Genomic DNA, 115,343 nt, shown 5'->3' on the forward strand with positions numbered 1-115,343 from the left:
GTGGTCTTCACCGACGGCTCGCAGATCGGTGCCGTGCTGGACCGCAACGGCCTGCGCCCCTCGCGCTACTGGGTCACCGACGACGGCCTCGTCGTCCTGGCCTCCGAGGTCGGCGTGCTCGACATCGACCCGGCCAAGGTCGTCCGCAAGGGCCGGCTCCAGCCGGGCCGGATGTTCCTCGTCGACACCGACGAGCACCGGATCATCGAGGACGAGGAGATCAAGGCCGAGCTGGCCGCCGAGCACCCCTACGAGGAGTGGCTCCACGCCGGGCTGGTCAAGCTCGAGGACATCCCCGAGCGCGAGCACGTCGTTCACACCCACGCCTCGGTCACCCGACGCCAGCAGGTCTTCGGCTACTCCCAGGAGGAGCTGCGGGTCATCCTCGCGCCGATGGCCAACGCCGGTGCCGAGCCGATCGGCTCGATGGGCACCGACACCCCGATCGCGGCGCTCAGCGACAAGCCGCGGCTGCTGTTCGACTACTTCAACCAGCTCTTCGCGCAGGTGACCAACCCGCCGCTGGACGCCATCCGCGAGGAGCTCGTCACCTCGCTCAACGGCACCATCGGCCCGGAGTCGAACCTGCTCGAGCCGCAGCCGGCCTCGTGCCGGCAGGTGGTGCTGCCGTTCCCGGTCATCTCCAACGACGACCTGGCCAAGATCCGGCACATCAACCGCGACGGCGACATGCCGGGCTTCGTCACGCACGTCTCCCGCGGCCTCTACGAGGTCGAGGGCGGCGGCGAGGCGCTCGCGCGCCGGATCGACGAGATCTGCGCCGAGGTCAGCCGGGCCATCGCCGACGGCGCCCGGATCATCGTGCTCTCCGACCGCCACTCGACCGCCGAGCTCGCGCCGATCCCGTCGCTGCTGCTCATGGGCGCGGTCCACCACCACCTGGTGCGCGAGAAGACCCGCACCCAGGTCGGCCTGCTCGTCGAGGCCGGCGACGTCCGCGAGGTGCACCACGTCGCCCTGCTCGTCGGGTACGGCGCGGCCGCGGTGAACCCCTACCTGGCGATGGAGTCCGTCGAGGACCTCGCCCGGGACGGCTACTACGTCAAGACCGAGCCCGAGGTCGCGGTCAAGAACCTCGTCAAGGCGCTCGGCAAGGGCGTCTTGAAGGTCATGTCGAAGATGGGCGTCTCGACCGTGGCGTCCTACACCGGCGCCCAGATCTTCGAGGCCGTCGGGCTCTCGCAGTCCGTCGTCGACCGGTACTTCACCGGCACGACCTCCAAGCTGGGCGGCGTCGAGCTCGAGACCCTCGCCGAGGAGGTCGCCCGGCGCCACGCCACGGCGTACCCCCGAGGCGGGATCTCCCCGACGCACCGCGAGCTCGAGACAGGTGGCGAGTACCAGTGGCGCCGCGACGGCGAGCCGCACCTGTTCGACCCCGAGACCGTCTTCCGCCTCCAGCACGCCACGCGCGCGGGCCGGTACGACGTGTTCAAGCAGTACACCCAGCGCGTCGACGAGCAGTCGGCACGGCTGATGACGCTGCGCGGGCTCTTCCGGTTCAAGGGCGCGGAGGTCACCGGCCGCGACCCGGTCCCGATCGAGGAGGTCGAGTCGGTCGAGTCGATCGTCAAGCGGTTCTCGACCGGCGCCATGTCGTACGGCTCGATCAGCCAGGAGGCGCACGAGACCCTCGCGATCGCCATGAACCGGCTCGGCGGCAAGTCGAACACCGGTGAGGGCGGCGAGGACCCCGAGCGCCTCTACGACCCCGAGCGCCGCAGCGCGATCAAGCAGGTCGCGTCGGGCCGCTTCGGCGTGACCGCGGAGTACCTCACGAACTCCGACGACATCCAGATCAAGATGGCGCAGGGCGCCAAGCCCGGCGAGGGCGGCCAGCTGCCCGGCCACAAGGTCTACCCGTGGGTCGCCAAGACCCGGCACTCCACGCCGGGCGTCGGCCTGATCAGCCCGCCGCCGCACCACGACATCTACTCGATCGAGGACCTCGCACAGCTGATCCACGACCTCAAGAACGCCAACCCGCAGGCTCGCGTCCACGTGAAGCTGGTCTCCGAGGTCGGCGTCGGCACGGTCGCGACGGGTGTGTCCAAGGCGCACGCCGACGTCGTGCTCATCTCGGGCAACGACGGCGGCACCGGCGCCTCGCCGCTGACCTCGCTCAAGCACGCCGGTGGTCCCTGGGAGCTCGGCCTGGCCGAGACCCAGCAGACGCTGCTGCTCAACAACCTGCGCGACCGGATCGTCGTGCAGGCCGACGGGCAGCTCAAGACCGGTCGCGACGTGGTCGTCGCGGCGCTGCTCGGCGCCGAGGAGTTCGGCTTCGCGACCGCCCCGCTGGTGGTCTCGGGCTGCATCATGATGCGGGTCTGCCACCTCGACACCTGCCCCGTGGGCGTCGCGACGCAGAACCCGGTGCTGCGCGAGCGCTACTCCGGCAAGGCGGAGTACGTCGTGAACTTCTTCGAGTACATCGCCCAGGAGGTACGCGAGTACCTCGCCGAGCTCGGCTTCCGCAGCATCGACGAGGCCGTCGGGCGCGTCGACACCCTCGACACGACCCCCGCGGTCAACCACTGGAAGGCCTCGGGCCTGGACCTCACCCCGGTCCTGCACATGCCCGAGCTGCCCGAGGGCGCGTCGCTGCGCCACACCACCGGCCAGGACCACGGGCTGGAGAAGGCGCTCGACGTCACCACGCTCGTGCCGCTGGCCGAGGCCGCGCTCGAGCGCGGCGAGCCGGTGCGCGGGCAGGTCGAGATCCGCAACGTCAACCGCACCGTGGGCACGATCCTCGGCCACGAGGTCACCAAGCGGTACGGCGGCCAGGGCCTGCCCGACGGGACGATCGACCTGACCTTCACCGGGTCGGCCGGCCAGTCCTTCGGCGCCTTCGTGCCGCGGGGGATGACGCTGCGCCTCGAGGGCGACGCGAACGACTACGTCGGCAAGGGCCTCTCCGGCGGCCGGGTGGTCGTGCGGCCCGACCGCTCGGCGTCGTTCCGCTCCGAGGAGCAGATCATCGCCGGCAACACGATCGGGTACGGCGCGACGTCGGGCCAGATCTTCCTGCGCGGCGGGGTCGGCGAGCGCTTCTGCGTCCGCAACTCCGGCGCCTGGGCGGTCACCGAGGGCGTGGGCGACCACGCCTGCGAGTACATGACCGGCGGCCGGGTCGTCGTCCTGGGCGGGACCGGGCGCAACTTCGCCGCCGGCATGTCCGGTGGCGTGGCGTGGGTGCTGGACCTCAAGCCGGAGCGGGTCAACACCGAGCTCGTCGAGCTCGGCCCCGTGACCGGCGAGGCCGCGGCGGAGCTGGAGCAGATGGTGCGCGAGCACCACGAGGAGACCGGCTCGGAGGTCGCGGCGGCGCTGCTGGCCGACTGGCCGGCCGCCCTCCCGCGCTTCACCGAGGTCATGCCGAGCGACTACCGCAAGGTGCTCGAGGCCAAGGCGAAGGCCGAGGCCGACGGGCTGGACGAGAACGAGACCGCGAACGCGATGATGGGAGCCCTCCATGGCTGACCCGAAGGGATTCCTGAAGGAGGGTCGCGAGGTCGCGGCCCGCCGCCCGGTCGAGGAGCGGGTCAAGGACTGGGACGAGGTCTACCCGGGTGGGGCGGGTCGGGCGCTGCTGCCGATCATCACCCCGCAGGCGGGGCGCTGCATGGACTGCGGCATCCCGTTCTGCCACCAGGGCTGCCCGCTGGGCAACCTGATCCCCGAGTGGAACGACCTCGTCTGGCGCGAGGACTGGGACGACGCGATCGACCGGCTCCACGCGACCAACAACTTCCCGGAGTTCACCGGTCGGCTCTGCCCCGCCCCGTGCGAGGCCGCCTGCGTCCTGGGCATCAACCAGGACCCGGTGACGATCAAGAACGTCGAGGTCACGATCGCCGACCGCGCGTTCGACTCCGGCTACGTCCGCCCGCAGCCGCCCGAGTGGCTGTCGGGCCGCACCGTCGCGGTGATCGGCTCGGGCCCGGCGGGGCTCGCGGCCGCCCAGCAGCTGACCCGCGCCGGTCACACCGTCGCCGTCTACGAGCGGGCCGACAAGATCGGCGGGCTGATGCGCTACGGCATCCCCGAGTTCAAGATGGAGAAGAAGTACCTCGACCGCCGCCTCGACCAGATGCGGCGCGAGGGCACGGTCTTCCGGGCCGGCGTCGAGGTGGGCGGCGGCGCGCTGACCGCCGACGCGCTGCGCGAGCGGTACGACGCGGTCGTGCTCGCCATCGGCTCGACCGTCCCGCGCGACCTGCAGGCGCCGGGCCGTGAGCTCGGCGGCATCCACCAGGCGATGGAGTTCCTCCCGCAGGCCAACCGGGTCGCGCTGGGGGAGACCGTCGAGGGCCAGGTCACCGCGACCGGCAAGCACGTCGTCATCATCGGTGGCGGCGACACCGGCGCGGACTGCCTCGGCACCTCCACGCGCCAGGGCGCGGCGTCGATCACGCAGCTGGAGATCATGCCCGAGCCGCCGGAGAGCCGCCCCGCGGGACAGCCGTGGCCGACGTACCCGATGACGTTCCGGGTGTCCTCGGCCCACGAGGAGGGCGGCGAGCGCGTCTACGCGGTGTCGACCAAGGAGTTCCTCGGCGACGAGGACGGCAACGTCCGCGCGCTGAAGCTGGTCGACGTGAGGTTCGAGGGCGGCAAGCTCGTCGAGCTCGAGGGCACCGAGCGGGAGATCCCGGCCGAGCTGGTGCTCTTCGCGATGGGCTTCACCGGCCCCGAGCGGCCCGGCCTGGTCGAGCAGCTCGGCGTGGACCTCGACGAGCGCGGCAACGTGGCTCGTGACCTGGGCTACCAGTCCTCGGTCCCGGGCGTCTTCGTGGCCGGCGACGCCGGCCGCGGCCAGTCGCTGATCGTGTGGGCGATCGCCGAGGGCCGCGCCGCGGCGTCGGCCGTCGACACCTACCTGACCGGCTCCACCGCGCTGCCGGCCCCGGTCAAGCCGACGGACCGTCCGCTGATGGTCTGAGCACCACCCGCACCGACCAGGGTCGGCCCGTCCGGGGAACCGGGCGGGCCGACCCTGCCGCCTTGTCCGGGGTTCGGTGTTGGATCGTTCAAAGCCTCGGTAGGCTGGGACCGTGCGTAGAGCCAAGATCGTCTGCACCCTCGGCCCCGCGACCTCGTCGCCTCGACGGATCCGGGAGCTCGTCTACGCCGGGATGGACGTCGCCCGGCTCAACATGAGCCACGGCTCGCACGAGGACCACGCCGAGGCCTACCGGCTGGTGCGCGAGGCCGCCGACGCCAGCGGGCACGGGGTCGGCATCTTCGCCGACCTGCAGGGGCCGAAGATCCGCCTGGAGAAGTTCGCCGGCGGGCCGGTCCAGCTGCGCCGCGGCCAGGAGTGGACCATCACCACGCGCGACGTCCCCGGGGACGCCGAGATCGCGGGCACGACGTACAAGGGCCTGCCCGGCGACGTCGGCGTCGGCGACCCGATCCTCATCGACGACGGCAAGGTGCGCCTGCGGGTGCTCTCCGTCGAAGGCCCCGACGTGCGCACCGAGGTGCTCGTCGGCGGCAAGGTCAGCAACAACAAGGGCATCAACCTGCCCGGCGTCGCGGTGTCCGTGCCCGCGCTGTCGGACAAGGACGAGGCCGACCTGCGCTTCGCCCTCGGCCTCTGCGTGGACTTCGTCGCACTCAGCTTCGTCCGCAGCGCCGACGACGCCGAGGACGTGCGGCGGATCATGCGCGAGGTCGGCGTCTCGGTGCCGGTCATCGCCAAGATCGAGAAGCCGCAGGCGATCGAGAACCTCGACGAGGTCGTCGCGGCGTTCGACGGCTTCATGGTGGCGCGCGGCGACCTGGGCGTGGAGTGCCCGCTGGAGGACGTGCCGTTCCTCCAGAAGCGGATCGTCGAGAAGGCCCGGCTCAACGCCAAGCCCGTCATCGTCGCCACCCAGATGCTGGAGTCGATGATCGGCAACCCGGCCCCGACCCGCGCGGAGGCCTCCGACGTCGCCAACGCCGTGCTCGACGGCGCCGACGCGGTGATGCTCTCGGGGGAGACGAGCGTGGGGGAGTACCCCGTCCACACCGTCGAGACCATGGCCCGCATCATCGAGGCCACCGAGCGGCACGCCCTGTCCGCCGAGGCCGTCGACCGCGTCTCCGCGATCGACTGGGACCCCCACACCAAGGGCGGCGTGATCGCCAAGGCCGCCCTCGAGGTCGCCGAGCGGGTCGAGGCCAAGTACGTCGTGGCGTTCACCCAGTCCGGCGACTCCGCCCGCCGGATGTCGCGCCTGCGCGGCGCGGTGCCGATCCTCGCCTTCACCCCCGAGGCCGCGGTCCGCTCGCAGCTGTCGATGTCGTGGGGCGTGGAGACCTTCAAGACCGCCTCGGTCGAGCACACCGACGAGATGGTCCGCCAGGTCGACGAGCAGCTCCTGCGCATCGGCCGGGTCGAGGAGGGCGACCTCGTCGTGATCATCGCGGGTGCCCCTCCGGGCATCCCCGGCTCCACCAACGCCCTGCGCATCCACCGGATGGGCGACGCCATCAAGGGCGTCGCGCCCGCCTACCGGCGGTCCGCGACCTGATCGTCGCGCTGGTCCCGTGCGGCCCGCGCTCGTCGCGTCGCCGGGGTGTGCGCCTGTCGGTCCATCAAGGGATGCAGGGAAGTAGTCGCTTCCCAGGTGGAGCTCGCCTGGAGGAGCGGCGGTTCGTCAGCATCCCTTGATGAACCGCCGCCCGCGCGGCCGGGTGGTGCCCCGGGTGGGATTCGAACCCACACTGGATGGTGTTTGAGACCATTGCCTCTGCCGTTGGGCTACCGGGGCCGGCGGGACGGAACCATAGCGCCACGCGACCCCCTTCCCCTAAGTCGACCAGTTCGCTACGGTTTGGTGCGTGACCTGGACGAGACCGTGGCGGTGGGCGGCGGCGAGCAACGCGCGCGCGGTGGCCAACGCCCGCGCCGCGGCGGTCGAGTGCAGCCGCCGGCGGCTCGAGCGGGCCGAGGTGGCGGCGTACGTCGAGGTGTCGGTCGAGGGGCGCCTCCGCCGGCGCGCCTGACCGCCCCCGGACGGCGCCCGCTGCGTGAGCGGTCCCACGGCGCGCGGAGGGCTGCCGCCGATACCCTGTCGCCCGTGACCGAGCCCCAGCCCGCCCCGAGCACCAGCACCACGCGCAGCGTCGTGATCGCCGAGGACGAGGTGCTGATCCGGATGGACCTCGCGGAGATGCTGGGCGAGGAGGGGTACGACGTCGTCGGCCAGGCCGGCGACGGGGCCAGGGCGATCGAGCTGGCCCAGGAGCTCCGCCCCGACCTGGTCATCCTCGACGTCAAGATGCCGGTGCTCGACGGGATCGCCGCGGCCGAGGCGATCGCCCGCGACCGGATCGCGCCCGTGGTGATCCTGACGGCGTTCTCGCAGCGGGAGCTCGTCGAGCGGGCGCGCGACGCCGGGGCGATGGCGTACCTCGTCAAGCCGTTCTCCAAGTCCGACCTGGTGCCGGCGATCGAGATGGCGGTCAGCAGGTTCTCCGAGCTCTCGCTGCTCGAGGCGGAGGTCGCCGACCTCACCGAGCGGCTGGAGACGCGCAAGTCGATCGACCGCGCCAAGGGCGTGCTGCAGCAGCAGCTGGGCCTCTCCGAGCCCGAGGCCTTCCGGTGGATCCAGAAGACCGCGATGGACCTGCGGCTCTCGATGCGCCAGGTCGCCGACGGCGTCGTCGAGCACGGCCCGGGCATCGCGGGCTGACCGCTCGCGTCGCCGAGCCGGGCTCGTGCCGGGCCCCCGACCGGGGCCCCGCCCCGCGTCGCCGCAGGTCACCGCAAGATCACGGTCCGGTAAAGCCGAGGCGTGCCTGCCCCGATGTGCCCCAGACCACGTTCGGTCCCCCTAGACTCTCCGGGCGGTACCCGCCGGGTGCCTTGATGAGGAGGACCGGTTTGAAGTCTCGTCACCACGTCCGCACGACCGGTGCGAGGGCGGTGGGGAAGGGTCTGGTCGCCGCCGTGCTGCTGGGCCTGCTGGTCCCGCTGCTCCTGCTGGTCGGCGGCTCGAGCGCGAGCGCAGCGACCCTGTGCTTGCCCAAGCCGGACGAGACGGGCTGCATCAGCGGCACCGTCGGGTCCCGGGCCGAACCCGTCGCCGGCGTCGACGTCGTCCTGCGTGACGCGCAGGGCACCGACCTCGAGACGGTCACCACCGCGGAGGACGGCAAGTTCAGCTTCTCGGTGACCGAGTCGGGTGACTACTTCGTCGTCCTCGACGAGGACACCCTCCCCGACGGCCTCGAGCAGCTCCCGCCGCGCGCCGCCATCGCCGGGCCGGACGGCTCGGTGAAGGTCGCGGCGAAGGTCGGCATGTCGGTCTCCCCGATCGTCGAGGTCCGCGACGAGGACTACGACGCGGGCGGTGAGTCCTTCACCGACCAGATCGCCCAGTCGGTCGTCAACGGCCTTCGCCTCGGCCTCCTGCTGGCGCTGGCGTCCCTCGGCCTCTCGCTCATCTACGGCACCACCGGCCTGTCCAACTTCGCCCACGCCGAGCAGGTGACGCTGGGCGGCATGGTCGCCTACGGCCTGGTCAACCTCGCCGGCATGAACCTGTGGCTGGGGATCGTGGTCACGACGCTCGTCTGCGCGGGCTCGGGATACCTCCAGGACCGCCTCCTCTGGCAGCCGCTGCGCCGCCGCGGGCTGGGCCTGACCCAGCTGATGATCGTCACGATCGGTCTCGCGCTGGCCGCGCAGTACGCCTACCAGTACTTCGTCGGCGCCTCGCTGCAGAAGGTCGTGGTCGAGGACTTCGGCACCACCACCTTCGGCCCGGTGACGCTGACCAACCTCTCCTTCCTCGCCATGGGCGTCGCGATCGTCGCGATCGCGGCCGTCGGGTTCGTCCTCGTGCGCACCCGCGTCGGCCAGGCGACCCGCGCGGTGTCCGACAACCCCGCGCTCGCGGCGGCGTCCGGCATCGACGTGGACAAGATCATCCGCCTCGTCTGGACGGCCGCGGCCGGTCTCGCCGGCCTCGCCGGCGTGCTCTACGCCCTGGTCATCAGCAACGGCATCCGTTGGGACACCGGCATGCAGATCCTGCTGCTGCTGTTCGCCGCGGTCACCCTGGGCGGCCTCGGCACGGCCTTCGGCGCCTTCGTCGGCTCGATCATCATCGGGCTCGTCGTGGAGCTGGCCGGACCGCTGGGCGCGCCCGGTGACCTCAAGTACGCCGTTGCCCTCGGCATCCTGATCGTGCTGCTGCTGGTGAGGCCCCAGGGCATCCTCGGCCGCGCCGAGCGGGTCGGCTGAGAGGGAGAGGGACTCAATCCATGGACACCATCCTCGAAATCCTCGGCGCCGTCATCCGCGAGATGATCAGCCCGGGCACCGCCGCCGTCGCCATCGCGGTCATCGGCCTGAACCTGCACTTCGGCTACACCGGCCTGCTGAACTTCGGCCAGTCCGGCTTCATGCTGCTCGGTGCCTACGGCTTCGCCATCTCGCTGGTCCACGACATACCGCTGCCGATCGCCGTGCTCATCGGCCTCGGTCTGGCCTTCGTCTTCGCGCTCGTGCTGGGCATCCCGACCCTGCAGCTGCGCGGTGACTACCTCGCGATCGTGACGATCTCCGCAGCGGAGATCATCCGGTTCGTCGGACGCCTGGCGAACCTCAAGGACCTCACCGGTGGCGCGCAGGGCATCCAGGGCCGCACCTACCAGCCGGCCTTCGTCAACCTGTCGTTCTTCGGCGACGGCAGCTTCACGCTGGCGCCGTTCAACTACACCGACGTCGCCGACGGCGCCGGCTGGGTCCGGGCCCTCGGCGGCCTGGTCTTCCTCGCCTGCGTGGTCGCGATCGTCGTCCTCGTCCGGCGCACCAAGCGTGCCGACGACCCGACCTCCGAGGTGCCGCGCAAGGGGCTCAACGGCCTGCCCGGCAAGCTGCTGGTCGCGCTGCTCGTGGTCGTCGCGCTGTACGCCGTGTTCTTCGCGATGCCGGTCACCTACGGCCGCTCGGGCGTCAACGGCTGGTGGGTCCGCGCCGTGGCGTGGTCCCTCGTGGCGCTCAGCACGCTGATCGTCTTCCTGCTGGTGCGCAGCCCCTGGGGCCGCCTCCTGCGGGGCGTTCGTGAGGACGAGGACGCCATGCGCAGCCTCGGCCGCAACGTGTTCGCGGTGAAGATGCAGTCGCTCGTCATCGGTGGCCTCTTCGGCGCCCTCGGCGGCATGGTCTACGTCCTCGCCTCGACCGTGCAGCCCGACGCCCTCGGCCGCCAGATCACGTTCTTCGCCTACACCGCCCTGCTCCTGGGCGGCGCGGCGACGATCCTCGGCCCGGTGCTCGGCACCGTGCTGTTCTTCTCCGCGCGCATCCTCATCCGTGAGTCGGCGCGCGCCTACGTGCCCGACAGCATCATGAGCAGCCAGCAGACCGAGCAGTTCTCGTTCATCGTGGTCGGTGTGGCGCTGGTCCTGCTCGTGATCTTCCGACCGCAGGGAATCCTGGGCGACAAGAGGGAGCTCCGGTTCAATGTCTGAGACCACCGTAAGCGGTACGTCGCACCTGGCCGACCCGGCCGCCCGCCGCGAGCTGATGTCGGGCGTCGCGCCCGAGCCCGGCTCGGCCAAGGTCGACCCGATCCTCAAGGTCGACAAGATCGAGCGCCGGTTCGGCGGCATCACCGCCGTCGACGTCGAGCACCTCGAGGTCCAGCGCGGTGTCATCACCGCGCTGATCGGCCCCAACGGTGCCGGCAAGACGACGTTCTTCAACCTGATCACCGGCTTCGACAAGCCGAGCTCGGCCGGCAACGGCGCGCACTGGGAGTTCGACGGCCGCGCCCTGGACAAGACGTCCGCGTCGAGCGTCGCGAAGGCCGGCATGGTCCGCACCTTCCAGCTCACCAAGTCCCTCAACCGGATGACGGTGATGGACAACATGATGCTGGGCGCCCAAGGCCAGGCCGGGGAGAACCTCCTCAAGTCCGTCTTCAAGCCGCTGTGGCGCGGCCAGGAGCGGGCGGTCGAGGAGAAGGCCAAGGAGCTGCTCGCCCGCTTCAAGCTGCTCGAGAAGAAGGACGACTACGCGGGCAGCCTCTCCGGCGGCCAGCGCAAGCTGCTCGAGATGGCGCGGGCGCTGATGAGCGACCCGAAGATGATCATGCTCGACGAGCCGATGGCCGGTGTGAACCCGGCGCTGACCCAGTCGCTGCTCGGCCACATCCAGGCGCTGCGCGACGAGGGGATGACCGTGCTGTTCGTCGAGCACGACATGCACGTCGTCCGCCACATCTCCGACTGGGTGGTCGTCATGGCCGAGGGTCGGGTCGTCGCGGAGGGCCCGGCCGACACGGTGATGTCGAACCAGGCCGTCATCGACGCCTACCTCGGCGCACACCACGACACCGACCTCGGAGACGACGACCTGCTGACCGAGGACGCCCTGCAGGAGATCGAGGCCGAGGTGCGCGCCGACGAGGCCGCGCACGAGAAGCAGGACCACGAGGGAGACAAGTCGTGACCCAGACGCAGACCACCTCGCCGGCCGCGGGATCCGCCCAGCCGGTCATCGAGGCCACGGACCTCGTCGCCGGCTACCTCCCCGGCGTCAACATCCTCAACGGGTGCAGCCTGGTGGCCCACCCCGGCGAGATGATCGGGATCATCGGTCCCAACGGCGCCGGCAAGTCCACGCTGCTCAAGGCGATGTTCGGGCTGGTGAAGATCCACTCCGGCAGCGTCACGCTGCACGGCGAGGACATCACCAACTCGCGCGCCAACCGCCTGGTGCAGATGGGCGTCGGGTTCGTCCCGCAGACCAACAACGTGTTCCCCTCGCTCACCATCGAGGAGAACCTGCGGATGGGTCTCTTCCTGCGGCCCAAGAAGCTGCAGGAGCGCCTCGGCGCGATGTGGGACCTCTTCCCGACGCTGCACGAGCGGCGGGACCGCAGCGCCGGCGCGCTCTCCGGCGGTGAGCGCCAGTCGCTCGCCATGGCGCGCGCGCTGATGATGGAGCCCAAGGTGCTGCTGCTCGACGAGCCCTCCGCGGGTCTCTCCCCGGTGCGCCAGGACGAGACCTTCATCCGCACCCGCCAGATCAACAAGACCGGCGTCTGCGTCGTGATGGTCGAGCAGAACGCCCGCCGCTGCCTGCAGATCTGCGACCGCGGCTACGTGCTCGACCAGGGCCGGGACGCCTACACCGGCACCGGCCGCGAGCTCGCCAACGACCCCAAGGTCATCGAGCTCTACCTCGGCACCCTCGCCAAGGACGTCGACGAGGAGCGCCAGACCGGCGCCTGAGCCCTCACCACGGCGTACGACGAAGCCGCCCACCCGCGACGCGGGTGGGCGGCTTCGTCGTTCCCGTCGTTCCTGTTCCTGCTGCCGGTGCTGCCGCCCCCCGCCGCGGGCCGGGGCCCCGACGCTGCGCCTGCCGGGCGCGATCGGCGCTGGCCGCGGGCGAGCACGAGGCGCGCTACCCGCCCTGCCGGAGCCACCAGGTGGCAAGCGTCGGCGGGGGAACGGCGGTGGAGCGATCGGACGGTGCCGCCTGGACGGCCCGTCGTGGGACGCCCGGACCCGGGACGCAGCGAGGCCCCGGACCGATCCGGTCCGGGGCCTCGCCGTGGTGCTGGGTGGTGCGGGTGGCCAGCCGATCAGGTCAGCCGACCTCGTCACCGTGCGACCAGGTGGTCACTCGGTCACTTGGTGCCCTCGACGGTGGAGGCGAACACGTTCTTGTTGTCGCCGTCGTAGGTGTAGATGCCGACGAACGCCGAGGACGGGTCGTTCTCGTCGTCGATCGGGCCGATGCCCGACGGGCCGGTGTAGCGGATCTCCGAGCCGTCCTCGAGGAGGGCGACGCAGTCGGCGAAGGAGGAGCACTCCTCGCCGTCGGTCCCGCCGGAGACGGCCGCGTAGTTCTCCTGGATGGTGGTCGGGTCGGTGGCGCCGCCCTTGACCGCCGCGAGGGCGCCCAGGATGGTGGCGTCGTAGGACTCGGCCGCGTAGGCGTAGTCCGTGAGCTCCTTGCCGTTGACCTGCTGGTTCCAGCCCTGCAGGAGCTGCTTGAAGTCGTCCGAGGCGTCGGCGCCGGGGATGGTGCCCTGGGCACCCTCCATGGTCCCCTTCGGGAAGTCCTTGGAGTAGTCCGCGGTGTTGCCGTCGGTCAGGTACGTCTTCGACATGTCCCAGCCCTGCGAGACGAGCTCGGGCACGATCGCCTTGGTCTCGTCGAACGCGAGGATGACGATCGCGTCGGGGTTGGTGGCGAGCACCGCGCTGACGTCGGAGGAGAACGTCGTCTGGCCGGCGGGGAACTCGTTGCCGTCACCCTTGCAGCCGTAGGTGCACTCGCCGCCGGAGGCCTCGACGGTCGACTGGACCGCGTTGCGCAGGCCGGTGCCGTAGGTGTCGCTGAAGACCAGGAAGCCGACGCGCGAGTAGCCGTCGCTGGAGATCAGGGTGCCGAGCGCCGAGCCCTGGATGCCGTCCGGCGGGGCGGTGCGGAAGTAGTACGGCGAGTAGCCGGACAGGTCGACCGCGGTGTTCGCGGGGGAGACCTGGACGATCTTGGCGTCGGTGAAGGTGTCGACCACGTTCAGCGAGACGCTGGAGGAGGCGGCGCCGACGACCAGCGACGGCTTGGCGTTCACCAGGCGGTCGGCGGAGGCGGTGCTGACCGCGAGGTCGGTGGTGTCACCGGAGTCGAGCACCTGGTGGCAGGCGTCCGCGCCGTTCACGCCGCCGGCGGCGTTGATCTCGGAGACGGCCAGGCCGACACCCGCGATCTCCGGCGGGCCGAGGTAGGCCAGGTTGCCGGTCAGCGGCAGGATGCCGCCCACCTTGTACGTGTCGGCGCTGGTGGTGCCGTTGCCGCACTTGTCGTTGGTGAACTCGCCGGTCGGCGCGGCGGTGTCCGAGGACTCCGAGGTGGAGGCGGACGGGCTGTCGCCGGCCTCCGGGGAACCCTCGTCCTCGGAGCCGCACGCAGCCAGGGCGAGGGACAGCACGGCGGTACCGGCCATCAGCTTCACCCAGGAGGCGGTGGTGGTGGAGCGATTCACGTGGTGAACCTTTCTGTCAGGTTGGTGCACTAACCGCAGGTTCCCGACCCCCGGGAAGGCCGGTCATGGCTCCGTCACCGTAGGACTGGTGGAGAGGCGGTGTGGCGAACGGCACCCTCTCGTCACCAAACCGTTACGTCAACGACGCCGGGCGGCGCGGCGGCCGGGATCCGGCGGACGAGCCGTCCCGCGCGTCACCGGGCGAGGGCGACGAGCTGGACCAGGAGCGGTGCCACGACCAGGGCCGGGAGCAGGTCGGCGACCGGGACCTCGCGGACCCGCAGCAGCCGGAGCGCGACGCCGACGAGCAGCAGCCCGCCGGTCGCCGTGACCGCCGCCAGGTGGGCGTCGGGGAGCACGCCGCCGAGGCCGACGCCGAGCAGGGTCAGTGACCCCTGCACGACGACGACCGTGAGGGACGCGGCGAGCACTCCCCACCCGAACGACGCGGCGAACGCGATGGCCGCGAACCCGTCGAGCGCGGACTTGAGGAACAGCTGGTCCGCGCCGTTCCCGAGGCCGTCGTTGAGCGACCCCAGGATCGTGAGGGGACCGGTGCAGAAGATGAGGGAGGAGATCACGAAGCCCTCGACGAAGCGCTGCTTCTCCGCCGACCCGCGGTCGCCGGCCAGCACGCGCTGCAGCCACCCGCCGAGCCGCTCGACCCGCTGCTCGAGACCGAGCAGCGAGCCGGTGATCCCGCCGACCAGAAGGGCGCCGAGGACGATCAGCATCGGGGCGCTGTCCCCGACCACGTCGGAGAGCTCGACGTCGAGGACGGCCATCGCCGAGGTGCCGGCGATGAGCAGGGTGACCAGCCCGAGGGCGTCGGTGACCACCTCGCGCGTGCGGACGGGGAGCCGGTTGCCCAGGAGCAGCCCCAGGAGGCCACCGGCGAGCACGGCGAGCACGTTGACCAGCGTTCCGACTCCGGGGACCACGGTTCTCCTCACACGGGTCTGACAAGACGGCGGTGGGAGCGTAGTCTCGCCCGAGCAGGTCGGGTCCTCGGGGACCGGACGCCGACCGGTTGGTTCCGTCAGTGGCCCGTGAGGGCCGGGGGAAGGCAGGGGCACCATGCACCGCTCAGTGGTGACGTTGAGGTGCGCCGAGCTCACGGACGCGCCGCTCCTGGCCGACGTGTGGGCGGACGCGATGCGCAGGGCCGACCGGAGCGAGCACGTCGCCGACCTCGAGCTGATCATCAAGGCCGCGGCCGAGTCGCCCGAGCAGCGCATCGTGGTGGCGGAGTTCGACGGCCACCCCGCCGGGGCCGTCCTCCTGCGCGTGACCACGCTGAGCCCGATCAACCTCGACCTCACCGTGCAGGCGCTCTCGCCGCACGTGCTGCCGCAGTACCGCCGCCACGGCGTCGGCCGGGCGCTGATGGAGGCGGCCGTCACCTTCGCCGAGGAGCAGGGCGTCGGCCACGTCGCGACGGCGGCGACCTCCGGGTCGCGGGACGCCAACCGCTTCATGGCCCGGCTCGGGCTCGGTCCGCAGGCGGTCCTGCGGGTGGCCACCACGCACGCCCTGCGCGCCCGGCTGACCGCGCTGCGGCCCGCGCACGAGCGCGGCGGCCGCCAGCTCACCCAGGTGCTGGCCGCCCGGCGCTCGCAGCGCCGCGCCCAGGCCGCGGGCTGACCCCCCGGGCCCGGCCGGCCCTCAGAACCCGACCCGCTCCTTGGGCACCAGCGCGCAGGTGATCCGGGACGTGCACACCCGCTTCCCGCGCTCGTCGGTGACCACGACCTCGTAGGACGCCGACGTGCGGCCGAGGTGGATCGGCGTCGCGGTCCCGGTGACGGTCCCCGATGTCGCCGAGCGGTGGTGGGTGGCGTTGATGTCGACGCCGACCGAGACGCGGTCGGGGTGCGCGTGCAGCGCCGAGCCGATCGAGCCGAGGGTCTCGGCGAGCACGACCGAGGCGCCGCCGTGGAGGAGGCCGTAGGGCTGCTGGTTGCCCTCGACCGGCATGGTCGCGACCACCCGGTCCGGGGATGCCTCGAGCAGCTCGATGCCCATCTTCTCGTTCAGCGTGCCCATGCCCTGCGGCATGGCGGCGATGTACTCCTCGACGTCCATGCCGGGCATTCTTGCCGACCCCGGGACTGTCGGCGACGGCGGATAGAGTCGACGGGTGCCCGACGCCGCGACCGATGCCGTGACCCCGCGACTGCTCCTGCTCGACGGCCACTCCCTGGCCTACCGGGCGTTCTTCGCGCTGCCGGTGGAGAACTTCTCCACGACCACGGGGCAGCACACCAATGCGGTGTACGGCTTCACCTCGATGCTCATCAACGTGCTGCGCGACGAGCAGCCGACCCACCTCGGCGTCGCCTTCGACGTCTCCCGCCAGACCTTCCGCATGGAGGAGTACTCCGAGTACAAGGCCAAGCGGGCCAAGACGCCCTCGGAGTTCGGCAGCCAGCTGCCGCTGATCGAGGAAGTCCTCGGCGCCCTGCGGGTCCCGTTCCTGAAGAAGGACGGGTACGAGGCCGACGACATCATCGCGACGCTGACCACCCAGGCGCTCGACGCGGGGATGGAGGTGCTGATCCTCACCGGCGACCGCGACGCGCTGCAGCTGGTCACCGACCGCTCCACCGTGCTCTACCCGATGCGGGGCGTCTCGGACCTGGCCCGGATGACCCCCGACGCGGTCGAGGCGAAGTACGGCGTGCCGCCGTACCGCTACCCCGAGATCGCCGCGATCGTGGGGGAGACCTCCGACAACCTCCCGGGCGTGCCCGGTGTGGGCGTCGGCTTCGCGGCCAAGTGGATCAACACCTACGACGGCCTCGACAACGTCATCACCCACGCCGACAAGATCACCGGCAAGAAGGGGGAGTCGCTGCGCGCGCACCTCGGCGATGTGATCCGCAACCGCCGCCTCAACGCGCTCGTGCGCGACCTCGACCTCGAGCTCGGCCCGCAGGACCTCCTCATCCGGCCGTGGGACCGGCAGGAGGTCCACACCCTCTTCGACGGGCTGGAGTTCCGCGTCCTGCGCGACCGGCTCTTCGAGACGCTGAGCTCGGAGGAGGAGATCGACGACTCCGGCTTCGACGTGGCGATGAGCCGGCTGGGCGCCGGCGAGCTCGCCGCCTGGCTGGCCGAGCACGCCTCCGGCGAGGACCGCGTCGGCGTGCACGTCGCCGGCCGCTGGGGCGCCGGGACGGGGGACGTCGACGCGCTGGCGCTGGCCACGGTCGAGGGGGCGGCGGCGTACGTCACCGCCGAGACGATGGACCCCGCCGACGAGGAGGCGCTGCGCTCCTGGCTGGCCGACCCTGCCCGGCGCAAGGTCCTCCACGACGCGAAGGGTCCGATCCTCGCGCTCGACGCGTGGGGCATGCCGCTGGCCGGCCTCACCCGCGACACCGCGCTCTCGGCGTACCTCGCCCGGCCCGACCAGCGCTCCTACGACCTCGCCGACCTCACCGTCCGCTACCTCAAGCGCGAGCTGCGCACCGGCGGCGCCGACGACGGCCAGCTGAGCCTCGACGGCATCACCGACGAGACGGCCGGGGAGGTCGAGATGCTGCACGCCCGTGCCGTGCTCGACCTCGCCGCCGCGCTCGACGAGGAGCTGGCCGACCGCGGCGGCACCCGGCTGCTCGAGGACATCGAGCTGCCGCTCGTCGACCTGCTGGCGACCATGGAGCGCACCGGCATCGCGGTGGACATCGAGCACCTGGAGGAGCTCGAGCGGCACTTCGCCGGCGAGGTGAAGCTCGCGGCCGAGGACGCCTTCGCGGTCATCGGCAAGGAGATCAACCTCGGGTCGCCCAAGCAGCTGCAGGTCGTGCTCTTCGACGAGCTCGACATGCCCAAGACCAAGCGGACCAAGACCGGCTACACCACCGACGCGGACGCCCTGCAGGCGCTGTACGTCAAGACCGAGCACCCGTTCCTGCTGCACCTGCTGCGGCACCGCGACGTCGCCCGGCTCCGCCAGACGATCGAGGGGCTGCTCAAGACGGTGGCCCCGGACGGCCGCATCCACACGACGTTCAACCAGACCATCGCCGCGACCGGCCGGCTCTCGAGCACCGACCCGAACCTGCAGAACATCCCGATCCGCACCGAGGAGGGCCGCCGGATCCGCGAGGCGTTCGTCGTCGGCCCGGGCCACGAGTCGCTGATGACGGCCGACTACAGCCAGGTCGAGATGCGGATCATGGCGCACCTCTCCGAGGACGCCCTGCTCATCGACGCCTTCCGCTCCGGCCACGACTTCCACTCCGTGACCGCCGCCCGGGTCTTCGACGTGCCCGCCGAGGAGGTGGGGCCCGAGCAGCGCGCGAAGATCAAGGCGATGAACTACGGCCTGGCCTACGGGCTCTCGGCCTACGGCCTGAGCCAGCAGCTGACCATCGAGCCCGCCGAGGCCCGGGTGCTGATGGACGAGTACTTCGAGACCTTCGGCGGGATCCGCGACTACCTCGGCGGGGTGGTCGACGAGGCCCGGCGCACCGGTTACACCGAGACGATCTACGGCCGTCGGCGCTACCTGCCCGACCTGACCAGTGACAACCGCCAGCGGCGGGAGATGGCCGAGCGGATGGCGCTGAACGCCCCCATCCAGGGCTCTGCTGCGGACCTGATCAAGATCGCGATGCTGAACGTCGACCGCGCCGTCCGCGAGGCCGGGCTGCGCTCGCGGATGCTGTTGCAGGTCCACGACGAGCTCGTCCTCGAGGTCGCCGAGGGGGAGCGCGAGGCGCTGGAGGAGCTGGTGCGTCGCGAGATGGCCGGCGCCGCCGAGCTCGCGGTGCCGCTCGACGTGTCGGTGGGCACCGGCCGCAGCTGGCACGAGGCCGCGCACTGACCCGGGCCCCCGGTCCGGCCCGGGACCGGCCACCCATCCGCCTGCGCGCCGGCACCGAAGCACCAGAGGTGTCCACGCACCGGGAGATCCGCGGGGGAGATCCCGACGGGGACGCCGGAGCGCGGCCCGCCTCGTCCACCCCGTGCCCGAGGCGGGCCGCCCCGGCCCGGCGGGACCGCCGGCCGCACCGACCCCGATGACCACCCCAGGAGGCGATCGACGATGAGCAGCGCCGAGGCGGCGTCCGACCTGCACGCGGTGATCGGGGACGCGCCGGCGGCCGTGCTGGTCGTCGACCTGGCCCGGGGTGCCGTCGTGCACGCCAACGACGTGGCCCAGCAGCTCGCCCCGGCGCTGCGGCTGCCGGTCGCCCTCGACCGGTGGTCCGACGCGGCGCGGCTCCGCGACCCGGCGGGGACCGAGCTGTCGGACTCCGAGCACCCGCTCACCCGGCTGCTGCGCTCCGAGCCGGTGCCCGGGCAGCGCGTGTCCGCCGAGCGGCGCAGCGAGCTGGGTGCGTCCCGCGAGCCGCTGTGGGTGGTGGGCCTGCCCATGACCGGCGCGCCGATGCTGGACGACCACGCGCTCGTGGTGTTCCTCCCGGTGCGCGAGCGGCACGCGACCGCTGCGGTCGAGGCGTTCGCCGACCAGGACGCCCGCGTGCGCGACCGGGCGGTGCTGGCCACGGGGCTGTCCTTCACGGTGGCCGACGCCTCCGACCCCGACCTGCCACTGATCTGGGTCAACCCCGCCTTCACCGCGACGTCTGGCTACGAGTTCGGGGAGGCGGTCGGCCGCAACTGCCGCTTCCTCCAGGGGCCCGACACCGACCGCGCGGAGGTCCGCCGGGTCCGGACCGCCTTGGAGGCGGGGGAGGCGGTCACCGCGACCCTCCTCAACTACCGCAAGGACGGGCTGGCCTTCTGGAACCAGGTGACGATGTCGCCGATCCTCGACGACTCCGGCACCGTCACCCACTTCGTCGGCGTGCAGAGCGACGTCAGCGGTCGGATCGAGTCCGACCGGCAGCGGGACGCGGCCCTGGCGGCCGAGCAGCGCGCGCGGACGCGGGCCGAGGAGAGCCAGGCCCGCCTCCGGCTGCTGGCCGGGGCCAGCGAGTCGCTCAGCGGCGAGCTCGACATCGACGAGGCGCGGACGCGGCTGCTGCAGCTGCTCGTGCCGGCGCTCGCCGACATGGCGGTGTTCGTCCACGTCGACGAGAACGGCGCGGTGACCGACCACCGAGCGGTCCACCGCGACCCCGACCGGTCGGAGGCGCTGGGCCGGGTCGCCGCCCGCGTGCCCGACGTCGTACCGCCCCAGGGCCTCGTGGTCGCGCTCCTCGACGGCCGGCCCTACCGACAGCTGGACGCCTTCCCGCCGGAGGTCGCCGGCGACCTCGACGTCGGGTCCGCCCTCGCCGTCGCCCTCCCGGGCCGGCTCGGCGTGCGGGACCTCGTGCTGCTGGGCCGCACCGCCGACCGCTCGCCGTTCACCGCGGACGACGCGGACGTCGCGGTCGACCTCGGCCGCCGAGCGGGCCTGATTCTGGACAACCTGCGGCTCTACGCCGCGCAGCGGCTGATCGCCCAGACGCTGCAGCGCAGCCTGCTCCCGCAGCTGCCCGAGCTGACCGGTGTGGGCATCGAGGCGCGGTACCTGCCCGGCGCCGACGGGGCGGAGGTCGGTGGCGACTTCTACGAGGTCGTGGAGCTGCCGGCCGGCGACCCGACCGGCGACGCGGCGCCGGACGGCCGCACCCCCTTCGGGCTCGCGGTCGGCGACGTGGCCGGGCACGACGTGTACGCCGCCGCCGCGATGGGCCAGCTCAAGGGGGTCCTGCGGGCGACCGCGACCTCGCAGCGCCTGATGCCGGCGGCGGTCCTGGAGCACGTCGACGAGCTGCTGCCCGCCCTCAACGTGACCTCTCCGCTGGCGACGATGCTCTTCGCGCACTTCGAGCCGCTCGCGGGCGGCTCGTGGCAGCTGACCGTCTCCAGCGCCGGGCACCCGCCCCTGGTCGTGCGCCACCCCGACGGCCGCGCCGAGCTCCTGGACCCCGACCGGGCGCGCGGACCCATCCTCGGCTTCGACATCGTCACCCGCGGCGAGGTCAGCGTGGTGCTGGAGCCAGGGACGACGGTGGTGGCCTACACCGACGGCCTGGTCGAGCGGCGCGGGGAGCCGCTGGACGTCGGCTTCGAGCGGCTGCGCGTGGCGGTCGCCGCCGGACCAGGCGTGCGGACCGACCAGGTCATCGAGGCGCTCGCCGACCCCCGTGAGGACGTCGGGGGCAGCGACGACGTCGTGCTGGTGGCGGTCCACCTGCTCGGCTGAGCCGCTGACCGCGGGACACGGGAGGGCCCGGCGGCGTCAGATGGGGTGAGGACCCATCGAGGAGGACCATGCCCGACGCCAGCAGGGCCGCCCGCGAGGCGGAGTTCACCGCCTTCGCCCGCTCCTGCATGCCCCAGCTGCACCGGACGGCGTGGCTGCTCTGCGGTGACCGGCACCGGGCCGAGGACCTGGTGCAGGAGACGCTCACCAAGGTCTACGCCCGGTGGGGCGGCGCCATCGCCAGCCCGGCGGCGTACGCCCAGACGACGCTGACCCGCACCTGGATCAGCCAGCAGCGGCGGCGCAGCACGCACGAGCGCCCGGTGGCGGCGGTCCCCGAGGCGCAGGCCGCCCGCGCCGCCCGCCCTGCCGGCACCGACGGGGACCTGCGGCTGACGCTGCTCGCCGCGCTCGACCGGCTCGAGCCGCTCGACCGCGCGGTGGTCGTCCTGCGCTACCTCGACGACGCCTCCACCGAGGAGGTCGCGCGGCTGCTGGGCCTCACCGGCGGCGCCGTCCGCAAGCGGCTGATGCGGGCGCTGCGCCGGCTGCGCGAGCACCTCGACCTGCCGTTCACCGACCTGATCGCCGAAGGGACCCCCTGATGCCCGAGACCGAGCTGACCGACCTGCTGCGCCGCGAGGCCGACGAGCACCCGCTCGACCGCGGCTCGAGCGAGCGGATCCTGCGCGACGCCCTCGCCGCGGGCGCCCGGCGACGACGTGGTCGCCGGCTGGCCGTCGGCGCCTGCGCCGCCGCGGCGGCCACCGTGGTGGTCGGGTCCGGGCTGGCCCTGGGTGACCGCGACGGCGGTACGACGGCGCGCGACCCGGCCGCGAGCACCGGCACCGGACCGGTGGAGACCGTCGGCCCGGGGCCGGCCGACCCCGAGCCGACGTACGCCGAGGGGTCGGCGACCGAGGTGCCCGGTGGGCCGGTGGTCGCCACGGACCGCCGGATCGCCGACGAGCGCGTGCTGGCGGCGGTCGCCCGGGACCTGCTGCCGCCGGACGGGGTCGTCGCCGACCTGCGGGTCGAGCAGACGGCGACGTCGATCGTCTCCCACCGCGCCGACCGCACCCGGGAGGGGCGCCTCGTCTCCTTCACCCTCGACGGTGCCGGGGCGTCGGTGACGCTGCAGCGCTGGGACGGCTACGCGGCCGTGGGCGTCGCCTCCCTGCCGGGGCCGGGGGAGGAGGAGCCCGAGAGGAAGGCGGCCACCACCGCGCGCGAGGCCTGTGCCGGTGCCTACCGCTCGTTCCCGCCGATCGAGTGCACGCCGACCGACGGCGGGTGGTACTCCCAGATGCGCCCGAGCCAGGGCGCGGCGATGCCGGACACCTACCAGGAGCTGCTCGTCGCGCTCTACACCGACGACGGCTACGTCGTGGTCGTCGACTCCTACAACACCTCCGCGGAGAAGAGTGGCGAGCTGGTGGCCGACCAGCCCGTGCTCGACCCCCAGCAGTCGCTGGCGATCGCCGGCAGCCCGCGGTGGTTCGTGACCGGGCAGGGCCGGCGCTAGGCCGGCGCTAGGCCGTGGCGTCGGCCGGCTCGCGGTCGGCGGCCGCGGGCCGGCCGACCAGGGCGACGGTGACCAGGACGACGAACAGCGCGGCGTCGAGCGCCAGGACGAGCGCGACCAGGCCGTCGACGGAGTGCACGAAGGGCGCGCTGCACAGCAGGGCGACCAGCGTCGCCCAGATGGCGAGGATCGCCCGCCACTGCTGGCGCGCCAGCGCGGAGTAGAGCAGCAGCTGGATCATCGAGAGCAGGGTGCCGACCAGCGCGAAGAGCCAGAGCAGGTCCTTGACCTCCTCGAAGTCCGAGCCTCCGACGAAGACCAGCGCGAGGTCCGGCAGCAGCAGGGTGCCGCCCATCCCGCACAGGCCCAGCGCGAGCGCCACGAGCAGCGCCTTGACCAGCGTGCTGCTGTCGGCGCCGCGGGTGGCCATCGAGGGAAAGGCGATGACGGAGACGAACTGCGGCAGGAACAGGATCGCCTTGACCAGGATCAGCCCGCCGGCGTAGAGCCCGGCGGTGTGGTCGTCGAGCACCGCGCGGGCGAGCAGGATGTCGGCGTTGGAGAGGGCGAAGAACGCGAGCAGCGCCTGGCTGCTGCCGGCGACCTCGCGGATCAGCTCGACCGCCGACACGTCGGAGGACCCCGCGTCGGTGCGCGGCCGCCGCAGCGCGACGTACCCGATGAGCACGGGCAGCCAGGCGCCGATCGCCACGCCGAGGACGGCGGCGAACTCGGTGCGCCACACCAGCAGGAAGCCGACGCCGGCCGCGACGCGACCCACGCCCTGGGCGAGGTAGACGAGCGCGAGCGGCGCCCACCGGCGCTCGCCCTGGAGCACGCCGGCCTGGCCGCCCATGATCGTGAGCGGAGCCGCGGTGATCGCGACCAGCGCGGCGGTCGGCAGGCTGCCCAGCCGAAGCACGGCGTCGAGCACGGGCGCCAGCGCCAGCAGCGCCAGGGACAGCACGAGCGCGCTGCGGTAGCTGACCTTGAGCACCACGCGCTCGACCGCGACCACCGACTCCGGCTGAGCCGAGATCCGGCGCGCCCCGGTGGCCTGCAGGCCCAGGGACAGCACGTTCACGACGAGCAGGACGCCCATGATCGCGGAGAAGGCGCCGAAGTCGCTGGGGCCGACCAGGTGGGCGACGAGCACGGTGTAGCCGTACGTCGCGACGTTCATGACGGCCATCGCGACCGCGATCGCCGCGCCGCTCCTCAGCAGCGCGCGGAAGCCCCCGGCGGTCTCGGACACGCGGGGAAGCCTAAGGGGAGCGGTGCCGCGCCCGACGGCGGATGGTTGGATCACCGCGTGTCCGACTGGCGAGGGTGGGTGCCGCGCGCTTGGTCGCTCGCGCTGGCGCTGCTCCTCCTCGGGCCCGCGCTCGCGCCGGGCTACGTCCTGTCCTACGACATGGTGTGGGTGCCGGACCTCGCGGTGCGCCCCGACGTGTGGGGCGTCGGCTCGGGCCTCCCTCGGGCGGTGCCCTCGGACGCCGTGGTCGCGCTGCTCGACGAGGTCGTCCCCGGCGCGCGGCTGCAGGAGCTCGTCCTGCTCGGCGCGCTGGTCGCCGGCGGGCTGGGCGTGCGCCGGCTGCTGCCGGGGGTGCCGCTGCCCGCCCAGCTGGTGGCGATGACTGTCTACCAGTGGAACCCCTACGTCGCCGAGCGGCTGCTCATCGGGCACTGGCCGGTGCTGGTGGGGTACGGCGTGCTGCCGTGGGTCCTGGTCGCGGGCCGCCGGTGGCGCGAGACCGGCGTGGTGCCCGCGTCGCTGCTGGTGCTCGCGCCGCTGGGCTGCCTCAGCGCCAGTGCCGGCCTGGCCACGGCGGTCGCGCTGGTCGCGGTCGCGGTCGGCGGGCGACGTACGGCGCCGGTGGTGCTGCTCGCGCTCGTCGCGAACCTCCCGTGGCTGGTGACCGGCGCGCTGCACGCCGCCGACGCCCGCACCGACGGCACGGGGGCCGACGTCTTCGCCCTCGGGCCGGACGGCGTGCTGCCGCCCCCGCTGGCCGCCCTGGCCCTCGGGGGTACCTGGAACGCCGAGGTGGTGCTGCCGTCCCGGGACGGCGCCCTGGCCTGGCTCGGCCTGCTCCTGCTCGTCGCGCTCGCGGCTGCCGGGGCGCGGGGGTGGCTGGCCCGCACCGAGCGCCGCGACGCCGTCGCGCTGCTGGTGTGCTGGACGGTCGGGCTGGTGCTCGCGCTGGCGACGTGGGTGGTCCCCGGGGTCGTCGCCTGGCTCGCCGAGCACGTGCCCGGGGCCGGCCTGGTGCGCGACGGGTCCCGGCTCCTCGTGCTGTGCGCCCCGCTCGTGGCCGTGCTGGCCGGCTCCGGCGCGGCGGCCCTGCTGCGCCGGGTCCCGGACCCCACCCCGCGGCTGGTGCTGGCCGGCGCGCTCGCGGTGCTGCCGGTCACCCTCCTGCCCGACGCCGCGCTGGGCCTGTCCGGGCGGCTGGAGCCGACCACCTACCCCGCGTCGTACGCCGCGGCGCGCGACGCCGTGGACGCCGCCGGGCCCGGGGACGTGCTCGCGCTGCCGCTGTCGAGCTACCGGCAGCCGTCGTGGAACCACGACCGGAAGGTGCTCGACCCGCTCGGGCGGCACCTGACCAGGGACGTGGTCGCCAGCGACGAGCTGGTCGTCTCGGACCGCACGGTCGCGGGGGAGGACCCGCGCGTGCGCCGGGCCGCCGCCGCGCTGGCGGCCGCGTCGCCGGGCGAGCGGGCGGAGCGGCTCGCCGCGATGGGGGTGGGCTTCGTGGTGGTCGACCGGCTCGCGCCGGGCGAGGCGCCGGACGTCGCCGGCCGGGTGCTGCTGGACAGCGAGGAGCTGCTCGTCGTCGCCCTCGCCGACGTGGTCGAGCGGTCGGTGCCGACCTCGTGGGTGGTCGCCGCCGGGGCCGCGTGGGGCCTCTGGGGGGCCTGCGCCGTGCTCGCGGGGTGCCTCGCCCTGCACCGCCGGGCACCGCGCACCCGGCGTGACCGGACCGCGACGTGACCGATGTCTCGGAAATGCGGCGCTCGCGAGCCGGCGCTGTTACGGTTCGGGCCGGACCTAGGGAGGGGTTTTCATCGTGGGAAGCATCCTGAGCACCATCGGCAGCCTGGCCATCGGCGGCATCGTCGCCTCGGCCACCATCGTCGGTGTCGTGTCGTCGCAGACCAGCCCCAGCGGCGAGTCGCCGGCGAACGTCAACCAGCCGGTCATCCAGTACGGCTCCGAGGGCTGAGCCCCCGGCGGCGCGTCACCCGCGCCGCCACCCCCGGCGTCTCGCCGGGAGGACCTCCTCCGGGACCTCCGGGTCCTGCGTGTCGACCAGCGTCCCGCTGAGCGCCGCCTGCACGACCAGCGCGAACGACTGCTGGGCGTGCTGCCAGGTGTAGGCCTGGCTCATCTCCCGCGCGCCCTTCCCCAGCCGCTCGCGCTCCGCGGCGTCCCGCAGCAGCAGGCCGATGGCGGCCGTCAGCTCCTCGGGGGTCTCGACCAGCAGGCCCGACCGGTGGTCCGCGATCGACTCCTGCGTGCCGCCGGCCGAGCGGTAGGCCACCGCGGGCGTGCGGTGCATGCCGGCCTCGCCGATCACCAGGCCCCAGCCCTCCTTGAGCGAGGGCAGCGCGAGGACCCACGCCCGCTCGTAGACCTCGTGCTTGCGCTCCTCGTCGACGTGGCCCTCGAACACCACCGCCTCGCCGGCGCCGCGGCTCGCGGCGTACTCGCGGAGCTCGGCCTCCCACCAGCCGTCGCCGACGACGTGGAGCCGCAGGTCCGGGTGCTCGGCGCGCAGTGCCAGGACCGCGTCGATCGCGTGCTCGACCTGCTTGTGGGGCACGAGGCGTCCGACCACCGCCACCACGGGGGTCGGTGCCTTGCCGGGGTCGACCGGCACGACGGGATCGGTGCCGTTGTGCACGACGGCCACCCGCGGACCCCGCACCCCGAGCCGGCGCAGCTCGGCGCGGGTGGCCCGGGAGACCGCGACGTACTGGCAGCGGCGGTAGAGCCACGGCGCGAGGCTGCGCTCGATCCACCACCCGACGCGTGCGGTCAGCCCGCTGTAGACGACCGGCCACTGCTCGCGGTGCACGTGGTGGACGAGCACGACGACCGGCTTGCGGGTGACCAGGCGGCTGAAGAACGGCAGCCCGTTCTGGACGTCGACGACGAGGTCGACCTCGCCGGAGCCGCCCCGGGCGAGCTCGCCGCCGGCCAGCGCGCGCATGCCGGCGGGGTAGACCGAGAGCTTCGAGCCACGCCGGACGAAGCGGATGCCGTCGACGACCTCCTCCGGCGGCGCGGCGGCGTGCGCCGCGCAGAAGATGGTCACCCGGGCGCCGCGGGCGACCAGTCCGGCGGCCATCTTCTCCAGGTACCGCTCGGCGCCACCACCCTCGGGGTTGCGGGTGTCGCGCCAGCTGAGGAAGGCGACGTGCTTGCCCCGCAGCGGTTCCAGGGCGCCGTCGGCACCGGTTGTTCGGTCTCCCACCCGCGGGAAGGTACCAGTGGGTAAGGTTCCGGCGTGCCGAGCCAGACCCCGTCCGCGACCCGCCCCCGGCGGCCGTGGCGGGCGACGCTGCGGCGCTCGGTGCGGCTGTTCCGCGAGTTCCGGTACGAGCAGCCCGACCCCGCACGGTTCTACACCGCGCTGGCCGAGGACTCGGTCGACCAGCTCTCGACGTACGTGCCGCTGGAGGGCTCGGTCCTCCTCGACGTCGGCGGCGGGCCCGGCTACTTCCGCGACGCCTTCCGCGCCGCGGGCGCGACGTACTGGGCCCTCGACGCCGACGTCGGCGAGCTCGCCGGCCTGGGCGGCATCGCCTCCGGCACGGTCGTCGGCAGCGGGATGGAGCTGCCCTTCCGCAGCGACGGCCTGGACGCCTGCTACTCCTCCAACGTCCTCGAGCACGTGCCGGACCCGTGGCGGATGGCCGACGAGATGGTCCGCGTGACCCGGCCCGGCGGCACCGTGTTCATCTCCTACACCCTCTGGTGGGGGCCGTGGGGCGGTCACGAGACCGCGCCGTGGCACTACCTGGGCGGCCGGCGAGCGCGTCGGCGCTACGCCGCGCGGCACGGCCACGAGCCGAAGAACCGGTACGGCGAGTCGCTGTTCGCCGTGACCGCGGGCGCCGGGATGCGCTGGGCGCGCGCGCAGCAGGAGCTCGGCGTCGCCGAGGTCGTCGACCTCACCCCGCGGTACAACCCCCGGTGGTCCCGCTTCCTGCTGCACGTGCCGGTGGTGCGCGAGGTGGTGACGTGGAACCTCGTGATCGTCCTGCGCAAGCGGTGACCGCCACCGAGCCGCTCGCGAGCACGCCGGGGACCTTCCGCTTCCGCCTGCTCGCCTCCTGCGTCCTGCTGGTCGGCCTGGCCTTCGTCCAGGACCCCGGCCTGCTGGCCGCCGACACCAAGCTCGACCTCGCGCTCGCCCCGGCCGACTGGCTCTCGCGCGCGCTCCACCTGTGGGACGCCGAGGGCGCCTTCGGCCAGCTGCAGAACCAAGCCTACGGCTACCTCTGGCCGATGGGGCCGTTCTTCCTGCTCGGCTGGCTCGTCGACCTGCCCGGCTGGGTGGTGCAGCGGCTGTGGCAGGGGCTGGTCATGTCCGTGGCGCTCGTCGGCACCGCCAAGGTCGCCCGCGCGCTCGGCGTCCGCTCGGACCTCGCGTGCCTCGTGGCGGGGTTCGCCTTCGCGCTGTCCCCGCGGCTGCTGACGACGCTCGGCCCGATCTCGATCGAGGCGTGGCCGAGCGCGGTCGCCCCGTGGGTGCTGCTGCCGTTGGTCCGCGGCGCCACGCACGGCTCGCCCCGCCGCGCGGCCGCCCTCTCCGCGCTGGCGGTCGCGATGGTCGGCGGCGTCAACGCCGCGGCGACCTTCGCGGTGCTGCCGCTGGGCATCGTGTGGCTGCTGACCCGCACGCCGGGCCCCCGCCGTCGCTCCCTGATGGTGTGGTGGCCGCTGTTCACCGCACTGGGGACGCTGTGGTGGCTGGTGCCGCTGTTCGTGATGGGCGCCTACAGCCCGCCGTTCCTCGACTTCATCGAGACCACGTCGGTGACGACGTTCCCGACGACCCTCTTCGACGCGCTGCGCGGGACCTCCAACTGGGTGCCGTACGCCGACGCCGGCTCGCGTGCGGGCAACGACCTGGTCCGCACCTCCTGGGTCCTGGTGCTCAGCGGCGTCCTGCTCCTGCTCGGCGCGGCCGGCCTGCTGGACCGCCGCACGCCCCACCGCGCCTTCCTCGGCCTCTCCCTGCTGGTCGGCGCGCTCATGGTGACCGCCGGGCACCGCGGCGCCGTCGAGGGCTGGTTCGCCGAGCCGGTGGCCGACCTGCTCGACGGCGTCCTGGCGCCGCTGCGCAACGTGCACAAGTTCGACCCCGTCCTCCGGCTGCCGCTCGTGCTGGGCCTGGCCTTCGTCGTCGACCGCACGCTCGCCGCACTGCGCGAGCACCGCGACGCCCCCCGCGCCGACCGGGTCAACCGGCGGGTCCTGGTCCTGGCGGCGGTGGTGGCCGTGGTCGGCACCGCCGCCCCGGCGCTCCAGGGCCGCGTCGAGCCGGCCGGCGCCACGCTCGGCGTCCCGGACTACTGGCACGAGGTCGCGGACTACGTCGCCGAGGAGTCCGCCGGCGGGACCGCGCTGCTGGTCCCCGGCTCGCCGTTCGGCGAGTACCTGTGGGGCGACACCGCCGACGAGCCGATGCAGTGGCTCGCCGACTCCCGGTGGGCGGTGCGCAACGTCATCCCGCTCACGCCGCCGGCGACCATCCGCATGCTCGACGGCATCGAGCAGCGGCTCGCGGAGGGTGACGGGTCGGCCGGCCTGACCGCTGCGCTGCGGCGCGCGGGCGTCGAGCACCTCGTGGTCCGCAACGACCTGCAGCGCTCCGACGACGTCCCCGACCCGGTGCTGGTGCACCAGGCGATCGACGCCTCGCCCGGCATCGAGCGGGTGGCGGAGTTCGGTCCGGCCATCGGCGGCGACGCCCACCTGCGCGACGACGGCCAGCGGATCCTGGTCAACGGCGGCTGGCAGGCCGAGCGCCCCGCCGTCGAGGTGTACGCCGTGTCCCCGGCCGCCTCGCCCGCCGTCTCCGGTGGTGACCCGACCGTCCTGGCCGCCGGACCGGAGGACCTCCCGGACCTGCTCGACCTCGACGTCCTCGGTGGCGGTCCGACCGTGCTCGCCCCGGACGCGGAGGACCTGTCCACCGGCGACGGCCGCCCGGGGCGGGTCGTGCTCACCGACGGCCTGCGCGAGCGCGAGCGTTCCTTCGCCCGGATCCACGACGGCACGTCCGCGGTGACCACCCCCGGCGACGTCCCGCGCAGCGACCGGCCGGTGCGCGACTACCCCCTCGACGACATGGACCGCTGGACGACCACCGCGCGGCTCGAGGGGGCCCGCGCCGTCTCCGCCTCGTCCTCGCTCTCCGACGCCGACACCTCCGGCGGCAGCGACCGCGGAGCGCTGCCCTACGCCGCGCTCGACGGCGCCCCCGACACTGCCTGGGACTCCGGGTTCCGCGACGGCACCCCGTGGTGGCGGGTGGACCTCGAGGAGCCGCTCGACGTCGAGCAGCTCACCGTCACCGCCGCGGCCGGCCACGGCCGCCAGCGGCTGCGCGTGGTCACCGAGCACGGCGCCTCCGAGCCGGTCGAGCTCAGCGCCGGCGGCACGCGCCGGATGCTGCTCCCGGCCGGCGAGGACGGCAGCACCGAGGTCGACTGGCTGCGCGTCGAGGGTGCCGGGGGACCGTCCCAGGGCCAGCTGGCGATCGCCGAGGTCGACGTGCCGGGCCTGACCGTGCGCCGCGTGCTCGACCTGCCGTCGGTGCCCGCCGAGTGGGGCGCGCCGGACGCCGTCGTGCTCCGTGCCGGCCTCGACGGCCGCACCGGCTGCGTCCAGGTCGCCCTCCGCGACCGGTGCGCCGCCGGGCGCGACCGCACCTCGGAGGACGGGCCGGTCGTGCGGCGTTCCTTCGAGCTCCCCGCCGCGCGCGCGTACGACGCGTCGCTGACCGCCCGGCCCCGCGCGGGCGCCGCCCTCGACCGGCTCGTGCTGCGCGACCAGCCCGCCTCGGCCGCCGCGTCCTCCACGGCCCTGGCCGACCCGCGGGCCGGCGCGGTCGCGGCGATCGACGGCGACCCCGCCAGCACCTGGCTGGCCGCCCCGGACGACGAGCAGGTCGAGCTGACCCTCTCCTGGCTGGGCCGCCGCCCGGTGCGGGGCATCGACCTCGATGTCGACGCGGACGTGGCCGCCCGGCTGCCCGACAGCGTGCTCCTCTCGTTCACCCGGCAGGGCCGCGTGGTCGCGCTCCGCGAGCTCGAGCTCGGGCGCGCCGGGCGTGCCCGCTTCCCCGCCGTGCGCGCCGACGGGGTGACGATCCAGGTCCTCTCCGCGGAGCGGGCCTCGGACCTGTCCTTCGACGGATCGGGCTCCGACGTCCCGGTGGGCATCGGGGAGGTGGGCCTCGAGGGCGTGCCGTACCTGCCCCTCGGTCTCTCCGACACCGAGGTCCGCCAGCCGTGCGGCACCGGCCCGGAGCTGCGCATCGGCACGCGGCGGACGCGCACCGCCCTGCGCGCCTCGCCCCTGCAGCTGCTGCGCGGGGTGGAGGTCCCGGCCGTGCCCTGCGGCCCGGTCCGCGGACCGCTCCTGCTCTCGGCGGGCGCGGTCGACGTCGCGGCGGCCCGCGGCGACGCGTCCCAGGCGGCCTCGGTGGTGCTCACCGCCGTCGACGACCCCGGCCCCGCTCCGGCGCCCACGTCGGCGGTCGAGGACCTCTCCGGGCCGGTCGAGCGGGTGCTCGAGCCCGCACCCGGCGACACGCTCGTCGCGCTCCGGGAGAACGCCAACGCCGGCTGGACGGCCACCCAGGACGGCGCAGCCCTGGACCCGGTCGTCGTCGACGGCTGGCAGCAGGGCTTCCGGCTGGCCGGGGACGGCCCGGTCACCGTGCGGTTCGCTCCGGACACCACCTACCGCGCCGGCCTCCTCGGCGGCGCCCTGGCACTCCTCGGCCTGGTGGCGGTCGTCGGGCTGACCCGGCGCCGCTGGGCCGGCCCGGTGCCGGAGCCGCTGGCCGACCGCCGCGTGGCTCGTCCGGTCGCGGTCGTGCTGGGCCTGCTCGGCGCCGGGCTGGTCGCCGGGACCGGCGGCCTGGTCGTCGGTGCGCTGACGGTCGCGGCGGTGCTGGTGCTCGAGCGCCGGGCACCCGAGGTGTCCCCGTGGGCCCTCGCCACACCGCTGCTCGTCGCGGCCGCGGCGTACGCCCTGACGCCCTGGGGCAGCAGCTCGGGGTGGGCCGGCGAGGACGCCTGGGTGGGCTACCTGTCGGTGGTGACGCTGGTCGCCGCGGTGTCGACCGTCGGCTCGGGCCGCGTGCGCGGGACCAGGCGCTTCAGGCGCATCGCCGGGACCTCCAGCAGCCGGTAGCCGAGCTCGGCCGCGACCAGGCTGCCGGCCAGGACGAGCAGCCACAGGGGCAGTCCGGGCGCGGTGAAGATCCGCCAGCCCGTCACCCACATCACCAGGTGCAGCACCGGCAGGTGCAGGGCGAAGAGGCTGTACGACGTGAGCCCGAGCCGGCGCGCGACCGGGTGGCCGAAGGTGCGGCCGAAGCCGCTGCGCTCGTCGGCCACGACGCCGGGCAGCACGAGCAGGACCCCGATGGCGGTGTAGAGCAGGTTCTTGGTCAGGGACTCCGCCGTCGTGGGCGCCACCAGCAGCGTCGGCCCGGCCAGCGGGGTGGCGGAGACCAGGAGCAGCCCGCCGGCGAGCGCCCAGCAGGCGCCCGCCTGCCGTCCCGGCGCCAGCAGCCGGCATGCGGTCGCGCCGCCGCGCGTGGCCAGGACGTGCACGAGCGCGAGGCCGATCCCGGCGGCGAACCAGGTGAGGTAGCCCGGCAGCCACTGCCCGGTCGCGCCGTCGACCCGGTCGCCCACCCGGTCGCCCCCGTCCAGGTGCCACCAGACCGTCACGGCCGCCATGAGCACCAGCAGCGCCACGACCCGGGCGGGGGAGAGCCGGCCGGAGGCTCCGCGGCCGGTGGCGACCAGCATCAGCAGGGGGAGCAGCAGGTAGAAGCACACCTCGACCGCCAGGCTCCACATGTGCGTGAGGCCGGCCGGCGGGAGCGGGTCGACGAAGGTGTTGGCGAGGAACAGCGTGCTGACCCAGTCACCGACCCCCAGGCCGTCGTTCTCGCGCAGGAGCGCCAGCGCGAGCACGGCGGTCACGACGTAGACCGGGGCGATCCGCAGCAGCCGTCGCCAGAGGTAGGAGCGGGTCGAGGGGCGGGGGAGGCCGGTGGCCGCGCGCGCGAGGTAGGGCCGGGAGAGCAGGAAGCCGGAAAGCACGAAGAAGACCGCCACCCCCGCGTCGAGCCGGGAGAGGAGGGTGCCCCAGAAGCCGTGCTGGCCGTAGTCGCCGGACCAGAACGCGACGTGCGTGGTGAGCACCGCGAGGGCGCCGACCGCCCGGAGGGCGTCCAGCGCGGGGAAGCGCGGCGCGACGTGGGTGTCCAGCTCGACGGGTGCCGCCGCGACGGTGGTCATTCGTCCTCCTCCGGCTCGAGGTCGCCGACCGCGAGCTCGTCCACGCACAGCGTGACACCCGGGTCGAGGCCGTCCAGCGTGATCTCCTCGAACTGGTCGTCGGCCTCGACGCGGACGTAGACCGTGCCCAGCCCGCGCACGAGGTCGGCGGTGGTGGAGCCGCCGCCGGCCCCGACCCGCAGACCGGTGTCGGCCGAGGCGAGGTAGTCGATCCGCACCCACCACGGGACACCGATCGCCGGTCCCTCGAGCACGACGTCGGTACCCGCCCCGCGGACCCGCCAGCCGCAGCCGGCGACCGGTCCGGGCTCCGCCTCGACGACCTCGTCCAGGTCGGCCGGGACGACCTCCCCGTCGGTCTGCACGAGGTGCAGCCGCTCGCTGGCGTCGGGGAAGCGGGCCGCCGGGGTCAGCATGGGCAGGAGCACGTCGAGCTGGTTGTACGGCGGGCCGAAGGCGCCGCTCACGTCGGACGCGAGCGAGTCGTTGGCCAGGTCGATGGAGCCGACGTCCGCCAGCTCCCGCACCGCCCCGCCGAGCATGGCCTTGCCGGGGTGCTGGTCGTGCCAGACCCGGGCGTAGGCCACCGAGCTCGCCACGCCGGAGCCGGCGACCAGCACGGTGGCGGCCGCCACCAGGCGCGGCCCGGGGACCCGTGCCAGCAGCGGCTCCGCCCGGGTCCGGCTCGGCTGCTCGGCGCCGACCAGCCCCATCGTCGCCAGCCCCAGGCACAGCACCGTCGCGCAGGCGGCGTCGGTCAGGTAGCGGTACTCGGTGCCGCTGACCGACCCGACGATCTGGGCGCGGGTGGTCAGCAGCAGGACGTAGTCGGTGCCGAGGTACAGCGCGAGCAGCGCCCAGGCGCGCAGCGTGCGCTCCCGGCGCAGCGCGATGCCGACCACGAGCAGCGCGATCGCGGTCCACGCCAGGTGGACCGCCCAGTCCGGCGGCGTCGCGCGGGCCACGGGGGCGATGTCGGTGCTCCAGTGCCAGGGCCCGCCGAGGACGCCGGTGGTGAAGGAGTCGCCGAGCATCCGGTCCGCGAGGCCGCCGGGGTCCTGGGGCCGCTCGCCCGAGGAGATCTGCGGCACCTCGACGACGTAGTAGACGAGGAAGGCGACACCGCCCGCGAGGCCGACGAGGACCGCCGGCCAGTAGGCGCGCACGACGGCGACCAGCCGACGCACGGGGCCGCCGGAGGCGAACCAGGCGAGGGCGATGAAGGCCAGCACCGGGAAGACCAGCAGCGTCTTGACGTAGCAGCACAGGCCGAGACCGAGGACCACGAGGGTCAGCGCCAGCCAGCGCAGGCGACGCGAGCGCAGGTAGTGCACCCAGGTGGCGACGGCGGCGAAGAACACCGCCTGCATCGGCACCTGGTTGAGCGCCGCCGCCCACCACATCATCGCCGGCATCGTCATCGAGGTGGTGAGGTAGAGCGCGAGCGGCACGAGGATCCCGGCGCGTCGGCCGAAGAGGGTGAGCAGCATCCACAGGCAGCAGGCGCTGGCGACCGCCTGCATCGCGATGCTGGTGGTCGCCAGCACCGGCCAGCTCAGCTGGTCGGTGGTCGAGGCGAGCCAGGCGAGGAAGCGGCCCCAGGGCATGAACTGCGCGGCGTACGGCTCGACGAGCTGGCCGGCGGAGAGGCCGCCCTCGGCGTGCGCCTCGTCGACCAGCTGGTAGTCGTCGCCGTAGAAGAACCCGCCGGAGAGCGCCCAGGTCCGGAACCCGACGTGCGCGAGGACCATCGCCACCGCGGCGCCGAGGACGGCCCGGCCGGTGTCGACGGGCGGTCGCCGGGTGGTCGTCGCTGGCCTGGTCAGCCGCCTCATCGCTCCACGCACGCGGCGCAGTCTGCCCGGCCGCACCCGGTTCGGAGGAAGTACGGACGGCATTTGGCCGAATTGGTGCACGAACGCTGTGACGCAGGTTACGTTCAGCGCCAGAAGACTTCCTGGGGAGGGAATGCGGTGCGAAAGATCATCGGACGGGTGCTCATCGCCGTCGGCGGCTTCCTGGTCGTGGCCGGAGTGCTGACGACCTTGTGGGCGCCGGGCGTGGTGAAGAAGACGCCGGTCGACGTCGACCAGACGACGCGGCTGGACGGGACGGCGACCAAGCTGGGCGAGACGTTCCCGGTGAACGTCACCAGCATCACCAAGGCCGACAGCGAGGCCTCCACCGACCGGACGACGGTCTGGGTCAACACCTCCTGCGTGGTGAGCAACGCCGACGGCGACGCTCCCGACTGCGTCGACGGCGAGGACCCGCGGCTGGTCTCGGCCACGGTCGGCACCTTCGCGACCGACCGCGTGACCGCGCTCGCCCGCGACCACGAGAACCTGCCGGAGGGCTCCACGCCGTACGAGGGGATCGTCAACAAGTTCCCCTTCGACACCGAGAAGAAGGACTACCCCTACTGGGATGGCACGCTCGGGCGCACCGTGGACATGGAGTACGTCGAGGCGACCGAGATGGACGGCCTGCCCGTCTACCACTTCTCCTCCGCCGTCGCCGACGAGGAGATCGAGATCGCCGATGGCACGCCGGGTACCTACAGCCAGGCCGTCGACATCTACGTCGAGCCCAAGACCGGAGCGGTGGTCAACCAGGAGCAGTCCCAGCAGCGCTACCTGGCCGACGGCACCCAGGTCCTCGACCTGAACGTCGCCTTCACCGACGACCAGCTCGCCACCAGCGTCAGCGAGGCCAAGGACAACGCCGCGAACCTCGACCTGATCACCAGCACCATCCCGCGCATCGGCTTCATCGGCGGCGCCGTCGCCCTGCTGCTCGGCGCGCTGCTGCTGCTCGTCGGTCGCCCGCGCCGGGCGACCAAGGCGCACGTCGCGCCGCAGCCCGCCTGAGGCCAGCGCCTCGAGGCGGTCGCACCGCCCGCAGCACCAGCCCCTCGCTCACCCCCGGGTCGCGCCGAACACGGCGGTCCCGGGGGTGAGTCGTCCCCGGACCTGCGACCAGCCGCCCCAGACCCGGTCGTGGCCCTCGGGCCACTCCGGCTCGAGCAGGTCGGTGATGACGAACCCCGCGCCGGACAGCACCGCGACCCAGTCGCCGAGCGTGCGGTGGTGCTCGACGTAGGAGACCTCCCCGGAGGCGTCGTCGACCTCGACGTACGGCGTGCGGTCCCAGTAGGACTGGCTCGCCACCAGGCCGGCCTCGCTCGGGTCGTCGGCGAACATCCACCGCGTCGGGTGGGTGATGGAGAAGGCGTACCTGCCTCCGGGCCGCAGCACCCGGGCCGTCTCGGCCACCGCCACCTCGAGGTCGCTGACGAACTGCAGCGCACCGAAGGAGGAGAAGACGACGTCGAACGACGCGTCGCGGAACGGCAGCGCCGTGGCGGTGGCGCGGACGGAGGGCACGACGACGCCGGTCTCCTCATCGATCCGGCGCGAGTGCTGCAGCTGCCGCAGGGAGAGGTCCAGGCCGACAGCCCGACCACCCCGGGCCCGGACCCAGCGCGAGCACTGACCGGCGCCGGAGCCCACCTCGAGCACGTCGCGGTCCGCGACGTCGCCGAGGACGCCGGCCTCGGCCTCGGTGAAGCCCTCCGGTCCCCACACGAACCCGACGTCGCCGAGGAACTCCCCGTGGGTGGCCTGGTACTCGTCGGCGTAGCGGTCCCAGTCGGGGCCGTTGGCACGCCTGGACTCGGTCTCGTCGACCGCGCGGCGCTCCACGCGCACGGGCGGCATCGGCGGGTGGTGGCGGGAGTCGGGAGCGTCCGGCGACCCGCTCACGACGGCCCTGCGCCGAGCGCGCGGCGCCGGTTCAGCGGGAACCGGCCGGCCAGCTCGCCGAGGGGGCCGACGGCCCGCCCGAGGGAGTCGGCGGAGTCGGCCAGGGAGGGGATCAGCGAGGCCAGCTCCTGCAGCCGCGGCTGGATCGACTCCAGGGTCTCCCCGAGCGCCACGAGCTGGTCGAGCGTGCCGCCGTCGGCGACGAGCTTCTCCACGAACCCGTCCTCGGTGAGCACCCGGTCGGCCAGCCCGCCGGGGGCGAGGACCCGGTCGAGGACCCCGCCCTCGGAGGTGAGGCGGTCCAGGGCGCCGCCGGCGGCGACCAGCCGGTCGAGCACGCCGTCCTGCGCCGCGAGCTGGTCGAGCACGCCGCCGTCGGCGAGCAGCCGCTCCAGGGCGCCGCCGTCGGCGAGCAGGCGGACCGCCGGCCCGTCCTCGGCGAGCAGCCGGTCCAGGACGCCGTCGGCCTGCAGCACCCGGCCCAGCGGGCGGTCCGGCGCCAGCAGGTCGGCCAGCGCGCCGGCCAGGCGCAGCGGCCCGTCCTCGTCGGCGACCAGGCGGGTGAGCTGCTCGGCGTACCCGTGCTCGCCGATGACCCGCATCAGCAGGTCGGCGTACCCGCCCGGGCGACGGACCGGGCCGTCGGCCGAGGCGAGACGACCGAGCTGGAGGGTGGTCTGCGTGGCTGCGGCGGCCAGCCGGACCGGGAGGGTCGCGGCGCCGACGAGGGTGGGCAGGAGGGGCATGCACCGACCGTAGCGCCGCGCGGCGGGCACCCGGAACGGCGAAGCGGGCGCGGACCCCGTGGTCCGCGCCCGCCCCCGCCCCGCCATGGTGCGGTCGGTGCCCGTCAGCCGCTCGTGCGACCGGTCTGCCGGGGGTTGCTCGGCCAGGAGCCCTGGTCGAGCGGGTCGCTGCCCGCGCGGACCTCCTTGCCGTCGTTCTGGCCGCCGTCGTCGGTGTCGCGGTCGCACGGGTTCGTCCGGTACCGCTTCACCTCCGCGCCGTCCTTGAGGCCGTCGCGGTCGCTGTCGGCCCGCTTCGGGTTGGTCGGGCACCGGTCGTAGCGACGGTTGGCCGACCCGGTGACCTCCTGCTTGTCGGTCAGCCCGTCCCGGTCGGTGTCCTTCCGGCGCGGGTCGGTCCGGTGCTTCTTGACCTCCGCGCCGTCCTTGAGGCCGTCACGGTCGGTGTCCTTCCGGCGCGGGTCGGTCCGGGTCTGCTTGACCTCGCGGCCGTCGTTCAGCCCGTCGTCGTCGGTGTCCTTGTCCCGCGGGTCGGTCCGGGTCTGCTCGACCTCCCGGCCGTCGGTCAGGCCGTCACCGTCGGTGTCGGGGTCCGTGGGGTCGGTCCCCGCCGCGGCCTCCTCGACGGCGGTCAGGCCGTCGCCGTCCACGTCGGTGCCGCCGGCGCCGTCGGTGGGGGACCCGGCGAGGTCGTCGCGCGGGTCGCGCGGGTCGGTGCCGTTGCGCACCTCGACCCCGTCGATGACGCCGCCGTCGTCGGTGTCGGCGTCGTTCGGGTCGGTCGCGCGGCCGCCCGAGGCGTTCGCGGACCCGGTGACCTCCTGGCCGTCGCCGAGGCCGTCGTTGTCGGTGTCGGCGTCGGCGGGGTCGGTGGCCTTCCCGCCGAACCCGCCGTTGGCCGACCCGCTGGTCTCCTGGGTGTCGGAGAGGCCGTCGCCGTCCCGGTCGGTCTGCCCCGCGGGCGGAGCGGTCCGGAAGTCGTCGGCCGGAACGTCGCGCGGGTCGGTGCCGTTGGCGACCTCGCGGCCGTCGCTGGCACCGCCGTTGTCGGTGTCGACGTCCCGCGGGTCGGTGCGGTGGGTGGTGACCTCGGCGCCGTCGGTGAGGCCGTCGTCGTCGGTGTCGGCGTCGTTCGGGTTCGTGCCGAGCTGGACCTCGCGCCCGTCCCCGAGGCCGTCGCCGTCGCTGTCGGCCACGGCCGGGTTGGTGGGGCGACCGCCGTAGAGGCCGTTGGCCGAGCCGGAGGTCTCCTGGACGTCGGTCAGCCCGTCGCCGTCGGCGTCGGCGGCCGGGCGGTCGTCGGCCCGGTTGTTCGGGTCGGTGCCGCGTCCCACCTCGGTGCCGTCGTCGACGCCGCCGTCGTCGCTGTCCGCGTCGGTCGGGCTCGTCCGCGTGTCCTTGACCTCTCGTCCGTCGCCCAGGCCGTCCCGGTCGGTGTCCCCGACCAGCGGGTCGCTGCGGTGGGTGACCACCTCGGCGCCGTCGGAGAGCCCGTCGCCGTCGGTGTCCGCCCGGTTCGGGTCGGTGCCGACCTGCACCTCCCGACCGTCGCCGAGGCCGTCGCCGTCGGTGTCGGCCTTCCGCGGGTCGGTCGCACCGGTCGGGTTGCCGGGGGAGGAGAAGGGGTTCTCGCTGCCGCTGGTCTCCTGGGCGTCGGTGAGCCCGTCGGAGTCGGAGTCGGCCGATCCGGTCTCGGTGCCGCAGGCCAGGCCCCCGGCGGGCGCCGTGGCCTCGACGTGCATCGGGAAGAGGTCGACGGCGGCCACGACGACGCCGTCGCCGAGCACCGGCAGCAGCTCCAGCTCGACGTGCAGCAGGCTGGCGTCGCCGACCGCGCGGGTGCCGTCGGCGGCGATCGTCTCCGTCTGGCCGCCGAGGGAGAGCTCGAGGCGCAGCAGCGGGTTGCCCGGGACGGCGAAGTCCTGGGGGACGCCCGGCGCGAGCGGCTCGGCCGCCCGGCCCGCAGCGGCGACGGTGACGACGGGGCGCTCGTAGTCGACCGTCGACGCGCCGGCGTCGCCGGTGACGGTGGCGGTCAGGCGCGGGGCGGAGGCGACCCGGACGACCAGGTTTCCGCCGAGGAGGCGCAGGTCGGCGGCCGAGCCGACGGCCTCCGCGACGACGTCGCGCCCGCCGTTCGCCTCGCCGTTGGCCACGAAACGGGTGGACTGCGAGGCGCTGACGGTGCCGGGGACCTCGACGAGTGCTCCGACGCCGGGCACGTCGAGGACCGTGGCGTCGGCGGTGCTGACCGAGGACCTCGAGACGTCGGGGACGCTCGGGAGGCACTGGCCGCCGGTGCCGATCCGCGCCCGGGCGGAGGCCTGGGAGACCCCGAGGGAGAGGACGCCGGGCAACGAGCTGGTCGGCACGATCGACGCGGTGTCCGCCGCCCCGGCGTCCGGCGGGGCGGACTGCTCGGCCTCGGCGAGGATGCCGGGCAGTGCCTGGCCCAGCAGGGCGGTGTCGAGGTTGGCGGCCCGGGCGGTGACCCGGGGGCTGCCGGCACCGACCGTGCCGCGGACCGGCCCCAGGCCGACCTCGGCGGCGGTGACCACCCCGCCGAGGTCCAGGGCGTCGACGTGCAGGACCTCGCCGGTCACCGAGGAGGTGACGGTCGTGGGCACGGGCTCGGGGGCGGCTGCCGCGCCCGGTGCCGGGAGGGCGGTCAGGGAGAGGGCGGTGAGGGAGAGGGCGGTCAGGGAGAGGGCGGCCGGGGACGGCCGGCCGGTGCGGACCGGTCGTGGCAGGGGTCGCTCGGGGGGCATGGGAGGCATGGGGGTCTCCTGTGGCGGGGGTCGGGGGGACGGCGCCCGCACGCCGGGGGACCGCGCCGGAGCGGCACGGCACGACGGGGGCGCCGAGCGAGGGGGCGGACCGGCGCCTGGGGGAGAGGACCACGTCAGGGGCGGGGTGGCACGTCGCTGCTGGTGTCGTACCCGGCGCGGACCCCGCTATGCGCCGGTCCTGCGAGGACCCCGACCGGTGCCGGCGGCGGTGGGTACCTGCGAGGGTCGCCGTAGGAGTTGGCTCCGCCTCGCGCCGCGGCGTAGGCTGGCCACGCGCCAGAGGTCTGCCTGCGTCCCGGACGGAGCGGACCCTCGCTCGCTATCAGCCCACCCGCTGCTCCGCAGCGTGCCGGGCACGACACCACCGGTAGTGAAAACGACCTCCCGCGCGCGCCCGCACGACATCTGCCCACCCAAGGATCTGTCTCTACATGACGAGCACCATCTCCACTCTTCCGGACTACGACGCGCCTCAGGTCGCGGTCAACGACATCGGGTCCGAAGAGGACTTCCTCGCCGCGATCGACGCGACCATCAAGTACTTCAACGACGGTGACATCGTCGACGGCACCATCGTCAAGGTGGACCGCGACGAGGTCCTGCTCGACATCGGCTACAAGACCGAGGGCGTCATCCCCTCGCGCGAGCTGTCGATCAAGCACGACGTCGACCCCTCCGAGGTCGTCGAGGTCGGCGACAAGGTCGAGGCCCTCGTCCTCCAGAAGGAGGACAAGGAAGGCCGCCTGATCCTGTCCAAGAAGCGCGCCCAGTACGAGCGCGCCTGGGGCACCATCGAGCAGGTCAAGGAGGAGGACGGCGTCGTCGAGGGCACCGTCATCGAGGTCGTCAAGGGCGGCCTGATCCTGGACATCGGCCTGCGCGGCTTCCTGCCCGCCTCGCTGGTGGAGATGCGTCGCGTCCGCGACCTGCAGCCCTACGTGGGCCAGACCCTCGAGGCCAAGATCATCGAGCTCGACAAGAACCGCAACAACGTGGTCCTGTCGCGCCGTGCCTGGCTCGAGCAGACCCAGTCCGAGGTCCGCCACGGCTTCCTGACCCAGCTGCAGAAGGGCCAGATCCGCAAGGGCGTCGTCTCCTCGATCGTCAACTTCGGTGCGTTCGTGGACCTCGGCGGCGTCGACGGCCTCGTCCACGTCTCCGAGCTGTCCTGGAAGCACATCGACCACCCGTCCGAGGTCGTCGCCGTGGGCGACGAGGTCACCGTCGAGGTCCTCGACGTGGACATGGACCGCGAGCGTGTCTCCCTGTCGCTGAAGGCGACGCAGGAGGACCCGTGGCAGCACTTCGCCCGCACCCACCAGATCGGCCAGATCGTGCCGGGCAAGGTCACCAAGCTGGTGCCCTTCGGCTCGTTCGTCCGCGTCGAGGAGGGCATCGAGGGCCTGGTGCACATCTCCGAGCTGGCCGAGCGCCACGTGGAGATCCCCGAGCAGGTCGTCCAGGTCAACGACGACGTCATGGTCAAGATCATCGACATCGACCTCGAGCGTCGCCGGATCTCGCTGTCGCTCAAGCAGGCCAACGAGACCGCCACGGCCGCCGACGTCGAGGAGTTCGACCCGACGCTGTACGGCATGACCGCGACGTACGACGAGCAGGGCAACTACGTCTACCCCGAGGGCTTCGACCCCGAGACCGGCGAGTGGCTCGAGGGCTTCGACGAGCAGCGCGCGACCTGGGAGGAGCAGTACGCCAAGGCGCACGCCCGCTGGGAGGCCCACGTCAAGCAGCAGCAGGAGGCCGCCAAGGCCGAGGTCGAGGCCGGCGAGGCCACGTCGTACTCCAGCGGTGGCACCGACGACACCGCCTCCACCGAGGGCGGCTCGCTCGCCTCGGACGAGGCGCTGCAGGCGCTCCGCGAGAAGCTGACCGGCGGTCAGTGACCCGCTGACCAGCAGGTAGCAGCACCAGACGCACGAAGGCCCGGCCACCTCACGGTGGCCGGGCCTTCGGCATGTCCGGACGGCTGGGTGGCGGGCCGGTCACCAGACGCCGGGGGCGCGGAACCGCGGGTCCTCGACGTGGGAGGCGGGCGGCCGGGACGGCCCGCGGCCGTCGTGTCGGGTGCGGAGGACGGTCGCGACGGCCAGGGCGGTGGCGACCAGCAGGAGCAGCATCAGGAAGGTCATGGCAGGAATCCTGCTCCTGCCGAGATCCCGCCACGAGTGGCAGAGACGCCAGGGTGCATTGATTTCCTGCCATGTCCGGGTGCATGCTGTGCCGGTGGAGAGCACGCACGCGGGCAACGCCATGAGGAACGTCGTGGTCCTGGTCCAGGACGGCGCCGAGCCGTTCGGCCTCGGGTCGATGTGCGAGGTGTGGGCCGAGCCGTACCACCCCGAGGACGACAACCCGGTCTTCGACTTCAAGGTCGCCACGACCCGGCCCGGGCGGGTGCGCGGCGCCTCCGGCTTCGACCTGCACGTCGAGCACGGGCTCGACGTGGTCGCGGGGGCCGACCTCGTCTGCGTCTGCCCCAAGCGGGACTACCTGGAGCCCTCGCCGGAGGTCGCGGCGGCCGTGCGCGCGGCGCACGACCGGGGAGCGACGGTCTTCGCGCACTGCACCGGCGCCTTCGTGCTCGGCGAGGCGGGGCTCCTCGACGGCCGGCGCTGCACGACCCACTGGCGCCACGCGGACCGGCTCGCCGAGCGGTTCCCGCGGGCGCAGGTCGACGGCGACGTGCTCTACGTCCACGACGGCTCGGTGATCACTGGGGCCGGGTCGGCCGCCGGGCTGGACGCGGCCCTGCACCTGCTGCGCGAGACGTTCGGCGCCGCGACGGCCGCCAGCGCGGCCCGCCGGATGGTCGTCCCGCCGCACCGCGACGGGGGACAGGCCCAGTTCATCGCGCGGGCGGTGCCCGACTGCGACGCCGAGACGCTGGGTCCCCTGCTCACCTGGATCGTCGCCAACCTCGGGTCCGACCTCGACGTCGAGACGCTCGCGCGGCGCGCCCTGATGTCGCCACGGACCTTCGCCCGGAGGTTCCGGGCCGAGACGGGGGCCACCCCGCACGCCTGGGTGACCCGTCAGCGGGTGCTGCGCGCCGAGCAGCTGCTCGAGGAGACCGACCGCCCCGTCGAGTGGATCGCGGGCGAGGTGGGCTTCGGCAACGCCGCCACGCTGCGGCACCACTTCACCCGGGTGCGCGGGGTCAGCCCCCAGCGGTACCGGCGGCAGTTCGCGGTCCCGGCCCCGGCATGATGGCCGCGTGACGGACGACCCGGGGACCTTCCTGCTCGGTGTCGGGGCGCAGAAGGGCGGCACCAGCTGGCTGCACGACTACCTCCAGGCGTCACCACAGTTCGATCCCGGGTTCCGCAAGGAGTACCACGTCTTCGACGGGCTCGACCTGCCCCACTCCTCCTACGTCCGGGAGCGGGTGCTGCGGCAGGCTGAGCGGGCCCGGCTCGCCCGGGAGGCCGGCGAGCCGTACGACGAGGGACGCCTGCTGCGGGCGTCGTTCTACACCGACCCCGGCGCCTACCCCGACTACTTCGCCGGCCTGCTCCGGGCGCCGGGGACCCGGCTGACGGCCGACGTCACCCCGTCGTACGCGCTGCTGGGGGAGGAGCGGCTGGCCTCGGTGCGCCGGTCCTTCGAGGAGCGCGGGGTGCGCTGCGTCGCGGTGTTCCTGATGCGGGACCCGGTCGACCGGGTGTGGTCCTCGGTGCGGATGTCCTACGACCGCGGCCGGGGCACGGAGGGGCGCACGGCGGAGGAGCGCACGCTCGAGGTGCACCGCCAGGACTACCACCGGCTCCGCTCGCGCTACGACCTGACCCTGGACCGGCTCGATGCCGCTTTCGCGCCGGGCCTGGTGCACCTCGAGCTCTACGAGCGCCTGTTCCGGCCCGAGGCCGTCGAGGAGCTGTGCGGCTTCCTCTGCATCGACGCCCACCCCGCGCAGGTCGGGAAGCGGGTCAACGCCACCCCGACCGACGCGGTGCTGCCGGAGGCGACGGTGCGGGAGGTGGCGGCGACGTACGCCCCGGTGTACGACGCCGTGGCCCGGCGGTTCCCCGACGTCGACCTCGAGCGGCTCTGGCCGAGCGCACGCTTCCGCTGAGGCGACCGCCCGGACGGGACCACCCGCGCTGCTCGAGCGGTAGTTATGACCCCTGTCACACCGGGTACTGCCCCGACGAGCGACGACTCGGGACGGGGACGCTGGAGTCCCAGGGCAGGCCAACCTGGACGGTCGTCGCTGGGAGGGTTGCGGTGAGCGATCGTCGACAGATGGACATGGACGGCCTGCGCGAGCACTGGGCGTGGCGGCCCGAGTGGGTCCGGGAGCGCCCCTGCCTCTACTGGTACCTCGCGGTGGGACCGGCCGGCCTGGCCGAGGCCTGCGAGCCCGTGCTGGCCGAGCTGCGCCGCACGCCGTGGCTCGACGTCGTCCCACCGGCCTGGTGGCACGTCACCGTGTGCGACGTCGGCTTCGAGGACGAGCTGGACCCCTCCATGGTCGACCGGGTGGGCGCGTCGGTCGCCGAGGCCGTGGCCGCGGCCGCGGGTGGGACCCCTCCGGGCGCCCTGCACCTCGACTGCGGGCCCTACGAGCGGTTCGCCAGCGCGGTCGCGCTGCGCGTGGGGCCGTCCGCGGCCGTCGGCGCGCTCCAGCAGACCGTGCGGGACGCCACCGAGCTGGTCCTCGGACCGGGCCGGCCACTCGTGCACCGCCACCGCTTCCGGCCGCACCTCAGCCTGGGCTACGCCAACCGGGCGGTCACCGGTGCCGAGCTCGACTCGCTCGCCCGTCGGCTGCCGGAGGTCGCCGGGCAGGCGCAGGTTGACCGGCTCAGCCTGGTCGCCGTCACCAGGCGCGACCGGCACTACCAGTGGTCCGTGCGCCGCGAGGTCCCGCTGCACCGGGTGCCGGTCCCCTCGGGGGCGGTGGGTTGAGTGCGCCCCGACGTGCAGGCGTGGTTCGCCCACCGCACGAGCACGAGCGCCGACCACGACCGGCACCGGCTGGCCGACCGCAAGGGCGCGACCACCGTGAGCATCGTCCTCCCGGCGCGGAACGAGGCGGCGACCGTCGGTGCGATCGTCGAGCGGCTCCTCGAGGAGCTCGTGGAGCGGGTCCACCTCGTCGACGAGGTGCTCGTCGTCGACTCGGGGTCCGACGACGCCACGAGCGAGGTCGCGCGCGCCGCCGGGGCGACCGTGGTGCGCCAGGACCAGGTCCTCCCCGAGCTCGGCGACCGGCCGGGCAAGGGCGAGGCGCTGTGGAAGTCGCTCCACGTCACGACCGGCGACGTGGTGGCCTTCGTCGACGCCGACCTGTGCGAGTTCGACGCCCAGTTCGCGGTCGGGCTGCTCGGGCCGCTGCTCGACGACCCGCGCGTGGAGTTCGTCAAGGGCTTCTACGACCGGCCGCTGCACACCGGCGGCGAGGTGCTGCCCGCCGGCGGCGGCCGGGTCACCGAGATCCTCGCCCGGCCGCTGCTGGACATGCACCTCCCCGAGCTGGCCGGCATCGTGCAGCCGCTGGCGGGGGAGTACGCCGGCCGCCGGACCCTGCTCGAGCGGCTGCCGTTCGTCTCCGGCTACGGGGTCGAGATCGCGATGCTCGTCGACGTCCTGCACGAGGTCGGGATCGACGCGATCGCCCAGGTCGACCTCGGCCTCCGGCGGCACCGCAACTCCGGCGACGCCGCGCTGGGCCGGATGGCCTGCCAGGTCTACCTCGCGCTGCTGTCCCGCCTCGAGCGGTACGGGCACGTCGTCGTCCACGACCCGCCGACCCCGCTGATCACCCAGTTCGCGCGGGTGGAGGACGAGTTCGTCCCCACGACCTCGTGCGTGGCGGTGAGCGAGCGCCCGCCGATGGCCCGGCTCGCCGTGTCGTCCGACCCCGGCCGCGCGACGGGCCGGCCGTGACCACCGTCCTCGTCAACGCGGGCCCGTGGCTGCCGGTGCCCCCGGGAGGCTACGGCGGCATCGAGAACGTCGTCGCCACCCTGGTGCCCGAGCTCCGCCGGCTCGGGGTGCGCGTGGTGCTGGCGACCGTGGGGACCAGCGAGCTGGAGGTCGACGAGCTCCTGTGCCCGCTGGCGGGCCCCCGGTTCGAGTCGGTCGCCGCGCCGTACAACCAGGTCTCGGGGATCGCGCACGCCCACATGCACGAGGTGGCCGCGGAGCTCCGCCGGCGCACGGACGTCGACGTCGTCCACGACCACCTCGAGGTCGTGGGTCCGGCGGTGCTGGCAGCGATGGGGCGCAGCGCGCCACCGGCCCTGCAGACCCTCCACTGGGACCTGCGCAAGCACGCGGACTTCTACGAGCGCTTTGACGGCGGCGGCCGCGTGCGGTTCGCCGCGGTCTCCCGCTCGCAGCTCGAGCGCGCGCCGGAGAACCTCCGGGCGCAGGCGATGGGCGTGGTCCCGCTGGCGGTCCCGACGCCGGCGGGAGCGGCGGGCGGCAACGGGGGAGCGCTCGGGGAGCACGCGCTGGTGCTCGCCCGGATCACTGCCGACAAGGGGCAGGACGTGGCGGTGCGGGTGGCCCGCGCCGCGGGCGTGCCGCTCGTGCTGGCCGGGCCGGTCGCCGGGATCGGGGACCCCGGCGAGCTGCGCGAGCGCCTCGCCGCGGGCGAGGAGCGGCTCCTCGCCCACCCCGACGTCCGCTACTGGTGCGAGGAGGTCGCTCCCCACGTCGACGGCGAGCAGGTGCGCTGGGTGGGCTGCGTCGGCGGGGAGGAGAAGGAGCGGCTGCTCCGCTCCGCCCGCGCGCTGCTCACCCCGATCCGCTGGGCCGAGCCGGGGGCCACGGCCGTCGTCGAGGCCCTCGGCCGGGGCGTCCCGGTCGTGGGGACGCCGCTGGGCGTGCTGCCGACGCTCGTCGAGCACGGCGTCACCGGCTTCCTCGCCGACACCGAGGCCGGCCTCGCCGCCTGCCTGCGCGACGTGGGCCGGATCCGCGCCGAGGACTGCCGCGCCGCGGCGGCCCGCTGGACGCCGGAGGCCATGGCCCGGAGCTACCTGGACCTGTACGACGCGCTCCTGGAGGCCGCCGGATGAGGATCGTCGTGGTCGGGGCGGGGTCGGTGGCACGCCGGCACGTCGAGGTGCTCACCGGGCTGGGCGCCCGTGTCGTCGGGGTGGTCGACCCCGACGAGGCCGCCGCCGGGCGGCTGGCCGCGGCCTGCGGGGCCACCGCGACGACCGACGTGGGGCAGGCGCTCGACGACGGACGTCCCGACGCGGCGTACGTCTGCGTGCCGCCGTTCGCCCACGGCCCCGCGGAGCGAGCGGTGCTGGCCCGCGGCCTCCCGCTGTTCGTCGAGAAGCCGGTGGGCCTGGACCCGGCGGTCGCCGAGGAGGTGGCGGGGCTGGTCGAGCGCGCGGGGGTGGTGTCCGGCACCGGGTACCACTGGCGCTGCCTGGACACCCTCGACCCGCTCCGCGAGCGCGCCGCCGCCGCGCCGCCGCTGCTCGCGGTCGGCTCCTGGCTCGACAAGCGGCCGCCGGTCGCCTGGTGGGGATCGGCCCGGTTGTCGGGCGGGCAGGTGGTCGAGCAGCTCACCCACGTGCTCGACCTCGCCCGCTCGCTGCTCGGCGAGGCGGCCGAGGTGCACGCCGTGGGCGTGCGTCGGGCGCCGACGGCTCCGGACCGGCAGCCGGACCCGGTCGACGACCCGGTCGACGACGCGACCGCCGCCCTGGTGCGGTTCGCCTCGGGCGCCGTGGCGTCCTTCACGGCGACGTCGCTGCTCGCCGCCAAGCGGCAGGCCTCCCTGCAGCTGTGCGGCCCCGGCTGGTGGGCGGAGGTCGACGACACGCGCGTGTGCTGGGACGAGGGGAACGGGCGGCGGCCCGAGGCGTGGTCGGAGGACCCCCGGGTGGCGGTCGACCGGGAGTTCCTCGAGGCGGTCCGCGGCGAGCGGGCGGCCACGCGCGCGCCGTACGCCGAGGCGGTGCGCAGCCACCGGCTCGCCTGGGCCGTCAGCGAGTCGGCGCGCACCGGCGGGCCCGTCCGCCTGGACGCCCCGTCCGCCGGAGCGGGGGGAACGGCGTCGTGAGACGGCACAACCTCGTCGTCGAGGCACCGGGGCGCGTCGTGCTCGTCGAGGAGGACCTGCCCGAGGTGCCGGAGGGCGGGCTGCTCCTGGAGACGGTGGCGACCGGGTTGTCGGCCGGCACCGAGCTCACCTTCGTCAAGGGCGACCACCCGGGGCTGCACCGCGACCACGACGTGGAGCTCGGGCTGTTCCGCGAGCGTCCTGGCGGCGCCCCGGCGTACCCCGTGCGCCGCCTGGGCTACATGGAGGTCGGCCGGGTGGCCCGCTCGCGGACCGCCGCGTTCGGCGAGGGCGACCTCGTCGCGGCGGCGTACGGCCACGCCACCGCGCACGTCGCCGACCCGCTCCGCGAGCACGTCGTGCCCCTCCCGGACGACCTCGACCCGCTGCTCGGGGTGTACGTCGCGCACGTCGGGCCGATCTGCGCGAACGGTCTGCTGCACGCCGCGGCGGACGCCGTCGGACCCTCCACGGCCCGGCTGGGCGACGGCGTGGCCGGCCGCCGGGTGCTCGTCGTCGGCGCCGGCCTGATCGGCCTGCTCACCGCGGTGATGGCCGCCGACCTGGGCGCGGAGGAGGTGGCGGTCGCCGACGCCGACCCGCGCCGGCTCGACGTCGCCGCGGCGCTGGGCCTCACCCCGGTCCCGCTGGACGGCGACCCGGCGGTCTGGGCCAAGACCCGGTGGCGCCACGGGCCGGCCGACCACGGCGCGGACCTCGTGCTGCAGTGCCGCGGACGGACCGCCGCGCTCGCCACCGCCCTGCGCGCCGCCCGGCCGCAGGGGACGGTCGTCGACCTGGCGTTCTACACCGAGCCGACCGCGGACGTCCGGCTCGGCGAGGAGTTCCACCACAACGGGCTGCGGCTGGTGTGCGCGCAGATCGGGCGGGTGCCCCGGGGCACCGGCGGCGCCTGGGACCGCCTCCGGCTCTCGGCCTGCACCGTCGGGTTCCTTCGCCGGTGCGGCGGCCCGCTGCGCGAGCACCTCCTCACCGACGTCCTCCCGCTGTCCGACGCGCCGGAGCTCCTGGCCGACCTGGCCGCGCGTCGCCGGCACGCCCTCTCGGCCGTCTTCACCACCGGCCGCGGCTGAGCGGCGGCCTCCGGGAGGCGCCCGGGCGAGTTCGGGCGGGGCCGTCCCGGTGACGTACGTTGGCGCCCATGCGCGTGGGACTCACCGGCGGCATCGCCTCGGGCAAGAGCACGGTGTCGGCGATCCTCGCCGAGCTGGGTGCGATCGTGATCGACGGCGACCTGCTCGCCCGCAAGGTGGTCGAGCCCGGGACACCGGGGCTGGAGCGGGTGGTCGAGGCGTTCGGCCCGGAGGTGCTGACCGCCGAGGGCGCGCTGGACCGGCCGGCGCTGGGCGCGGTCGTCTTCGCCGACGAGGCCCGCCGCAAGGAGCTCGAGGCGATCGTGCACCCGCTGGTCTTCGAGCGGATCGTCGAGCTCGAGCGGGCCGCCGGTCCCGAGGACCTGGTGGTCCACGACATCCCGCTGCTGGCGGAGTCGGGCCGCGCCCCGACGTTCGACGCCGTCGTGGTCGTCGACGTCCCGGTCGAGACCCAGGTCGAGCGGATGCTCGGCCAGCGCGGCATGACCCGCGAGGACGCCGAGGCCCGGGTGCGCGCCCAGGCGACCCGGGAGGAGCGCCTCGCGATCGCCACCCACGTCATCGAGAACACCGGCAGCCTCGAGGACCTGCGCCGCCGGGTGCTCGAGGTCCACGCGGCGCTGACCGGGGAGGCCTCGTGAGGCGCGCCCTGCCCGCCCTCGCGGTCTCCGCCGTGCTGGCCCTCGGCGCGTGCTCCGGTGCCGACGGCGGGTCGGGCAGCGGATCGGGAGGCGACCAGGCCGGGCCGGCAGCCACGCCGGGCACCGCCGGCACGACCTCGACCGCGGCCGACCCCGACGAGCCGACCGGCTGGGGGCCGACCGCCGGAGAGCTCGAGGAGGCCCGCGGGATCGTCTCCGGCTGGGAAGCCGCACAGCTGGCGGGCCAGGTGATCGTCGGGCGGTTCAACGGCTCCGACCCCACCGAGGCGGCAGCCCTGGTGCGCGACCTGCACCTCTCCGGCCTCTGCGTCACGGCCGGCAACGTCGTGGACGCCGAGCAGGTCCGCGCGCTCAACGCCGCCGTCAGCGAGGCCGTCGCCGCCGACGGCCGCGGGATCCCCGCGGTGCTCGGTGTCGACCAGGAGGGCGGCGTGGTCAGCCACCTGCGGGGCATCGCGACCGAGTTCCCCTCCTTCGCCCACGCCGGTGCGGCGGTCGAGCAGGGCCGCCCCGGTCGCGAGGTGGTACGCCGCGCGGCCGAGGCGACGGGGCTGGAGCTGCGCGACCTCGGCTTCACCTGGGTCTTCGCCCCCGTGGCCGACGTGACCGTCGGCGCGGCCGACCCGACCATCGGCACGCGCTCGCCCTCCACCGACCCCGACCTGGCCGCAGCGGCCGTCCGTGCCGCGGTCACCGGCTACAACGAGGCCGGTGTCGTCTCGACGACGAAGCACTTCCCGGGCCACGGCTCGGTGACCTCCGACAGCCACGAGTCGCTGCCCGTGCTCGGGCGGACCGCGGAGGAGCTGGCGGCGACCGACCTGCCGCCGTTCGAGGCGGCGGTCCGGGCCCAGGCGCCGGCCGTCATGGTGGGCCACCTCGACGTCGAGGCGCTCGACCCCGGCGTGCCGTCGAGCCTGTCGGAGGAGGTCTACGACTTCCTGCGCGAGGACGTCGGCTTCGAGGGCGTCACCATCACCGACTCGCTGGGCATGGGGGCCGTCGTCGGCCGCGAGAAGCCGGCGGTGACCGCGCTCAACGCCGGGGCCGACCTGCTGCTGATGCCTCCCGACACGCGGCACACCCACGCGGTGGTCACCGAGGCCATCGAGTCCGGCGAGGTCACCCGCGAGCGTGCCGAGGAGGCGGCGGCGACCGTGGTCGCCCTCCAGCTGTGGCAGCAGCGGCTCGCCGGCGAGGTCGACGTGCCCCCGGACGTCGTCGAGCTCGCGGGAGAGGCCTCCCGCGAGCTCGACGAGTCGTACTGAACCGGCGCTGAACCGGCGCTGGACCGGGCCGGCGGCCGGCAGCCGTCAGGCGGCCAGGTCCGGGTCGGCGATCCGGCGCAGCTTCTGCAGCGCCTCGCGCTCCAGCTGCCGGACCCGCTCGGCGGAGATGCCGTGCTTGGCGCCGATGTCGGCCAGCTTGTGCTGGCGGCCGTCGGTCAGGCCGTAGCGCGAGCGGATGATGTCCGCGGCACGGTCGTCGAGGTGGCCGACCAGGCTGTTGAGCCGGTCCCGGGACTCGGTGTCGAGCACGGTCAGGTCGGGACCCGGCGCGGTCTCCTGGGCCATCAGGTCACCGAGCGAGGTGTCGCCGTCCTCGTCCACGGGGGAGTCGAGGCTGACGTGCTCGCGGCCCCACGACATCAGGTCGAGGACCCGGTCGACGTCCATGCCGAGCTCCGTCGCGATCTCGTGCGGCTCCGGGTCACGACCCAGCTGGCGCTCGAGGGTGCGGCGGGCGCCACCGACCTGGTTGAGCTCCTCGACGACGTGCACGGGGAGCCGGACGACGCGGGCCTGCTGGGCGATGCCCCGGGTGATCGCCTGGCGCACCCACCAGGTCGCGTACGTGGAGAACTTGTAGCCCTTGGTGTAGTCGAACTTCTCGACCGCACGGATCAGGCCGGTGTTGCCCTCCTGGATCAGGTCGAGCATCGGCATCTGGGCTCGGCCGTACTTGCGGGCGATGGAGACGACGAGGCGGAGGTTGGCGGTGATGAACTGGTCGACGGCCTTGCGGCCCTCCTCGGCGAGCCACTCGAGCTCCTCGCGGGAGGCCGACATCGGTGCGCCGCCCTTGCGACGCCCGACCCGGCCCTCGGCGAGCAGCTGCTCGGCGAAGAGTCCGGCCTCGATGGCCTTGGAGAGCTCGACCTCGGCGGCGGCGTCGAGAAGGGCGTTGCGGGCGATCTCGTCCAGGTAGAGACCGACGCTGTCACGTCCTTCGATCTCCCGAGCCCCGGACTGTGCGGTGCGTGTTGCCATGCGATGCCCCTCCTCACTGTGAGGGCCTGCCCAGGTCCTCACGCCGTCTACAACGCACCCGGTGTCCCGGCGATTCCCGGACCAAACCTGAGTGCCTACACCTTGGACGACGAGCGGGGAACGCCCCGAGTTGCACGTCAGAGGTACTCTCAGCGACTTCTCAGGAGGGCCTCTCGTCACCGGGTGTTCGGTGCCGACCGGGCGTGCGGATGGGTGGACGACGGACGCGACCGCCGGGCGGGTCAGCGGTCGGCGAGCCCCATCCGGTCGAGGATCCAGGCGAGGGCGAAGGCCCGGTCGTGCCAGGCCTTGTACCGACCGGACACGCCGCCGTGCCCGGCGGACATCTCGGTGCGCAGCAGGACGTCGGCCGAGGGGTTGGACGCCCGGATGCGGGCCACCCACTTGGCCGGCTCGACGTAGAGCACGCGGGTGTCGTTGAGCGAGGTCTCGGCGAGGATCGGCGGGTAGGACCGCTCCGCGACGTTGTCGTACGGCGCGTACGACGCCATGTACTCGTAGACCTCCGCGTCGGCCTCGGGGTTGCCCCACTCGTCGTACTCGGTGACGGTCAGGGGGAGCGTCGCGTCCAGCATGGTCGTGAGCGCGTCGACGAACGGCACGCCGGCCACGATCCCGCCGAACATCTCCGGCGCCTGGTTGGCGACCGCCCCCATGAGCAGCCCGCCGGCGCTGGCGCCCTCGGCGACCAGGGTCTCCGGGGTGGTCCAGCCCCGCTCGACGAGGTGGCGGGCGCAGGCGACGAAGTCGGAGAAAGTGTTCTGCTTGCGCATCAGCTTGCCGTCGTCGTACCAGCGCCGGCCCATCTCGCCGCCGCCGCGCACGTGGGCGATCGCGAACGCCGCGCCGCGGTCGAGGAGCGAGAGCCGGGCGACGGAGAAGTAGGGGTCGATCGAGGCCTCGTACGCGCCGTACCCGTAGAGCAGCGTGGGGACCGGCGCGGTGCCCATGGTCTCGTCCTCGCGGGCGCCGCGCTTGCACACGATCGAGATCGGGATCCGCTCGCCGTCGTCGGCGGTCGCCCAGAGCCGGTGCTCCTCGTAGTCGGCGGGGTCGTAGCCGCCGAGCACCGGCGCCTGCTTGAGCAGCGTCAGCTCCCGGGTGCGCACGTCGTAGTCGTAGACCGAGGACGGCACGGCCATCGTGGTCCAGCCGATGCGCACGGTGGGCTGGGCGAACCCGGGGTTGCCGCCCGAGCCGACGGTGTAGAGCGGCTTGTCGAACTCCACGAGGTAGTCCTCGCCGGGTCCGTCCGGACCGAGCTCGATGATGCGCAGCTGGGTGAGCCCGTTGCTGCGCTGGTGCACCACGAGGTGGCCGGCGAAGGCGTCGACGTCCTCGAGGCGGACGGCCGGGTCGTGGGCGACGAGCGGGGCGAGCTCGGCGATCGGGGTCGGCTCGACCGGGGCCGTCCCGATCTCGAAGTCGGGCCCGGTCGCATTGTGCAGCACCAGGAACCGGTCCTCGCCGGCGATGACGGCGTGGTCGAGGGAGTACTCCACGCCCTCGACGCGCTCGGCGAAGACCTGCAGCCCCAGCTCGGGGTGGTTGGCGTCGAGGTAGCGGTACTCCGAGGTGACCTTCGAGCCGGCGGCGACCACGATGAACCGGTCGGTGCGGGTCCGGCCGACGCCGACCCAGAACCGGCCGTCGGTCTCGTGGTGGACCAGCTCGTCGTCGGCCTGCGCGGTGCCGAGCCGGTGGCGCCAGATCTTGTCGGCGCGCCAGGAGTCGTCGACGGTCGTGTAGTAGAGCTCGGTGCCCTCGCGGTCCCAGGTGGCACCGCCGATGACGCCGGTGATCTCGTCGTCGAGCAGCGCTCCGGTGCCGAGGTCCTTGACCCGCACGGTGTACCGCTCGTCGCCGACGGTGTCGGTGGAGTAGGCCAGCAGGGTGCCGTCGGGGCTGATCGCGGACCCGCCGAGGGAGAAGAACTCGTGGCCCTCCGCGAGCGCGTCGAGGTCGAGCAGCACCTCCTCGCCCGGCAGTGCCGGCTCGTCGGGGGCGCAGTCCTCGGCCGGGGTGGGCGGGGTCCAGTCGTCGGGGTCGGTGACCGGCACCCGGCAGGTGGCGCCGTACTCCTTGCCGGCGAAGGTGCGCCCGTAGTACCAGTGGCCGCGGTTGCGGGTCGGCACCGACAGGTCGGTCTCCCGGGTGCGGCCCTTGATCTCCTCGAAGATCGCGCCGCGCAGGTCGGCGAGGTGGGCGGTGCGGTCCTGGGTCCAGGCGTTCTCGGCCTCGAGGTGGGCGAGCACCTCGGGGGAGTCCTTGTCCCGCAGCCACTCGTAGTCGTCGACACGGGTGTGCCCGTGGATCTCCCGGCTGGTCGGACGGCGCTCGGCGGTGGGAGCCTGGACGGTGGGGGCCTGGATGGTGGAGGCCTGGACGGACGGTGCCTGGTCGGCGGGGGACGGCATGGCCGCGACGATAGCGTCGGCCCCGTGGGCAGCCGCGCGACCGTCGACCTCAACGCCGACCTGGGCGAGGAGGTGACCGACGACGCCGCGCTCCTCGCGGTGGTCACGAGCGCCAACGTCGCCTGCGGCTACCACGCCGGGACGCCGGCGATCATGCGTGCGGTGTGCGCCGAGGCGGCGGCACGCGGGGTGTCGGTGGGGGCGCAGGTCTCCTACGACGACCGTGAGAACTTCGGCCGGGTCGCTCGCGACGTACCTCGCGAGGTGCTGCGCGAGCAGGTGGCCGACCAGGTCGGGACGCTGGCGGAGCTCGCACGGGCCGCCGGCACGTCGGTGCGGTACGTCAAGCCGCACGGAGCGCTCTACCACCGCGTGATCGACGACGAGGAGCAGGCCGCGGCCGTCCTCGCCGGATCGGGGGACCTGCCGGTGCTCGGCATGCCCGGACGCCTCCTGGAGCTGGCGACCGCGGCGGGGCGCCCGGTGTGGCACGAGGGCTTCCCCGACCGGGCGTACGGCGCGGACGGGCGGCTCGTGCCCCGTGGCGCGCCCGGAGCGGTGCTCGAGGACGCCACGGCGATCTCCACCGCGGCGGTGGGGATGGCCGGCCGCGTCGACTCGCTGTGCCTGCACGGGGACACCCCGGGTGCCGTGGCCCACGCGCACGCCGTGCGCGCCGCGCTGTCGGCGGCCGGCTGGTCGCTGCGGGGGCTGTGAGGTGAGCGGCCCGGTGCGGATGCGCAGCGTCGGCCCGTCCGCGGTGCTCGTGGAGGTGGAGGGCGCGGCCGCTGCGCTGGCCCTCGCGACCTGGGCACGACGGCGGGGCGTGCCGGCGGTCGAGGTGGTCCCCGCCGCCGAGACGGTGCTCTTCGACGGCACCGAGCCCGCCGCGCTCGAGCGCGTGCTGGCGGAGTGGTCGCCGACGGCGGAGCCCCCGGCCGGGGACCTCGTGGAGGTTCCCGTCACCTACGACGGCGACGACCTGGAGCTCGTCGCCGAGCACTGGGGCACGTCGGTCGCCGGCGTCGTCGAGCGGCACGCGGCGCTGACCTTCGTCTCGTCGTTCTGCGGGTTCGCCCCGGGCTTCGCCTACCTCGCCGGCCTGCCCGAGGAGCTCGCGGTGCCCCGGTTGGACTCCCCGCGCCCCCGCGTGCCGGCGGGGTCGGTCGCGCTGGCCGGCACCTGGTGCGGGGTCTACCCGACCACCTCGCCGGGAGGCTGGCGGGTGCTCGGCCGCACCGGCACGGCGCTGTGGGACGCCGGCCGGGAGCCGCCCGCCCTCCTCGCGCCCGGCACGCGCGTGCGGTTCGTCCCCGCATGAGCCTCCAGGTGCTCGCGGCCGGCCACCTCACGACCGTCCAGGACCGCGGCCGGCCCGGCTGGGCCCACCTCGGCGTCGCCCGCGCCGGGGCGCTCGACGGACCCGCCGCCGCGCTGGCCAACCGGCTGGTGGGGAACGCGGTCGACGCCGCGGTCCTGGAGGTGACGCTCGGCGGCCTCGTGGTCCGCGCGGACCGGGACTGCTGGGTGGCGGTGACCGGGGCCGAGGGGCCGGTCACCGTCGACGGGGCCGCCCGCGCCCACGCGCAGGCCGAGCGGCTGCGGGCGGGCGCCGTCCTCGAGGTGGGTACGCCGTGGCGCGGCGTGCGCTCCTACCTCGCCGTGGGCGGCGGGATCGCGGTCGAGCCGGTGCTCGGCTCCCGGTCGACCGACACGCTCGCCTGGGTGGGCCCGCCGCGGGTCGAGGACGGCACGGTGCTGCCGGTCGGGAGCGGGCCGGGCGAGCCGGCCCCCCACGACACGCCCCGGCCACCGGCTCCCGGCCCGCTGCGGCTGCACCCCGGCCCCCGGGCCGACTGGTTCGCCGGCGACCCGCTCGCCGCGCTGTGCGGCGCGGCGTACCGCGTCGAGGGCGCCTCCGACCGGGTCGGGCTGCGGCTGGCGGGCCGGTCGCTGGAACGGGTGCGGACCGGCGAGCTGGCCAGCGAGGGCATGGTGCACGGCGCGGTCCAGGTGCCGCCGAGCGGGCAGCCCATCGTCTTCCTCGCCGACCACCCCACCACCGGCGGCTACCCGGTCGTGGCCGTCGTCGAGCCCGCCGACCTCTGGCGCTGCGCGCAGCTGCGACCGGGCGACGAGGTCCGGTTCACCCCTGCTCGTCGGGGAGGGGCGGCGGCACCCACGCGCTGAGCGCCGGGTCGTCGTCGGGGTAGGACCGGACCGGCCCGGCCGGCGTCTCCGCGGTCTCGAAGCGCACCGTCACCACGCCGCGTCCCGCGCCCCAGACCCACCCACGGCCCATCTCGGCGTGGACGACGTCCATGCCCGGCGCCCAGGTCCGCCGCGAGTGGTGCGGCACCTCGATCTCGGGCAGCTCCTCCTCGGGCTCGGTCTCGCCGAACAGGTCCTCCTGCACCCAGTCGGCCAGGCCCGAGACGCCGACGCCCAGCAGCCGCACGCCGCCGGAGGTGTCGAGGTCGGCCAGCAGGGCGCGCGCCAGCCGCGCCACGGTCGCGGCGCTGTCGGTGGGGGAGGGCAGCGTGCTGGAGCGGCTCAGCGTCGTGAAGTCGTGCAGCCGGACCTTGATCGTCACCGTCCGCCCCGACAGGCCGTGCTTGCGCAGCCGCCCGGCGACCTCGCCGGCCTGCCGGGTGAGCAGGCCCTCCATCAGCCGCCGGTCGGTCAGGTCGGTGTCGTAGGTGCCCTCGACGCTGACCGACTTGGCCTCGCGCTCCGCTACGACCGGGCGGTCGTCCAGGGCGCGGGCGAGCTGAAACAGGCCGGTGCCGTGGGCCTTGCCCACCAGGCGCACCAGCTCCTCCAGCTCGACCGACTCCAGCTCGGCGACGGTCTGGATCCCGGCGCGGCGCAGCCGCTCGGCCGTGGCCGGACCCACCCCGGGGATGATCGTGACCTTCATCGGCCGCAGCAGCTCCTGCTCCGTCCCGGGAGCCACCACGACCAGGCCGTCGGGCTTGTCGAGGTCGCTGGCGACCTTGGCGATGAACTTGCTGGTGCCGATGCCGACCGAGGCGGTGAGCCCGCGCGTCGCCTCCGACACCCGGCCGCGCAGCTCCTCGGCGAAGGCGGTGACGGTCGGCACCTCGAGGTCCGGCAGGCCGGCCCGGGCGAGGTCGACGAACGCCTCGTCGAGCGACAACGGCTCGACCAGGGGCGAGACCGACCGCAGCAGCGACATGACCGCGTGGGAGGCCTCGCGGTAGGCGTGGAAGCGGCCGCTCAGGAACGCCGCGTGCGGGCACCGCGACCGCGCCTCGCGGGTCGACATGGCCGAGCGCACGCCGTACACGCGGGCCTCGTAGGAGGCGGTGGAGACCACGCCTCGCCCGCCGACCCCGCCGACCACGACGGGCTTGCCGCGCAGGGAGGGCTTGTCGCGCTGCTCGACGGCCGCGAAGAACGCGTCGAGGTCGAGGTGCATGACCGAGGACTGCGTGCGCACCTCAGCGCCCCGTCCGGCCGGTCATGGGCGGGAACCTACCTCCGGGCACCCCCGTCGCCCGCCTCGCCGACCCCGGCCGGCCCCCGGCTGGTCGCGGACTGCCCGCTCGTGCCCGTTCGTCGTCCACACGCCGGTGCCCGGAGCCGTCCTCCACAGCCCGCGCCGGCGGCCGCCGACGCGGTGGGCGGTCGCGGGGAGCGTCGTGCCATGACCACCTCGCACCCGGCTCCGGCCGTCCCGACCTACACCGCCCGCACGCCAGAGGACCTCCTCGCGGTCGTGCCCGTCGTCCTCGGCTTCCACCCGCAGGACTCCGTCGTGCTGCTGACCTTCGGCGCCGACCGGCCCTTCCACGCGCGGGTCGCGCTGCCGACCACCCCGGCCGGGACCGACGAGCTCGTCGAGCAGCTCGTCGGCCCGTGCCGGCGCCACGGCGTGCGCAGGGCCGTCGTCCTGGTCTACTCCGGCGACGAGCGGTCCTCGGCGCGGGCCGCCCGTGCGCTCGTCCGCGGCCTGACGACCAGCGGGGTCGACGTCCTCGACGCGATCCGGGCGCACGAGGGCCGGTGGTACGTCGCCTCCGGGCCGCGCGGTGCCGTGCCGGAGCACGGGGTGCCCTACGACGTCTCGGTCCACCCGTTCGCCGCCCAGGCCGTCCTCGAGGGGCGCGTCACCCACGGCTCGCGCGAGGCGCTGGCGGAGACGGTCGCACCCGACCCCCCGGCCGTGCGCGCCGTGACCGAGGCGTTGGCCCAGCTGCCCGGCGGTGCACCACCGGTGGCGGCCGAGCGTGCGTGGGCGGTCGACCTGGTCGCCCGGCACGTCCGGGCCGGCAGCCGCCCGAGCGACGCCGACGTCGCGAGGCTGGTCGTCGGCATGCTCGACGTGGCGGTCCGCGACGGCGCCTGGGAGCTGATGCGGCGCGACGGTGCCGACCGCCACGAGCGGTTCTGGGTCGACGTCGTCCGCCGCACGCCACCGGGCCTCCTCGCCGCCCCGGCCGCACTGCTGGCCTTCGCCGCCTGGCTCGCCGGCCACGGCGCGCTGGCGTGGTGCGCCCTGGACCGGTGCGAGGAGGCGGCGCCCGGCTACCGGCTGGCGGGGTACCTCGCCCACGCGCTCACCCACGCCGTCCCGCCGACGGTGTGGGACGACGCCGACGCGGGATGACCCGGGACCGGACGTGCACGACGTCACGCCGCTCGTCGATCGCCGCGCCGTCCGCGCGTCGCCGACTGGGTACCGCTCCGCCGTGACGACGAGCCCCCGCGACCAGGTCCGCACCGTGGGCATCGAGGAGGAGCTGCTGCTGCTCGACCCGGCGACCCGCCAGGTGGCGCCCCGGTCCCGCGCGGCCCTCAAGGCGCACCGCGACCGCGCCCCGGGTGACGACACCCTGGACCAGGAGCTGTTCCGCCACCAGGTGGAGACCCGAACCGAGCCGGTGACGGTCCTCGACGACGCGCTCGGCCAGCTCTGCGCGGCGCGACGGTCGGCCGGGGAGGCCGCCCGCGCGGCGGGGGCCGCAGCGGTCGCGAGCGGCATCGTGCCGTTCGGCCCGCTCGAGCCGCAGGTCAGCCCGGACGACCGGTACCGCGCGATGCTCGAGCAGTTCGGGGACGTAGCCCGCTCCGGCGGCACCTGCGGCATGCACGTCCACGTGGGGATCGATTCCCCCGAGGAGGGCGTCGCGGTGATCGACCGCGTCGCACCGTGGCTGCCGGCGCTCCTCGCGGTCAGCACGAACTCGCCGTACGCCGCCGGGCGCGACACCGGCTATGCCTCGTGGCGGGCGCAGGTGTGGTCGCGGTGGCCGAGCGCGGGCACCACCGAGGCGTTCGGCTCGCTGGCGGGCTACGAGCGCGCCTGCCGCGACCTGCTCGCGACGGGGGCGGCGCGCGACGAGGGGATGCTCTACTTCGACGCCCGCCTCTCGCGGGAGCACCCGACCGTGGAGCTGCGGGTCTTCGACGTGTGCGCCGACCCCGAGGACGCGCTGCTGGCGGCGGCGCTGGCGCGGGCCCTGGTGTCCTGGGCGGCCGACGAGCACGCCGCGGGCGCGCCGGTGGCACGCCCGCGGGCCGAGCTGCTGCGGGCTGCGCACTGGCGCGCGTCGCGCTACGGCACCACGGGCCGGCTGGTCGACCCCCGCGGCACCGAGCCGCTGCCCGCCGCCGAGGTCCTGGACTCCCTGGTGGCCACGGTGCGGCCGTGGCTGGAGCGCGCCGGTGACCTCGAACGGGTGCAGGAGGGCGTGGCGCGGGTGCTGCGCGCGAGCGGTGCGACGCAGCAGCGCGCGGCGTACGAGCGCGCCGCGCGCCGGGCGGCCCCGGGGGAGGACCGGACGCTCGTCGGTGTCCGCGGGGTGGTCGACGACCTGGTCGAGCGCAGCGAGCAGGTGTGGGAACACCCAGGATCCGGGAACGGGTGAGTCATGGGTGAAGAGGTCGACGCACAGGAGTTCTCACGCGCGGACCGCACGCGGCACCGCGAGAAGGTGCGGCGCTGCCTGGACGTGTTCGCGCGGATGCTGCGCGACTCGAGGTTCGACACCGACGACCCGATGACCGGGCTGGAGGTCGAGCTCAACCTCGTCGACGAGCTCGGCGACCCGGCGCTGCGCAACGCCGAGGCGCTCGAGGCGATCGCCGACCCGGACTTCCAGACCGAGCTGGGCCAGTTCAACATCGAGATCAACGTGCCGCCGGCGCGGCTGCGCGAGGGTGGCCTGACGACGTTCGAGGACACCCTGCGCCGCAGCCTCAACGACGCCGAGGCGAAGTCGGCGGCGGTCGGTGCCCACCTGGTGATGATCGGGATCCTCCCGACCCTGACCAGCGACCACATGGACCCGGCGAGCCTCAGCCCCAACCCGCGGTACAAGCTGCTGAGCGAGCAGATCCTCCACGCGCGCGGGGAGGACATCACGATCGGCATCAGCGGGCCCGAGCGGTTGGTGACCACCACCGACTCGATCGTGCCGGAGGCGGCGTGCACCAGCACCCAGTTCCACGTGCAGACCTCACCGGCCCAGTTCGCGTCGTACTGGAACGCCTCCCAGGCGATCTCGGCCGTGCAGCTCGCCGTCGGCGCCAACTCGCCGTACCTCCTGGGCAAGGAGCTGTGGCGGGAGACGCGGATCCCGCTGTTCGAGCAGGCGACCGACACCCGCAGCGAGGAGCTCAAGGCCCAGGGCGTGCGGCCGCGGGTCTGGTTCGGGGAGCGCTGGGTGACCTCGGTGTTCGACCTGTTCGAGGAGAACGTCCGCTACTTCCCGGCGCTGCTGCCCATCACCGACGAGGAGGACCCGCTCGCGGTGCTCGAGGGCGGCGGCACCCCGAACCTGTCAGAGCTGCGGCTGCACAACGGCACGATCTACCGCTGGAACCGGCCGGTCTACGACATCGCGGGCGGCGTCCCCCACCTGCGCGTGGAGAACCGGGTGCTGGCCGCCGGCCCCACGGTCGCCGACACCATGGCCAACGCCGCGTTCTACTTCGGCCTGGTCCGCCACCTCGCGGAGAGCGAGCGCCCGCTGTGGTCCCAGATGTCGTTCAGCGCGGCGGAGGAGAACTTCCACGCGGCGGCGCAGCAGGGCATCGACACGCAGGTCTACTGGCCCGGCGTCGGCCAGGTGCGCGCCACCGAGCTGGTGCTGCGCCGCCTGCTGCCGATGGCGCGGGCGGGCCTGGAGGCGTGGGGCGTGCCGGGGGAGGAGTCCGACCGGCTGCTCGGGATCATCGAGCAGCGCTGCCTGAGCGGCGTCAACGGCGCCGAGTGGTTCGCGCGGCGGATGCACGGGCGCGGCGACCAGGAGCGGTACGACGCCCTGCGCGCGACGCTGCTGGAGTACCGCGAGCGGATGCACAGCAACGAGCCCGTGCACACCTGGGACTGACTGCCGGGGCGGCCCCGTCGTGGTGCGGGCGACTCACCGCTCGCGGAGCCGCTGCCAGGTGCGCCGGGCCCCGGAGCGGGGGTCCCACCAGCCCTTGCGGCCGGCGACCACCATGACCAGCGGCGCGCCGGCCTCGGCGTACGCCGCCCGGGCGGCCGCCAGCCACTGCGCGTCGACGTCCTGCAGCTCCAGCGGACCGGTCCGGGTGAGCCACACCAGCGGCTCGAGCGGACCGCCGGCGCGGGAGACGACTGCCCGCATGGCGGCGACGGCGTCGGCCCGCAACGCGTGGTCGAGCCGGTCCTCGGGGCGCACCGCGAGCACGCGCTCGGCACCGCCCGGGACGCCGACGTGCAGGAGCGGCAGGTGCACCCGTCGTCGTTCGGACCGCGCGTGGTCGAGCACGGCGCGACGCAGGAGGCGCCCGAGGTCGCGGGGGACCGGGTCGGGCACCCCGGGACCCTGGTCGGGTGGAGGCGGCTGCACGGCACCAGCCTCTCCCGGGGACGATCGGTCCCGCCGGGCCTCTCCACAGGCCCGGTGATGGGCTACGGTGCCGAGCATGGGAACCGTGGTGGTGGGTTACGTGCCGAAGCCCGAGGGAGAGGCCGCGCTGGCCTCAGCGATCGCCGAGGCGAGGCTCCGCGGCGCGAAGCTGGTCGTCGTGAACTCGCACCGGGGCGGGCCCGACCTCGACCGCGCGGCCGCGCAGGCCGCGGAGTCCGAGCTCGCCGCCGTCGAGTCGCGCCTCGAGGGCAGCGGCGTCGAGCACGAGGTGCGCCACCTGGTGCGCGGCTTCGAGCCCGCCGAGGACCTGATCAGCATCGCGGACGCGAACGACGCCGAGCTGATCGTGATCGGCCTGCGCCGCCGCTCGCCGGTCGGCAAGCTCATCCTGGGCAGCAACGCCCAGCGCATCCTGCTCGACGCCAAGTGCCCGGTGCTGGCGGTCAAGGGCGGCGACTGACGCAGCCCCGGTCGCCGGTCCGGAGATCGCCGGGACCGCGACGACGGACGACCAGAAGTGGCCGGTGCGCCACGCCGACCTGGTCGGACGCCACCGACCCCGCACTTCGGGTAGTCGGTCGGCGGGATCAGCTGCCGCCGGCCGGGAGGGCCTCGAGCAGGACGTCGGGGTTGTCCCGGGCGGTGACCTTGGCGCGCCACTGGTCGACGAAGAGGGCCAGGTGCGTGCCGTCGCTGCGCTGGAGGACCTCGACCCCGCGGATCCCCGCCAGCGCGGCGGCACCGGCCGCGTCGGTGCGCCGCGCGAGCTGGTAGTCCAGCCGGCTGAAGCGGATCGGGGCGTTGAACTCGTTGGTCATCCGGTCCTCGACGACCTCGAACTGCATCGGTCCGACGGCAGCGAGGACGGGGTTCTGGTCGCCGCGCAGGTCCGACCGGAGCACCTGCACCACGCCCTCCTGGTCGAGCTGCTCGATGCCGCGGCGGAACTGCTTGTAGCGGCCGATGTCGCCGGCGCTGGCCGTCACGAAGTGCTCGGGCGCGAAGGTCGGGACCGGCGGGTACTCGATCGGGTCGCCGACGTAGATGGTGTCGCCCACGCGCAGGGCGGTGGCGTTGACCAGGCCGATGATGTCGCCGGGCTCGGCGTTCTCCACCGACGTCGTCTCCCGGCCGAAGACCGCCTGGGCGAACTTCGTCGCGAACGGGCGTCCCGTGGCGGCGTGGGTGACGACCATGCCGCGCTCGAACGTGCCGGAGACGACCCGGGCGTAGGCGAGCCGGTCGCGGTGGGCGGCGTTCATGCCCGACTGCACCTTGAAGACGAACGCGCTGAACTCGTCGTCGACCGCACGGACCGTGCCGTCGGCACCCGGGGTGTCACCAGGCTCCGGCGCGAGGTCGAGCAGCAGGTCCAGCAGCTGCGCGACACCGAAGTTCTGCAGCGCCGAGGCGAACATCACCGGCGTGGTCGCCCCGGCGAGGAAGCGCTCCTGGTCGTGGTCGGCGCCGTCGAGGCCCAGCAGCTCGTGCTCCTCGACCGCATCCGCCCAGACCGGCGCGTCGTTCTCCTCGACCTCGTCGGCACGCATCCGCTTCTCGGGCGCGCGGGTGGCACCACCGGCGGTGCGGGTGTACTTCACGAACTCGCCGGTACGCCGGTCCAGGACGCCGCGGAAGTCCCCGGCCTCGCCGACCGGCCAGGTCAGGGGAGTGGGCCGCAGCCCGATCTTCTCCTGGATGAGGTCCATCAGCTCCAGCGCCGACAGGCCGGGGCGGTCCCACTTGTTGATGACCGTGATGACGGGGATGCCGCGCAGCGCGCACACCCGGAAGAGCTTGAGGGTCTGCGGCTCCAGCCCCTTGCCGGCGTCGACCAGCATCACCGCGGAGTCGACCGCGGACAGCACGCGGTAGGTGTCCTCGGAGAAGTCGCTGTGGCCGGGGGTGTCGACCAGGTTGACGACGTGGTCGCGGTAGACGAACTGCAGCGCGGCCGACGTGATCGAGATGCCGCGCGCCTTCTCCATCGCCATCCAGTCCGACACGGTGGCCCGGCGGTCGCCCTTGCCGTGCACGGCCCCCGCCTCGTTGATGGCCCGCGCGTGCAAGGCGAGCGCCTCGGTCAGCGTGGACTTGCCCGCGTCGGGGTGGCTGATGACGGCGAAGGTACGGCGGGGGCGGCTGTCGTGCACCGACCGAACCTAACGCCCGACCCGGCGCACTCCCGCTTCAGCGCGACTCGTCCGCCTCTGTGCACAGGCGCCTCGAGGGCGCACGATGGCGGCACCACCCGCCCCCAGGAGGACGACCGATGCAGACGACATCCCTGACCAGCGCCGTCGAGGAGCACCTCGCGGCGGCCCGTGCGGCCGGTGCCGGCCGGAGCTCGCACACCCTCTACGGCGGGCAGGAGCACCGGCTGCGTCAGACCCTCATCGCGCTGGCGGAGGGCCGGTCCCTCGGTGAGCACGAGAGCCCCGGCGAGGCGACCCTGCAGGTCCTGCGCGGCCGGGTGCGGCTGCACGCAGGGGACGAGACGTGGGAGGGCGTCGCGGGCGACCACGCGGTCGTGCCGGTGGCGCGCCACGACCTCGAGGCGGTGGAGGACTCCGCGGTCCTGCTCACCGTCGCGGTCGGCACTCGGCCGCCCGGCTGACGCGGGTGGCCCGGCGGGCGCGCCCCGCGCTTCCGGCATCCTGGGTCCATGAGCATCCACATCACCGGTGACGACTCCGCCGACCGCGTCCTAACCGAGGACCCCTTCGCGCTGCTCGTCGGGATGATGCTCGACCAGCAGTACCCCATGGAGCACGCCTTCCGTGGTCCCGCCAAGGTCCTGGACCGCTTCGGCACGCTCGACCCTGCCCGGATCGCCGCCGCCGACCCCGAGGAGTTCGCGGCGCTGTGCTCGACCCCGCCGGCGATCCACCGCTTCCCGGGCTCCATGGCTGCCCGCCTCCAGGCGCTGGCCGCGCTGGTCGAGGAGCGGTACGACGGCCGCACCGAGCGGCTGTGGACCGAGGCGACGACCGGCAGGGAGCTGCTCAAGCGGGTCATGGAGCTGCCCGGCTTCGGCAAGCAGAAGGCGCAGATCTTCGTCGCCCTGCTCGCCAAGCAGCTGGGGGTGCGCCCCGACGGCTGGGAGCAGGCGGTCGGCGACTACGCGCTGGAGGGCCACCGCTCCGTCGCGGACGTCGTCGACGGCGAGACGCTGCAGAAGGTGCGCGACTTCAAGAAGCAGAAGAAGGCAGCCGCCAAGCAGCAGGCCTGAGCGTGCGCCCCCGACGTCCGTCGCCGTCCGTCCGCGGCCGGACCAGGATTGGCCGGCGGTCATCGGGGGCAGGACCACTTCATGGGGCGGTCCGGCACGAGCTCGTGGCCGCTCGTTCACCCGGCCGACGCCGTGCGTTCTGGACCAGTGCGCCCCGCCGTGCTGCGGAATAGGACGCTGATGCCGTGCCGTCACCCACCCCGTGGCAGAATGAAACCGCGGCTCTTGACGTGTGCGGGCTCTGCTGCGCCCGAGAGTCGCCCCGCCGTTGCTCCACAGTCAGTTGACGAGAGGTGTTCGTGTCCTCGACCGCGCGCAAGATCCCTGCCGAGGTGCTCTCGCACCCAGCCGTCGTGGCCCTCATCGAGCGGGGTAAGCCGTCGGGCAGCCTGAGCCCGGAGGATGTCCGCCAGGCCAGTGAGGACGCGGCCGTCGAGCCGCGCCACCTCAAGTCGCTGCTGGCGCACCTGAGCTCCCTGGGCATCTCGGTCGACGTGAGCGCCAGCGCCCAGCGCGCCGTCGCCGCGACGACCGCCCGCAAGACCACCACGGCCAAGACCGCCAAGAAGGCGCCGGCCAAGAAGGCCGCCGCCACCACCGGCGCGTCCGCTCCGACGAAGAAGGCTGCGGCCGCCGCGGCGGCTCCGGCCGCACCGGTCGCCGAGGCGCCGACCGTCATCGGCCCCGACGGCAAGAAGATCCTCCCCGACGTCCCGGACGAGCAGTTCGAGAAGGACGTCGCCCAGGACCCGACGATCAAGGCCGACGAGGAGGAGGCCACGGCCACCTCCAGCTTCGTCGTCTCGTCCGCGGACGAGACCGACGAGCCGGCCCAGCAGGTCATGGTCGCCGGCGCGACGGCCGACCCGGTGAAGGACTACCTGAAGCAGATCGGCAAGGTCCCGCTGCTCAACGCCGAGATGGAGGTCGAGCTCGCCAAGCGGATCGAGGCCGGCCTGTTCTCGGAGGAGAAGCTGGCCAAGGGCGGCAAGATCACCCCGAAGCTCCTCGAGGAGCTCGAGTGGATCGCCGAGGACGGCCGCCGCGCCAAGAACCACCTGCTCGAGGCCAACCTGCGCCTCGTCGTCTCCCTGGCCAAGCGGTACACCGGTCGCGGCATGCTCTTCCTGGACCTGATCCAGGAGGGCAACCTCGGCCTGATCCGTGCGGTCGAGAAGTTCGACTACACCAAGGGCTACAAGTTCTCCACGTACGCCACGTGGTGGATCCGCCAGGCGATCACCCGCGCCATGGCCGACCAGGCCCGCACCATCCGCATCCCGGTGCACATGGTCGAGGTCATCAACAAGCTGGCCCGCGTCCAGCGCCAGATGCTCCAGGACCTGGGCCGCGAGCCCACCCCGGAGGAGCTGGCCAAGGAGCTCGACATGACCCCCGAGAAGGTCATCGAGGTCCAGAAGTACGGCCGCGAGCCCATCTCGCTGCACACCCCGCTCGGCGAGGACGGCGACAGCGAGTTCGGTGACCTCATCGAGGACTCCGAGGCCATCGTCCCGGCCGACGCGGTGTCGTTCACGCTGCTCCAGGAGCAGCTGCACGCCGTCCTCGACACGCTGTCCGAGCGCGAGGCGGGCGTGGTGAGCATGCGCTTCGGCCTGACCGACGGCCAGCCCAAGACCCTCGACGAGATCGGCAAGGTCTACGGCGTGACCCGCGAGCGGATCCGCCAGATCGAGTCCAAGACCATGTCGAAGCTGCGCCACCCGTCGCGCTCGCAGGTCCTGCGCGACTACCTGGACTGACCGGACGGCGCGAGCCGGCCACCTGCAGCGAGCCCCGTACCTCCTCGGAGGTGCGGGGCTCGCCGCTCTCCCACGCGAGCTCGGTCAGCCGCTGGCGACGAGGGCCACCGCGGCCGCGCAGAGGGCGAGCCCCACCGCCTGGCTGCGGTGGATCGTCTCGCGCAGGACGGCCGCGGCGAGGACGACGGTCACCGCCGGGTAGAGCGAGGTGAGGACGGCCGCGACCGCGAGGTAGCCCTCCCGGGTGGCCAGCATGAAGGCGCCGGTGGCGGTCGCGCCCAGCACCCCGCTGACCACCCCCAGGGCCGCCCCGCGCTGGCGCGGCACCCAGGGGGCACGGACGACGACCGCCACCGCGACGATGGCCAGCCCGGCGACCACCTGGTTGAGCGCCAGCGGCAGCAGGCCGGCCTCCTCGGGCACCTCCGCGAGCGCGGCGAAGAGCGTGCCGAAGCCCAGCCCGGCGAGCACGCCGTCGAGCACGCCGGCGCGTCCGGTCGGCGCTCCGGCGGTGGTGGTCAGTGGTCGCCGGGCGACCAGCCAGATCGCCGGCAGGGCGGCGAGGACGCCGAGCCAGACCAGGGCACCGGGTCGCTCGCCTCCGAGGACGCCGACGGCGACCGGCAGCAGCGTGGCCGCGACGCCGGAGACGGGCGCGACGACGCCCATCCGGCCCGAGGAGAGCCCGCGGTAGAGGAAGGCGGTGCCCAGGCCGTTGCCGACGCCGCCGAGAACCGCCCACGCGAGGTCGGTGCCGGTGGGGGAGCCGTCGACGGTCGTGGAGACCAGGAGGACGGCGACCGCGCCGCCGGCCTGGGCGGTGAGCGCGACCGACCACGCGGTCACCCGCTGGGAGGCGAAGCCGCCCACGAAGTCGCCGAGGCCGTAGGCGAGCGCCGCGCCGAGGGCGAGCAGCGCTCCCATCAGCCCCGCCTCACGTGAGGACCACGCCCGCGACCCACGCCGCAGCGGCGGCGAGCGCTGCCGCCAGCTCGATCAGGATGCTCAGGCCGGCGGCGCGCAGCGCGTGCCTGGTCGACGGCCAGGCGGCGGTCCCGCCCACCCGGCGGTGCTCGGCGAGGTACACGCCAAGGACGAACCCGAGGAGCAGCCCGACGACCGGGACGACGAAGAACCCGACGACACCCAGGGCACCACCCGCCCACAGCGTCGAGGTGGGGATGCCGGCGTCCTTGAGCCGGCGCCCGGGCACGGCGTACTTGACGACCGTGCCGAGCGCGAGCAGGACCGTGACCACGGCGAAGACCGTCCAGGCGGTCGTGCCGCCGACCTCGAGCGTCCAGACCAGCACCGCCGCCAGGACGAGCAGCGTCCCGGGCAGGACGGGGACGACCACGCCGGCCACGCCGACCGCGATCGCGATCGCGACGAGGACCTCCACCAGGCTCACCGGCCCACCCTCGCACGCGGGGTCCGCAGGCGTGGCAGGAGGGCAAATGACGGACGGCCCCGGACATGGGTCCGGGGCCGTCGAAGTCTGGGAGCTGGTCTGGTCAGCCCTCGTCGGTGGTGGTGGCTGGAGTGCCGGAGAGCTTGTGGGTCTCGTCGACGACGTTCGCCGCGATCTCCTTGAGCTTGTCGCCGTGCTCGCGTGCGTGGTGGGCGCAGAACAGCAGCTCTCCGCCGGTCTGGAGCTCCACACGGAGGTAGGCCTGGGCTCCGCAGCGGTCGCAGCGGTCCGCAGCCGTCAGCGGGGCGCTGGGTGCAACGGTGGTGGTCACATCGGCCTCATTTCTTGTGTCTCGGTGTCTTGCTCAACGTAGAGGCGGGGCCAAGGATTCCCGCGGCCACGTGGTGCCCGACACGTCGATCTCATCACGGACAGTGTTGCCCGATCCCGGGGTTTCCATGCTCCGGACGGCGGTGTCCGGCCCACGTTCACCCGTTCAGGGGATAACGACTGGTCCTACGAAGTGTGACGCGGTGCTGGTCGCCCCGGTGCCGGAACCACCCGACGTGGCGTGGATCGTGTCCGCATCGTGACGTCCTGCGGTGGTGCTGCTGTGCTGCGGCTCACCGTAGTGGCGCGGGGACCGGGCGTGGCTCCTCGGGCGTGCGGCGTGTCGTGGGTAGATTCGGAGACCAGACCACCGACGGATTTCCCTGGACGCCGCAACCGGTCCGGGCCGGCCGTCGGACCCGCCGTACCGCAGGAGCCCCACGATCGCCGACAACACCTACAACGCAGCGCACCTCCTGGTCCTCGAGGGCCTCGAGGCGGTGCGCAAGCGCCCGGGGATGTACATCGGCTCGACCGACACCCGCGGGCTCATGCACTGCCTGTGGGAGATCATCGACAACGGCGTCGACGAGGCCCTCGGCGGCCACGCGGCCCGGGTCGAGGTCACGCTGCACGCCGACGGCTCCGCCGAGGTCCACGACGACGGCCGGGGCATCCCCACGGACAAGGAGCCCAAGACCGGGCTGCCCGGTGTCGAGGTCGTCGCGACCAAGCTGCACGCGGGCGGCAAGTTCGGCGGCGGGTCGTACGTCGCCACCGGAGGCCTGCACGGAGTCGGCCTGTCGGTGGTCAACGCGCTGTCGACCCGGATGGACATCGACGTCGAGCGGTCGCCGGCGGCCCAGGGGATCTCTTTCCGCCGCGGCGTGCCCGGCGTGTTCGCCGCCGACGACGACCCGGCGGCCGACTTCGAGCCGCGGTCCGGGCTGACCCGCAAGGGCGGCCGGGTCGCGAAGGGCCGCAGCGGCACCCGGATCCGGTTCTGGCCGGACCGGCAGATCTTCACCAAGGACGCCGGCTTCGTCTACGACGAGCTCGTCACCCGCGCCCGGCAGACCTCGTTCATTGTGCCGGGGCTCGAGCTGGTCATCCGCGACCTGCGGGGACCCGAGCTGGTCGAGGAGAAGTTCCGCCACGACGGCGGCATCACCGAGTTCACCGACTTCCTGGCCGCCGACGAGCCGGTCACCGACATCCTGCGGCTGCAGGGGTCGGGCACGTTCACCGAGACGGTGCCGCTGCTCGACGACAAGGGCCACATGACCCCGCAGGAGGTCGAGCGCGAGCTCGGCGTCGACGTGGCGGTGCGGTGGGGGACCGGTTACGACTCCGAGCTGCGGTCCTTCGTCAACGTCATCGCCACCCCCAAGGGCGGCACCCACGTCAGCGGCTTCGAGCAGGCCGTCACCCGCACCTTCAACGACGCGATGAAGGCCGCGAAGGTGCTCAAGGTCAACGACGACGACGTCACCAAGGACGATGTGCTCGAGGGCATGACCGCGGTGGTCACCGTGCGCCTGGCCGAGCCGCAGTTCGAGGGGCAGACCAAGGAGATCCTGGGCACGCCGGCCGCGCGCACCGTCGTACGACGCGTGGTGGCCGCCGAGCTGAAGGACTTCCTCACCTCCACCAAGCGCCAGGAGAAGGCGCAGGCCAAGCTGGTCATGGAGAAGGTGGCCGGCGCCGCCAAGACCCGGATCGCCGCGCGCCAGCACAAGGAGACCCAGCGGCGCAAGAACGCCCTGGAGTCCTCGGCGCTGCCCTCCAAGCTGGCCGACTGCCGGGCCACCGACAACGACCGCACCGAGCTGTTCATCGTCGAGGGGGACTCCGCGCTCGGCACGGCCAAGCTGGCGCGGAACTCTGAGTTCCAGGCGCTGCTGCCGATCCGCGGCAAGATCCTCAACGTCCAAAAGGCCTCGGTCGGCGACATGCTCAAGAACGCCGAGTGCGCCTCGATCATCCAGGTCGTCGGTGCCGGCTCGGGCCGCACGTTCGACCTCGACGCCCGCCGCTACGGCCGGATCATCTTCATGGCCGACGCGGACTCCGACGGCGCACACATCCGCTGCCTGCTGGCGACGCTGTTCTTCAAGTACATGCCGGACCTGATCCGCGAGGGCCGGGTCTACTCGGCCGTCCCGCCGCTGCACCGCATCGAGATCTCCAACCCGCGCAAGGGCCAGGACAAGTACGTCTACACCTACTCCGACGACCAGCTGCAGCGAACGCTGGCGGAGCTGAAGAAGAAGAACGTGAAGTGGAAGGACCCGGTCCAGCGCTACAAGGGCCTCGGTGAGATGGACGCCGACCAGCTGGCCGAGACCACCATGGACCCGCGCCGCCGCACGCTGCGCCGGATCACCGTCGACGACGCCGACGTGGCGGCGAACGTCTTCGAGCTGCTGATGGGCTCTGACGTCGCGCCCCGCAAGGAGTTCATCGTCCAGGGCGCCTACGACGTGGACGTGGAGGCGCTGGACGCGTGAGCCGGGCGTCGGCTGGGTAGGTCGTCGGCATGAACCACCGACTCGCGCGCGCCCTCGGCGCCTCGCTGCTGCTCTCCGGGATCCTCACCCTCGTCGTCGCACTGGTCTGCCACGTCGCCGGCGGTCCGGAGGGGACGCACGCGAGCGCGGTGTGGGTGCTGGCGGTGCTCGGCCTGCTCCTGGTGGGCAACTCGCTGGTCGTGCTGGTCGTGGAGTCCCAGGTCCGCGCCGAGCACGAGCCCAGCGCGGGCTGACCGCGGGCGGCGGGGTCGGCGATCCGGGGACGGACGGTCCCGGCTGGCAGCATGGGCGGGTGCTCCGCCACCGACGTCCTGCCCGTGCCCTGGTCGCCGCGCTGGCGACGCTCGCGCTGACGGCGGGCTGCACGGGTGACGACGGTACGTCGCAGGGCGGCCCCGCGGGCGACGCCACGTCCGCCGAGCAGGCTCCGGCGCCCAGCCCGTCCGAGCGGCTCGGCCTGGCCCCCGGCTGGGGTCCTACCCGCGCCGAGCTGGACCGCGCCGCGCGGCAGGTGGGCAGGCTGCCGCTCCCGGCGCTCGCCGGCCAGGTGATCGTGGCGCGGTACGCCGGCACGGCCGCGCCGACCCGGTTGGTGCGCCGGCTGCACCTGGGCGGCGTGGTGGTCTTCGACGAGAACGTCGCCGGGCCCGACCAGCTGCGCCAGGCGCTGCGGGCCCTCGAGCGTGGTGCCGGGCGCCGGTGGCCCCTGATCACGGCCGTCGACCAGGAGGGCGGGCTGGTGCAGCGCGTGCGCGGTGCGGTGACGGCGTACCCCGCCTTCATGTCGGCGGGGGCGGCCGACGACGAGCGGCTCACCCGTCGTGCCTACCTGGCGGCGGCGCGCGAGCTGCGCGGGCTCGGGATCGACGTCGACCTGGCGCCCGACGCCGACGTCACCGGCGGCGTGAGCGACCCCGTGATCGGCTCGCGGTCCGCCGGCGCGGACCCGGCCGTGGCCGCGGAGCACTCGGTCGCCGCGGCCCGGGGCATGTGGGCCGCCGGCGTCGTGCCGGTGGTCAAGCACTTCCCCGGGCACGGCTCGCTGACGACCGACAGCCACGTGGGGCTCCCGGTCCAGGACCGCTCGCTGCGCGAGCTCCTGCGCACCGACCTCGTGCCGTTCCGGGCGGCCGTGGCGGCGGGCCTGCCGGCGGTGATGGTCGGCCACATCGCGGTGCGGGCGCTCGACCGCGGCGTGCCGGCCACGGTGTCGCGACCGGTCGTCCACGGCCTCCTGCGCGAGCGGCTCGGCTTCGACGGCCTCGTCGTGAGCGACGCGCTGGAGATGGCCGCGGTCCGGTCGGTGCGGCAGCCGGCGGTCCGCTTCCTCGCCGCGGGCGGGGACGTGGTGCTGATGCCGAGCGATCCCGCGGCCGCCCGCGCGGCCATCGTGGCGGCGGTGCGTGAGGGCCGGCTCCCTCGCCGGCGCCTCGAGCAGGCGGCGACCCGCATGGTCGCGCTGCTCGAGCACACCGCCGACCGGGGCCGCCCCGCCGCGCCGGGCTCGGCGGCGGCCGCCTCCCGCGAGCTGTCCGCGGAGGCCGTCACGGTCGCCGCGGGACCCTGCTCCGGGGCTCTGGTCGACGGACCGGTCGTGCCGCTCGGCGACGACGGCGCGGTGGCGGCGTTCCGCACGGCCGCCTCGGCGGCCGGCATGGAGCTGGGCCACGTGACGTACGTGAAGCCGCCGCGGCCGCAGCGCACGGGCGACCGCAAGCGCGACCGCCGGCGCCTGGCGGCCTGGCGGCGGATCGAGCCGCGCATGGTCGTGCACGGCACTCCGGTCCACCTCGTCGGTCCGGGCGGCACCGCGCCGGACGACGGGATCGTCGTCGCGACCGACCGTCCCTGGGTGCTCGGCACCTCCGCCGCGGGCGTCCGCATCGCGACGTACGGCGAGACGCCGGGCGCCATGGGCGCCCTCGTCGACGTGCTCCGCGGTGAGGCCTCCGCTCCCGGGCGGCTCCCGGTGCCGGTGGTCGGGGTCGAGCGGCGGGGGTGCCGGCTGTAACGACAGGTCCGCTGCTGTGTCGGCACGCTGCAGCGTGCCGACACAGCGGCGAACGTCGCGTTGCAGCCGCTTCGAGCGCCGCGGCCTCAGACGACGCGCTCGAGCAGCCCGCTGTCGACGTCGTAGATGAAGCCGCCGATCTTGACCGACTCGGGCACCAGCGGGTGGCTGCGCACCTTGTGCACGTCGTCGGCGAGCGCGGCCTGCTGGTCGGTGACCACGTTGAACGGCTGCCAGGCGGCGTCCTGGCCGGCCGAGGCGGCGACGCGCTCGCGCAGCTCCTCCTCGGTGTTCGAGGCGACCGCGCAGCGGGTGTGGGGGACCACGAGGATCCGGTCGACGTTGAGCAGGTGCACGCCCAGGACGAGCGCCTCCAGCGCCTGGGGGGTCACCCGACCGCCCGGGTTGCGGAAGATCTTCGCGTCGCCCGGCTTGAGGCCGAGCATGCCGAGCGGGTCGATGCGCGAGTCCATGCAGGTCACGATCGCGACCCCCGCATGGGCGACGCCGTCGAAGCCGGCGAGGTCGAAGGTCTCCGCGAAGCGCTGGTTCGCGGCGAGCAGGTCGTCGAAGTCCGAGTCAGCCACGGACCGGAACCTACCGAACCGCTCAGACGCCCGTGCGGAGGGCCTCGACCGGCGAGACGGCCCGCGTGGCGGCGCCGCGGAAGACCACCAGCGCGAGCAGCCCGGCGAGCACCGCGGCCACCGCGGCGCCGGCGAAGACCGCGTGCTCCTGGGGGATCCCGGCGGCCGCGATCAGGTCGGAGTACTCCTGGCAGCGCGTGCGGTCCCCGCACACCTCGCGCGCCGAGGGGAGCGGGTTGTCCTCGAGGTGGTCGTAGTAGCGGCGCAGGCCCAGCGCGGTGAGCGCGGAGATGCCGACGAGCATGCCGACCATCCGCGCGACGACCACCATCGCGCTGGCCACGCCGTGCACGTCGTCGTCGGTGCTGGCCAGGACCGCGGCGTTGACCGGCGCGAGCGCGAGCCCGAACCCGAAGCCGCACACGACGAGGGTGAGGTCGGAGGTGAGGTGCTCGAGGCTGTCGACGCCCCACTGCGTCATCAGCGCGAACCCGAGCGCGGCCAGGGCCATGCCGACCGCGGTGATCACGCCGGCCCCCACGCGGCGAGTGAGCCAGCCGCCGACGACCGCACCGACGGGCAGCGCGACCAGGAAGCGCAGCAGCACCAGGGCCGCCATCAGCTGGGAGTCGCGGTGGATCGTGGTGCGGGCGAACAGCGGGATGTCGATGAGGGCGGCGATGAGCGCGGCGCCGACGAAGAAGCTGACCAGCACCGCGCCCCAGGCCGGGGTACGCCGCAGCGCACCGGCCGGCACGATCGGCGCGTCGGACCGACGGACGTGGACCACGAAGGCGGCGGCGCCGACGGCCGCGCCGACGAGGTACCAGAGGCCCTGGTCGGAGAAGACCTGGACCTTCGGGTCGGCGGTGGCGAAGGCGAGGATCACCCCGCCCAGCGCGACGGCCAGCAGCAGGGCACCGGTCAGGTCGGCGTCGCGGGCGCTGCGCCACCAGCCGCGGAGGTCGACCAGCGGGCGGCGGGCGGTCGCGCACCGCACGAGGAGCAGCAGCGCCGCCACGATCGCCACCAGGCCCACCGGGGTGAGCCAGCGGCCGTCGCCGACGTACGGCACGAACATCTCGCCCCAGGTCAGGTCGCGCAGCAGCTGGCTGGGCCGCACGAAGACCAGACCGCCGGCCGCCAGGGCCACCAGCGCGAGCAGCATCCCGACGAGGTCGGGCATGCCGCGGCGGCCGGGTGGCGAGGCGCCGTCCCGGCCGAGCGCGCGGATCGCGGCGGCGAGCACCAGGCCGACGGCGAGGTTGAGCAGGAAGATCGCGCGCCAGTCGGCGACCGCGAGCACCAGGGCGCCGAGCAGCGGGCCGAGCACGCTGCCGACCTCCTGGACCGCCGAGACCAGCCCCAGTGGCACGCCGCGGCGCTCGGCGGGGTAGAGGTCCGCGACCAGGGCGAGGGTCGCCGGCACCAGGCCGCCGCCACCGACGCCCTGGAGGAAGCGGCCGGTCACCATGCTGGGCAGGTCGTACGCCGCCGCGGTGACCAGCGAGCCGAGCGCGAAGACGACCAGCGCGGCCACGAGCACCGGCGTGCGGCCACGGAGGTCGGCGATCCGCCCGATCAGCGGCAGCATCGCGACGTACCCCAGCAGGAAGCCGGAGATGATCGGGGCGGCCTTCTGCAGCTGCTCCACCGAGACGCCGGCGCCGGCCATCATGTCCGGCAGCGCGAGCACGACCACGTAGGTGTCGGCGGCCGCGAAGGCCACCGCGACCGCTGCCAGGGCGAGCAGCAGGCGCGGCGACCCGAGCCGGCTCGCCGGGGCGCTCACCGGGCGCTCACGGGGCGGTGATGTCCTGCTCGGTGCCGTAGTCGGCGAAGTCGATCGTGTAGGTCATCGAGGGCGAGTCGGCGTAGAAGACGCCGGTCAGCACCGCCGAGGTCAGCAGGCCGTCGTCGTCGACGGTGTACGTCGCGTCGAAGTCGCCCGAGGCGCCCGGGATGACGTTGGCGACGGCCGTGTCGGGGACGGTGCCGGTGTACTCGGTGAGGACCTGGTCGTTCTTCTCCCCGCCGCGCACCGACTCGCCCTCCTCGACGCCGGTCGTCGCCGGCAGCAGGGCCGAGAAGCCGCGATCGGGGCTCATCAGGTCGGCGGGGTCCGGCGCGCCGTACTCGGTGGGGTCGATGTCCTGCCAGCCGTTGGTCAGCGGCAGCTGGGCGAAGACCTTGTCGTCGACCGCCACGACCGGGACCTCGGCCTCCTGGCCGAAGATGCGCACCGTCAGCGCCCCCTCGAAGGCTGGGGCGTGGGTGCCGGTGCCGGCGGCGTCGACGATGCCGGTGACGCCCTCGGGGAGGTCGTCGGTGCTGAGCCGGATCGAGAGCCCGGAGGTCTCGTCGAAGGCCGTCTTCGCCGCCGCCAGGACCTCCTCCGGCGTCTGGTCGTCCGCGGCGGGGCCCGAGCCACCGTCGTCGTCGCCGGAGCAGCCGGTCAGCAGGGCGGTGGAGAGGGTCGCGGCGAGGCCGAGTGCGGCCAGCGTGCGGGCAGGACGGACAGGACCGACGACGGAGCGGAGCATGCCGATCAGCCTTCCACACCGGGGGTGGGCGCCCCGGTCCCGGAGAACCGGGCGGACACGGGGCCCGCGCAGGCCGCGATCGGCTGCGTCCCGGGGATGCCCGAGCCGTCGCGGCGGCCGGTCGCCTCTGGCAGCTCGACCGGGGCGCCGCTGTCGGCGGCGGCGCGCGCCGGTGCGGTGCCCACCCAGGCGAAGACGAGCGCGTCCTCGCCCTTGAGGAACCGGTGGCAGCGCACGCCGCCCGTGGCCCGGCCCTTGGGCGGGTACTCCTCGAAGGGCGTCACCTTCACGGCGCCCGGCTCGGTGCCGGGCAGCGCGGTCGAGGAGCCGGAGGCGGTCACCACGACCGACCCCTCGGGGGCGGCGGGGTCGACCGCGCCGAACCACAGCACGGAGGCGCCGGCGGTCAGCCGGACGCCGGCGATGCCGCCGCCGGTCCGGCCCTGGGGACGGACGCCGTCGGCCCCGAAGTGGAGCAGCTGGGCGTCGGTGGTCACGAAGCAGAGGGTCTCCTCGCCGGTGACGAGCTCGACCGCGCCGACGACCTCGTCGCCGTCGGCGAGCCGGACGACCTCCCAGTCGTCCCGGTTGAGGACCTCGGGGTTGACCCGCTTGACCACGCCCTGCCTGGTGCCCAGCGCGAGGCCGGGTCCGTCGGTGCCGAGCGTGCACAGCGCGAGCAGCCGCTCGCCCGGCTCGAGGGCGAGGATCTCGCTGACGGGCAGGCCGCCCGCGAGGTGCGGGTCGTTCGCGGTGCCGGGCAGCTGGGGCAGCTCCAGCACGCCGATGCGCACCAGCCGGCCGGTGCTGGTCAGCCCGCCGACCTCGCCGCGGGCGGTGCCGCGGACCGCGGAGATGACCACGTCGTGGTTGGCGCGGCCGCCGCCCTGGCCGGGGGGCTCGTCGGTCGCGGTGCGCGCCAGCAGGCCGGAGGAGGAGAGGTAGACGAAGCAGGGGTCGTCGGCGACCTCGAGCGGCACGGCGCTGCTCACCGGCGAGCCGGCGGACTCCAGCAGCACGGTCCGGCGCGGCGTGCCGTACGTCGTGGCGACCTCGGCGAGCTCGTCGGAGACCACCCGCCGCAGCAGCTTCTCGTCGCCGAGGATCGCGTCGAGCTCGTCGATGGTCTGCTGCAGCTCGGACTGCTCCTTCTCCAGCTCGATCCGGGAGAACTTCGTGAGCCGGCGCAGCTGCATCTCGAGGATGTACGTCGCCTGCGGCTCGGTCAGCTCGAAGACGTCCATCAGCCGCCCGCGCGCCTGCTCGGCGTTGTCGCTGGAGCGGATCAGCTGGATGACCTCGTCGATGTCGAGGATCGCGACGAGGAGTCCCTCGACCAGGTGCAGCCGGTCGGCGGCCTTGCCGCGTCGGAAGGTCGAGCGGCGGCGGACCACGTCGTAGCGGTGCGCGAGGAAGACCTCGAGCATCTCCTTGAGGCCCAGCGTGCGGGGCTGGCCGTCGACCAGGGCGACGTTGTTGATGCCGAAGCTGTCCTCCATCGGCGTGAGCCGGTAGAGCTGCTCGAGCAGCGCCTCGGGGACGAAGCCGTTCTTGATCTCGATCACCAGCCGCAGGCCGTGCTCGCGGTCGGTGAGGTCCTTCATGTCCGAGATGCCCTGCAGCTTCTTGGCCTGCACGAGGGTCTTGATCCGCTCGATGACCTTCTCGGTGCCCACGCCGTAGGGGAGCTCGGTGACGACGATGCCCTTGCGGCGGTTGGTGATGTTCTCGATGCGGGCGCTGGCGCGCATCTTGAACGTGCCGCGGCCGGTCTCGTAGGCGTCGCGGATGCCGTCAAGGCCGACGATCTTGCCGCCGGTGGGCAGGTCCGGCCCGGGGATGAACCGCATCAGGTCGTCGAGGCTCGCGCGGGGGTCCTTGACCAGGTGGCGCAGCGCCTGGACCACCTCGACCAGGTTGTGCGGGGCGCAGTTGGTCGCCATGCCCACCGCGATCCCGGTGGTGCCGTTGACCACGAGGTTCGGGATGGCCGCAGGCAGCACCGACGGCTCCAGCTCGCGGCTGTCGTAGTTGGGCCGGAAGTCGACGGTGTCCTCGTCGATCGAGGCGGTCATCGCGACCGCGGCCGGCGCCATCCGGGCCTCGGTGTAGCGCATCGCGGCGGGGGAGTCGTCGGGCGAGCCGAAGTTGCCGTGGCCGTCGATGAACGGCAGCCGCATCGACCACGGCTGCGCCATCCGCACCATCGCGTCGTAGATGGCGCCGTCGCCGTGGGGGTGTAGCCGGCCCATGACCTCGCCGACGACGCGCGCGCTCTTGACGTGGCCGCGGTCGGGGCGCAGGCCCATGTCGTTCATCGTGTAGAGGATCCGGCGCTGGACCGGCTTGAGGCCGTCGCGTGCGTCGGGGAGCGCCCGGGAGTAGATGACGGAGTAGGCGTACTCCAGGAACGACGACTCCATCTCCTGCTTGATGTCGGTGTCGAGGATGTGCTCCTCGAAGTCCTCGGGCGGCGGGGGAGTCGTACGTCGTGCCATGGCGACATTCTCCCCGGCGGGGTGGTCGCGGGGGCCGGGGGCACACCGGGACCGGCTAGATTCCTCCCGTGACCGAGCAGGACGTCCCCACCGCCCCCCGGCACTGGGAGGCCGACGTCCTCCTCCGGGACGGACGCACCGCCCACATCCGGCCGATCGGCCCCGCGGACGCCGACCTGCTGGTGGAGTTCTACGCCCGGGTCTCCGACACCTCGAAGTACTACCGGTTCTTCTCGCCGATGCCGCGCCTCTCCGACCGCGACGTCAAGCGGTTCACCCAGGTCGACCACCGCGACCGCGTGGCGTTCGTGCTCACCCTCAGCGGGCAGATGATCGCCGTCGGTCGCTACGACGTCATCCGGCCCGGCGAGGCCGAGGTCGCCTTCCTCGTCGAGGACAGGCACCAGGGCCGCGGCATCGCCCAGCTGCTGCTCGAGCACCTCGCCCAGGCCGGCCGCGAGCGCGGGGTGGAGCGGTTCGTCGCCGAGGTGCTGCCCGACAACACCCGGATGATCCAGACCTTCCGCGACGCCGGCTACCACGTGGCCAGCGAGTACGAGGACGGCGTGCTGGTCCTGGAATTCCCGATCACCCCCACCGACACCGCGATCGGGCTGATGCAGGGCCGGGAGCACAAGGCCGAGGCCGCCTCGATCGAGCGGTTCTTCAACCCCCGCTCGGTCGCCGTCATCGGCGCCTCCCGCCGGCAGGACACCATCGGCCAGGCGCTCGTGCGCCACCTGGTCACCGGCGACTTCACCGGGCGGGTGTACGTCGTGAACCCGACCGCCGCCGCGGTCTCGGGCATGCCGGCGTACAAGACCGTCGGCGACATCCCCGACGAGGTCGACGTGGCGATCGTCGCGGTGCCGGCGGAGTCGGTGCAGGACGTCGTGCTCGACTGCGCCGCGAAGGGCGTCCACGGCCTCGTCGTGATCTCCTCGGGCTTCGCCGAGACCGGCGAGGAGGGCCGCCAGCGCCAGCGCAGGCTGGTGGGGCTCTCCCGCTCCTACGGCCTGCGCCTGATCGGCCCGAACTGCCTGGGGATCATCAACACCGACCCCTCCGTCTCGATCAACGCCTCGCTGTCCTCGGTGATGCCGCCGCGCGGTCGTGCCGGGTTCTTCTGCCAGTCCGGCGCGCTCGGCTCCGCGATCCTGGAGAAGGTCCAGAACCGCGGCCTCGGCCTGTCCACCTTCGTCAGCGCGGGCAACCGCGCCGACGTCTCGGGCAACGACCTGCTGCAGTACTGGGAGGAGGACGACTCCACCGAGGTCGTCCTGCTCTACCTGGAGTCCATCGGCAACCCGCGCAAGTTCTCCCGCATCGCCCGCCGGGTCTCGCTGCGAAAGCCGATCATCGCGGTGCGCTCGGGGCGCACCACCCAGGGCGTGCCGATGGGCCATGCGGTGCGCCGGATCTCCGCCCCTCCGCAGGCGGTCGACGCGATGTTCCGCCAGGCCGGGGTGATCCAGGTCGACACGCTCGAGGAGATGTTCGACGTCGCCCAGCTGCTGGCCCACCAGCCGCTGCCGCGCGGGCGCCGGGTCGCGATCGTGGGCAACTCCGACGCGCTCGGCCTGCTCGCCGCCGACGCCGCCGCGGCCGTGGGCCTGGTGGTCAACAAGTCCGTCGCGCTCGGCGCCGAGGCGACGGCCGAGGACTTCGAGGACGCCCTCGACGCCGCCATCGACGACCCCGAGATCGACTCGGTCGTCGCGGTCTACATCCCGCCGCTCAACGTCTCCGGCGAGGACGTCGCGAACGTCCTGGCGGCCGTCGGCGAGCAGTCCGACAAGCCGCTGGTCTCCTCCTTCCTCGGCGCCGAGGGCGTGCCCGAGCTGCTGCGCGTGCCCGACGTGGCCGGCTCGACCGCCGGTCGCGGCTCGGTGCCGTCGTACCCCGCCGTGGAGTACGCCGTGCGCGCGCTCGCCCGCGTCGTGGAGTACGCCGTGTGGCTGCGCACCCCCGACGCCCCGCCCCGCGTCGGCGACACGGTCGACCCGCGCACCGCGAAGGCCGTCGTCAACCGGGTGCTCACCCAGCACCCCGAGGGCGTCGAGCTGAGCCAGGAGACCCTGGCCGAGCTGCTCGCGGCGTACGGCGTGGAGCTGTGGCCGGTGCACCGCGTCGCCAGCCTCGAGGAGGCCCGCGCGGCCGGGGAGTCGCTCGGGTGGGACGTGGTGCTCAAGGCGACCGCCGACCACCTCCGCGAGCGGCCGGACCTGGCCCACGTCTGGCGCAACATCGACGATCCCGAGGAGATGACCGACGCCTGGGACTCGCTGTCCTCGGTCATCGGCGACCCCGCCGGCGCGGGCTTCGTGGTCCAGAAGGTGGCGCAGCCCGGCGTGCCGGTCTCGATCCGCTCGATCGAGGACCCGCTCTTCGGCCCGGTCGTGTCCTTCGGCATCTCGGGCCCGATCACCGACCTGCTGACCGACCGCTCCTACCGGATCCCGCCGCTCAGCGAGCGCGACGCGGCGGCGATGGTGCGCGAGATCAAGGCCGCGCCGATGCTCTTCGGCTACCGCGGCAGCGAGGTGGTCGACGTGGCCGAGGTCGAGCGGCTGATCCTGCGGGTCTCCCAGCTGCAGAACGACCTGCCCCAGGTGCGCTCCCTCGAGCTCTCCCTGGTCCTGGCCGGTGCGCACGGCGCCAGCGTGCTGACCGCGGCCGGGCGGGTCGAGCCGGTGACCGACCCGCGCTCGGACTGGTTCGTGCGCCGGCTGCCGTCGCTGCCGGGGGACACGCTCCCGAGCTGAGGCGGGCCCGGGCGCGGGCGGACCGGTCCCGGCCGGACTGAGCCGGTGGGGGAGGTGCGTGACACACTGCGCGCATGCGCAGCCGCACCACCGACGACCGGGACCGGGCCACCGAGCTCCGGCACGCCATCGACCGCACCGGCTACTACCCCGAGGTCGTCGGGGACGGCGTGGCGGCGGCGGTCGCGGGCGAGCAGGTCCTGTCGTTCTTCGTCCACCACGAGCCGACCTTCGAGCGTGACGAGGTACGTCGCCACCTCAGCGTCGTGGTGCTGACCCCCAGCCGGCTGGTGCTCGCGCACACCGACGAGCACCCCGGCGACGACCTGCTGCCGGAGCCCTACACCTCGACCTCGACCGAGGCGGTCAGCCTCTCGGCGGTCAAGTCCGTGGTCGTCACCCGCAACATCGCCAACCCGACCTCCGGTCCCTCGCGGCCCGCCGAGGTCGTCATGACCATCGGCTGGGGCGGGGTCGCCCGGATCGACCTGGAGCCGGCCGGCTGCTCGGACCCCAGCTGCGAGGCCGACCACGGCTACACCGGCGTGCTGTCCTCCGACGACTTCTCCCTGCGGGTCTCCGCCGCCGCCGACGGGGCCGACGCGGTCCACGGGCTGCTGTCCTTCGCCGAGTCGCTCTCGGCCGCCACCCACGCCTGACGCCGACGACCGTGTCCTCCTCGAGCCCCTCGCCGGTGGACTTCCACGAGCCGGCCTACGGCCAGCGCTCGCTCTCCGACGTCGTGCCCGCCGTCGCGGTCGCGCTGGGCGTCGACCTCGGCGGGCCGACCCCGACCGGCCTCGAGCTGCCGCCGGCCTCGTCGTACGTGCTGTTCCTGGTCGACGGCCTCGGGCACCGGCTGCTGGAGCGGCACGGCCACGCCGCGCCGTACCTCTCCTCGCTGCTAGGGCAGGCCCCCGCCACCGCCGGCGTGCCGTCGACCACCGCGACCAGCCTCACCTCGCTGGGCACCGGCCTCGTGCCGGGCGTGCACGGCCTGGTCGGGTTCACCACGCGGGTGCCGGGCACCGACCGGCTGCTCAACGCGCTGGCCTGGTCCAAGGACGTCGACCCGCTCGAGTGGCAGCCGCACCCGACCGCGTTCGCGCGGCTCGGCTCGGCCGGCGTCTCGGTCCGGGTCGTGAACAAGCGGGAGTTCGCCAGCAGCGGGCTGACGCTGGCCGGCTCCCGCGGTGCCGAGTACGTCGCCGCCGACAAGGTGGGCGAGCGGGTCGCGGCGGCGGTCGCCGCCTGCGTCGAGCGGCCGTCGCTGACCTACCTCTACGACAGCGACCTGGACTGGACGGGCCACCGGTACGGCGTCTCCTCCAGCCAGTGGCTCCAGCAGCTCTCGAGCATCGACTCCGAGGCCGAGCAGCTGCGCGAGGTGCTCCCGGCCGACGTGCGGCTCGTCGTCGTGGCCGACCACGGGATGGTCGACTGCCCGCCCGAGCACCGCCTCGACGTCGACGACCACCCCGAGCTCCGCGACGGCGTGCGGCTGCTCGGCGGCGAGGCGCGCTTCCGCCACCTCTACGTCGACCGCGGCGCGGTCGACGACGTGGCCGCGGCGTGGTCGTCGGTGCTGGGGGAGCGGGCGGAGGTGCTCACCCGCGAGCAGGCGGTCCGGCGCGGGTGGTTCGGGCCGGTGGACGCCTCGGTGCTGCCGCGGCTGGGCGACGTCGTCGTCGCCTCGACCGGCGACCACGGTGTGTTCTCGACGACCGACTTCTCCTACGAGAAGACGCTCGTGGGCCTGCACGGGTCGCTCACGCCCGAGGAGATGCTGATCCCGGTCCTGGTCGACTGACCACGGCGGGGCGCTCGCGCCGGCGCGCCGCCGGGCGGACCCCGGCGGGGCGCTCAGCCGAGCAGCGCGAGCCGACCGTGCTCGGCGTACTCCGCCTCGAGGTCGGCGACCCGCTCGGCCGTGAGCGGCCGGTAGGCGCCGTCGACGCGCTCGAAGACCGGGTCCGCACCGCGCCACAGCAAGCGGCGCAGGGAGGGCTTGTCCACCTTGCGGGTCGCGGTGACCGGCAGGTCGCTGGTCAGCCGCACGAGCCGGGGCGCCCACTTGGTGCCGAGGTCGGCCTGCTCGTCGAGGAACGCCGCGAGGTCGGAGCCGTCGACGGCGGCGGGGTCGGTGACCTGCAGCGTGGCCATCACCAGGTCGCCGGTCCGCGGGTCGGGGACGGGGTAGACCGCCGCGACGGCGACGCCGGGGAAGCGGGACAGGATCCGCTCGACCGGCGCAGCCGCGAAGTTCTCGGAGTCCACGCGCAGCCAGTCGGCGGTGCGGCCGGCGAAGTAGAAGAAGCCGTCCTCGTCGCGGTAGCCGAGGTCACCGGTCCAGAAGTCGCCGTCGCGCAGCTTCTCGGCGCTCGCCTCGGGGTTCTTGTAGTAGCCCTCGAACCGCGCCGCGGCACCGCGGGAGACGATCTCGCCGGTCGCCTCCGCGGCGTTGAGCAGCTCGCCGTCGGGGGAGAACCGCGCCGGCGGGCACGGCCGGCCGTCCTCGCCGACGACGTCGATGGTGAAGCCGACCTGCGGCAGGCCCAGGGCCGCGCCGGGCGTCTCCGGGGTGCGGATGATGTAGCACGTGCCCTCCGAGGAGCCGTAGGACTCCGAGACGGCCACGCCGTAGCGCCGGAGGAACTCCTCGCGGTCGCGCGTCGAGGCCTCGGTGCCGAAGCCGAAGCGCAGCTTCGTGCGGCCCTCGTCGGGGCTCTCGGGCTGGGCCAGCACGTAGGCCAGCGAGCGGCCGACGTAGTTGAAGAAGGTGGCGCCGGTCTCGAGGACGTCGGCGAGGAAGCCGGACGCCGAGAACCGGCGCCGCAGGGCGAACGCCGCGCCGTGGTTGATGCACGGGCCCCAGGCGGCCATCAGCGCGTTGCCGTGGAAGAGCGGCATCGCGTTGTACGCCACGTCCTCGGGCCCGACCGGGATCGGGGTCAGCTGGCAGACCGTCGCCCAGCGGCCGGTCGAGCAGATGACCGCCTTGGGCGCGCCGGTGGAGCCGGAGGTGAAGAGCAGCAGCAGCACGCTGCGCGGGTCGAGCCCCTCGGGCGTCGCCTCGACCGGGGCGCCGGCGTGGCGCGCCAGCAGCGCGGCGTACTCCTCGCCCTCGACGTCGAGCACCGTCCCCGCGCCGTGGTCGAGGCCCTCGAGCAGCGCGTCGTGCGGGGCGGAGGTGAGGATCACCGCGCAGTCGGTCCGGCGTACGTCGGAGGCGAGCTCGGCCCCGCGCCGGGTCGGGTTGACGCCGACGACCGTGGCGCCGGCGAGGGCGGCGCCGGCCACGAGGAAGAGGTACTCCGGGGTGTTCTCGAGCAGCACGCCGACGTGCCAGGGGGCGTCGGCCGGGCGCAGCTCCTGGAGCACCGCGGACCGCACGGCCGCCTCGGCCAGCACCTCGCGCCAGGTCCACCGGCGGCCCTCGAAGACCAGCCCGGTGCCGTCGTCCTCCGCGCGGGCGAGGAACAGCTCGGCCATCGTGGCGTGGGGCAGGACGGGCATGGTGGCGTCGGTCACGTCGGCATTGCACCCGGTGGGCACGGGCCGGCGCGAGGGCCGATCCCGCAGACCGGGACGACGCGACGAGGGGGGCTACCCGAAGGGCAGCGGCTCGGGCGCCAGGGAGACCGCCTTCGCCCGGGCCGCGGTGAGGCGGCGGCGGTGGTGCTGGCGGCACAGCACCTCGTAGGCGACGTCGGCCGGCACGACGCCCGCCTCGTCCACGTCGCCGACGACGATGACCTCGCCCTCGACGACCATCGCGCCGTTCTCGGTGCGCGCGTTGTGCGTGGCGCGCTTGCCGCACCAGCACAGCGCCTCTACCTGGAGCACGTTCATCCGGTCGGCGATCTCGACCAGGCGCTGTGACCCGGGGAACAGCGCGGTCCGGAAGTCGGTGAGGATGCCGAAGGCGAAGACGTCGATCTGCAGCTCGTCGACGACCTTGGCGAGCTGGTCGACCTGCTCGCGCGTGTAGAACTGCGCCTCGTCGCAGATCAGGTAGTCGATCCGGCCGCCGTGGGTCAGCGACTCCACGACGTAGCGCCAGAAGTCGAAGTCCGGGCCGACCTCGATCGCGTCGTGGGTCAGCCCGAGCCGGCTGGAGATCAGTGCCTCGCCGGCCCGGTCGTGGGTGGTGAAGATCCGGCCGGCGCGGCCGCGGGCCGCGTGGTTGTGGTTCGTCTGGAGCGCCAGGGTCGACTTGCCGGAGTCCATCGTCCCGGTGAAGAAGTGCAGTTCCGCCACCGGCGGATCCTCCCACGTGTCGTGGGCCGGCACGCGGCAGGATGGGTCCCGTGACCGGACCGCTCATCACTGCCCAGGCGCTGCAGGTGCTCCTCGCCGAGGAAGTCGCGGGGGTCACGGTGCTCGACGTCCGCTACCGGCTCGGCGGACCGCCCGGTGCCGAGGAGTTCCGGCGCGGTCACGTCCCGGGTGCGGCGTACGTCGACCTCGACCGCGACCTCGCCGGGCCGGCCGGCCCGCGGGGCCGCCACCCGCTGCCGCGGACCGAGGACCTGCAGCGGGCGATGCGGGCGGCCGGGGTGTCCGACGGCCGCCCGGTCGTCGTCCTCGACGACTGGTCCGGGCACGCGGCGGCGCGGGCGTGGTGGCTGCTGCGCTTCCACGGCCACACGGACGTGCGCGTGCTCGACGGCGCCTGGCCGGCCTGGCTCGCCGCCGGCGGGCCGGTCGAGCAGGGCCCGACGACGGTGCCGGCCGGCGACTTCACCGCACGGCCCGGCGGCATGCCGGTGGTCGACGTCGAGGGGGTGCCCGGCGTCGAGGTGCTCGTGGACGCCCGGGCGCCGGAGCGGTACCGGGGCGACGTCGAGCCCGTCGACCCGGTCGCCGGCCACGTGCCCGGCGCGGTCAACGTCCCGACGTCGAGCAACCTCGCCGCCGACGGGCGCTTCCGCGACGCGACATCGCTGCGCGAGGTCTACGCGGCGGTCGGCGCCACGCCGGGGGCCGACGTGGCGGCGTACTGCGGCTCGGGCGTGACCGCGGCGCACGACGTGCTGGCGATGGAGGTGGCCGGTGTGCGGGCCGCGCTGTGGCCGGGGAGCTGGAGCGAGTGGGTGGCCGAGCCGGGGCGTCCGGTGGCGACCGGCGCTACCAGTGGACGCCCTTGAGCACCCGGGCCAGCACCAGCTGCTCGGACCCGCGCGTCGCCGCGGACCCGTCACCCCCGGTGCCGGCCGCGGCGGCGGTCGAGTCCGGGAACACCTGGTAGGCGAGGTTCAGCACGCGGAACGTCGTCCGCGGCGCCACGGTGTGGGCGATCGCGCCGGCGGTGCCGAGCAGCGTGCCGATCCGGTGCGGCCGCTCGACGATCGCCTCCAGCACGAGGTCGGCGGCCTGGGCGGGGGAGATCGCCGGGAACCGGTCGTAGAGCCTGGTCGGAGCGATCATCGGCGTCCGGACCAGCGGCATGTGGATGGTGGTGAAGGTGATGCCGTCGCCGACCAGCTCGCTGGCCACCACGTCGCTCCAGGAGTCCAGGGCCGACTTGGAGGCGACGTACGCCGAGAAGCGCGGCGGGTTGGTCTGCACCCCGATCGAGCTGACGTTGACGACATGGCCGTCCTGCTGCTGCCGCATCGCCGGGAGCAGCCCGGTCACCAGGCGGACCGCGCCGAAGTAGTTGAGCTGCATCGTGCGCTCGAAGTCGTGGAACCGGTCCTCGGACAGCCTCAGCGAGCGTCGGATCGAGCGCCCGGCGTTGTTGACGACGACGTCGACCGACGGCAGGTCGCTCAGCAGGGCCGCGCAGAGGTCGTCGATCGCGTCGAGGTCGGAGAGGTCGCAGGGGTGCACGTGGGCGGTGCCCCCGCGCAGCTCGATGACCGACCTGAGGTCCTCCAGCTTGTCCTTGCCACGTGCGACCAGGACGGGGACGCCGCCGGCCTGGGCCACCTTGAGCGCGGTCACCTGGCCGATCCCGGACGAGGCGCCGGTGATCACGACGTGCTTGCCCCGCAGCGCCTCCCGGATGCGGGGGTCGCGTGCCGTGGAGGTGTCCAGGTGGTCCTCCCAGTAGGTCCACAGGGTGCGGGCGTACCCCTCGAGGTCGGGCACGCTGATCCCCGAGCCCGCGAGCGCTCGCTCGGTGCGCCGGGAGTCGAAGACGGCCGTGAACGAGGTGTGGGCGAGCACCTCGGCCGGGATGCCCACCCGGCTGGTCACCGGGTCCAGGAGCCGCTGCACGGCGGGGTTGCCCACGACACCGGAGAGCAGCGCGGCCGGTCGCAGCACGCGCGGGAGCAGCCCGGGTCCGTCGACCGACGTCACGAAGCGGGGAGCCCCCGCGGCGGCGCAGAAGGCATTGACGGCCTCGAGCACCGGTCGCGGCTCGGGGTCGACCAGGTGGAAGGCCTCGCCGTCGTGCCCGGGCAGGTGGGCGAGGTGGTCCAGCGCGGAGGCCACGTAGTCGACCGGCACCACGTTGGTCGCGCCGAGGTCGAGGCCGACCATCGGCAGCCAGGCGGGCAGCGTGTCGCGCAGGGTCTTGAGGAGCGGGAAGAAGTAGTAGGGCCCGTCGACCTTGTCCATCTCGCCGGTCGCGGAGTCCCCGACGACGATCGCGGGCCGGTAGACCCGCCAGGGGACCGCCGCCTCGGCCCGGACGATCCGCTCGGCCTCGTGCTTGGTGCGGTGGTACGCCGAGGGCAGCCGCTGGCCCTCGTCGAACATCGTCTCGTCGAAGCGGCCCACGAAGTCGCCGGCCACCGCCACCGAGCTGACGTGGTGCAGGCGGCCCGCGCCGAGCGCCTCGGCGAGCTCGAGGGCGTGCCGGGTGCCCTCGACGTTCATCGCCTCGTTGGCGGCGTCGTCGGCGGTCATGTCGTAGACCGCGGCGAGGTGGAAGAAGTGCTCGACGCTCCCGGCGTGCTCGCTCACCCACGCCGGGTCGACGCCGAGCCGTGGCTCGGTGAGGTCCCCGACCACGGGGACGACCCGGTCGCTGCGCCAGCGTCGGCGCAGTGCCTCCAGCCGGGGCAGCGAGGCCGCCCGGCACAGCACGTGCACGTCGCCCTCGCGGTGGTCCAGCAGCTCCTGGACCAGCCGGCGGCCGATGAAGCCTGTGGCGCCGGTCACGAAGTACGACATGGCGGGAGGCTACTCCCGGATCACTCCTGCTTGCCGCCGCCGAACATGATCTCGTCCCAGCTGGGGACCGAGGCGCGGCCGCCCTTCTTGCGGACCGCTCGCCGTGGCGGCGGCTGCTCGGCGGGCTCGGGGTCCGGCTCGGGCTCGTCGCGCACGGCCGGCTGCTCCGTGGTCGGTGCCTCGGCGTCGGCGGACCCGCGGTCGAGCGCGGCCGCGTCGGCGGCCTCCTCGGCCAGCGCGCGCTCCTGCTCGGCGGCGCCCGGCTCGGTGGCGGGGGCGGTGTCCAGGAACGCCTCGACCGGCTGGTCGTCGTTGACCGGCTGGTCGTCGTTGACCAGCTGGATGGCGTCGTCGCCCAGCTCGTCGCCCGGCTCGCCGCCGAGCGGCAGCTCCTGGTCCACGAGGTCGACGGTGGTGAGCCGGCGCTGGCGGGCCTGCTGGAGGTCGTCGCGCGCCGGCTCGGGCTCGGGCAGGGCCTCGCCGACCAGCCAGCGGGCGTCGTCGTTCTCCAGGAGCACGAAGTTGCCCGGCATGTCGAAGACCAGCTCGGCGATCCCGCTGCGCTGGGTGGTCTCGTACGCCGCGACCAGCGCCCAGCGGCCGTCGTCGCGGCGCCACGAGTCCCACTCGACGGTCCCGGCGTCGACGTGCACCGAGCGCAGGTGGGCCTCCACCGCCTCGCCGAGGGTGCGGGCCGTCCCCGAGGCCTCACCGGCGCGGCGACGTACCGAGGACCGCTGGGCCCGGTCGGCCACGTGGCGGCGCTCGTCGAGCACCGGCCCGGCGAAGGCCATGATCTTCTCGACCGAGGTGCCCGCGGCTGCCGCGACGTCCTCCGTCGACGCCCCCGCCCGGATCCGGGCCTGGATGTCGCGGGGCCGGAGGGTGCTCTCCATCTGCTTCTCCATACGTCTCGGCGGGTGCTGGCGCAGGGCGCTCCGGAGGCGCTGGTCGATGTCGAGCTCATGCTCGCCACCGGCGTCGTCGGTCAGCAGCAGACGCGTCCCGTCCTCGCTCACTCCGGTGAGCTCGAGGTGCGCCATGGGTGTCTGGTCCTTGCCCGGTCGTTCCTGCTGGTCGTGGGCCCAGAGCCTACGCCAGCCGACCCGCGCGGCCGGGTAACCTCCGAGCGTGCCGACACTCGTCGTCCTCGACCTGGTCGGGATCTTCGTCTTCGCCATCTCCGGCGGCCTGGTCGCCGTCCGCAAGGACCTCGACGTCTTCGGCGTGCTGCTGCTGGCCGGGACCACCGGTCTCGGTGGCGGGTTCGTCCGCGACGTGCTGATCGGGGTCACCCCGCCCACGGCGCTGGCCGACTGGCGCTACCTCGTGGTCCCGGCGGTCGCCGGCCTGCTGACCTTCGGCTACCACCCGGTGCTGGGCCGGATGGAGCGGACGGTCAACGTCTTCGACGCCTTCGGCCTGGCGCTCTTCTGCGTCGCCGGGGCGCTGAAGGCGCTCGACCACGGGCTGGGCCCCGTGCCGGCGGCGCTCCTGGGGATGACCACCGGGATCGGCGGCGGCGTCCTGCGCGACCTGCTGGCCGGGCGGGTGCCGGTGGTGTTCCGCGGCGAGCTGTACGCGACGCCGGCGCTCGCCGGGGCGCTCGTCGCCGTGGTCGGAACCGAGCTCGAGGTGAACCGGGTGCTCGTCAGCGTGGTGGGTGCGGCGGTGTGCCTCGTGTGGCGCCTGCTCGCGCTGCTGCGGGGGTGGCAGGCACCCCGCCCGCAGGGCGCCGCGAGCGTCTGAGCCGGTCCGGGCGGCCGGTCCGACGTCCTGGCTCCTCGCCGGCGGACCGATGAGTTGCCGCACTGTCGGAGGTCGGTGCCACTGTGATCCGCATGACACCAGACCTCGCGATCGAGACCCGCGGCCTCGTCAAGACCTTCGGTGAGACCCGGGCCGTCGACGGCGTCGACCTCACCGTCCCGGTCGGCGGCGTGTACGGCGTGCTCGGGCCGAACGGCGCCGGGAAGACCACGACCATCCGGATGCTCGCGACGCTGCTGCCGCCCGACGGCGGCACCGCCCGCGTGCTGGGCCACGACGTGGCCACCGAGGCGGCGACGGTCCGGTCCCGCGTCGCGCTGACCGGCCAGTTCGCCTCGCTCGACGAGGACCTCTCCGGGCAGGAGAACCTCGTGCTCGTCGCGCGCCTGCAGGGCTACGACCGCTCCGGCGCACGTCGCCGGGCGACCGAGCTGCTCGAGGCCTTCGACCTGGGCGCAGCGGCGCGCAAGCAGGTCAAGGCCTACTCGGGCGGCATGCGCCGGCGCCTCGACATCGCGGCCTCGATCGTCGTCCGGCCCGACCTGATGTTCCTCGACGAGCCGACGACCGGCCTGGACCCCCGCAGCCGCAACCAGGTGTGGGAGATCGTCCGGGCGCTGGTGCGCGCGGGCACGACGGTGCTGCTGACCACCCAGTACCTCGAGGAGGCCGACCAGCTCGCCGACCGGATCGCCGTCATCGACCACGGCCGGGTGATCGCCGAGGGCACCAGCGGCGAGCTCAAGGCCTCCGTCGGGTCCGGCGCGGTGAAGGTGCGGGTGGCCGACCCCGCCGACCGCGAGCCGCTCGCCGCGCTCCTGGCCGAGGAGCTCGACGCCGACCCGGTCCTCGACTCCGACCCGGCGTCGGTGTCCTTCCGGGTCACCGACCCCACCCGGGTGGCCGGTGCCCTGCACCGGGCGGGCGAGCGGGGCCTCGGGATCTCGGAGTACTCCCTCGGCCAGCCCAGCCTCGACGAGGTCTTCCTCGCCCTCACCGGCCGCCCGGCGGAGGACCCGACCGCCGCCACCGCCACCGACCAGCCGACCACCGAAGGAGTCCCGGCATGACGACGACCGCGCGGACCGAGCACGGCCGCAGCACCGACCACGCCCCGTCCCTCGACGCCTCGGTGATCGCCGTCGTCGGGGGCGCCGAGCGGCCCCGCCACGCCGGCCCGGTCTCGGCGTCGGTGACCTACGGGTGGCGGGCGCTGCTGAAGATCAAGCACGTCCCCGAGCAGCTCTTCGACGTGACGATGTTCCCGATCATGTTCACGCTGATGTTCACCTACGTCTTCGGCGGGGCGATGGCGGGCTCACCGGGGGAGTACCTCCAGTACGCCCTGCCCGGGATCCTCACCCAGACGGTCGTGTTCATCACGATGTACACCGCGCTCACCATCAACACCGACATCGAGAAGGGCGTCTTCGACCGGTTCCGCTCGCTGCCGGTGTGGCGTCCGGCGCTGCTGGTGGGCGCGTTGCTCGGGGACACGCTCCGCTACGCGATCGCGTCGCTGGTCGTGCTGGCGGTCGGCCTGGCCATCGGCTACCGCGCGCCGGGCGGCGTCCTGGGCGTGCTCGCGGCGGTGGTCCTGCTCGTGCTGTTCTGCGTGTCGCTGACCTGGGTCTGGCTGATCGTGGGGCTGAAGGTCCGCACCCCCAACGCGGTGATGGGGACCTCGATGATGGTGCTCTTCCCGCTGACGTTCGTCTCCTCGGTGTTCGCGCCGCCGGAGACGATGCCGGGCTGGCTGCAGTCCTTCGTCGACATCAACCCGATCACGCTGCTCGTCGAGGCCGCCCGCGGGCTGATGAACGACGCCGCGGACGCCGGCGACATCCTGGTCGTGGTGCTGATGTCGGTCGCCATCACCGCGGTCTTCGCGCCGATCGCGCTGCGGCTCTACAACCGCAAGACCTGAGCACCGCGCGGCCGCCCGGGTGGCCGGCGGTGGGCGGCGTCAGCCGTGCCGGACGACGACCCGGCCGGCGTCAACCTCCCACCGCTGGTCGAGGTCGACGTTCTCGAGCAGCCGGCGGTCGTGGGAGACGAGCAGCAGCGCACCGTCGTACGACGCCAGCGCCTGCTCGAGCTGCTCGATCGCCGGCAGGTCGAGGTGGTTGGTGGGCTCGTCGAGCACGAGCAGGTTGACCCCGCGGGCCTGCAGCAGCGCCATCGCCGCGCGGGTCCGCTCCCCGGGGGAGAGCCGGCCGACCAGGCTGGCGACCTGGTCGGCCTTGAGCCCGAACTTCGCCAGCAGCGTGCGGACCTCGGCCTGGGTCAGCTCGGGCACCACCGCCTCGAAGGCGGCCCCGAGGGGCAGGTCGTCGTCGAGGCCGGTGCGGGCCTGGTCGATGACGCCGATCGCGACGGAGGCGCCGAGCGACGCGGACCCGGTCCCGGGCGCGGTCCGGCCCAGGAGCAGCCGCAGCAGGGTGGTCTTGCCGGCGCCGTTGGGACCCGTGATGCCGATCCGGTCGCCGGCGCTGACCTGCAGCGAGGCCGGTCCGAACGCGAAGTCGCCCAGCCGGAGCGTCGCCTCGTTCAGCGTCGCGACCACCGAGCTGGACCGCGGTGCCGCCGCGATGTCGAACTGCAGCACCCACTCCTTGCGCGGCTCCTCGACCTCCTCGAGCCGGGCGATGCGGGACTCCATCTGCCGCACCTTCTGCGCCTGCTTCTCCGAGGACTCGGTCGCGGCGCGGCGGCGGATCTTGTCGTTGTCCGGGCTCTTGCGCATCGCGTTGCGGACGCCCTGGGAGCTCCACTCGCGCTGGACCCGGGCCCGCTTGACCAGGTCGGCGCGGGTGTCGGCGTACTCCTCGTAGGCCTCCCGGGCGTGCCGGCGGGCGACCGCACGCTCCTCGAGGAACGCGTCGTACCCGCCGTCGTAGACCGTCACCTGCCCCTGGGCGAGGTCGAGCTCGACGATCCGCGTGACGCACCGCGCCAGGAACTCCCGGTCGTGGGAGACCAGCACCACCCCGCCGCGCAGCCCCTGGACGAAGGCCTCCAGCCGCGCGAGGCCGTCGAGGTCCAGGTCGTTGGTCGGCTCGTCGAGGAGCACGACGTCGAACCGGCTCAGCAGCAGCGCCGCCAGCGCGACGCGCGCCACCTGGCCGCCGGAGAGCGAGGTCATCAGGGTGTCGGGACCGAGCGCGAGCCCCAGGTCGGCGAGCACGGGCCCGACCCGGTCCTCGAGGTCCGCAGCGCCGCTGGCCAGCCACCGGTCGAACGCCGCGGCGTACGCGTCGTCGGCACCCGCCTCGCCCGAACCGAGCGCCGACGCGGTCGCCTCCATCGTCGCCGTGGCCTCGGCGGCACCCGTGCGTCGCGCGAGGTACTGCGCGACGGTCTCGCCGGGCACCCGCTCGTGCTCCTGCGGGAGGTAGCCGACGAACGCGTCGGTGGGGGCGAGCTCGACGGTGCCGGCCATCGGCGGCGTCGCACCCGCGAGCAGCCCGAGCAGGGTCGACTTGCCCGCGCCGTTGGCGCCGACCACCCCGACGACGTCGCCGGGGGCGACGGTGAGGTCGAGGCCCTCGAAGAGCACCCGGTGGCCGTGTCCGCCGGACAGGTCCCTTGCGACGAGCGTGGCGGTCACGGCGCGAGCGTAGTCGCGGCCGCGACGGACGGTTCGCCGAGGTGGGCCCGGGGTACCTCGTGCGCCCGAGCGACAGGAGGTGCTGGGGTGCGACGGCGGCACGGACGGGCGACCGGGCCCGTGGCGGGGCTGATGAGCGCGGTGGTGGCGGCGACGGCGGCGGCGCTCACCGGGTGCGGCGCCGCGGCGGACGAGGACGACGCGGCGGCGGTGGTGGACCGGTTCCACCGGGCGCTGGCCGAGGGCGACGGGCGGGCGGCGTGCCGGCTGCTGAGCCCGCGCCTGGAGTCGCAGCTGCCGGCTGCGGGGGAGTCGTGCGCGGAGGCCGTGCTGGCCAAGCAGGTGCCCGAGCCCGGCCGGCCGGTCGAGGCGTCGGTCTACGGCACGATGGCGCAGCTGCGGTACGACGGCGACACGGTGTTCCTCACCGAGCTCGAGCGGGCCGGCTGGCGCATCGTCGCCGCGGCGTGCAGCGAGGTGCCCGGGCACCCCTACGACTGCCGGGTCTCGGCGGGCTAGGGGGAGCCGTGCGCACGATGTTCTGGACCTACCTGGCCGTCATCTGGGCCGGGCTGGCGTACTTCCTGCTGATCGCGCTGAGGCACACGTGAGCGCGGGCTCGCCGGCGCGCTGGGTGCGCGAGCAGTCGCTCTCGCTGTTCTTCGGTGCGCTCTTCCTCTTCACGCTGGTGGGCCAGGCCCTCGCCGGGTGGCACCAGTTCAACGACCAGCAGCTCGCGGACGGGATGGGCCGGCTGAGCCTGGGCCAGTACCTCACCTCGGCAGACTTCGCGGTCGACGTGACCGAGAACTGGCAGAGCGAGTACCTCCAGTTCCTCGTCTTCCTCGTCGCCGGCATCTGGCTGTTCCAGAAGGGCTCCACCGAGTCCAAGAAGCTGGACCGGCCGGGCCTGGAGTCCGACGAGGACCAAGAGGTGGGTCCGCACGCGGCCGACGACTCGCCGCCCTGGGCCGCGGCCGGTGGGTGGCGCACCGGGGTGTTCTCCTCGTCCCTGACCCTGATGATGAGCGCGATCTTCCTGGTCTCCTGGCTGGCGCAGTCGGTGGCCGGCTGGGCGGCGTTCAACGAGACCCGCCTCGCGCAGCTGCAGGACCCCATCACCTGGGGCCAGTACCTCCTCGACGCCGACTTCTGGGCGCGCACCCTGCAGAACTGGCAGTCGGAGTTCCTCGCCGTCGGCTCGATGGTGATCCTGTCGGTCTACCTGCGCCAGCGCGGCTCGGCGCAGAGCAAGCCGGTCGGCGCCGCGCACGAGGAGACCGCCGACGAGGGCTGATTCCCGAGGCCGCGGCGGGGCTACCGGGCGTCGCTGAACTGCTGCGTGCCGAGCACGCCGAGCAGCCGCAGCTTCTGGTCCGACTCGCTGTGCGGCGCCGCCGTCAGGACCAGGAGCACCTGCAGCTGGTCCTCGGTGAACAGCACCTGGCAGTCCAGCTCCAGGGCGCCAACCTCGGGGTGGAGGAGCACCTTGTGGTCGGAGAACCGGCGCCCCACCTCGTGCTCCTCCCACAGCCCGGCGAACTCCGGGCTGCGCCGCTGCAGGTCCCGGACGATCTCACCGGCGCGCGAGCCCGGCCCGAGGAGCCCGTACGCCGCGCGCAGCGACGCGACCTGGGCGCGGGACTGGCGGGCGTGGTCCTCGGCGGGGTAGATCCGGCGCGACGCCGCGGGGTCGGTGAACCAGCGGTGGATCTCGCTGCGCGCGAGACCGGTGTGCACCCGCGCGTCGCCGAAGAGCGCCCGGGCCGGCTCGTTCTGGACCAGCGCCTCGCCGAGGACGGAGAGGATCACCGCCGGGGTGTCGGTGAGCCGGTCGAGCACGCGGAGCAGCGCCGGTGCGACGTACTCCGTCCCGGTCACCTGGTCCGGCGCGCTGTGCCCGGCGATCCGGTAGAGGTAGTCCCGCTCCTCGGCCGACAGCCGCAGCGCGCGGGCCACCGCGGCGAGCATCTGGGTGCTCGGCTGCGGACCGCGCCGCTGCTCCAGGCGCGTGTAGTAGTCGGTCGACATCGTCGCGAGGAGGGCCACCTCGTCGCGACGCAGACCCGGTGTGCGCCGCCGCGGCCCGGCCGGGAGGCCGACGTCGGCGGGCTGCAGCCCGTGCCGGTGGCGGGTCAGGAAGTCGGCCAGGGCGTCGCGGTCCACGTGCCCGAGTATCCGCGCCACTGCCACCGCGAGCCAGGGACCGCGGATCCCTGGACGAGCGCTCTCTGCCCGGCCCGGTGCGGGGCGGCCAGCCTGGGAGCATGCGAATCCACGGCAACACGATCTTCGTCCCCGGCGCCACCAGCGGCATCGGCCTCGCCCTCGCGCTGCGGCTCCACGAGCTCGGCAACACGGTCGTGGTCGGCGGTCGCCGCACCGAGCTGCTCGAGCGGATCGCCGCCGAGCACCCCGGGCTGCACACCGTGCGGATCGACACCACCGACCCGGTCAGCATCGACGAGGCCGCCACCGAGGTGCTCGCCGCCCACCCCGACCTCGACGTCCTGGTGACGATGGCCGGCATCATGCGCGTCGAGGACTGGACGACGCCCGCCGGCTTCCTGACCAGCGCGGAGGAGACCGTCACCACCAACCTGCTCGGCCCCATCCGGCTGGTCGCCGCGTTCATCGAGCACCTGCGCACCCGCCCCGAGGCGACGGTCATGACGGTGTCCTCTGGCCTGGCGTTCGCGCCGCTGCGGGCCACGCCGAGCTACAACGCCACCAAGGCCGCGATCCACATGCTCAGCGAGTCCCTCCGGCTCCAGCTCGCGGACACCGGCGTGCGGGTCGTGGAGCTGGAGCCGCCGTCGGTGCGGACGGGACTGCTCCCCGGGCAGGAGACCAGCGAGCTGGCCATGCCGCTCGACGACTTCGTCGCCGAGGTCGTGGGGCTGATCGAGGCCGATCCCGACGCGACCGAGATCCAGGTGGAGAACGTCAAGTTCCTGCGGTACGGCGAGGCGCGGGGCGACTACGACCAGGTCGTGGCCACGCTCAACCGGCTCGACCCGCACGGGCGCTGAGCCGGGTGCTCGGCCGACCGCCGACGGCGCGGCCGGCCCGACGTCAGGCGCCCAGCACCCGCCGCAGGTAGGCGTTGGCGAAAACCCGCTCGGGGTCGAGGCGCTCGCGCAGGGCGAGGAAGTCGCCGAAGCGCGGGTAGACCCCGGCGAGGTCGTCGGCGGTCATCGAGTGCACCTTTCCCCAGTGCGGGCGGCCCCCGGCGGCGCGCAGGACCGGCTCCACGAGGCCGAAGTAGCGACGGTGGTCGGCGCCGCGGTGGGTGTGGAAGGCCAGGTACAACGAGTCCCGCCCGGACGCGGTGGAGAGGGGGACGTCGTCGGCGGGGGTGGAGCGCACCTCGACGGGGAAGCTGACCGTCACGTCCGCGGCCTCGACGACCCGCCGGCACTCGCGCAACACCTCGAGGCCGTCCGCGCGCGGCACGGCGTACTCCATCTCCTTGAAGACCACGTGCCGCGGCGAGACGAACACCCGGTGCGCGACGTCGCTGTAGGTCCGGGCGCCGAGGGCGCGGGCGCTGAGCTGGTTCATGCGGGGGATCACCCCGGGGACGCGGTTGGCGCCCGCGGCGAGCACGCCGAAGAGCTGGTTGGAGAGAAAGTCGTCGTCGAGCCAGGCGCGCCAGCGGGGCAGCGGCTCGGCCTCGTCGGGCGGCGCGGCGAGCCGGTCGTTGCGCTTGACCAGCGTCCGGTCGGTGTGGGGGAACCAGTAGAGGTCGACGTGGTGGCTGGACGCCGTCATCTCGTCGTACGCCGCGAGCGCGGCGTCCCACGCCATCGGCTCCTCGCGTGCCTCGAGGAGGAAGAGCGGCTCGACCCGGAACGTCAGCGTGGTGAGGATCCCGAGCGCCCCCAGCCCGACCCGGGCGGTCTCGAGCACGTCGGGGTTCTCATCGGCGCTCGCGCGCAGCAGCTCCCCGGTGCCGGTGACCAGCTCGAGGCCCGCCAGCTGGGCGGCCAGCCCGCCCGCGATGCCGCCGGTGCCGTGGGTGCCGGTCGAGACGGCGCCGGCGATGGTCTGCTCGGCGATGTCGCCCATGTTGTGCAGGCTGAGGCCGAGCAGCTCGAGGCCCTCGTTGAGGTCCTGCAGCCGGGTGCCGGCCAGGGCGGTGACGGTCATCGCCTCGCGGTCGACCGACACGATCCCGGTCATGCCCGAGGGCACCAGCATCGTCTCCTCGGGCGCCGCAACCGCGGTGAAGGAGTGGCCGGTGCCGACCATCTTCACCGTGCTGCGGCGGGCGCGCGCCCGCTCGACCTCCGCCACGACGGCGGCGACGCTCCCCGGGCGCACGACCCGGCTCGGCCGTGCGCTCTCCAGCCCCGACCAGTTGCTCCACTCCACGGGCGCAACCTATCCCGCGTCGGACGGCTCCCGGGGCCGGTCGGCGCGAGCGGCCCCCGACGGGATCGCCTGCGCGGCGAGCGCGGCGACCAGGCCGGCGACGAGGCAGACGAGGTACGCCGCCGACGCACCGGAGTGGTCGACCACGAAGCCGCTGACGGTGGCGCCGGGCGCGACACCGGCGACCAGGCCGGTCTGCATGATCGCCATGCCCTCGGTGAGGCGCGCGGAGGGGACCGACTGCTCGGTGAGGGACATCGTCGCGACGAGGGTGGGTGCGATCGCCACGCCACCGGCGAGCAGCACCGCGCCCATCACCCACACCGAGTCGACGAGGAAGAGCGGCGCCATCGCGCACGCCATCGCGAACGCGCCCCAGCGCACCCGCACCACCGGCCCGCTGCGCCAGGTGACGGCGCCGGTGACGAAGCCGGCCACCAGGCTGCCCAGCGCCCACAGGGCGAGCAGCCCGCCGGCGTACGCCTCGTTGCCCTGCGCCTCGGAGAAGGCGACCGTGGTGACCTCGGCGGCACCGAACAGCACGCCCATCGCCGCGCTCACGACCGCCAGGGGCGCGATCGTCCGCCACGGCAGGGGCGGCCGGGCGCCCGTGCTGCGGTCGTGGCGGCGCGCCGGTGGCTCGGTGGCGTGCTGGGAGGCGAAGAAGAGGCTGCCGCCGACCCCGGCGACGATGGCCACCGCCAGGCCCGCGACCGGGTCGACCGTGGTCGCGAGCAGGGTGACCAGGATCGGCCCGAGGATGAAGACCGCCTCGTCGGCGACCGCCTCCAGCGCGTACGCCGTCTGCTTGTCGCTCGGCTGATCCAGCACCCACGACCAGCGCGCGCGCACGCACGAGCCGATCTGGGGCAGCGACCCGCCGGCGAGGGCGGCGGCGAGGTACGTCGCGCCGATCGGCCAGTCGGCCTCCACCGAGGTGATCAGCAGCACCATGGCGGCACCGAAGACGAGGGTGGCGGTCGCGAGCACGCGCGCCTGGCCGACGGCGTCGAGCAGCCGGCCCTGGACGATCGCGAGGACCGCGTTGGCGACCATGTACGCCGCCGACACCGCACCCGCGACGCCGTAGGACCCGGTGGAGGACTCCACGAGCAGCACGATGCCGAGGCCGACCATCGAGATCGGCAGGCGCGCGACCAGCCCGGTGGCCGAGAAGAGGGCGGCACCGGGCCGCGAGAGGATCCGGCGGTAGCGGGCGAGAGCGGTCATGGCGGGCACAACGTAGGACGGCCCGGGGAGCCCCCACCAATCGCCGGGCGTCAGGCCACGATCCATACGATGAGGCCATGTCCAGCCCTGCTGCCGCCTCCGACCCGACGCCGTACGACGCCCTCCTCCTCGTGTCCTTCGGTGGCCCGGAGGCCCCCGAGGACGTGGTCCCCTTCCTGGAGAACGTGACCCGCGGCCGGGGCATCCCGCGCGAGCGCCTCGAGCAGGTCGGCGAGCACTACTACCTGTTCGGCGGCAAGTCCCCGATCAACGACCAGAACCGGGCCTTCCTCCGGGGCCTGCGCGCCGACCTCGCCGAGGCCGGCCTGGACATCCCGGTCTACTGGGGCAACCGCAACTGGGACCCCTACCTGACCGACACCCTCGCGCAGATGGCGGCCGACGGGGTGCAGCGCGCGGCGTGCTTCATGACCAGCGCCTACTCATCCTGGTCCAGCTGCCGGCAGTACCGGGAGAACCTCCACGACGCCGTGGCCGCCCTGCCCGGGGGGTCCCCGGCGCCGAAGCTGGACAAGCTGCGCCACTACTTCAACCACCCCGGCTTCGTGGAGCCGGTCGTCGACGCGACCCTCGCCGCGCTGGCCGAGCTGCCCGAGGACCTGCGCGACGGGGCACACCTGGCGTTCGTCACGCACTCGATCCCCACCCAGATGAACGACCTCAGCGGGCCCCCGGACCAGGGTGGCGGCGCCTACGTCCGCCAGCACCTCGACGTCGCCTCCGTCGTCACCGACCGGGTCCGCGAGGAGACCGGCCGCGACCACCCCCACGAGCTCGTCTACTGCTCGCGCTCGGGCGCCCCGCACGTCCCGTGGCTCGAGCCGGACGTCAACGACCACCTCGCCGCGCTCAAGGAGCAGGGCGCCCCCGCGGTGGTGATGGTCCCGGTCGGCTTCGTCTCCGACCACATGGAGGTCATCTACGACCTCGACACCGAGGCCATGGCGACGGCCGAGGAGCTCGGCCTGCCGGCCCGCCGCGCCGGGACCGCCGGGACCGACCCCCGCTTCGTCCGGGCCGTCCGCGACCTGCTGGTCGAGCGCGCCGCGGTCGAGCGGGGCGAGGAGGTGGTCCGCAACGCGGTGGGCACAACCGGACCGATGTGGGACCGCTGCCCGGTGGGCTGCTGCGCCAACCCGCGCGGCGCCAGGCCGACGCTGACCGGCGAGCGCGAGCCGATCGACCAGTGAACCCGCCCCCGGCAGCACAGCTGCGCGACCTCGCCCTCGAGGCCGCCCGGGCGGCGGTGGTGCTGGTGCGCGAGCACGCCGCCCTCGGTGTCGGCGTCGCGGCGACCAAGAGCAGCGAGGTCGACGTGGTCACCGAGGCCGACCGGGCCAGCGAGGCGCTGGTCCGCTCCCTCCTGCTCGAGCGGCGGCCCGACGACGCGGTCCTGGGCGAGGAGGGCGACGACGTCGCCGGCACCAGCGGGGTGCGCTGGGTCGTCGACCCGATCGACGGGACCGTCAACTTCCTCTACGGCCTCCCGCAGTACGCCGTGTCCATCGCCGCGGAGGTCGCCGGGCCCGACGGCACCGAGGTGGTCGCGGGGGTCGTGGTCAACGCCGCGACCGGCACCGAGTACGCCGCGCACGTGGCCGACGACGGCACCGCCGTGGCGACCCGGGACGGCTCACCGATCGCCGTCGCGGGGCCCACCCCGCTGGCGCGCCGGCTCGTGGGGACCGGCTTCTCCTACGACAGCGGCCTGCGCGAGCTCCAGGCGCGCGCGCTCGTCCGCCTCCTGCCGCGCGTGCGCGACGTACGCCGGCTCGGGTCCTGCGCCCTGGACCTGTGCCACGTGGCGGAGGGCTCGCTCGACGGGTACGTCGAGGAGGGCGTGCACCTGTGGGACCACGCCGCGGGGGCCCTCGTCGCCCGCGCCGCGGGTGCCCGGACGGCGCTGCTCACCGGCGTCGGCGGCCGTGACCTGATGGTCTGCGCGCCCGCCCACGGGTTCGACGAGCTGCTCGCCGCGGTGGTCGACGCGGGCTACGCCGCGGGGTCCGCCGCCGGGCCCGCCGCCGGTTGACAGCGGGGGAATAGGGCACCGACAGCCGACGTTCCGGACACGCCCCGCCGAACGGTGTGGGCAACCGCCGGCCGGTCGTGCAGAATCTGGCGCCGTCGGCGGCACATCGAGCCCGAGGGGAGTGAGCGACGCATGGCGACGGACTACGACGCACCGCGCAAGAACGAGGAAGAGCAGTCCGAGGAGTCGATCGAGGAGCTCAAGGCGCGTCGCCACGACAAGAACTCCGGCAAGGTCGACGAGGACGAGGCGGAGGCCGCCGAGTCCTTCGAGCTCCCCGGCGCCGACCTGTCGCACGAGGAGCTCGCCGTCGAGGTGAAGCCCAAGCAGGACGACGAGTTCACCTGCATGAGCTGCTTCCTGGTGCACCACCGCAGCCAGCTGGCCGACGAGAAGAAGATGATCTGCCGCGACTGCGTCTGACGCAGCGCACGATGCGAAGGCCCGCGACCACCTGGTCGCGGGCCTCTCTGCATCCTGGGGGACGGCGGTGGTGCTCCGCGCCGCCCGGCAGGCGTCCTGCTACTGGTCGTCCTTGCGCAGCTCCGGCGGCAGGTGGCCGGTGGAGCGGGCGTAGTACGACGCAGCCCGGCGCTGGGCCAGCATCCGCGCCAGGCCGACGGCGATGCCGCTGGCGATCGCCCACGCGACCGCCTCGCGCAGCTCGACATCGGGGTCGGCCGGGTTCTCGGGCGGCTTCTTGCCGGTCGCCACGCGCCAGGTCCGGTCCAGCCCCTTCTTGGCCAGCGCGGCCGCGCCGAGGGCCGAGACGAGGGAGAAGACCGACCACACCTTGGAGGAGTCAGATGCCATGGCGCGACAGTACCCAGCCGCTCACGCGGACATGTCGCCGTGCCGGGCCGTGCGCATCGACTCGACCGCGGCGGCCAGCTCGTCGGGGCGGCGCGAGCTGATCAGCCAGTACGGCGCCGGGTCGGCCGGGTCGGTCACCTCGACCTTGACCGCGCGCTTGAGGTAGGGCCGCAGCAGCAGGTAGGCGCGGGCGTCCGCCTCCGGGCCGGCGACCCGCTTGGTCTCGCCCGCGTCGAGCGCCCGGGCCCCGCCCAGGTGCTCCGCGCCGATGCGGGCGCGGCCGGCGCGCAGCTCGCCGTCGGCCACGACGACCCGCGGCGCGCCGTACCCGACGAGCAGCGCGGCCATCAGCAGGAGGATCACGGCGGTGATGCTCCAGGCGACGACGCCGGGGACCGCGACCACGAGGGCGAGCCAGAGTGTCGCCACGAACATCGTCGACTGGACCCACCAGCGCAAGGGCACGCCGAGCCGCTCGTGGTGGTCGGCGGGAGTGGCGGGGACGGGCGCTGGCACGGGGTACAGCCTCCCATCCCCGGCGTGGCGCGCCTGTTCTAGGGTCCGGGCGTGACCGCCTCGCAACCCCGCCTGGAGATCCAGGTCGTCCGGCTCGACCCCGGCCTGCCGCTGCCGGCGTACGCCCACCCCGGCGACGCCGGCGCCGACCTGCTCACTACCGTCGACGTGGTCCTCGCGCCGGGGGAGCGGGCGCTGGTCCCGACGGGCATCGCGCTCGCCCTGCCTGAGGGGTACGTCGGCCTGGTGCACCCGCGGTCCGGGCTCGCCGCCAGGCACGGCGTCTCCATCGTCAACGCCCCCGGCACCATCGACGCGGGCTACCGGGGCGAGGTGAAGGTGCTCCTGGTCAACCTCGACCCCAGCGAGCCGGTCGAGCTGCGCCGCGGCGACCGCGTCGCCCAGCTGGTGGTGCAGCGCTTCGAGAGCGCGGCCTTCGTGGAGGTCGACGTCCTGCCTGACTCCGAGCGCGGGACCGGAGGTTACGGTTCTACTGGAGGGTTCGGTCGTCCGTGACCGGGCTGCGCCGCGTCGTGTGATGGCCAGTCGAGGGAGAAGCTCGTGAAGTTCCGCCGCAAGTCCGCCGAGTCCACGCCCGAGGGCGGTCCGGCCGACAGCGCCGCGGGGGGCGGGGAGCCCCTCGCGCCCGCCGGGCCGTACGACGTCTCCGAGCTCCCGCCCGGGGACGGCGAGCGGGTCGACCTCGGGTCGCTCCTGATCGGCGCCTCGTCGGGCCGTGAGCTGCGGCTGCAGGTCGACGAGAGCACCGGCGAGGTGCAGGCGGTGCTCCTGACCGGCGAGGACGGTGCGTTGGAGCTGCGCGCCTTCGCCGCCCAGCGCAACGGGGACCTCTGGAGCGAGCTGCGACCGCGGATCGTGGCCGAGATGGGCCAGCGCGGCGGCACGGCGACCGAGGTCGAGGGCCGGTTCGGCACCGAGCTGGCCTGCCAGCTGCCCGTGACGCGCCCCGACGGCCAGCGCGTGGTGCAGCCCTCGCGGATCATCGGCGTCAACGGCCCCCGCTGGCTGCTGCGCGCCACGCTGATCGGCCGGCCCGCCGTGGACCCCGAGGTGTACGAGGAGTGGGAGGACGTCATCACCACGATCGCCGTGCGCCGCGGCGAGGGTGCGGTCCCGCCCGGCGAGCCGCTCCCCGTGACCATGCCCGAGGGCGCGAGGCGGCTCGGATGAGCAGGCTGCGCCGCAGCCTGTCGCGCTGGGCCGACACCAGCGACCAGCACGCGCGCGACCTCCGCAAGACCTACGCCGCGCCGGACTGCGCGACGATCGCCGCCGCGCCCGAGCGCGAGCGGGTGCACCTGCGCGGCACGCTGCGCACGGTCACGCTGCGTCCCCGGGGCGGGGTCCCCGCCCTCGAGGCGGACCTGTTCGACGGCTCCGGCGTCATCACCGTCGTGTGGCTGGGCCGTCGGCAGATCGCCGGCATCACGCCGGGCCGCTCGATCGACGTGCAGGGCAGGATCGGCACCCACGACGGGGTGCGGATGATGTACAACCCGCGCTACGAGCTGCTGCCGTGACGACGGGCCACCCGACGGACCAGCCCGAGCGGGCACCCGAGCCGCAGCCCACGGTCGAGACCGTCGAGTCGGTCGTCCGCGCCCAGCTCGCCAAGGCGCTCGGCGGCCGCCGCGGCATGGTCGAGGCAGCGGTCCCGACCATCCTGTTCACCCTGCTGTGGCTGACCACCCGCGAGCTCGTGCTCGCCCTCGCGGTGAGCGTGGCCGCGGCGGTCGCGGCCCTGGTGGTGCGGCTGGTGCAGCGCTCGACGGTGCAGTTCGCGGCCAACGCGCTGTTCGGCATCGGCATCGGCTGGCTCTTCGTCCGGATCGCCGCGAGCCGCGGCGGCAGCGAGGACGACCAGGCGCTCGCGTACTTCCTGCCCGGCATCCTCTACAACGGCGGCTACACCGTCGTGCTGGCCCTGACCTGCCTGGTGGGGTGGCCACTGGTCGGCTTCATGGTCGGCAGCGTCACCGGCGACCCGACCGCCTGGCACGAGGACCGGCAGGTGGTCCGCCTCTGCAGCACGCTGACCTGGCTCCTGGTCCTGCCCTGCTTCCTGCGCGTCGTCGTCCAGGCCCCGCTGTGGCTGGCCGGCCACGGGGACGCGATGGACGTCGACACCGTGGTCGCCGCGCTGGGCGTGCTGAAGATCGCCCTCGGCTGGCCGCTCCAGCTCGCCGCGCTCGCGGCGATGGCGTGGGTGCTGGGCCGCGACCGCACGCCGGTGCGCCCGACCGCCTGACGGGCGTACGCCGCGGGGTCGTCCTGGGTCGGTCCTGGATCAGTCCCGGGTCGCGAGGAGGCCGCCGCCGAGCAGGCCGAGCCCGGCGCCGGTGGTGCGGTCCCACCACCGCCGGACGCGGTCGCGGCGGAGCAGCCCGCCGAGCCTCGCGCCGACGAGCACCACGGCGGCCCAGGCCACCAGGCCGAGGAGCACGTCCAGGGCGCCCAGCACGCTGACCTGCACCCAGGTCGGGGCCGGGCCGGAGACGAACTGCGGCAGCACGGCGGCGAAGAACAGCACGGCCTTGGGGTTCAGCAGGTTGGTCAGGAAGCCCTGGAGGAAGCTGGACCGGTCGGCGTGCGGTGCGTCGGTCCTCGGCTGCTCGGCGCTCCCCGCGGGCGCCGCTCCCCGGAAGGTCGGGACGACCAGGCGGCCGGCGAGGTAGAGCAGGTACAGGCCGCCGAGCACCCGCACCGTCGTGAGGAGGTCCGGGTGCCGCGACAGGAGCACCGACAGGCCGACCACCGACAGCAGGACGTGCACGCAGAGCCCGAGCTGGGCCCCCAGTGCCGCCGCCACCCCGAGCCGCCGGCCCCGGGTGGCCGCCCGGAGGATCACGACGAAGTCGGGCCCCGGCACGAGGTAGGCCAGCAGCGCCACGCCGACGAAGGTCACCCAGCTCACGTCCACGGACGTGCGGTACCCAGCGCGGTCGGCGGCAGCGGGGGAGGAGCGGACCCCTCGAACCGGCCGGCGGTGGCCGCCGGACCGCTCAGCGGGTCGCGCGCAGGTCCGTGAAGGCGTCGAGGTAGGCCTGCACGGCCGCGGGGTCGCTCACCTCGAGCGTGAGCGCGCTGCTGGTCGCGGCGCTGTCGGTCCACACCGGGCCGCCGACCCAGGCCCTGCTCGCGCCGTCGGCGCCGCCGTACCGTCCGGAGACGACCAGGCTGGTCTGCGCCACCTTGGCGACGGCCACGGGGACGCCGGCAGCGGTCAGGCGCTGGCGCACGCCGCTGAGGACACCGGGGCCGGTCACCGTCGAGACGTCGCAGCCGGCGCGGCGCAGCTCGGCGAGCCGGTCGGCGATGACCCGCCCCCGCTCGCCGGCCCAGGACCGCACGACCGCGCGCACCACGGTCGGTGCCTGGGTGCCGCCGCACCCGACACCCGCGAGGGCGTCGACGACGGGGTCGCCCTGCGCGGGGGAGGCGCCGGTCCCGGCCGCCGGTGCGGTCGGGGTGGTGGGGTCGGTCGGGGTGGTGGGGTCGGTCGGGGTGGTGGGGTCGGTCGGGGTGGTGGGAGGCAGGGCCACGCCCGCGGCGGCCGCCAGGCGGTCGACCTCGGCGGTGTACGCCGCGTGGGTCGCCGGGTCGGTCGACAGGAACGCCGTCGTCCAACCGGTGGTGCTCGCGGGGCTCGCCGGGGCGCTGCCCACGACGGTGAGGGGAGTGGTGCGCGCCAGCCGGTCGACCGTGATCACCTCGAGCTCGTGGCGCCCGCCGCCCAGGCGCTCCGTGCCGCAGACCAGCGCGTACGACGTGGGGTCGGTGTCGTCCGCGGTGCCGGTGCCGAGGGCGGTCTGGAGGCGCGCGAGGCTGTCGCTCGTGCCGCCGGCGACGACCCGCACGGCGACGCCCTCGGCCGCGGCGCCGGCGAGGGCCGCCTCGAGGAGCGGGTCGGTCAGCCGGGCGGTGGCGAGCCGGACGAGGTCGCCGGGCTCGGCGTTCCGGATCGCGCGGAGCTGGCGGTCGCGCACGGCCGTCTGCTCGGCGGGCGTGCCGGACGGGTCGTTGAAGACCGGCCCGTCGGTCAGCAGCGACGCCGGCTGGTAGGTCACGACGACCGGGTCGTGGTCGGAGGCGAAGCCACGCACCACGCGGCGGCTGGTGGGCGCCAGGCCGCCGGCGTCGCGCACGGTCATCGTGTAGTCCAGCAGCGACGTCGGCCCGCGGGAGCCGGTCAGCGGCATGTCGAAGCGGACGAGCGCGCCGAGGGCGCTGGTCGGCAGGCCCGCGTTGCGGCGTCGACGGTCGGCGAGGTAGTTGACGTTCAGGTCACCGCCCGCGAACACGTGCTCGGTCGTCGTGAACATGTGCTCGATCTCGGCGCGCAGCAGCTGCAGGTGCTTGCGCAGGCGGGGGATGCGGCGCATGTCCGAGAGCCGGGCGTCCTTCGACGCCTGGGCGATCGTGTGGGTGTTGATCAGCCCGAAGACCTCGCCCGTGGCGATCTCGCGCAGCCGCACCGAGTTGATGTAGCGGGCGGGGGTGACGCCCGGCTCCGACCCGTGGACCTTGATCGTCCGGCCGTCGAGCAGCCGGAAGCGGGCCCGGTCCCAGATGATCGGGATCGCCCCGCCGCCGGTGGTCGGCATGTACCAGCCCCAGTCGGCCGCCTGCAGCACGCTCATCAGGTTGCGACGGTCCTCGGCGTCGGAGAACTCCTGGAGGCCGCCCGCGTCGCCGAGGGTCAGCGCGCGACGTACGTCGGCCATGGCCTTGGCCGGCCCCAGGCAGTGGCAGACGTTGAAGGTGAAGGCGCGGAACGGCGCGCTCGTGACCGGCTCGGCCGGCACCGTGACGGGGACCGTGGCCTGGCTCGTCGGGGTCGCCTGGGTCGTGGGAGCGGCGGCGGTGGCCGGCGCGGCCAGCCCGATCCCGAGGAGCAGGGCTGCCGTTCCGGCCGTCAGCGACCTCGTCAGCGACCTCGTCAGCGACCTCGTCAGCGGTCCGGTCGGCGCGGGACGCCACACGTCCCGCAGCCGTCGCGCCTGGTCCTGAGCCGTCATCACTGCCTCCTGCTGGGGCGGTGGGGCGCCCCTCGTCGGACGGCCGGGACGCCGTCGCCGGTAGATCACACCAGTCACACCCGTCACACGACAAGCGGATCCGGCGAACTACGGGCCTGTAGTTCGCGACGGCGGGCGGGAGCCGCGCCCGCGCCGCGCGTCAGCCGCCGTGGTTGGAGGGGGCGAGCAGCCGCTCCAGGGCGTCCTCGCCCTCGGCGGGCACCACGAACAGGAGCTCGTCGCCCGACTCGACCGGCTGCTCGGCGTTCGGCACGTAGACCTGGCCGTCCCGCAGGATCGTGACCAGGGCGCAGTTGTCCGGCAGCGGGATCAGCCCGCTCGGCTTGCCGACGTACGGCGAGTCGGACGGGAGCGTCATCTCGACCAGGTTGGCGTTGCCCTGGCGGAAGGTGAACAGCCGCACCAGGTCGCCGACCGTGACCGCCTCCTCGACGAGCGCGGACATGATCCGCGGGGTCGACACGTTCACGTCGACCCCCCACGCCTCGGTGAAGAGCCACTCGTTGTTCGGGTGGTTGACGCGGCCGACGGTCCGCGGCACGCCGAACTCGGTCTTGGCCAGCAGGGAGGTCACGAGGTTGACCTTGTCGTCCCCGGTCGCGGCGATGACGACGTCGCAGCGGTCCATCCGCGCCTCCTCCAGCGAGGAGAGCTCGCAGGAGTCGGCGAGCAGCCACTCGGCGTCGGGGACGCGCTCGGGCCGGATCGAGTCCGGGTTCTTGTCGATCAGCAGGACCTCGTGGCCGTTGTGGATCAGCTCTCGGGCGATGGAGCGGCCGACGGCTCCGGCTCCGGCGATGGCGACGCGCACTGCTCAGTCCTCCTGCGGTCCGCGCTTGATGACCCTCATGGCGGTCTCGGCGTTCTCCTCGCGGACGACGAGGTGGATCAGGTCGCCCTCCTGGATCACGGTCTCGCGCTTGGGCAGCATGCCCTCGCCGAGCCGGTCGATCCACGCGATGCGGCTGCCGGTCTGCTCCTGGAAGTGGACCGTGCGGTGGCCGACCCACACCTCCGGCACCGGCACGTGGTCCACGCGGATCGTCCCCGAGGGGTCGCGGAAGTCCGGCTCCGCGCCGGCCGGCAGCAGGCGGCGGAGCACCTGGTCGGCGGTCCACTTCACCGTCGCGACCGTGGTGATGCCGAGCCGCTGGTAGACCTCGGCCCGGCCCGGGTCGTAGATGCGGGCCACGACCTGCTGGATGCCGAACGTCTCCCGCGCGACACGCGCGGCGATGATGTTGGAGTTGTCGCCCGAGGAGACCGCGGCGAAGGCGTCGGCGCGACGGATGCCGGCCTTCTCCAGGACCTCCTGGTCGAAGCCCACGCCGGCGACCTTGTCACCGTTGAAGCCGGGCCCCAGACGGCGGAACGCGTCGGGCTCGCTGTCGATGACGGAGACCGTGTGGTTGCGGTCCTCGAGGCTGCGGGCGAGGGTGGAGCCGACTCGGCCGCAGCCCATGATCACGACGTGCACGGGGGAACCGTACCCGCGCTCCGCCGCGAAGCATCGGGGAAGCCCGTCGAGAGGTACCGTTGCCGCCCGTGAGTGTCGGGGACGTCTCCAAGCGGATCCTGCTGGGGCGCAAGCTGAGGAGCTCGCAGCTGGGCGAGACGCTCCTGCCCAAGCGGATCGCGCTGCCGGTCTTCGCCAGCGATGCGCTGTCGTCGGTCGCGTACGCCCCGGACGAGGTCTTCATCATGCTCTCCCTCGCGGGGGCGTCGGCGTACGTGTGGTCGTGGAAGATCGCGCTCGCCGTCGCGCTGGTGATGGCGGTCGTCGTGGCGTCGTACCGGCAGACCGTGCACGCCTACCCCTCGGGCGGCGGCGACTACGAGGTGGCAACGGTCAACCTCGGCCGCACCGCGGGCATGACCGTCGGCAGCGCGCTGCTGGTGGACTACGTGCTCACGGTGGCGGTCTCGATCTCCTCGGGCGCGCAGTACGCCGCCGCGGCGATCCCGCCGCTCATCGGCCACGAGCCGACGGTGGCGGCCATCGCGGTGCTCGCGCTGATGGCGATGAACCTGCGCGGCATCCGGGAGTCCGGCACGTTCTTCGCGGTCCCCACCTACCTCTTCATGGTGGCCATCCTCGGCATGTGCGCCTTCGGGCTGGTCCGCCTCGCTATGGGCGACCTGCCCGACGTGGAGTCGGCGGGCCTGACCATCGAGCCCGAGCCGGGGCTCGACGAGCCGCTCACCACGATCGGCCTGCTGATCCTGCTCGCGCGCGCCTTCTCGTCGGGGTGCGCGGCGCTGACCGGCGTCGAGGCGATCTCGAACGGCGTGCCCGCCTTCCGCCGGCCCAAGAGCAAGAACGCCGCCACGACGCTGCTGCTGCTCGGCCTGATCGCGATCTCGATGATGGTCAGCGTCATCGTGCTCGCCCGGCAGATGGGCATCCGCTACGTCGACCCCCACGACCTCGACCGGCTGATGCAGGACGGTCAGCCCGTCGGCGCCGACTACGAGCAGCACGCGGTGATCGCGCAGATCGCCCGGGCGGTCTTCCAGGAGTTCTCGCCGGCGTTCTACCTCGTCGTCACCGTCACCGGCATCATCCTGGTGCTCGCCGCCAACACCGCCTTCAACGGCTTCCCGGTGCTCGGCTCGATCCTGGCCAAGGACGGCTTCGCGCCGCGCGCGTTCGGCTCGCGCGGCGACCGGCTGGCCTACAGCAACGGCATCGTGTTCCTCGCCGTCATGGCGATCGCCCTGATCTACGCCTTCGACGCCGAGACCACGCGGCTCATCCAGCTCTACATCGTCGGCGTCTTCGTGTCCTTCAACCTCAGCCAGCTCGGCATGATCCGGCACTGGACGCGCCACCTGCGCACCGAGCACGACCCTGCCGAGCGCCGGCGGATGGTCCGCTCGCGGGCCATCAACACCGTCGGGCTGTCCTTCACCGCCGTCGTGCTGGTCATCATCCTGGCGACCAAGTTCCTCGCGGGCGCCTGGATCACGATCCTGGCGATGGGCGCGTTCTTCCTCCTCATGCGAGCCATCCGCGGCCACTACGACCAGGTGGCCGAGGAGCTCGCCGCCGACGACGAGGACAAGGCGCTGCCGACCCGCGTCCACGCGATCGTGCTGGTCTCCAAGCTGCACAAGCCGACGCTGCGCGCGCTCGCCTTCGCCAAGGCGACCCGGCCCAACGTCCTCGAGGGCGTCTACGTCGACGTGGACGCCGAGGCCACCTCCCGGCTGCTCACCGACTGGGACGACCGCGGCATCGAGGTGCCGCTCAAGGTGCTGCACTCGCCGTACCGCGAGCTGGTGCGCCCGGTCGTCGAGTACGCCGGCGAGATCCGCAAGGCCAACCCGCGCGGCGTCGTCGCGGTCTACATCCCCGAGTACGTCGTCGGCCGCTGGTGGGAGCAGCTGCTCCACAACCAGACCGCGCTGCGGCTCAAGGGACGCCTGCTCTTCACCCCGGGTGTCATGGTCATCTCCGTGCCCTTCCAGCTGCGCTCCTCCGAGATCGCCCGCGAGCGCAACCGTCGCGAGGCCGAGCGGGTCCGTCCCGGTGACCTCCGGCGCGGCCGGGTCTCCCGCCGCTCCGACGACCACCAGGTGCAGCGATGAGCCCCCGGCCGCCGCAGCGGCGGCAGGGCCGGCCCGCGCCCCGGCAGAAGCAGGCCCGCGGCGCGTCCGTGGTGGGTCGCCGCTTCGAGGCGGTCGTCGGGCCGGTCGCCCACGGCGGTCACTGCATCGTCCGGGTGACGACCGACCCGTCGGTCGAGCCCGTCGAGACCCGGGTGGTCTTCACGCGGCACGCGATCCCCGGGGAGCGGGTCGTGCTCGAGCTGACCGAGGGCACCGTGGGCGACCGCTTCTGGCGCGGCGACGTCGTCGAGGTCCTCGAGGCCTCGCCGGACCGGGTCGTCCCTCCCTGCCCCTACGCGCGCCCCGGTCGCTGCGGCGGCTGCGACTTCCAGCACGTCGACCTCGGGCGCCAGCGCGACCTGAAGGCCGAGGTGGTCGCCGAGCAGCTGCGCCGGCTCGCCGGCCTCGACCTCGCGGTCACCGTCGAGGCGGTCGAGGGCGACCTGCCCGAGCAGGTCGCCGGCCTGCGCTGGCGCACCCGGCAGCAGTACGTCCGGCTGCCCGACGGCGCCCGTGGCCTGCGCAAGCACCGCTCACGCGAGGTCGTCGTCGTCGACGACTGCCGCATCGCCCACCCCGACGCCCGTGAGCCGCGCCCGGGCACGGTGACCGAGCAGGTCGCCGCCGCCGGCTCGACCCAGGCGTTCCAGGTCGCCGCCGACGGCTTCTGGCAGGTCCACCCAGGCGCGCCGCGGGTGCTCGTGGACACCGTCCTGGGGCTGCTGCAGCCGCGGGCGGGGGAGTCGGTGCTCGACCTGTACGCCGGTGTGGGCCTCTTCGCCCGCTTCCTCGGCGAGGCCGTCGGGGACGGTGGTCGGGTGGCCGCGATCGAGGGTGACCCCACCGCGGCGGGCCACGCCGCGACCAACTGCCCGGGTGCCGACGTCTCCGCCGGAGGCGTCGACGAGGTGCTCGCGGCGGCGTACGACGGCCACTGGGACCTGGTGGTCCTCGACCCGCCCCGCGAGGGGGCGCGGCGGCCCGTCGTCGAGCAGGTGGTCGCCCGCACCCCGCGCGCCGTGGCGTACGTCGCCTGCGACCCGGCCGCGCTGGCCCGCGACACCGCCGTCTTCGCCGAGCACGGCTACCGCCTGGAGACCCTCCGCGCGTTCGACCTGTTCCCGATGACCCACCACGTGGAGTGCGTCGCGCTGCTCGTACGTGAATGACCCCTCGACATCGTGTATCTTGACGTCAAGAGATCCCGACCGGATCCGACGTGCGGGTCAGCCACCCGGATAAGGGGAACCTTCCTTTCACCGGCCCCCGGCGCAGCGGCAGTATGGCGAGAGCCCGCCGGCGGCCCGCACGGTCGCACGTAGAGCACCACGGACGTCACGAGGAGAGTCAGCAGTGGCCAGTCAGGACAGCTTCGGTGCCAAGAGCACCCTGGACGTGGACGGACAGTCCTACGAGATCTACCGCCTCGACGCGGTGACGGGGGAGGGACTGGACGTCGAGACGTTGCCGTTCAGCCTCAAGGTCCTGCTCGAGAACCTGCTGCGCACCGAGGACGGTGCCGACATCACCGCCGACGACATCAAGGCCCTCGCGGGCTGGGATGCCGACGCGCACCCGGACAAGGAGATCCAGTTCACGCCGGCGCGCGTGATCATGCAGGACTTCACCGGCGTGCCGTGCGTGGTCGACCTCGCCACGATGCGCGAGGCCATGGCCGAGCTCGGCGGCGACCCGTCGCGGATCAACCCGCTCGCGCCCGCCGAGATGGTCATCGACCACTCGGTGATCGCCGACGTCTTCGGCACGCCCGAGTCCTTCGAGCGCAACGTCGAGATCGAGTACGAGCGCAACCGCGAGCGCTACCAGTTCCTGCGCTGGGGCCAGGGCGCCTTCGACGACTTCAAGGTCGTCCCCCCGGGCACCGGCATCGTCCACCAGGTCAACATCGAGCACCTGGCCCGCACCGTCATGGTGCGCGACGGCGTCGCCTACCCCGACACCTGCGTCGGCACCGACTCCCACACCACGATGGTCAACGGCATCGGCGTGGTCGGCTGGGGCGTCGGCGGCATCGAGGCCGAGGCCGCGATGCTCGGCCAGCCGGTCTCCATGCTGATCCCGCGCGTGGTCGGCTTCAAGCTCAACGGCGACCTGCCCGAGGGCTCGACCGCCACCGACCTGGTCCTCACGATCACCGAGATGCTGCGCAAGCACGGCGTCGTCGGCAAGTTCGTGGAGTTCTACGGCCCCGGCGTCTCCGCGCTGCCGCTGGCCAACCGCGCCACGATCGGCAACATGAGCCCGGAGTTCGGCTCGACCATCGCGGTCTTCCCGATCGACGACCAGACCATCGACTACCTCAAGCTCACCGGTCGCCCCGAGGAGCAGCTGAAGCTGGTCGAGGCCTACGCCAAGGAGCAGGGCCTCTGGCACGACCCGGACGCCGAGCCGCGCTACTCCGAGAAGCTCGAGCTCGACCTCTCCACGGTCGTCCCGTCGCTCGCCGGCCCGAAGCGCCCGCAGGACCGTGTCGCGCTGTCCGACG

The 115,343-nt window shown here is 74.0% G+C and carries 98 protein-coding genes, 1 tRNA gene and 1 pseudogene (2 of these 100 only partly in view); 62 read left to right on the forward strand and 38 right to left on the reverse strand.

Annotated features, from left to right (window positions below):
• The 3 genes from gltB to pyk form a co-directional block, all read left to right on the forward strand.
• Positions 1 to 3,507: the 3' portion of a glutamate synthase large subunit gene (gene gltB / locus AB0N29_RS04585; RefSeq protein ID WP_364864461.1), read on the forward strand. The gene continues 1,038 nt to the left of window position 1, outside the view; the window shows 3,507 of its 4,545 coding nt (coding positions 1,039-4,545); the start codon falls outside the window, past its left edge; the stop codon is at positions 3,505 to 3,507.
• Complete coding sequence (locus AB0N29_RS04590; protein WP_364864463.1) at positions 3,500 to 4,969, forward strand: glutamate synthase subunit beta; 1,470 nt, start codon at positions 3,500 to 3,502, stop codon at positions 4,967 to 4,969. The genes gltB and AB0N29_RS04590 overlap by 8 nt, the downstream gene beginning before the upstream one ends.
• A 112-nt stretch (positions 4,970 to 5,081) precedes the next feature.
• The gene (gene pyk / locus AB0N29_RS04595; protein WP_364864465.1) at positions 5,082 to 6,548 is read left to right on the forward strand and encodes a pyruvate kinase; all 1,467 of its coding nucleotides are present in this window, start codon (positions 5,082 to 5,084) and stop codon (positions 6,546 to 6,548) included.
• Between the two features lie 164 nt (positions 6,549 to 6,712).
• Here the strand turns inward: pyk and AB0N29_RS04600 are convergent.
• Positions 6,713 to 6,788 (reverse strand) — tRNA-Leu (locus tag AB0N29_RS04600).
• A 70-nt stretch (positions 6,789 to 6,858) separates the two neighbouring features.
• Between AB0N29_RS04600 and AB0N29_RS04605 the strand changes: the two genes are divergently transcribed.
• The 6 genes from AB0N29_RS04605 to AB0N29_RS04630 all read left to right on the forward strand — a co-directional run bounded on the left by AB0N29_RS04605 (position 6,859) and on the right by AB0N29_RS04630 (position 12,267).
• Positions 6,859 to 7,023, forward strand: coding sequence for a hypothetical protein (locus AB0N29_RS04605; protein ID WP_302270833.1), 165 nt, complete (start codon positions 6,859 to 6,861; stop codon positions 7,021 to 7,023).
• A 74-nt stretch (positions 7,024 to 7,097) separates the two neighbouring features.
• Positions 7,098 to 7,712 carry a response regulator gene (locus tag AB0N29_RS04610; RefSeq protein ID WP_302270835.1) on the forward strand — a complete coding sequence of 205 codons (615 nt, stop codon included), beginning with the start codon at positions 7,098 to 7,100 and terminating at the stop codon, positions 7,710 to 7,712.
• A 191-nt stretch (positions 7,713 to 7,903) separates the two neighbouring features.
• Complete coding sequence (locus AB0N29_RS04615; RefSeq protein WP_364864468.1) at positions 7,904 to 9,268, forward strand: SdrD B-like domain-containing protein; 1,365 nt, start codon at positions 7,904 to 7,906, stop codon at positions 9,266 to 9,268.
• Positions 9,269 to 9,288: 20 nt separating this feature from the next.
• Positions 9,289 to 10,500, forward strand: a complete 1,212-nt coding sequence (locus AB0N29_RS04620) for a branched-chain amino acid ABC transporter permease (protein ID WP_302270838.1) — start codon at positions 9,289 to 9,291, stop codon at positions 10,498 to 10,500.
• The gene (locus AB0N29_RS04625; protein WP_302270839.1) at positions 10,493 to 11,482 is read left to right on the forward strand and encodes an ABC transporter ATP-binding protein; all 990 of its coding nucleotides are present in this window, start codon (positions 10,493 to 10,495) and stop codon (positions 11,480 to 11,482) included. The genes AB0N29_RS04620 and AB0N29_RS04625 overlap by 8 nt, the downstream gene beginning before the upstream one ends.
• Complete coding sequence (locus AB0N29_RS04630; protein WP_302270840.1) at positions 11,479 to 12,267, forward strand: ABC transporter ATP-binding protein; 789 nt, start codon at positions 11,479 to 11,481, stop codon at positions 12,265 to 12,267. The genes AB0N29_RS04625 and AB0N29_RS04630 overlap by 4 nt, the downstream gene beginning before the upstream one ends.
• A gap of 401 nt (positions 12,268 to 12,668) precedes the next feature.
• On the opposite strand, the gene AB0N29_RS04635 is transcribed toward AB0N29_RS04630, so the two are convergent.
• Together AB0N29_RS04635 and AB0N29_RS04640 are read right to left on the reverse strand one after the other, a co-directional pair.
• Complete coding sequence (locus tag AB0N29_RS04635; protein ID WP_302270842.1) at positions 12,669 to 14,033, reverse strand: ABC transporter substrate-binding protein; 1,365 nt, start codon at positions 14,031 to 14,033, stop codon at positions 12,669 to 12,671.
• Between the two features lie 194 nt (positions 14,034 to 14,227).
• Positions 14,228 to 14,974, reverse strand: a complete 747-nt coding sequence (locus tag AB0N29_RS04640) for a DUF554 domain-containing protein (RefSeq protein ID WP_302270843.1) — start codon at positions 14,972 to 14,974, stop codon at positions 14,228 to 14,230.
• Positions 14,975 to 15,125: 151 nt separating this feature from the next.
• Between AB0N29_RS04640 and AB0N29_RS04645 the strand changes: the two genes are divergently transcribed.
• On the forward strand, positions 15,126 to 15,677 hold the full coding sequence (locus tag AB0N29_RS04645; RefSeq protein WP_364864473.1) for a GNAT family N-acetyltransferase: 552 nt from the start codon (positions 15,126 to 15,128) through the stop codon (positions 15,675 to 15,677).
• Between the two features lie 21 nt (positions 15,678 to 15,698).
• Here the strand turns inward: AB0N29_RS04645 and AB0N29_RS04650 are convergent, their stop codons facing one another.
• Positions 15,699 to 16,118: a hotdog fold thioesterase gene (locus AB0N29_RS04650; RefSeq protein ID WP_302270846.1), complete on the reverse strand. Its 420-nt coding sequence runs from the start codon at positions 16,116 to 16,118 to the stop codon at positions 15,699 to 15,701.
• A 55-nt stretch (positions 16,119 to 16,173) separates the two neighbouring features.
• Here AB0N29_RS04650 and polA point away from each other — a divergent pair, with 55 nt between their 5' ends.
• The 4 genes from polA (at position 16,174) to AB0N29_RS04670 (ending at position 22,729) form a co-directional block, all read left to right on the forward strand.
• Positions 16,174 to 18,867: a DNA polymerase I gene (gene polA / locus AB0N29_RS04655; protein WP_302270848.1), complete on the forward strand. Its 2,694-nt coding sequence runs from the start codon at positions 16,174 to 16,176 to the stop codon at positions 18,865 to 18,867.
• A gap of 222 nt (positions 18,868 to 19,089) precedes the next feature.
• Complete coding sequence (locus AB0N29_RS04660; protein ID WP_364864476.1) at positions 19,090 to 21,204, forward strand: SpoIIE family protein phosphatase; 2,115 nt, start codon at positions 19,090 to 19,092, stop codon at positions 21,202 to 21,204.
• A 68-nt stretch (positions 21,205 to 21,272) separates the two neighbouring features.
• Positions 21,273 to 21,809 (forward strand): SigE family RNA polymerase sigma factor, encoded by a 537-nt coding sequence (locus tag AB0N29_RS04665; protein ID WP_364864478.1) that lies wholly within the window; start codon positions 21,273 to 21,275, stop codon positions 21,807 to 21,809.
• Entirely contained in the window at positions 21,809 to 22,729 is a 921-nt protein-coding gene (locus tag AB0N29_RS04670; RefSeq protein WP_364864480.1) for a hypothetical protein, read from the forward strand. The genes AB0N29_RS04665 and AB0N29_RS04670 overlap by 1 nt, the downstream gene beginning before the upstream one ends.
• A 7-nt stretch (positions 22,730 to 22,736) precedes the next feature.
• Here the strand turns inward: AB0N29_RS04670 and AB0N29_RS04675 are convergent, their stop codons facing one another.
• Entirely contained in the window at positions 22,737 to 23,984 is a 1,248-nt protein-coding gene (locus AB0N29_RS04675; RefSeq protein WP_302270852.1) for an oligosaccharide flippase family protein, read from the reverse strand.
• Between the two features lie 57 nt (positions 23,985 to 24,041).
• Here AB0N29_RS04675 and AB0N29_RS04680 point away from each other — a divergent pair, with 57 nt between their 5' ends.
• Both AB0N29_RS04680 and AB0N29_RS04685 read left to right on the forward strand, forming a co-directional pair.
• Entirely contained in the window at positions 24,042 to 25,727 is a 1,686-nt protein-coding gene (locus AB0N29_RS04680) for a hypothetical protein (protein WP_364864483.1), read from the forward strand.
• Between the two features lie 76 nt (positions 25,728 to 25,803).
• A complete protein-coding gene (locus AB0N29_RS04685; RefSeq protein WP_302270854.1) occupies positions 25,804 to 25,959 on the forward strand; it encodes a hypothetical protein in 156 nt (51 codons plus the stop codon).
• 15 nt (positions 25,960 to 25,974) lie between these two features.
• Here AB0N29_RS04685 and AB0N29_RS04690 read toward each other — a convergent pair whose 3' ends face one another.
• Positions 25,975 to 27,213 (reverse strand): glycosyltransferase family 4 protein, encoded by a 1,239-nt coding sequence (locus tag AB0N29_RS04690; protein ID WP_302270855.1) that lies wholly within the window; start codon positions 27,211 to 27,213, stop codon positions 25,975 to 25,977.
• 33 nt (positions 27,214 to 27,246) lie between these two features.
• On the opposite strand from AB0N29_RS04690, the gene AB0N29_RS04695 reads away from it, so the two are divergent.
• Both AB0N29_RS04695 and AB0N29_RS04700 read left to right on the forward strand, forming a co-directional pair.
• Positions 27,247 to 28,017, forward strand: coding sequence for a class I SAM-dependent methyltransferase (locus AB0N29_RS04695; RefSeq protein WP_364864486.1), 771 nt, complete (start codon positions 27,247 to 27,249; stop codon positions 28,015 to 28,017).
• A complete protein-coding gene (locus AB0N29_RS04700) occupies positions 28,014 to 32,174 on the forward strand; it encodes an alpha-(1->3)-arabinofuranosyltransferase family protein (protein ID WP_364864488.1) in 4,161 nt (1,386 codons plus the stop codon). Before AB0N29_RS04695 ends, AB0N29_RS04700 begins: the two co-directional genes overlap by 4 nt.
• Here AB0N29_RS04700 and AB0N29_RS04705 read toward each other — a convergent pair.
• Both AB0N29_RS04705 and AB0N29_RS04710 read right to left on the reverse strand, forming a co-directional pair.
• The gene (locus AB0N29_RS04705; protein ID WP_364864490.1) at positions 32,066 to 33,295 is read right to left on the reverse strand and encodes an acyltransferase; all 1,230 of its coding nucleotides are present in this window, start codon (positions 33,293 to 33,295) and stop codon (positions 32,066 to 32,068) included. The genes AB0N29_RS04700 and AB0N29_RS04705 overlap by 109 nt on opposite strands.
• Positions 33,292 to 35,142 (reverse strand): hypothetical protein, encoded by a 1,851-nt coding sequence (locus AB0N29_RS04710; protein WP_364864492.1) that lies wholly within the window; start codon positions 35,140 to 35,142, stop codon positions 33,292 to 33,294. The genes AB0N29_RS04705 and AB0N29_RS04710 overlap by 4 nt, the downstream gene beginning before the upstream one ends.
• Before the next feature lie 126 nt (positions 35,143 to 35,268).
• Here AB0N29_RS04710 and AB0N29_RS04715 point away from each other — a divergent pair, with 126 nt between their 5' ends.
• Entirely contained in the window at positions 35,269 to 36,165 is an 897-nt protein-coding gene (locus AB0N29_RS04715; protein ID WP_364864494.1) for a DUF3068 domain-containing protein, read from the forward strand.
• Between the two features lie 48 nt (positions 36,166 to 36,213).
• Here AB0N29_RS04715 and AB0N29_RS04720 read toward each other — a convergent pair whose 3' ends face one another.
• From AB0N29_RS04720 to AB0N29_RS04730, 3 genes are all read right to left on the reverse strand, one after another.
• Positions 36,214 to 37,059 carry a class I SAM-dependent methyltransferase gene (locus AB0N29_RS04720; RefSeq protein WP_364864496.1) on the reverse strand — a complete coding sequence of 282 codons (846 nt, stop codon included), beginning with the start codon at positions 37,057 to 37,059 and terminating at the stop codon, positions 36,214 to 36,216.
• The gene (locus AB0N29_RS04725; RefSeq protein WP_302270862.1) at positions 37,056 to 37,805 is read right to left on the reverse strand and encodes a hypothetical protein; all 750 of its coding nucleotides are present in this window, start codon (positions 37,803 to 37,805) and stop codon (positions 37,056 to 37,058) included. Before AB0N29_RS04725 ends, AB0N29_RS04720 begins: the two co-directional genes overlap by 4 nt.
• A gap of 104 nt (positions 37,806 to 37,909) precedes the next feature.
• Positions 37,910 to 40,582: a hypothetical protein gene (locus AB0N29_RS04730; RefSeq protein WP_364864499.1), complete on the reverse strand. Its 2,673-nt coding sequence runs from the start codon at positions 40,580 to 40,582 to the stop codon at positions 37,910 to 37,912.
• Positions 40,583 to 41,025: 443 nt separating this feature from the next.
• Here AB0N29_RS04730 and rpsA point away from each other — a divergent pair, with 443 nt between their 5' ends.
• Positions 41,026 to 42,498 (forward strand): 30S ribosomal protein S1, encoded by a 1,473-nt coding sequence (rpsA, locus tag AB0N29_RS04735; protein ID WP_302270864.1) that lies wholly within the window; start codon positions 41,026 to 41,028, stop codon positions 42,496 to 42,498.
• A 99-nt stretch (positions 42,499 to 42,597) separates the two neighbouring features.
• On the opposite strand, the gene AB0N29_RS04740 is transcribed toward rpsA, so the two are convergent.
• Positions 42,598 to 42,744 carry a hypothetical protein gene (locus AB0N29_RS04740; protein ID WP_302270865.1) on the reverse strand — a complete coding sequence of 49 codons (147 nt, stop codon included), beginning with the start codon at positions 42,742 to 42,744 and terminating at the stop codon, positions 42,598 to 42,600.
• A gap of 94 nt (positions 42,745 to 42,838) precedes the next feature.
• Between AB0N29_RS04740 and AB0N29_RS04745 the strand changes: the two genes are divergently transcribed.
• The 9 genes from AB0N29_RS04745 (at position 42,839) to AB0N29_RS04785 (ending at position 51,689) form a co-directional block, all read left to right on the forward strand.
• The gene (locus tag AB0N29_RS04745; RefSeq protein ID WP_364864502.1) at positions 42,839 to 43,822 is read left to right on the forward strand and encodes a helix-turn-helix domain-containing protein; all 984 of its coding nucleotides are present in this window, start codon (positions 42,839 to 42,841) and stop codon (positions 43,820 to 43,822) included.
• Positions 43,823 to 43,829: 7 nt separating this feature from the next.
• Positions 43,830 to 44,687 (forward strand): sulfotransferase, encoded by an 858-nt coding sequence (locus tag AB0N29_RS04750; RefSeq protein WP_364864504.1) that lies wholly within the window; start codon positions 43,830 to 43,832, stop codon positions 44,685 to 44,687.
• 152 nt (positions 44,688 to 44,839) lie between these two features.
• Positions 44,840 to 45,523 carry a 2'-5' RNA ligase family protein gene (locus AB0N29_RS04755; protein ID WP_364864506.1) on the forward strand — a complete coding sequence of 228 codons (684 nt, stop codon included), beginning with the start codon at positions 44,840 to 44,842 and terminating at the stop codon, positions 45,521 to 45,523.
• Entirely contained in the window at positions 45,524 to 46,504 is a 981-nt protein-coding gene (locus tag AB0N29_RS04760) for a glucosyl-3-phosphoglycerate synthase (RefSeq protein ID WP_302270870.1), read from the forward strand. It begins immediately after the preceding gene.
• A complete protein-coding gene (locus tag AB0N29_RS04765; protein ID WP_364864508.1) occupies positions 46,501 to 47,643 on the forward strand; it encodes a glycosyltransferase in 1,143 nt (380 codons plus the stop codon). The genes AB0N29_RS04760 and AB0N29_RS04765 overlap by 4 nt, the downstream gene beginning before the upstream one ends.
• The gene (locus AB0N29_RS04770) at positions 47,640 to 48,644 is read left to right on the forward strand and encodes a Gfo/Idh/MocA family oxidoreductase (protein WP_364864510.1); all 1,005 of its coding nucleotides are present in this window, start codon (positions 47,640 to 47,642) and stop codon (positions 48,642 to 48,644) included. Before AB0N29_RS04765 ends, AB0N29_RS04770 begins: the two co-directional genes overlap by 4 nt.
• A complete protein-coding gene (locus AB0N29_RS04775; protein WP_364864512.1) occupies positions 48,641 to 49,738 on the forward strand; it encodes a zinc-binding alcohol dehydrogenase in 1,098 nt (365 codons plus the stop codon). The genes AB0N29_RS04770 and AB0N29_RS04775 overlap by 4 nt, the downstream gene beginning before the upstream one ends.
• Positions 49,739 to 49,806: 68 nt before the next feature.
• Complete coding sequence (gene coaE / locus AB0N29_RS04780; RefSeq protein WP_364864514.1) at positions 49,807 to 50,400, forward strand: dephospho-CoA kinase; 594 nt, start codon at positions 49,807 to 49,809, stop codon at positions 50,398 to 50,400.
• The gene (locus AB0N29_RS04785) at positions 50,397 to 51,689 is read left to right on the forward strand and encodes a glycoside hydrolase family 3 N-terminal domain-containing protein (RefSeq protein WP_364864516.1); all 1,293 of its coding nucleotides are present in this window, start codon (positions 50,397 to 50,399) and stop codon (positions 51,687 to 51,689) included. The genes coaE and AB0N29_RS04785 overlap by 4 nt, the downstream gene beginning before the upstream one ends.
• 45 nt (positions 51,690 to 51,734) lie before the next feature.
• Here the strand turns inward: AB0N29_RS04785 and AB0N29_RS04790 are convergent, their stop codons facing one another.
• Positions 51,735 to 52,691 carry a sigma-70 family RNA polymerase sigma factor gene (locus tag AB0N29_RS04790; protein WP_302270876.1) on the reverse strand — a complete coding sequence of 319 codons (957 nt, stop codon included), beginning with the start codon at positions 52,689 to 52,691 and terminating at the stop codon, positions 51,735 to 51,737.
• Positions 52,692 to 52,933: 242 nt separating this feature from the next.
• A complete protein-coding gene (locus tag AB0N29_RS04795; protein WP_364864519.1) occupies positions 52,934 to 55,129 on the reverse strand; it encodes a S9 family peptidase in 2,196 nt (731 codons plus the stop codon).
• Positions 55,130 to 55,153: 24 nt separating this feature from the next.
• Between AB0N29_RS04795 and AB0N29_RS04800 the strand changes: the two genes are divergently transcribed.
• The 3 genes from AB0N29_RS04800 to AB0N29_RS04810 are packed head-to-tail and all read left to right on the forward strand — an operon-like array spanning position 55,154 to position 57,319.
• Positions 55,154 to 55,846 (forward strand): 5-oxoprolinase subunit PxpA, encoded by a 693-nt coding sequence (locus tag AB0N29_RS04800; protein WP_364864521.1) that lies wholly within the window; start codon positions 55,154 to 55,156, stop codon positions 55,844 to 55,846.
• A 1-nt stretch (position 55,847) separates the two neighbouring features.
• The gene (locus AB0N29_RS04805) at positions 55,848 to 56,450 is read left to right on the forward strand and encodes an allophanate hydrolase subunit 1 (RefSeq protein ID WP_364864523.1); all 603 of its coding nucleotides are present in this window, start codon (positions 55,848 to 55,850) and stop codon (positions 56,448 to 56,450) included.
• Positions 56,447 to 57,319, forward strand: a complete 873-nt coding sequence (locus AB0N29_RS04810; RefSeq protein WP_364864525.1) for a biotin-dependent carboxyltransferase family protein — start codon at positions 56,447 to 56,449, stop codon at positions 57,317 to 57,319. Before AB0N29_RS04805 ends, AB0N29_RS04810 begins: the two co-directional genes overlap by 4 nt.
• Here the strand turns inward: AB0N29_RS04810 and AB0N29_RS04815 are convergent.
• On the reverse strand, positions 57,276 to 58,592 hold the full coding sequence (locus AB0N29_RS04815) for a DNA polymerase IV (protein ID WP_364864527.1): 1,317 nt from the start codon (positions 58,590 to 58,592) through the stop codon (positions 57,276 to 57,278). The genes AB0N29_RS04810 and AB0N29_RS04815 overlap by 44 nt on opposite strands.
• Before the next feature lie 207 nt (positions 58,593 to 58,799).
• Here AB0N29_RS04815 and AB0N29_RS04820 point away from each other — a divergent pair, with 207 nt between their 5' ends.
• From AB0N29_RS04820 to AB0N29_RS04830, 3 genes are all read left to right on the forward strand, one after another.
• The gene (locus AB0N29_RS04820; protein WP_302270884.1) at positions 58,800 to 59,762 is read left to right on the forward strand and encodes a DUF4192 domain-containing protein; all 963 of its coding nucleotides are present in this window, start codon (positions 58,800 to 58,802) and stop codon (positions 59,760 to 59,762) included.
• Between the two features lie 82 nt (positions 59,763 to 59,844).
• The gene (locus tag AB0N29_RS04825; RefSeq protein WP_364864530.1) at positions 59,845 to 61,023 is read left to right on the forward strand and encodes a glutamate--cysteine ligase; all 1,179 of its coding nucleotides are present in this window, start codon (positions 59,845 to 59,847) and stop codon (positions 61,021 to 61,023) included.
• A 3-nt stretch (positions 61,024 to 61,026) separates the two neighbouring features.
• The gene (locus AB0N29_RS04830; RefSeq protein WP_364864532.1) at positions 61,027 to 62,490 is read left to right on the forward strand and encodes a glutamate--cysteine ligase; all 1,464 of its coding nucleotides are present in this window, start codon (positions 61,027 to 61,029) and stop codon (positions 62,488 to 62,490) included.
• Between the two features lie 33 nt (positions 62,491 to 62,523).
• On the opposite strand, the gene AB0N29_RS04835 is transcribed toward AB0N29_RS04830, so the two are convergent.
• Positions 62,524 to 62,943 carry a hypothetical protein gene (locus tag AB0N29_RS04835; RefSeq protein WP_302270887.1) on the reverse strand — a complete coding sequence of 140 codons (420 nt, stop codon included), beginning with the start codon at positions 62,941 to 62,943 and terminating at the stop codon, positions 62,524 to 62,526.
• 109 nt (positions 62,944 to 63,052) lie between these two features.
• On the opposite strand from AB0N29_RS04835, the gene AB0N29_RS04840 reads away from it, so the two are divergent.
• A complete protein-coding gene (locus AB0N29_RS04840) occupies positions 63,053 to 63,457 on the forward strand; it encodes a universal stress protein (RefSeq protein ID WP_302270888.1) in 405 nt (134 codons plus the stop codon).
• 127 nt (positions 63,458 to 63,584) lie between these two features.
• Here the strand turns inward: AB0N29_RS04840 and AB0N29_RS04845 are convergent, their stop codons facing one another.
• Positions 63,585 to 65,150 carry a peptide chain release factor 3 gene (locus AB0N29_RS04845; RefSeq protein ID WP_302270890.1) on the reverse strand — a complete coding sequence of 522 codons (1,566 nt, stop codon included), beginning with the start codon at positions 65,148 to 65,150 and terminating at the stop codon, positions 63,585 to 63,587.
• Between the two features lie 119 nt (positions 65,151 to 65,269).
• Here AB0N29_RS04845 and AB0N29_RS04850 point away from each other — a divergent pair, with 119 nt between their 5' ends.
• From AB0N29_RS04850 to AB0N29_RS04860, 3 genes and pseudogenes are all read left to right on the forward strand, one after another.
• Entirely contained in the window at positions 65,270 to 65,614 is a 345-nt protein-coding gene (locus tag AB0N29_RS04850; protein ID WP_364864536.1) for a cupin domain-containing protein, read from the forward strand.
• Positions 65,615 to 65,662: 48 nt separating this feature from the next.
• Positions 65,663 to 66,229 (forward strand): HhH-GPD-type base excision DNA repair protein, encoded by a 567-nt coding sequence (locus AB0N29_RS04855; RefSeq protein ID WP_364864538.1) that lies wholly within the window; start codon positions 65,663 to 65,665, stop codon positions 66,227 to 66,229.
• Positions 66,230 to 66,921: 692 nt separating this feature from the next.
• A pseudogene (locus AB0N29_RS04860) lies at positions 66,922 to 67,992 on the forward strand (RNA polymerase sigma factor); the annotation flags it as partial.
• An 84-nt stretch (positions 67,993 to 68,076) separates the two neighbouring features.
• Here AB0N29_RS04860 and AB0N29_RS04865 read toward each other — a convergent pair.
• From AB0N29_RS04865 to AB0N29_RS04875, 3 genes are all read right to left on the reverse strand, one after another.
• Positions 68,077 to 68,916, reverse strand: a complete 840-nt coding sequence (locus tag AB0N29_RS04865) for an EamA family transporter (RefSeq protein ID WP_364864540.1) — start codon at positions 68,914 to 68,916, stop codon at positions 68,077 to 68,079.
• Between the two features lie 10 nt (positions 68,917 to 68,926).
• A complete protein-coding gene (locus tag AB0N29_RS04870; RefSeq protein WP_364864542.1) occupies positions 68,927 to 69,403 on the reverse strand; it encodes a DUF456 domain-containing protein in 477 nt (158 codons plus the stop codon).
• A 103-nt stretch (positions 69,404 to 69,506) separates the two neighbouring features.
• Positions 69,507 to 69,734 carry a hypothetical protein gene (locus tag AB0N29_RS04875; RefSeq protein ID WP_302270896.1) on the reverse strand — a complete coding sequence of 76 codons (228 nt, stop codon included), beginning with the start codon at positions 69,732 to 69,734 and terminating at the stop codon, positions 69,507 to 69,509.
• A 442-nt stretch (positions 69,735 to 70,176) separates the two neighbouring features.
• Between AB0N29_RS04875 and AB0N29_RS04880 the strand changes: the two genes are divergently transcribed.
• The 3 genes from AB0N29_RS04880 to AB0N29_RS04890 are packed head-to-tail and all read left to right on the forward strand — an operon-like array spanning position 70,177 to position 74,275.
• The gene (locus AB0N29_RS04880; protein ID WP_302271642.1) at positions 70,177 to 72,243 is read left to right on the forward strand and encodes a DNA topoisomerase IV subunit B; all 2,067 of its coding nucleotides are present in this window, start codon (positions 70,177 to 70,179) and stop codon (positions 72,241 to 72,243) included.
• Between the two features lie 29 nt (positions 72,244 to 72,272).
• Positions 72,273 to 72,497, forward strand: coding sequence for a hypothetical protein (locus tag AB0N29_RS04885; RefSeq protein WP_302270897.1), 225 nt, complete (start codon positions 72,273 to 72,275; stop codon positions 72,495 to 72,497).
• Between the two features lie 59 nt (positions 72,498 to 72,556).
• On the forward strand, positions 72,557 to 74,275 hold the full coding sequence (locus AB0N29_RS04890) for a glycoside hydrolase family 3 protein (protein ID WP_364864546.1): 1,719 nt from the start codon (positions 72,557 to 72,559) through the stop codon (positions 74,273 to 74,275).
• An 86-nt stretch (positions 74,276 to 74,361) separates the two neighbouring features.
• Here the strand turns inward: AB0N29_RS04890 and AB0N29_RS04895 are convergent, their stop codons facing one another.
• Genes AB0N29_RS04895 through AB0N29_RS04910 form a run of 4 tightly spaced genes read right to left on the reverse strand, consistent with a single transcriptional unit; the run spans position 74,362 to position 79,903 of the window.
• Positions 74,362 to 74,862: a carbonic anhydrase gene (locus AB0N29_RS04895; RefSeq protein ID WP_302270899.1), complete on the reverse strand. Its 501-nt coding sequence runs from the start codon at positions 74,860 to 74,862 to the stop codon at positions 74,362 to 74,364.
• Positions 74,863 to 74,884: 22 nt separating this feature from the next.
• On the reverse strand, positions 74,885 to 76,654 hold the full coding sequence (locus tag AB0N29_RS04900; protein WP_364864549.1) for an MFS transporter: 1,770 nt from the start codon (positions 76,652 to 76,654) through the stop codon (positions 74,885 to 74,887).
• 7 nt (positions 76,655 to 76,661) lie between these two features.
• The gene (locus AB0N29_RS04905; protein ID WP_364864551.1) at positions 76,662 to 77,405 is read right to left on the reverse strand and encodes an LppX_LprAFG lipoprotein; all 744 of its coding nucleotides are present in this window, start codon (positions 77,403 to 77,405) and stop codon (positions 76,662 to 76,664) included.
• A 5-nt stretch (positions 77,406 to 77,410) separates the two neighbouring features.
• Positions 77,411 to 79,903, reverse strand: coding sequence for a DNA topoisomerase IV subunit A (locus tag AB0N29_RS04910; RefSeq protein ID WP_364864554.1), 2,493 nt, complete (start codon positions 79,901 to 79,903; stop codon positions 77,411 to 77,413).
• A 68-nt stretch (positions 79,904 to 79,971) separates the two neighbouring features.
• On the opposite strand from AB0N29_RS04910, the gene AB0N29_RS04915 reads away from it, so the two are divergent.
• The 3 genes from AB0N29_RS04915 to AB0N29_RS04925 all read left to right on the forward strand — a co-directional run bounded on the left by AB0N29_RS04915 (position 79,972) and on the right by AB0N29_RS04925 (position 84,478).
• On the forward strand, positions 79,972 to 82,668 hold the full coding sequence (locus tag AB0N29_RS04915) for a GNAT family N-acetyltransferase (protein WP_364864557.1): 2,697 nt from the start codon (positions 79,972 to 79,974) through the stop codon (positions 82,666 to 82,668).
• Between the two features lie 74 nt (positions 82,669 to 82,742).
• A complete protein-coding gene (locus tag AB0N29_RS04920) occupies positions 82,743 to 83,327 on the forward strand; it encodes a DUF5998 family protein (RefSeq protein WP_302270904.1) in 585 nt (194 codons plus the stop codon).
• Between the two features lie 11 nt (positions 83,328 to 83,338).
• Positions 83,339 to 84,478, forward strand: coding sequence for a nucleotide pyrophosphatase/phosphodiesterase family protein (locus AB0N29_RS04925; RefSeq protein ID WP_302270906.1), 1,140 nt, complete (start codon positions 83,339 to 83,341; stop codon positions 84,476 to 84,478).
• A gap of 53 nt (positions 84,479 to 84,531) precedes the next feature.
• Here AB0N29_RS04925 and AB0N29_RS04930 read toward each other — a convergent pair whose 3' ends face one another.
• Both AB0N29_RS04930 and AB0N29_RS04935 read right to left on the reverse strand, forming a co-directional pair.
• Positions 84,532 to 86,199, reverse strand: coding sequence for an AMP-binding protein (locus AB0N29_RS04930; protein ID WP_364864561.1), 1,668 nt, complete (start codon positions 86,197 to 86,199; stop codon positions 84,532 to 84,534).
• Positions 86,200 to 86,274: 75 nt separating this feature from the next.
• Positions 86,275 to 86,928 (reverse strand): thymidine kinase, encoded by a 654-nt coding sequence (locus AB0N29_RS04935; RefSeq protein ID WP_302270909.1) that lies wholly within the window; start codon positions 86,926 to 86,928, stop codon positions 86,275 to 86,277.
• A gap of 41 nt (positions 86,929 to 86,969) precedes the next feature.
• Here AB0N29_RS04935 and AB0N29_RS04940 point away from each other — a divergent pair, with 41 nt between their 5' ends.
• The gene (locus tag AB0N29_RS04940) at positions 86,970 to 87,818 is read left to right on the forward strand and encodes a sulfurtransferase (RefSeq protein WP_364864565.1); all 849 of its coding nucleotides are present in this window, start codon (positions 86,970 to 86,972) and stop codon (positions 87,816 to 87,818) included.
• Here AB0N29_RS04940 and AB0N29_RS04945 read toward each other — a convergent pair.
• Positions 87,799 to 89,796, reverse strand: a complete 1,998-nt coding sequence (locus AB0N29_RS04945; protein ID WP_364864567.1) for an SDR family oxidoreductase — start codon at positions 89,794 to 89,796, stop codon at positions 87,799 to 87,801. The two genes, AB0N29_RS04940 and AB0N29_RS04945, sit on opposite strands and share 20 nt — an antisense overlap.
• Positions 89,797 to 89,816: 20 nt before the next feature.
• Positions 89,817 to 90,839, reverse strand: coding sequence for a septation protein SepH (gene sepH / locus AB0N29_RS04950; protein ID WP_364864569.1), 1,023 nt, complete (start codon positions 90,837 to 90,839; stop codon positions 89,817 to 89,819).
• Positions 90,840 to 90,927: 88 nt separating this feature from the next.
• On the opposite strand from sepH, the gene AB0N29_RS04955 reads away from it, so the two are divergent.
• The 3 genes from AB0N29_RS04955 (at position 90,928) to AB0N29_RS04965 (ending at position 93,493) form a co-directional block, all read left to right on the forward strand.
• Positions 90,928 to 91,545 carry a trimeric intracellular cation channel family protein gene (locus AB0N29_RS04955; RefSeq protein ID WP_302270915.1) on the forward strand — a complete coding sequence of 206 codons (618 nt, stop codon included), beginning with the start codon at positions 90,928 to 90,930 and terminating at the stop codon, positions 91,543 to 91,545.
• 92 nt (positions 91,546 to 91,637) lie between these two features.
• Positions 91,638 to 92,636, forward strand: a complete 999-nt coding sequence (locus AB0N29_RS04960) for an ATP-binding cassette domain-containing protein (RefSeq protein ID WP_364864572.1) — start codon at positions 91,638 to 91,640, stop codon at positions 92,634 to 92,636.
• The gene (locus AB0N29_RS04965) at positions 92,633 to 93,493 is read left to right on the forward strand and encodes an ABC transporter permease (RefSeq protein ID WP_364864574.1); all 861 of its coding nucleotides are present in this window, start codon (positions 92,633 to 92,635) and stop codon (positions 93,491 to 93,493) included. The genes AB0N29_RS04960 and AB0N29_RS04965 overlap by 4 nt, the downstream gene beginning before the upstream one ends.
• Positions 93,494 to 93,532: 39 nt before the next feature.
• Here the strand turns inward: AB0N29_RS04965 and AB0N29_RS04970 are convergent, their stop codons facing one another.
• Entirely contained in the window at positions 93,533 to 95,176 is a 1,644-nt protein-coding gene (locus AB0N29_RS04970; RefSeq protein WP_364864576.1) for an ABC-F family ATP-binding cassette domain-containing protein, read from the reverse strand.
• Positions 95,177 to 95,308: 132 nt separating this feature from the next.
• On the opposite strand from AB0N29_RS04970, the gene AB0N29_RS04975 reads away from it, so the two are divergent.
• Together AB0N29_RS04975 and AB0N29_RS04980 are read left to right on the forward strand one after the other, a co-directional pair.
• Positions 95,309 to 95,695: a hypothetical protein gene (locus tag AB0N29_RS04975; RefSeq protein WP_302270920.1), complete on the forward strand. Its 387-nt coding sequence runs from the start codon at positions 95,309 to 95,311 to the stop codon at positions 95,693 to 95,695.
• Between the two features lie 88 nt (positions 95,696 to 95,783).
• Positions 95,784 to 96,473, forward strand: a complete 690-nt coding sequence (locus AB0N29_RS04980; RefSeq protein ID WP_364864579.1) for a DUF6766 family protein — start codon at positions 95,784 to 95,786, stop codon at positions 96,471 to 96,473.
• 20 nt (positions 96,474 to 96,493) lie between these two features.
• Here the strand turns inward: AB0N29_RS04980 and AB0N29_RS04985 are convergent, their stop codons facing one another.
• Positions 96,494 to 97,342, reverse strand: a complete 849-nt coding sequence (locus AB0N29_RS04985; protein WP_364864581.1) for a helix-turn-helix transcriptional regulator — start codon at positions 97,340 to 97,342, stop codon at positions 96,494 to 96,496.
• A 101-nt stretch (positions 97,343 to 97,443) separates the two neighbouring features.
• Here AB0N29_RS04985 and AB0N29_RS04990 point away from each other — a divergent pair, with 101 nt between their 5' ends.
• Entirely contained in the window at positions 97,444 to 98,208 is a 765-nt protein-coding gene (locus AB0N29_RS04990; RefSeq protein WP_364864583.1) for an SDR family NAD(P)-dependent oxidoreductase, read from the forward strand.
• 43 nt (positions 98,209 to 98,251) lie between these two features.
• Here AB0N29_RS04990 and AB0N29_RS04995 read toward each other — a convergent pair whose 3' ends face one another.
• The gene (locus AB0N29_RS04995; RefSeq protein WP_364864585.1) at positions 98,252 to 99,553 is read right to left on the reverse strand and encodes a D-arabinono-1,4-lactone oxidase; all 1,302 of its coding nucleotides are present in this window, start codon (positions 99,551 to 99,553) and stop codon (positions 98,252 to 98,254) included.
• A gap of 9 nt (positions 99,554 to 99,562) precedes the next feature.
• Positions 99,563 to 100,783, reverse strand: a complete 1,221-nt coding sequence (locus tag AB0N29_RS05000) for an MFS transporter (protein ID WP_302270927.1) — start codon at positions 100,781 to 100,783, stop codon at positions 99,563 to 99,565.
• 77 nt (positions 100,784 to 100,860) lie between these two features.
• Between AB0N29_RS05000 and AB0N29_RS05005 the strand changes: the two genes are divergently transcribed.
• The 3 genes from AB0N29_RS05005 to AB0N29_RS05015 all read left to right on the forward strand — a co-directional run bounded on the left by AB0N29_RS05005 (position 100,861) and on the right by AB0N29_RS05015 (position 103,259).
• Positions 100,861 to 101,994 carry a ferrochelatase gene (locus tag AB0N29_RS05005; protein WP_364864588.1) on the forward strand — a complete coding sequence of 378 codons (1,134 nt, stop codon included), beginning with the start codon at positions 100,861 to 100,863 and terminating at the stop codon, positions 101,992 to 101,994.
• Positions 101,991 to 102,836 (forward strand): inositol monophosphatase family protein, encoded by an 846-nt coding sequence (locus AB0N29_RS05010; RefSeq protein ID WP_364864590.1) that lies wholly within the window; start codon positions 101,991 to 101,993, stop codon positions 102,834 to 102,836. Before AB0N29_RS05005 ends, AB0N29_RS05010 begins: the two co-directional genes overlap by 4 nt.
• Before the next feature lie 132 nt (positions 102,837 to 102,968).
• Positions 102,969 to 103,259 (forward strand): DUF4193 domain-containing protein, encoded by a 291-nt coding sequence (locus AB0N29_RS05015; protein ID WP_154611873.1) that lies wholly within the window; start codon positions 102,969 to 102,971, stop codon positions 103,257 to 103,259.
• A 99-nt stretch (positions 103,260 to 103,358) separates the two neighbouring features.
• On the opposite strand, the gene AB0N29_RS05020 is transcribed toward AB0N29_RS05015, so the two are convergent.
• Together AB0N29_RS05020 and AB0N29_RS05025 are read right to left on the reverse strand one after the other, a co-directional pair.
• On the reverse strand, positions 103,359 to 103,649 hold the full coding sequence (locus AB0N29_RS05020; RefSeq protein ID WP_302270933.1) for a DUF4235 domain-containing protein: 291 nt from the start codon (positions 103,647 to 103,649) through the stop codon (positions 103,359 to 103,361).
• A gap of 21 nt (positions 103,650 to 103,670) precedes the next feature.
• Entirely contained in the window at positions 103,671 to 104,165 is a 495-nt protein-coding gene (locus tag AB0N29_RS05025) for a DUF3093 domain-containing protein (RefSeq protein WP_364864593.1), read from the reverse strand.
• A gap of 51 nt (positions 104,166 to 104,216) precedes the next feature.
• Between AB0N29_RS05025 and dut the strand changes: the two genes are divergently transcribed.
• The 4 genes from dut to AB0N29_RS05045 are packed head-to-tail and all read left to right on the forward strand — an operon-like array spanning position 104,217 to position 106,434.
• Positions 104,217 to 104,681: a dUTP diphosphatase gene (gene dut, locus AB0N29_RS05030; protein WP_364864595.1), complete on the forward strand. Its 465-nt coding sequence runs from the start codon at positions 104,217 to 104,219 to the stop codon at positions 104,679 to 104,681.
• Positions 104,682 to 104,726: 45 nt separating this feature from the next.
• Positions 104,727 to 105,356 (forward strand): DUF3710 domain-containing protein, encoded by a 630-nt coding sequence (locus AB0N29_RS05035; RefSeq protein WP_302270936.1) that lies wholly within the window; start codon positions 104,727 to 104,729, stop codon positions 105,354 to 105,356.
• Positions 105,353 to 105,706, forward strand: a complete 354-nt coding sequence (locus AB0N29_RS05040) for an OB-fold nucleic acid binding domain-containing protein (RefSeq protein WP_302270937.1) — start codon at positions 105,353 to 105,355, stop codon at positions 105,704 to 105,706. Before AB0N29_RS05035 ends, AB0N29_RS05040 begins: the two co-directional genes overlap by 4 nt.
• A complete protein-coding gene (locus tag AB0N29_RS05045) occupies positions 105,703 to 106,434 on the forward strand; it encodes a DUF3159 domain-containing protein (protein ID WP_302270938.1) in 732 nt (243 codons plus the stop codon). The genes AB0N29_RS05040 and AB0N29_RS05045 overlap by 4 nt, the downstream gene beginning before the upstream one ends.
• A 39-nt stretch (positions 106,435 to 106,473) precedes the next feature.
• Here AB0N29_RS05045 and AB0N29_RS05050 read toward each other — a convergent pair whose 3' ends face one another.
• The 4 genes from AB0N29_RS05050 to AB0N29_RS05065 form a co-directional block, all read right to left on the reverse strand.
• Positions 106,474 to 107,106, reverse strand: coding sequence for a LysE family translocator (locus AB0N29_RS05050; RefSeq protein WP_364864598.1), 633 nt, complete (start codon positions 107,104 to 107,106; stop codon positions 106,474 to 106,476).
• Positions 107,107 to 107,188: 82 nt separating this feature from the next.
• Positions 107,189 to 109,204, reverse strand: a complete 2,016-nt coding sequence (locus AB0N29_RS05055; protein WP_364864600.1) for an endonuclease/exonuclease/phosphatase family protein — start codon at positions 109,202 to 109,204, stop codon at positions 107,189 to 107,191.
• Between the two features lie 160 nt (positions 109,205 to 109,364).
• Positions 109,365 to 110,036, reverse strand: coding sequence for a TrkA family potassium uptake protein (locus tag AB0N29_RS05060; protein WP_364864602.1), 672 nt, complete (start codon positions 110,034 to 110,036; stop codon positions 109,365 to 109,367).
• A gap of 3 nt (positions 110,037 to 110,039) precedes the next feature.
• Positions 110,040 to 110,702, reverse strand: coding sequence for a TrkA family potassium uptake protein (locus AB0N29_RS05065; RefSeq protein WP_302270942.1), 663 nt, complete (start codon positions 110,700 to 110,702; stop codon positions 110,040 to 110,042).
• A gap of 68 nt (positions 110,703 to 110,770) precedes the next feature.
• Here AB0N29_RS05065 and AB0N29_RS05070 point away from each other — a divergent pair, with 68 nt between their 5' ends.
• From AB0N29_RS05070 to AB0N29_RS05080, 3 genes are all read left to right on the forward strand, one after another.
• Positions 110,771 to 112,816, forward strand: a complete 2,046-nt coding sequence (locus AB0N29_RS05070) for an APC family permease (protein ID WP_302270943.1) — start codon at positions 110,771 to 110,773, stop codon at positions 112,814 to 112,816.
• Positions 112,813 to 114,006: a class I SAM-dependent RNA methyltransferase gene (locus AB0N29_RS05075; RefSeq protein ID WP_364864605.1), complete on the forward strand. Its 1,194-nt coding sequence runs from the start codon at positions 112,813 to 112,815 to the stop codon at positions 114,004 to 114,006. The genes AB0N29_RS05070 and AB0N29_RS05075 overlap by 4 nt, the downstream gene beginning before the upstream one ends.
• A 184-nt stretch (positions 114,007 to 114,190) precedes the next feature.
• Positions 114,191 to 115,343, forward strand: partial view of an aconitate hydratase gene (locus AB0N29_RS05080; RefSeq protein ID WP_302270945.1) — the beginning only. Its footprint extends 1,709 nt past the window's final position; 1,153 of the gene's 2,862 nt are visible here — the first part of the coding sequence; it begins with the start codon at positions 114,191 to 114,193; its stop codon lies beyond the right edge, outside the window.

Origin of the sequence: Nocardioides sp. NPDC092400, from assembly GCF_040684155.1 — a bacterium.
In the GTDB taxonomy this organism is placed as follows: domain Bacteria; phylum Actinomycetota; class Actinomycetes; order Propionibacteriales; family Nocardioidaceae; genus Nocardioides.

Coding starts and splice junctions, on each gene's coding strand:
- AB0N29_RS04590 (WP_364864463.1), top strand. CDS start 3,500: ATGGCTGACCCGAAGGGATTCCTGAAGGAGGGTCGCGAGGTCGCGGCC.
- AB0N29_RS04620 (WP_302270838.1), top strand. CDS start 9,289: ATGGACACCATCCTCGAAATCCTCGGCGCCGTCATCCGCGAGATGATC.
- AB0N29_RS04625 (WP_302270839.1), top strand. CDS start 10,493: ATGTCTGAGACCACCGTAAGCGGTACGTCGCACCTGGCCGACCCGGCC.
- AB0N29_RS04650 (WP_302270846.1), bottom strand. CDS start 16,118: ATGGACGTCGAGGAGTACATCGCCGCCATGCCGCAGGGCATGGGCACG.
- AB0N29_RS04660 (WP_364864476.1), top strand. CDS start 19,090: ATGAGCAGCGCCGAGGCGGCGTCCGACCTGCACGCGGTGATCGGGGAC.
- AB0N29_RS04665 (WP_364864478.1), top strand. CDS start 21,273: ATGCCCGACGCCAGCAGGGCCGCCCGCGAGGCGGAGTTCACCGCCTTC.
- AB0N29_RS04670 (WP_364864480.1), top strand. CDS start 21,809: ATGCCCGAGACCGAGCTGACCGACCTGCTGCGCCGCGAGGCCGACGAG.
- AB0N29_RS04705 (WP_364864490.1), bottom strand. CDS start 33,295: ATGACCACCGTCGCGGCGGCACCCGTCGAGCTGGACACCCACGTCGCG.
- AB0N29_RS04725 (WP_302270862.1), bottom strand. CDS start 37,805: ATGCCCCTCCTGCCCACCCTCGTCGGCGCCGCGACCCTCCCGGTCCGG.
- AB0N29_RS04730 (WP_364864499.1), bottom strand. CDS start 40,582: ATGCCTCCCATGCCCCCCGAGCGACCCCTGCCACGACCGGTCCGCACC.
- rpsA (WP_302270864.1), top strand. CDS start 41,026: ATGACGAGCACCATCTCCACTCTTCCGGACTACGACGCGCCTCAGGTC.
- AB0N29_RS04740 (WP_302270865.1), bottom strand. CDS start 42,744: ATGACCTTCCTGATGCTGCTCCTGCTGGTCGCCACCGCCCTGGCCGTC.
- AB0N29_RS04770 (WP_364864510.1), top strand. CDS start 47,640: ATGAGGATCGTCGTGGTCGGGGCGGGGTCGGTGGCACGCCGGCACGTC.
- coaE (WP_364864514.1), top strand. CDS start 49,807: ATGCGCGTGGGACTCACCGGCGGCATCGCCTCGGGCAAGAGCACGGTG.
- AB0N29_RS04790 (WP_302270876.1), bottom strand. CDS start 52,691: ATGGCAACACGCACCGCACAGTCCGGGGCTCGGGAGATCGAAGGACGT.
- AB0N29_RS04795 (WP_364864519.1), bottom strand. CDS start 55,129: ATGCCGTCCCCCGCCGACCAGGCACCGTCCGTCCAGGCCTCCACCATC.
- AB0N29_RS04810 (WP_364864525.1), top strand. CDS start 56,447: ATGAGCCTCCAGGTGCTCGCGGCCGGCCACCTCACGACCGTCCAGGAC.
- AB0N29_RS04820 (WP_302270884.1), top strand. CDS start 58,800: ATGACCACCTCGCACCCGGCTCCGGCCGTCCCGACCTACACCGCCCGC.
- AB0N29_RS04830 (WP_364864532.1), top strand. CDS start 61,027: ATGGGTGAAGAGGTCGACGCACAGGAGTTCTCACGCGCGGACCGCACG.
- AB0N29_RS04840 (WP_302270888.1), top strand. CDS start 63,053: ATGGGAACCGTGGTGGTGGGTTACGTGCCGAAGCCCGAGGGAGAGGCC.
- AB0N29_RS04850 (WP_364864536.1), top strand. CDS start 65,270: ATGCAGACGACATCCCTGACCAGCGCCGTCGAGGAGCACCTCGCGGCG.
- AB0N29_RS04855 (WP_364864538.1), top strand. CDS start 65,663: ATGAGCATCCACATCACCGGTGACGACTCCGCCGACCGCGTCCTAACC.
- AB0N29_RS04865 (WP_364864540.1), bottom strand. CDS start 68,916: ATGGGAGCGCTGCTCGCCCTCGGCGCGGCGCTCGCCTACGGCCTCGGC.
- AB0N29_RS04885 (WP_302270897.1), top strand. CDS start 72,273: ATGAACCACCGACTCGCGCGCGCCCTCGGCGCCTCGCTGCTGCTCTCC.
- AB0N29_RS04905 (WP_364864551.1), bottom strand. CDS start 77,405: ATGCTCCGCTCCGTCGTCGGTCCTGTCCGTCCTGCCCGCACGCTGGCC.
- AB0N29_RS04910 (WP_364864554.1), bottom strand. CDS start 79,903: ATGGCACGACGTACGACTCCCCCGCCGCCCGAGGACTTCGAGGAGCAC.
- AB0N29_RS04920 (WP_302270904.1), top strand. CDS start 82,743: ATGCGCAGCCGCACCACCGACGACCGGGACCGGGCCACCGAGCTCCGG.
- AB0N29_RS04940 (WP_364864565.1), top strand. CDS start 86,970: ATGGGTCCCGTGACCGGACCGCTCATCACTGCCCAGGCGCTGCAGGTG.
- AB0N29_RS04945 (WP_364864567.1), bottom strand. CDS start 89,796: ATGTCGTACTTCGTGACCGGCGCCACAGGCTTCATCGGCCGCCGGCTG.
- sepH (WP_364864569.1), bottom strand. CDS start 90,839: ATGGCGCACCTCGAGCTCACCGGAGTGAGCGAGGACGGGACGCGTCTG.
- AB0N29_RS04960 (WP_364864572.1), top strand. CDS start 91,638: ATGACACCAGACCTCGCGATCGAGACCCGCGGCCTCGTCAAGACCTTC.
- AB0N29_RS04965 (WP_364864574.1), top strand. CDS start 92,633: ATGACGACGACCGCGCGGACCGAGCACGGCCGCAGCACCGACCACGCC.
- AB0N29_RS04975 (WP_302270920.1), top strand. CDS start 95,309: ATGAGCGCGGTGGTGGCGGCGACGGCGGCGGCGCTCACCGGGTGCGGC.
- AB0N29_RS04990 (WP_364864583.1), top strand. CDS start 97,444: ATGCGAATCCACGGCAACACGATCTTCGTCCCCGGCGCCACCAGCGGC.
- AB0N29_RS05000 (WP_302270927.1), bottom strand. CDS start 100,783: ATGACCGCTCTCGCCCGCTACCGCCGGATCCTCTCGCGGCCCGGTGCC.
- AB0N29_RS05005 (WP_364864588.1), top strand. CDS start 100,861: ATGTCCAGCCCTGCTGCCGCCTCCGACCCGACGCCGTACGACGCCCTC.
- AB0N29_RS05015 (WP_154611873.1), top strand. CDS start 102,969: ATGGCGACGGACTACGACGCACCGCGCAAGAACGAGGAAGAGCAGTCC.
- AB0N29_RS05020 (WP_302270933.1), bottom strand. CDS start 103,649: ATGGCATCTGACTCCTCCAAGGTGTGGTCGGTCTTCTCCCTCGTCTCG.
- AB0N29_RS05040 (WP_302270937.1), top strand. CDS start 105,353: ATGAGCAGGCTGCGCCGCAGCCTGTCGCGCTGGGCCGACACCAGCGAC.
- AB0N29_RS05055 (WP_364864600.1), bottom strand. CDS start 109,204: ATGACGGCTCAGGACCAGGCGCGACGGCTGCGGGACGTGTGGCGTCCC.
- AB0N29_RS05075 (WP_364864605.1), top strand. CDS start 112,813: ATGAGCCCCCGGCCGCCGCAGCGGCGGCAGGGCCGGCCCGCGCCCCGG.